This window comes from Pedobacter sp. CG_S7, from assembly GCF_040544395.1.
Taxonomy (GTDB): domain Bacteria; phylum Bacteroidota; class Bacteroidia; order Sphingobacteriales; family Sphingobacteriaceae; genus Pedobacter.
Genome location: NZ_JBEONS010000003.1, coordinates 57,672 through 173,014, shown reverse-complemented (window position 1 = coordinate 173,014; position 115,343 = coordinate 57,672). Strand labels below are relative to the sequence as shown.

The 115,343-nt window shown below is 38.1% G+C and carries 99 protein-coding genes and 1 riboswitch (2 of these 100 cut by a window edge); of the genes, 29 read left to right on the top strand and 70 right to left on the bottom strand.

The window, feature by feature from the left end:
- The 3 genes in view from rsgA to AAKU52_RS03670 are tightly spaced (at most 15 nt apart) and all read left to right on the top strand, a layout consistent with a single transcriptional unit that may run on beyond the window.
- A protein-coding gene (gene rsgA / locus AAKU52_RS03680) for a ribosome small subunit-dependent GTPase A (RefSeq protein WP_354330358.1) crosses the window boundary here: on the top strand, positions 1–73 show its final stretch. The gene continues 848 nt to the left of window position 1, outside the view; only the last 73 of its 921 coding nucleotides appear in the window; the start codon falls outside the window, past its left edge; the stop codon is at positions 71–73.
- Between the two features lie 15 nt (positions 74–88).
- Positions 89–541, top strand: coding sequence for a D-aminoacyl-tRNA deacylase (gene dtd / locus AAKU52_RS03675; RefSeq protein ID WP_354330356.1), 453 nt, complete (start codon positions 89–91; stop codon positions 539–541).
- The gene (locus AAKU52_RS03670) at positions 541–867 is read left to right on the top strand and encodes a nucleotide pyrophosphohydrolase (protein WP_354330354.1); all 327 of its coding nucleotides are present in this window, start codon (positions 541–543) and stop codon (positions 865–867) included. The genes dtd and AAKU52_RS03670 overlap by 1 nt, the downstream gene beginning before the upstream one ends.
- 17 nt (positions 868–884) lie before the next feature.
- Here AAKU52_RS03670 and AAKU52_RS03665 read toward each other — a convergent pair whose 3' ends face one another.
- The 7 genes from AAKU52_RS03665 to rsmA all read right to left on the bottom strand — a co-directional run bounded on the left by AAKU52_RS03665 (position 885) and on the right by rsmA (position 8,594).
- The gene (locus tag AAKU52_RS03665) at positions 885–1,952 is read right to left on the bottom strand and encodes a DUF6807 domain-containing protein (RefSeq protein WP_354330352.1); all 1,068 of its coding nucleotides are present in this window, start codon (positions 1,950–1,952) and stop codon (positions 885–887) included.
- Between the two features lie 139 nt (positions 1,953–2,091).
- The gene (locus AAKU52_RS03660; protein ID WP_354330350.1) at positions 2,092–4,071 is read right to left on the bottom strand and encodes a c-type cytochrome; all 1,980 of its coding nucleotides are present in this window, start codon (positions 4,069–4,071) and stop codon (positions 2,092–2,094) included.
- 81 nt (positions 4,072–4,152) lie between these two features.
- Positions 4,153–5,589, bottom strand: coding sequence for a 3-keto-disaccharide hydrolase (locus AAKU52_RS03655; protein ID WP_354330348.1), 1,437 nt, complete (start codon positions 5,587–5,589; stop codon positions 4,153–4,155).
- 226 nt (positions 5,590–5,815) lie between these two features.
- The gene (locus AAKU52_RS03650) at positions 5,816–6,208 is read right to left on the bottom strand and encodes an HIT family protein (protein ID WP_354330346.1); all 393 of its coding nucleotides are present in this window, start codon (positions 6,206–6,208) and stop codon (positions 5,816–5,818) included.
- Positions 6,209–6,228: 20 nt separating this feature from the next.
- Positions 6,229–6,702: a transcription elongation factor GreA gene (gene greA / locus AAKU52_RS03645; RefSeq protein ID WP_354330344.1), complete on the bottom strand. Its 474-nt coding sequence runs from the start codon at positions 6,700–6,702 to the stop codon at positions 6,229–6,231.
- A 158-nt stretch (positions 6,703–6,860) separates the two neighbouring features.
- Positions 6,861–7,787: a 2-hydroxyacid dehydrogenase gene (locus AAKU52_RS03640; RefSeq protein ID WP_354330341.1), complete on the bottom strand. Its 927-nt coding sequence runs from the start codon at positions 7,785–7,787 to the stop codon at positions 6,861–6,863.
- Between the two features lie 12 nt (positions 7,788–7,799).
- A complete protein-coding gene (gene rsmA, locus AAKU52_RS03635) occupies positions 7,800–8,594 on the bottom strand; it encodes a 16S rRNA (adenine(1518)-N(6)/adenine(1519)-N(6))-dimethyltransferase RsmA (RefSeq protein WP_354330339.1) in 795 nt (264 codons plus the stop codon).
- 100 nt (positions 8,595–8,694) lie between these two features.
- On the opposite strand from rsmA, the gene pdxA reads away from it, so the two are divergent.
- The 12 genes from pdxA (at position 8,695) to AAKU52_RS03575 (ending at position 21,155) form a co-directional block, all read left to right on the top strand.
- Complete coding sequence (gene pdxA / locus AAKU52_RS03630; protein ID WP_354330337.1) at positions 8,695–9,774, top strand: 4-hydroxythreonine-4-phosphate dehydrogenase PdxA; 1,080 nt, start codon at positions 8,695–8,697, stop codon at positions 9,772–9,774.
- Between the two features lie 78 nt (positions 9,775–9,852).
- The gene (locus tag AAKU52_RS03625; protein ID WP_354330335.1) at positions 9,853–10,386 is read left to right on the top strand and encodes a YceD family protein; all 534 of its coding nucleotides are present in this window, start codon (positions 9,853–9,855) and stop codon (positions 10,384–10,386) included.
- 18 nt (positions 10,387–10,404) lie between these two features.
- Positions 10,405–10,596: a 50S ribosomal protein L32 gene (gene rpmF / locus AAKU52_RS03620; protein WP_084288924.1), complete on the top strand. Its 192-nt coding sequence runs from the start codon at positions 10,405–10,407 to the stop codon at positions 10,594–10,596.
- Positions 10,597–10,697: 101 nt separating this feature from the next.
- Positions 10,698–11,636: a phosphate acyltransferase PlsX gene (plsX, locus tag AAKU52_RS03615; RefSeq protein WP_354330332.1), complete on the top strand. Its 939-nt coding sequence runs from the start codon at positions 10,698–10,700 to the stop codon at positions 11,634–11,636.
- Positions 11,637–11,643: 7 nt separating this feature from the next.
- Positions 11,644–12,633, top strand: coding sequence for a beta-ketoacyl-ACP synthase III (locus AAKU52_RS03610; RefSeq protein ID WP_354330329.1), 990 nt, complete (start codon positions 11,644–11,646; stop codon positions 12,631–12,633).
- A 66-nt stretch (positions 12,634–12,699) separates the two neighbouring features.
- Positions 12,700–13,167, top strand: coding sequence for an acetyl-CoA carboxylase biotin carboxyl carrier protein (gene accB / locus AAKU52_RS03605; RefSeq protein ID WP_354330327.1), 468 nt, complete (start codon positions 12,700–12,702; stop codon positions 13,165–13,167).
- Between the two features lie 37 nt (positions 13,168–13,204).
- Complete coding sequence (accC, locus tag AAKU52_RS03600) at positions 13,205–14,545, top strand: acetyl-CoA carboxylase biotin carboxylase subunit (protein WP_354330325.1); 1,341 nt, start codon at positions 13,205–13,207, stop codon at positions 14,543–14,545.
- Between the two features lie 81 nt (positions 14,546–14,626).
- Positions 14,627–15,493 carry a twin-arginine translocase subunit TatC gene (gene tatC, locus AAKU52_RS03595; protein ID WP_354330323.1) on the top strand — a complete coding sequence of 289 codons (867 nt, stop codon included), beginning with the start codon at positions 14,627–14,629 and terminating at the stop codon, positions 15,491–15,493.
- A 60-nt stretch (positions 15,494–15,553) separates the two neighbouring features.
- A complete protein-coding gene (gene rpiB, locus AAKU52_RS03590; RefSeq protein WP_354330321.1) occupies positions 15,554–15,988 on the top strand; it encodes a ribose 5-phosphate isomerase B in 435 nt (144 codons plus the stop codon).
- Positions 15,989–16,022: 34 nt separating this feature from the next.
- Positions 16,023–17,618: a M28 family peptidase gene (locus AAKU52_RS03585; protein ID WP_354330319.1), complete on the top strand. Its 1,596-nt coding sequence runs from the start codon at positions 16,023–16,025 to the stop codon at positions 17,616–17,618.
- Between the two features lie 167 nt (positions 17,619–17,785).
- On the top strand, positions 17,786–19,162 hold the full coding sequence (locus AAKU52_RS03580; protein WP_354330317.1) for a LutB/LldF family L-lactate oxidation iron-sulfur protein: 1,377 nt from the start codon (positions 17,786–17,788) through the stop codon (positions 19,160–19,162).
- 16 nt (positions 19,163–19,178) lie between these two features.
- The gene (locus AAKU52_RS03575) at positions 19,179–21,155 is read left to right on the top strand and encodes an alpha-ketoacid dehydrogenase subunit alpha/beta (protein WP_354330315.1); all 1,977 of its coding nucleotides are present in this window, start codon (positions 19,179–19,181) and stop codon (positions 21,153–21,155) included.
- Here the strand turns inward: AAKU52_RS03575 and AAKU52_RS03570 are convergent.
- From AAKU52_RS03570 to gcvH, 6 genes are all read right to left on the bottom strand, one after another.
- The gene (locus tag AAKU52_RS03570; protein ID WP_502931013.1) at positions 21,152–21,736 is read right to left on the bottom strand and encodes a SprT-like domain-containing protein; all 585 of its coding nucleotides are present in this window, start codon (positions 21,734–21,736) and stop codon (positions 21,152–21,154) included. The two genes, AAKU52_RS03575 and AAKU52_RS03570, sit on opposite strands and share 4 nt — an antisense overlap.
- 48 nt (positions 21,737–21,784) lie before the next feature.
- The gene (gene feoB / locus AAKU52_RS03565; protein WP_354330310.1) at positions 21,785–23,902 is read right to left on the bottom strand and encodes a ferrous iron transport protein B; all 2,118 of its coding nucleotides are present in this window, start codon (positions 23,900–23,902) and stop codon (positions 21,785–21,787) included.
- 7 nt (positions 23,903–23,909) lie between these two features.
- A complete protein-coding gene (locus AAKU52_RS03560) occupies positions 23,910–24,125 on the bottom strand; it encodes a FeoA family protein (protein ID WP_354330308.1) in 216 nt (71 codons plus the stop codon).
- A gap of 63 nt (positions 24,126–24,188) precedes the next feature.
- The gene (locus AAKU52_RS03555) at positions 24,189–26,969 is read right to left on the bottom strand and encodes an outer membrane beta-barrel family protein (protein ID WP_354330306.1); all 2,781 of its coding nucleotides are present in this window, start codon (positions 26,967–26,969) and stop codon (positions 24,189–24,191) included.
- Between the two features lie 103 nt (positions 26,970–27,072).
- Positions 27,073–27,471, bottom strand: coding sequence for a VanZ family protein (locus AAKU52_RS03550; RefSeq protein WP_354330304.1), 399 nt, complete (start codon positions 27,469–27,471; stop codon positions 27,073–27,075).
- 3 nt (positions 27,472–27,474) lie between these two features.
- Positions 27,475–27,855 (bottom strand): glycine cleavage system protein GcvH, encoded by a 381-nt coding sequence (gene gcvH / locus AAKU52_RS03545; RefSeq protein WP_354330302.1) that lies wholly within the window; start codon positions 27,853–27,855, stop codon positions 27,475–27,477.
- A 226-nt stretch (positions 27,856–28,081) separates the two neighbouring features.
- Positions 28,082–28,277, top strand: a riboswitch (cobalamin riboswitch).
- A 230-nt stretch (positions 28,278–28,507) separates the two neighbouring features.
- Here gcvH and AAKU52_RS03540 point away from each other — a divergent pair.
- Positions 28,508–29,605: a PKD-like domain-containing protein gene (locus AAKU52_RS03540; RefSeq protein WP_354330299.1), complete on the top strand. Its 1,098-nt coding sequence runs from the start codon at positions 28,508–28,510 to the stop codon at positions 29,603–29,605.
- 12 nt (positions 29,606–29,617) lie between these two features.
- Here AAKU52_RS03540 and sov read toward each other — a convergent pair whose 3' ends face one another.
- From sov to AAKU52_RS03470, 14 genes are all read right to left on the bottom strand, one after another.
- Positions 29,618–36,769 carry a T9SS outer membrane translocon Sov/SprA gene (sov, locus tag AAKU52_RS03535; protein ID WP_354330297.1) on the bottom strand — a complete coding sequence of 2,384 codons (7,152 nt, stop codon included), beginning with the start codon at positions 36,767–36,769 and terminating at the stop codon, positions 29,618–29,620.
- A gap of 22 nt (positions 36,770–36,791) precedes the next feature.
- A complete protein-coding gene (gene ruvA / locus AAKU52_RS03530) occupies positions 36,792–37,376 on the bottom strand; it encodes a Holliday junction branch migration protein RuvA (protein WP_354330295.1) in 585 nt (194 codons plus the stop codon).
- Between the two features lie 4 nt (positions 37,377–37,380).
- Positions 37,381–39,696, bottom strand: coding sequence for an NADP-dependent malic enzyme (locus AAKU52_RS03525; protein WP_354330293.1), 2,316 nt, complete (start codon positions 39,694–39,696; stop codon positions 37,381–37,383).
- Positions 39,697–39,759: 63 nt separating this feature from the next.
- Positions 39,760–41,040 (bottom strand): lytic transglycosylase domain-containing protein, encoded by a 1,281-nt coding sequence (locus AAKU52_RS03520; RefSeq protein ID WP_354330291.1) that lies wholly within the window; start codon positions 41,038–41,040, stop codon positions 39,760–39,762.
- A gap of 59 nt (positions 41,041–41,099) precedes the next feature.
- Positions 41,100–42,518 (bottom strand): Asp-tRNA(Asn)/Glu-tRNA(Gln) amidotransferase subunit GatA, encoded by a 1,419-nt coding sequence (gene gatA / locus AAKU52_RS03515; RefSeq protein ID WP_354330290.1) that lies wholly within the window; start codon positions 42,516–42,518, stop codon positions 41,100–41,102.
- Positions 42,519–42,552: 34 nt separating this feature from the next.
- Complete coding sequence (locus AAKU52_RS03510; protein ID WP_354330288.1) at positions 42,553–42,765, bottom strand: Sec-independent protein translocase subunit TatA/TatB; 213 nt, start codon at positions 42,763–42,765, stop codon at positions 42,553–42,555.
- Positions 42,766–42,776: 11 nt separating this feature from the next.
- On the bottom strand, positions 42,777–43,076 hold the full coding sequence (locus tag AAKU52_RS03505) for a Sec-independent protein translocase subunit TatA/TatB (RefSeq protein ID WP_354330286.1): 300 nt from the start codon (positions 43,074–43,076) through the stop codon (positions 42,777–42,779).
- 51 nt (positions 43,077–43,127) lie between these two features.
- Positions 43,128–44,384: a murein hydrolase activator EnvC family protein gene (locus tag AAKU52_RS03500; RefSeq protein ID WP_354330284.1), complete on the bottom strand. Its 1,257-nt coding sequence runs from the start codon at positions 44,382–44,384 to the stop codon at positions 43,128–43,130.
- A 21-nt stretch (positions 44,385–44,405) separates the two neighbouring features.
- The gene (gene lolB1, locus AAKU52_RS03495) at positions 44,406–45,194 is read right to left on the bottom strand and encodes a lipoprotein insertase outer membrane protein LolB1 (protein WP_354330282.1); all 789 of its coding nucleotides are present in this window, start codon (positions 45,192–45,194) and stop codon (positions 44,406–44,408) included.
- Between the two features lie 42 nt (positions 45,195–45,236).
- On the bottom strand, positions 45,237–45,668 hold the full coding sequence (gene dut / locus AAKU52_RS03490; RefSeq protein WP_354330280.1) for a dUTP diphosphatase: 432 nt from the start codon (positions 45,666–45,668) through the stop codon (positions 45,237–45,239).
- Between the two features lie 68 nt (positions 45,669–45,736).
- Positions 45,737–47,227 carry an oligosaccharide flippase family protein gene (locus AAKU52_RS03485; RefSeq protein ID WP_354330278.1) on the bottom strand — a complete coding sequence of 497 codons (1,491 nt, stop codon included), beginning with the start codon at positions 47,225–47,227 and terminating at the stop codon, positions 45,737–45,739.
- A gap of 15 nt (positions 47,228–47,242) precedes the next feature.
- Complete coding sequence (locus AAKU52_RS03480; protein WP_354330276.1) at positions 47,243–47,515, bottom strand: acylphosphatase; 273 nt, start codon at positions 47,513–47,515, stop codon at positions 47,243–47,245.
- Between the two features lie 135 nt (positions 47,516–47,650).
- A complete protein-coding gene (locus AAKU52_RS03475; RefSeq protein ID WP_354330273.1) occupies positions 47,651–48,598 on the bottom strand; it encodes an NAD(P)H-dependent flavin oxidoreductase in 948 nt (315 codons plus the stop codon).
- Positions 48,599–48,620: 22 nt separating this feature from the next.
- Positions 48,621–49,808 (bottom strand): amidohydrolase family protein, encoded by a 1,188-nt coding sequence (locus tag AAKU52_RS03470; protein ID WP_354330271.1) that lies wholly within the window; start codon positions 49,806–49,808, stop codon positions 48,621–48,623.
- Positions 49,809–49,943: 135 nt separating this feature from the next.
- Here AAKU52_RS03470 and rluF point away from each other — a divergent pair, with 135 nt between their 5' ends.
- The 5 genes from rluF (at position 49,944) to AAKU52_RS03445 (ending at position 54,108) form a co-directional block, all read left to right on the top strand.
- Complete coding sequence (gene rluF / locus AAKU52_RS03465) at positions 49,944–50,987, top strand: 23S rRNA pseudouridine(2604) synthase RluF (protein ID WP_354330269.1); 1,044 nt, start codon at positions 49,944–49,946, stop codon at positions 50,985–50,987.
- A gap of 46 nt (positions 50,988–51,033) precedes the next feature.
- Positions 51,034–52,086, top strand: coding sequence for a dual-specificity RNA methyltransferase RlmN (gene rlmN / locus AAKU52_RS03460; RefSeq protein ID WP_354330266.1), 1,053 nt, complete (start codon positions 51,034–51,036; stop codon positions 52,084–52,086).
- A gap of 23 nt (positions 52,087–52,109) precedes the next feature.
- Positions 52,110–52,811, top strand: coding sequence for a ComF family protein (locus AAKU52_RS03455; protein WP_354330264.1), 702 nt, complete (start codon positions 52,110–52,112; stop codon positions 52,809–52,811).
- 204 nt (positions 52,812–53,015) lie between these two features.
- A complete protein-coding gene (locus AAKU52_RS03450) occupies positions 53,016–53,186 on the top strand; it encodes a hypothetical protein (protein WP_354330262.1) in 171 nt (56 codons plus the stop codon).
- Positions 53,187–53,337: 151 nt separating this feature from the next.
- Positions 53,338–54,108 (top strand): hypothetical protein, encoded by a 771-nt coding sequence (locus AAKU52_RS03445; protein WP_354330260.1) that lies wholly within the window; start codon positions 53,338–53,340, stop codon positions 54,106–54,108.
- A gap of 258 nt (positions 54,109–54,366) precedes the next feature.
- Here AAKU52_RS03445 and AAKU52_RS03440 read toward each other — a convergent pair whose 3' ends face one another.
- Together AAKU52_RS03440 and glyA are read right to left on the bottom strand one after the other, a co-directional pair.
- Positions 54,367–56,706: a PAS domain S-box protein gene (locus AAKU52_RS03440; protein ID WP_354330258.1), complete on the bottom strand. Its 2,340-nt coding sequence runs from the start codon at positions 56,704–56,706 to the stop codon at positions 54,367–54,369.
- A gap of 45 nt (positions 56,707–56,751) precedes the next feature.
- Positions 56,752–58,023: a serine hydroxymethyltransferase gene (gene glyA, locus AAKU52_RS03435; RefSeq protein WP_354330256.1), complete on the bottom strand. Its 1,272-nt coding sequence runs from the start codon at positions 58,021–58,023 to the stop codon at positions 56,752–56,754.
- Positions 58,024–58,174: 151 nt separating this feature from the next.
- Between glyA and dxs the strand changes: the two genes are divergently transcribed.
- From dxs to AAKU52_RS03420, 3 genes are all read left to right on the top strand, one after another.
- Complete coding sequence (gene dxs, locus AAKU52_RS03430) at positions 58,175–60,103, top strand: 1-deoxy-D-xylulose-5-phosphate synthase (RefSeq protein WP_354330254.1); 1,929 nt, start codon at positions 58,175–58,177, stop codon at positions 60,101–60,103.
- A 182-nt stretch (positions 60,104–60,285) separates the two neighbouring features.
- A complete protein-coding gene (locus tag AAKU52_RS03425) occupies positions 60,286–60,597 on the top strand; it encodes a hypothetical protein (protein WP_354330252.1) in 312 nt (103 codons plus the stop codon).
- Positions 60,598–60,681: 84 nt separating this feature from the next.
- On the top strand, positions 60,682–62,010 hold the full coding sequence (locus AAKU52_RS03420; protein ID WP_354330250.1) for a sigma-54-dependent transcriptional regulator: 1,329 nt from the start codon (positions 60,682–60,684) through the stop codon (positions 62,008–62,010).
- A 15-nt stretch (positions 62,011–62,025) separates the two neighbouring features.
- On the opposite strand, the gene AAKU52_RS03415 is transcribed toward AAKU52_RS03420, so the two are convergent.
- The 5 genes from AAKU52_RS03415 to AAKU52_RS03395 all read right to left on the bottom strand — a co-directional run bounded on the left by AAKU52_RS03415 (position 62,026) and on the right by AAKU52_RS03395 (position 70,741).
- Positions 62,026–64,509, bottom strand: coding sequence for an ATP-binding response regulator (locus AAKU52_RS03415; protein WP_354330248.1), 2,484 nt, complete (start codon positions 64,507–64,509; stop codon positions 62,026–62,028).
- 48 nt (positions 64,510–64,557) lie between these two features.
- Positions 64,558–65,679: an acyltransferase family protein gene (locus AAKU52_RS03410; protein WP_354330246.1), complete on the bottom strand. Its 1,122-nt coding sequence runs from the start codon at positions 65,677–65,679 to the stop codon at positions 64,558–64,560.
- An 11-nt stretch (positions 65,680–65,690) separates the two neighbouring features.
- Positions 65,691–67,664, bottom strand: coding sequence for a sensor histidine kinase (locus AAKU52_RS03405; protein ID WP_354330244.1), 1,974 nt, complete (start codon positions 67,662–67,664; stop codon positions 65,691–65,693).
- 90 nt (positions 67,665–67,754) lie between these two features.
- Positions 67,755–69,593 (bottom strand): glutamine--fructose-6-phosphate transaminase (isomerizing), encoded by a 1,839-nt coding sequence (gene glmS / locus AAKU52_RS03400; protein WP_354330242.1) that lies wholly within the window; start codon positions 69,591–69,593, stop codon positions 67,755–67,757.
- Positions 69,594–70,102: 509 nt separating this feature from the next.
- On the bottom strand, positions 70,103–70,741 hold the full coding sequence (locus tag AAKU52_RS03395; RefSeq protein WP_354330238.1) for a DUF6266 family protein: 639 nt from the start codon (positions 70,739–70,741) through the stop codon (positions 70,103–70,105).
- Positions 70,742–71,183: 442 nt separating this feature from the next.
- On the opposite strand from AAKU52_RS03395, the gene AAKU52_RS03390 reads away from it, so the two are divergent.
- Positions 71,184–71,369 (top strand): hypothetical protein, encoded by a 186-nt coding sequence (locus AAKU52_RS03390; protein WP_354330236.1) that lies wholly within the window; start codon positions 71,184–71,186, stop codon positions 71,367–71,369.
- A gap of 110 nt (positions 71,370–71,479) precedes the next feature.
- On the top strand, positions 71,480–72,052 hold the full coding sequence (locus AAKU52_RS03385) for a Crp/Fnr family transcriptional regulator (RefSeq protein ID WP_354330234.1): 573 nt from the start codon (positions 71,480–71,482) through the stop codon (positions 72,050–72,052).
- Between the two features lie 231 nt (positions 72,053–72,283).
- Here AAKU52_RS03385 and AAKU52_RS03380 read toward each other — a convergent pair whose 3' ends face one another.
- The 3 genes from AAKU52_RS03380 to AAKU52_RS03370 are packed head-to-tail and all read right to left on the bottom strand — an operon-like array spanning position 72,284 to position 73,591.
- A complete protein-coding gene (locus tag AAKU52_RS03380) occupies positions 72,284–72,784 on the bottom strand; it encodes a hypothetical protein (RefSeq protein WP_354330232.1) in 501 nt (166 codons plus the stop codon).
- Complete coding sequence (locus AAKU52_RS03375) at positions 72,777–73,304, bottom strand: C40 family peptidase (protein ID WP_354330230.1); 528 nt, start codon at positions 73,302–73,304, stop codon at positions 72,777–72,779. Before AAKU52_RS03375 ends, AAKU52_RS03380 begins: the two co-directional genes overlap by 8 nt.
- Complete coding sequence (locus tag AAKU52_RS03370) at positions 73,223–73,591, bottom strand: hypothetical protein (RefSeq protein WP_354330228.1); 369 nt, start codon at positions 73,589–73,591, stop codon at positions 73,223–73,225. Before AAKU52_RS03370 ends, AAKU52_RS03375 begins: the two co-directional genes overlap by 82 nt.
- Positions 73,592–73,836: 245 nt before the next feature.
- On the opposite strand from AAKU52_RS03370, the gene AAKU52_RS03365 reads away from it, so the two are divergent.
- Both AAKU52_RS03365 and AAKU52_RS03360 read left to right on the top strand, forming a co-directional pair.
- Positions 73,837–74,178 (top strand): helix-turn-helix domain-containing protein, encoded by a 342-nt coding sequence (locus AAKU52_RS03365; RefSeq protein WP_354330226.1) that lies wholly within the window; start codon positions 73,837–73,839, stop codon positions 74,176–74,178.
- Between the two features lie 236 nt (positions 74,179–74,414).
- On the top strand, positions 74,415–74,744 hold the full coding sequence (locus AAKU52_RS03360; RefSeq protein ID WP_354330223.1) for a helix-turn-helix domain-containing protein: 330 nt from the start codon (positions 74,415–74,417) through the stop codon (positions 74,742–74,744).
- A gap of 1 nt (position 74,745) precedes the next feature.
- On the opposite strand, the gene AAKU52_RS03355 is transcribed toward AAKU52_RS03360, so the two are convergent.
- The 23 genes from AAKU52_RS03355 to AAKU52_RS03245 all read right to left on the bottom strand — a co-directional run bounded on the left by AAKU52_RS03355 (position 74,746) and on the right by AAKU52_RS03245 (position 103,076).
- Positions 74,746–75,585 carry a hypothetical protein gene (locus AAKU52_RS03355; RefSeq protein ID WP_354330221.1) on the bottom strand — a complete coding sequence of 280 codons (840 nt, stop codon included), beginning with the start codon at positions 75,583–75,585 and terminating at the stop codon, positions 74,746–74,748.
- Between the two features lie 182 nt (positions 75,586–75,767).
- A complete protein-coding gene (locus AAKU52_RS03350) occupies positions 75,768–77,675 on the bottom strand; it encodes a polysaccharide biosynthesis protein (RefSeq protein WP_354330219.1) in 1,908 nt (635 codons plus the stop codon).
- A 199-nt stretch (positions 77,676–77,874) separates the two neighbouring features.
- The gene (locus AAKU52_RS03345; protein ID WP_354330217.1) at positions 77,875–79,497 is read right to left on the bottom strand and encodes a hypothetical protein; all 1,623 of its coding nucleotides are present in this window, start codon (positions 79,495–79,497) and stop codon (positions 77,875–77,877) included.
- Positions 79,498–79,521: 24 nt separating this feature from the next.
- On the bottom strand, positions 79,522–80,229 hold the full coding sequence (locus AAKU52_RS03340; RefSeq protein WP_354330215.1) for a hypothetical protein: 708 nt from the start codon (positions 80,227–80,229) through the stop codon (positions 79,522–79,524).
- Between the two features lie 215 nt (positions 80,230–80,444).
- A complete protein-coding gene (locus AAKU52_RS03335) occupies positions 80,445–82,337 on the bottom strand; it encodes a polysaccharide biosynthesis protein (protein WP_354330213.1) in 1,893 nt (630 codons plus the stop codon).
- A 26-nt stretch (positions 82,338–82,363) separates the two neighbouring features.
- Positions 82,364–83,533, bottom strand: a complete 1,170-nt coding sequence (locus AAKU52_RS03330; protein ID WP_354330211.1) for a DegT/DnrJ/EryC1/StrS family aminotransferase — start codon at positions 83,531–83,533, stop codon at positions 82,364–82,366.
- Positions 83,523–84,146, bottom strand: a complete 624-nt coding sequence (locus tag AAKU52_RS03325) for an acetyltransferase (protein WP_354330209.1) — start codon at positions 84,144–84,146, stop codon at positions 83,523–83,525. Before AAKU52_RS03325 ends, AAKU52_RS03330 begins: the two co-directional genes overlap by 11 nt.
- Positions 84,147–84,749: a sugar transferase gene (locus tag AAKU52_RS03320; protein WP_354330207.1), complete on the bottom strand. Its 603-nt coding sequence runs from the start codon at positions 84,747–84,749 to the stop codon at positions 84,147–84,149.
- The gene (locus AAKU52_RS03315) at positions 84,742–85,953 is read right to left on the bottom strand and encodes a glycosyltransferase family 4 protein (protein WP_354330205.1); all 1,212 of its coding nucleotides are present in this window, start codon (positions 85,951–85,953) and stop codon (positions 84,742–84,744) included. Before AAKU52_RS03315 ends, AAKU52_RS03320 begins: the two co-directional genes overlap by 8 nt.
- A gap of 4 nt (positions 85,954–85,957) precedes the next feature.
- Positions 85,958–87,097 (bottom strand): non-hydrolyzing UDP-N-acetylglucosamine 2-epimerase, encoded by a 1,140-nt coding sequence (gene wecB, locus AAKU52_RS03310; protein WP_354330203.1) that lies wholly within the window; start codon positions 87,095–87,097, stop codon positions 85,958–85,960.
- Between the two features lie 25 nt (positions 87,098–87,122).
- Positions 87,123–88,241 (bottom strand): polysaccharide biosynthesis C-terminal domain-containing protein, encoded by a 1,119-nt coding sequence (locus AAKU52_RS03305; RefSeq protein WP_354330201.1) that lies wholly within the window; start codon positions 88,239–88,241, stop codon positions 87,123–87,125.
- 2 nt (positions 88,242–88,243) lie between these two features.
- A complete protein-coding gene (locus AAKU52_RS03300; protein ID WP_354330199.1) occupies positions 88,244–88,678 on the bottom strand; it encodes a cupin domain-containing protein in 435 nt (144 codons plus the stop codon).
- A 1-nt stretch (position 88,679) separates the two neighbouring features.
- Positions 88,680–89,723: a polysaccharide biosynthesis protein gene (locus AAKU52_RS03295; protein ID WP_354330197.1), complete on the bottom strand. Its 1,044-nt coding sequence runs from the start codon at positions 89,721–89,723 to the stop codon at positions 88,680–88,682.
- A gap of 4 nt (positions 89,724–89,727) precedes the next feature.
- Positions 89,728–90,888 (bottom strand): glycosyltransferase, encoded by a 1,161-nt coding sequence (locus tag AAKU52_RS03290; protein ID WP_354330195.1) that lies wholly within the window; start codon positions 90,886–90,888, stop codon positions 89,728–89,730.
- 12 nt (positions 90,889–90,900) lie between these two features.
- Entirely contained in the window at positions 90,901–92,100 is a 1,200-nt protein-coding gene (locus AAKU52_RS03285; protein ID WP_354330193.1) for a glycosyltransferase, read from the bottom strand.
- A 388-nt stretch (positions 92,101–92,488) separates the two neighbouring features.
- The gene (locus AAKU52_RS03280) at positions 92,489–93,778 is read right to left on the bottom strand and encodes a glycosyltransferase family protein (protein WP_354330191.1); all 1,290 of its coding nucleotides are present in this window, start codon (positions 93,776–93,778) and stop codon (positions 92,489–92,491) included.
- Between the two features lie 4 nt (positions 93,779–93,782).
- Entirely contained in the window at positions 93,783–95,006 is a 1,224-nt protein-coding gene (locus tag AAKU52_RS03275) for a hypothetical protein (protein ID WP_354330188.1), read from the bottom strand.
- Between the two features lie 17 nt (positions 95,007–95,023).
- Positions 95,024–96,259 (bottom strand): glycosyltransferase, encoded by a 1,236-nt coding sequence (locus AAKU52_RS03270; RefSeq protein WP_354330186.1) that lies wholly within the window; start codon positions 96,257–96,259, stop codon positions 95,024–95,026.
- Positions 96,253–97,599 carry an MATE family efflux transporter gene (locus AAKU52_RS03265; RefSeq protein ID WP_354330184.1) on the bottom strand — a complete coding sequence of 449 codons (1,347 nt, stop codon included), beginning with the start codon at positions 97,597–97,599 and terminating at the stop codon, positions 96,253–96,255. The genes AAKU52_RS03270 and AAKU52_RS03265 overlap by 7 nt, the downstream gene beginning before the upstream one ends.
- A 20-nt stretch (positions 97,600–97,619) precedes the next feature.
- On the bottom strand, positions 97,620–98,912 hold the full coding sequence (locus AAKU52_RS03260; RefSeq protein WP_354330182.1) for a nucleotide sugar dehydrogenase: 1,293 nt from the start codon (positions 98,910–98,912) through the stop codon (positions 97,620–97,622).
- Between the two features lie 13 nt (positions 98,913–98,925).
- Entirely contained in the window at positions 98,926–99,906 is a 981-nt protein-coding gene (locus AAKU52_RS03255; protein ID WP_354330180.1) for an SDR family oxidoreductase, read from the bottom strand.
- Between the two features lie 7 nt (positions 99,907–99,913).
- Positions 99,914–102,289: a GumC family protein gene (locus AAKU52_RS03250; RefSeq protein WP_354330178.1), complete on the bottom strand. Its 2,376-nt coding sequence runs from the start codon at positions 102,287–102,289 to the stop codon at positions 99,914–99,916.
- 13 nt (positions 102,290–102,302) lie between these two features.
- Positions 102,303–103,076 (bottom strand): polysaccharide biosynthesis/export family protein, encoded by a 774-nt coding sequence (locus AAKU52_RS03245; RefSeq protein ID WP_354330176.1) that lies wholly within the window; start codon positions 103,074–103,076, stop codon positions 102,303–102,305.
- 163 nt (positions 103,077–103,239) lie between these two features.
- Here AAKU52_RS03245 and AAKU52_RS03240 point away from each other — a divergent pair, with 163 nt between their 5' ends.
- Entirely contained in the window at positions 103,240–103,965 is a 726-nt protein-coding gene (locus AAKU52_RS03240; protein WP_354330174.1) for a tyrosine-protein phosphatase, read from the top strand.
- Here the strand turns inward: AAKU52_RS03240 and AAKU52_RS03235 are convergent.
- The 10 genes from AAKU52_RS03235 to AAKU52_RS03190 all read right to left on the bottom strand — a co-directional run.
- Complete coding sequence (locus AAKU52_RS03235; protein WP_354330172.1) at positions 103,950–104,951, bottom strand: MraY family glycosyltransferase; 1,002 nt, start codon at positions 104,949–104,951, stop codon at positions 103,950–103,952. The two genes, AAKU52_RS03240 and AAKU52_RS03235, sit on opposite strands and share 16 nt — an antisense overlap.
- Positions 104,948–106,906, bottom strand: a complete 1,959-nt coding sequence (locus AAKU52_RS03230; RefSeq protein ID WP_354330170.1) for an SDR family NAD(P)-dependent oxidoreductase — start codon at positions 106,904–106,906, stop codon at positions 104,948–104,950. Before AAKU52_RS03230 ends, AAKU52_RS03235 begins: the two co-directional genes overlap by 4 nt.
- Before the next feature lie 211 nt (positions 106,907–107,117).
- Positions 107,118–108,722 carry a hypothetical protein gene (locus tag AAKU52_RS03225; protein ID WP_354330168.1) on the bottom strand — a complete coding sequence of 535 codons (1,605 nt, stop codon included), beginning with the start codon at positions 108,720–108,722 and terminating at the stop codon, positions 107,118–107,120.
- Positions 108,723–109,329: 607 nt separating this feature from the next.
- A complete protein-coding gene (locus AAKU52_RS03220) occupies positions 109,330–110,220 on the bottom strand; it encodes an NAD-dependent epimerase/dehydratase family protein (RefSeq protein WP_354330166.1) in 891 nt (296 codons plus the stop codon).
- Positions 110,217–111,035: a glycosyltransferase gene (locus tag AAKU52_RS03215; protein ID WP_354330164.1), complete on the bottom strand. Its 819-nt coding sequence runs from the start codon at positions 111,033–111,035 to the stop codon at positions 110,217–110,219. The genes AAKU52_RS03220 and AAKU52_RS03215 overlap by 4 nt, the downstream gene beginning before the upstream one ends.
- Positions 111,035–111,775 carry a glycosyltransferase family 2 protein gene (locus AAKU52_RS03210; protein ID WP_354330162.1) on the bottom strand — a complete coding sequence of 247 codons (741 nt, stop codon included), beginning with the start codon at positions 111,773–111,775 and terminating at the stop codon, positions 111,035–111,037. Before AAKU52_RS03210 ends, AAKU52_RS03215 begins: the two co-directional genes overlap by 1 nt.
- A complete protein-coding gene (locus AAKU52_RS03205; RefSeq protein WP_354330160.1) occupies positions 111,772–112,605 on the bottom strand; it encodes a glycosyltransferase in 834 nt (277 codons plus the stop codon). Before AAKU52_RS03205 ends, AAKU52_RS03210 begins: the two co-directional genes overlap by 4 nt.
- 2 nt (positions 112,606–112,607) lie before the next feature.
- Entirely contained in the window at positions 112,608–113,963 is a 1,356-nt protein-coding gene (locus AAKU52_RS03200) for a hypothetical protein (RefSeq protein ID WP_354330158.1), read from the bottom strand.
- A complete protein-coding gene (locus tag AAKU52_RS03195; protein ID WP_354330156.1) occupies positions 113,950–114,786 on the bottom strand; it encodes a glycosyltransferase in 837 nt (278 codons plus the stop codon). Before AAKU52_RS03195 ends, AAKU52_RS03200 begins: the two co-directional genes overlap by 14 nt.
- On the bottom strand, positions 114,779–115,343 hold the end of the coding sequence (locus tag AAKU52_RS03190; RefSeq protein ID WP_354330154.1) for an O-antigen translocase. 692 nt of this gene lie beyond the right edge of the window; only the last 565 of its 1,257 coding nucleotides appear in the window; its start codon lies off the right edge, out of view — the gene reads right to left on this strand; the stop codon is at positions 114,779–114,781. Before AAKU52_RS03190 ends, AAKU52_RS03195 begins: the two co-directional genes overlap by 8 nt.

Below are 115,343 nucleotides of genomic sequence, written 5' to 3'. Positions count from 1 at the left end.
AGAAGGCGCGATAGCACTCAGCAGGTATGAAAGCTATTTGAGCATTTACCACGGAAACGAAACCAGGGCATAAAAAGTATAAGATTACATGAGAGCAGTTATCCAGAGAGTAACACAGGCAAGCTGCCTAGTTGAAGAAAAGATTACCGGTGCAATTGACCAGGGTTTATTAGTCTTAATTGGAATAGAAGATGCCGATTCTTCCGAAGATTTGGACTGGTTAGCACAGAAAATTTCGGGCTTGCGTATATTTAGTGATGAAAAGGGTTTAATGAATAAATCCCTGGCAGACATTAACGGGAATATTTTATTGATTAGTCAGTTTACTCTTTTTGGCACAACGAAAAAAGGCAACAGGCCAGGTTTTACACGCGCAGCCAGAGCAGATAAGGCCATACCAATGTATGAAAGTATGGTAAAAAAACTTTCTCTCCTGATTCAAAAGGAAATCCAAACAGGCATTTTTGGTGCCGACATGAAAATAAGCCTGTTAAATGATGGACCAGTAACAATCATCATTGACACTAAAAACAAGGAATAATGACCATTAAAGAAGCACAGGAAAACGTAGACCAATGGATTACCTCTACAGGTGTCCGCTACTTTAACGAATTGACTAATACCGCAATTTTAATGGAAGAAGTTGGCGAAGTAGCCAGGATCATGTCCAGAAAATACGGCGAACAATCGTTTAAAAAAAGTGATGAAGCTGTAGACCTCGGTGAAGAAATGGCAGATGTATTGTTTGTTTTGATTTGCCTTGCCAACCAAACCGGTATAGATTTAACGACTGCTTTAGCAGATAAAATGACTAAAAACAGCATCCGCGATGCCGATAGACACCAGAATAACGATAAACTAAAATAAAGATCCTAACAAGAAGTCTATTTGGAATGTGAAAACTTATCAAAAGCCGCATTCACCTGATTGTCAGGAAGATTAACACCAGAACTAATTAGCACTTTATACCTGAAAACTACAGACTTACCTGCTTTCAGCTCATAAGCTAAGACTTCCTTACCTTTGCTAAATTCCTTCTGTCCGAGTGGATTTGCAGCATATAATCCATAACCACGAGCATGCCAATAGCTAGGATAACCAACATTTTTAGGATGATCAAGTATCACTAATGAAATCAATTCATCTCCAATTTTTCCATTCAAATTCATCCATTTTGCCCGGGTAGCCCAAACATCATCCCCCTCAATCCCTTTGCTACTTCGGTATTTACCTGTTACCCCTTCATTACTCAATTTGGCTACGTCAGTAGCTATCCCCTTTGCATCTGTAAATTTCTCTGGTTTATCTGAGGGATGTTCCAACTCCCGTGCAACACGAATACCCAATAAACCTTCTTTATTATCTTTAAATGAGACATCTTCTTTTAAACTAGTCAATTTAGTAATCAATTCAATAGCAAGGCCTTCGCTATTTTTTGTAAATATATATTTTGCATCTTGCTTTATAAGGCTTGTGCCATCTGGCTTCTGCCAGTCCATGGTTACCTCTAAAACTGCTTTATCATCATCAGCAGTCATTTTATTCACCGCAATGTGCTTAATCGTACCATATTCATTTTTCTTTTCAGCAGGTATCGCAGTAGAATTATTCCAGAAGTCTAATCCATTAACATCACCATAGTTAAACCACATACCTACATGATGAGGATGATCAACACGCTCTCCTGCCCGCGGAATTAAAGGCCAGCCCCGCGTAACAAGAGTTCCTTTTGAAGTTCGCAATGGATATAATACAGGTTTCATTAATTCATCAGGGTAGATGTAGGAAGTAAAAGGTTTACCATCCACTGTAATATCAACTCTTTTCTCCGCCTTATTTTCTGTAATCGTAAATCGTTTCTCTTTTTTAAAACTACTCAGCGTGAATCCACCTAATAACATTAATGACCCTAACAGCAGGAATACACCTAACCTTAAATACCTTTTAACCATTGCTTTCTATTTAAAATAAAAAATTTATTAATGAAACCATTATCAGCTTATAAAAATCAATAAAAGCTAAAGGCCCGCATGCTATACGGGCCTTTAAAATAGGGAAATAAATTTAGTAATAGCCAATAGAAGCTATTTTTTATTTATTTAAAGAATTAATCCATGCAGCAATTTTTAATCCATCTCCTTTAGATACCTGAGGCATAGGAGGCATTTCAGTAGAATATCCAGGCCAGTTCTCCGGTTTAGGGTTATGAATCAACTGCAGAATTTTTTCATCTGCGTATTTGCGTTTAGCAACATCAATAAAAGAAGGCCCGATTTGTCTTTTTGTAGTACTATGACAAGCCAGACAGGTATTATTTGCCAACAGTCCTTTAACTTCTGCATAAGTTGGTGCTTTGGTTACTGCAGCAGTATTTTTCCCTTTACTAGCTACGGCTTTTTTTGTTGAAGCAGTCGTCTTTCCTTTCGCATTCATCTTTTTTGTTGCCACAGCTTTTGGTGTAACATCCCCGAAAAATTCTTTTGAAGAATCTTTGGTGCTCAACTCATTAGCAGCCAACTTTGTGCCATCAGGAATATTATTTAAAGTATAGTAAGCAATTGGATGAACAAGCGAATAGAAATTCTGTTTTTCACGAACACCATTAACAGTAATAGTATGAATATAGTATTTACGCAGGTTATCTACTACGATCCTTGCCCTTAAGCCATCCGGTGAAACTTTAACTCCTTTAATCTTTAGGCGTTCTTTATTTACCGGTGGCGAACCATAAACAGGTTGATATTTATAGATAAAGCTTTCCACATCGTAAGAAGCGATATCCTGAGCTGACTTTAGATCAACGGGAAGGGTAAATTCAATTTCAAAACCATCAGGCATTGCCCTGACGGCTTTCATTTCAAAAGGCATCTTGTTATTATAAACCAAGCGCTCTAAACCTTCATTCGCATCACCTGCCGATCCCCAGCCTCTGTTAGTTTCCCCAACAAATAAGGAACCATCAGTGGCCCAGGCCAATCTTAAAACTCCTGAACGGAAACCACTACGAAACAGGAATGAAGCGCCTTGTTCTTCACCGTTCACCTTTTCCATAAAAACTCTGGAAATGATACTCATCCCCTGGTCGCCAATAAGAAGCTGACCTTCAAAAGGCCCAAACGTACCTTTTGGTATCTTCACTGGTTCTGAAGTAGAGATTCCTAGTGTTGCATAAGGAAGCCAAACTGCAGGCAATCGAAGTGCGGGAATTTCCTTTTTCATATCAAATAGGGTTTTAAAATTTTCATTAACCCTATTTTCAGGCTTGATATATCTGCCTTGATCATTTTTTATCCTGCGTTCATCAATTTTTGAGTAGAAATCTTCAGCAGTAAATTTTAAAGGTGAGTCAGAGCGCCCTGCCCATCTTAAACTTGCTGGATGCCCCATAAAATCACCTTCATTCACTTTCCATATTGCGCCTGATCCTACCCAATCGCCTTGATTTTCGGTATAGAATAGTTGACCATCAATAACATTCATCCCTGCTGGAGAACGTAATCCAGCTGCCCAAGGTTTCATTTTACCATCTTCTGTAATGTTCATTGCCCAACCGCGCATAGGCACACGACTTTCAGCACGCCACCATTCCTCATTGCCAAAAGCAACATTTGCCGTTACAAAGAATGACCCATTAGGGGCTATTTTAGGACCAAAACTGTATTCATGGTAATGCCCACTTAATGGCCATGCATAAATAGTTTCATAAACATCAGCCTTACCGTCCATATTTTTATCGATCAGTTTCGTCAGCTCACCTCTTTGCGCTACAAAAAAAGCACCATCACGGTAAGCCAAACCCAAAATCTCATGTAGCCCCGTAGCAAACTTGCGGAAATAAGGTCTGCTACTGGTAGGGTTTTCAACAATAAAGACATCACCACGGCGGGTAGAAATCCCTAAATCACCATTTGGCAAAGTTACCAAACCCCCAACTTCCAGCACTATGCCTTCGGGCACTCTCATTTTCATGATTTTGAAGAAATCTTCCTCCTTTGGTGTTTCCTGTGCAAATACGGTAGTAAAACTAAAGCATAAAGCCAGCATTGCCAGCATTTTAAAAGTATATTTCATTAGTAGTATTAGTTTTTTCAAATTTCAAATAGAAAAACATGCGCTATAATGACACATGTTTATGTCCTCATTCAATCTGGATTAAAATAAAATAGAATAGTTTAGCTTATCACGAAGAAGTATTACCAGTTCTTTTCTTCCATTTACCTCCCTGATCACTGGTTTATCTTTTGAATTTTCAAACTTCAAATAAAAGGATTGATCATCAACCAGAAAAAAACCTTTAGAGAGCTCTGTGATATCAACAGCATCAGCTAATAATAAATAAGCATTATCTATGGGTTTATCTAAAGAAATCTCCCTACTTAGTCCTTGCCCGTTTTCCAAAGCTTTAATCGCATCGGTAACCAAAGCGCCATAAATATGGTATTTAAACTCCGGACGATCTTCTGTATCCATGATATAACCTTTTGTACGGAACCCAGTTCCAGTGGTATCTGTTAACCATGCCGATTGTGAGTTAGCTAATTTTGTTATGGAAGGAACCGGTTTTTTAGTAAATGGAGTTAAACTTCCACGGGCTTTTGAAGAACCATTGCCTCTTTCATGCCACATCGGAGTAGCATCAATAAACTCGCCACGCCATGCCTGCAAAAGAAGTCCATTGTCCAGGTCATAGCTATAATGAACCTGTTGCGAACTTCCCACAGAGATAGCATGTACTACTCTTTGGTGCTCCGCAACATCTACAAAACTACGGATCATCGTATTTGATGGCGCATCAATATAAATAGGATCTGGATTATTCCCACCTTTCTGACCTCCATTCAACATTTCTAAAGGAAGTGGCGCAATTTTAATATTCCTAAAAGCCACTGCTCCGTGATCTCCTTGCAAGCGCAAAGAACCCAATGCTTTTTCTTTGCTATTAGCACCTCTTGTAGGCCCAAATAGTTCTACATTGTCATGAATGATTACCCCATTAAGATCTACTGTTAAAATACGGGCATTAGAAACTTTATTCCCTGAAGCGTCAAAACGTGGTGCCTGAAATGCTACTTTAAGGTGTTGCCATAAGCCTGGAGCTTTAGCAGTATTCTGCCGTGGTGCATAGCCGCCATAACCTTTTTGCCCCTCGGGCTTTGAATCGTCCCAGCGTTCATAGATTCCGCCATTATTCGATGATAGAGGTATTTTAACTCCCCAGGAATCTTCTAGTTGAATCTCATAAATACCTTGTAAATAAACACCAGAATTGGAACCTTTAGCCATCAGGTAATCCAGCTCCAATAGCATATCACCGTGTTCAGCAATGGTCGATAAGTCGCTTCCATGATTTTTCTTGGTAGGGATGTTGACCAGAACACCCGATCCTTTAGCCGTATTTAATGAATTAGTGGTGTTTAATTCAGCAGTAACCCCGCTGCTTATAAACCAGGTCTTTCCTGGATCTTTGAATGAGGAAAGGTCATTCAGCCCAATCTCTGGCTGTGCTGTAGGTTGTTGAGCAGAAACTAATGCCGAGCTCAGCAGCAAGACGGAAGCCGTTGTTCCTAACTTTAAAAAATTAAATTTCATATGTGCTTATTGGTTACAAAACTTTAAAAATAGGTATTTTAAAATGCCTATTTGTGTTTAACTTATTTTTAATAACGGGAACATGGTAAATTTGTACTAATAATCTTCAAATGAAGTAATAATGTTACTTGTATCCGATTTTACATCCATTCAGATTTCCTTATAACTAAAAAGAGGTTTCTCTTTGGAGAAACCTCTTTTTAGTTATAAGGAAAAAAACTCCTGGTTACAACTCCGCTTTAATTTTTTCAGCAGCTATTTCCAGTTCTTCTTCTGTAGGATTAAGTTTTTCCTGACTGAAATTCATATCACTCACCTTATTCATCGGAATTAAATGAATGTGCACATGCGGAACTTCCAATCCTATTACGGCCACCCCGACCTTAACACAAGGAAAAGCCTTTTTTAAAGCTTGAGCCACAATCTTTGCAAATAAGGTTAGTCCGAAATAACTCTCCTCATCCATATCGAACAGGTAATCAATTTCCTTTTTCGGAATCACCAATACATGACCCATCGTTAAAGGATTTATATCTAAAAAAGCCATAAAATCTATGGTCTCGGCCACTACATGTGCAGGGATTTCTCCACTAACAATTTTCGAAAAGATACTTGCCATCTGTGCTGTTTAAAAGTTAATTACCTGCTAATTTCTAAAACTTCAAATTCTATTTTTCCCGCAGGAACCTCAATTTCTGTTTTATCTCCTACAGATTTCCCGAGCAAACCCTGGGCAATGGGCGATTTTACCGATATTTTACCCGTTTTCATATCCGCCTCCGACTCTGCCACTAACTGGTAAGTCATGGTTGCACCATTCTTAATATTCTTTATTTTTACTATAGACAAAGCCAATACTTTGGTAGAATCTAATTTAGATTCATCAATTAATCTTGCAGTCGAAAGGGTATTCGATAATTTTGATATTTTTGCTTCATGCAAACCTTGTGCTTCTTTAGCTGCATCATATTCTGCATTCTCAGAAAGATCACCCTTATCCCTTGCTTCCGCAATAGCTTTAGAAATGAGCTGTCTACCGGTTGTTTTTAGATAATGTATCTCTTTCTTAAGTTTATCTAAACCCTCTTCCGTATAATACGTAACTTCTGTCATGGCTCAATTATTTTTTTAATACTTTTATTTCTACTCCGTACCTATTTCCACAGGCTTCTCTAAAATACAAACAAGACCATACCGGCATAAAGCCCATATAGTCTTGCATCCAATTATAACGAAGATAATAGGGAATAATTACAAATGCAAATATTTAATTACATATTACCCAGCTTATCCGCTAATACTTCTGATATTTTACGATATGAATCAAAGGTCCAGCCGCCAACATGTGGCGTTAAAAGCACCTTCTCACAACCAATCAGTTCTTTATACCAATCTTGTTCTGCCAATGCAGGAAACTTTTCTACCTCCAACACATCTAAACCAGCGCCTAAAACCCTGCCATCATCAATGGCCGCTAACAGTGCTGTGGTATTTAAAATTTCGCCACGGGCAGTATTGAGGAGAAAAAACGGCTTCTTAAAATGAAACAGGTATTCCCTATCCACCATTTGCCTCGTTTCAGCGGTAAGGGGAACATGCAGACTGAGCACATCACTGTTCCTCACAATTTCTTCCATACTCACTTCCTGAGCAAAAGCATCAGAAAAACCTGTTTTATATTTATCATAGGCAATTACCTTTACCTCAAAACCAGAAAGTTTCTTAGCAAAACTTTTTCCCATAAAACCATAACCGATAATGCCTACCGTTTTGCCTTTCAACTCAAAACCACGGTTACCTTCCCGGTACCAGATTCTCTTTCTAATTTCGGCATCTGCTCTATTAAAGTTATTCATTAAGGAAAGCAGCATACCCACAGCATGTTCACCAACGGCATCCCGATTCCCTTCAGGAGCATTCAATAGCTTTATATTCTTTAATGAGGCATGCTTCACGTCAATATTGTCCAGTCCGGCTCCTGCTCTTGCTACAAATTTTAATTGATGAGCAGCATCCATAAACTCCTGGTCAATCCTGAATTTTGTACGAACAGCAATACCTTCATAATTGGCAATAACCGATAGGGCTTCCTCACGACTAATTAAAGGCTGGTCATCCACAACATAACCTAATGCTGCTGCTCTTTCTTTAAAAACAGGATGCAGGTCGTCAACTATTAATATTTTTGGGCTCTTCATTTAAAGGTGTTTTTATGATTCAGCAATAGTATTCAAATGTGTTAAATGTTGGGTCAGCGCAATAAAGTCAGCAACACTGAGCTGCTCTGCACGTTTATCAAAAAATGGATGATCATCCATTCTGTCTTTAGAAATGGTGCCCGACAGCGCATTTCTTAATGTTTTCCTTCTTTGGTTAAAGCCACCTTTAACGGTGCGCCAAAAAAGCTTTTCATCACATGGCAATGCTACAGTATTATTTCTGCTCAGCCTGATTACACCAGAATTCACTTTTGGCGGAGGATTAAAAGTTCCTGGTTTTACAGAAAACAAATATTCAATATCATAGTAAGCCTGAATCAATACACTCAGAATCCCATAATCTTTGGTTCCCGATTTAGAAGCACAGCGTTCTGCAACTTCCTTTTGGAACATACCCACCATTTCAACAACCTGACCACGGTGTTCCAAAATTTTAAATAAAATCTGTGAAGAAATATTATAAGGAAAGTTGCCAATGATGGCGAATTTACCTGGAAATATAGTAGTTAAATCAAGCTTTAAAAAATCTCCATTTATAAGTCTATTTCCCAATTGGGGGTATTTACCTTGCAGAAAACGATAAGACTCCACATCAATATCAATCATATAGGTTTCCAAATCCTGACGTTGCAATAATAAATCAGATAGAATACCCATTCCAGGCCCAACTTCCAATACTTGTTTATACTGATCTGTATGTATCAGCCCGTTAACAATTTTTGCTGCAATGTTTTTATCTGTTAAAAAATGTTGTCCTAAATGTTTCTTTGCCCTTACCAAACTCATGCTTTCCTGATCTAAGCACGCAAAATAAGCAAAGTTTTAACAGTATCGGACTAACAATATTGTTAAAATCTTGTAATTTGCGCTAAATTCTAAGTTGAGCATGAGCAATAAAGTAAAAATAGGGATTAGCATTGGTGATGTTAATGGAATTGGTTTAGAAGTTATTCTTAAGACTTTAGCCAACAACAGTATTCTGGACTATTGCACCCCTATTGTATATGGGCACACGAAAGTGGCTTCTTACCATAGGAAAGCATTAGGTCTAACTGATTTTAATTTTAACGTCATTAATAGCGCAAGTTTGGCCAATCCTAAAAAAGCCAACCTGATTAATTGCTGGGAAGAAGATGTAAAAATTGAGCTAGGTATCTCTACAGAAATTGGCGGAAAATACGCCTTATTATCTCTGGAAAAGGCTACAGAAGATTTAATCAGCGGAGAAATAGATGCCCTGGTTACTGCACCTATCAATAAATTTAACATACAATCAGAAACTTTTAAATTTCCGGGCCATACCGAATATCTTCAAGAACGCAGTGGCAGTTCAGATGTTTTGATGTTCCTTATCAGTGAAGACCTAAAGGTTGGCGTGGTAACGGGCCACATTCCATTAAAAGATGTTGCCGGCACGATTACAAAAGACATGATCGTTAAGAAATTAAAACTGATCAATGAAAGCCTTAAAAAAGATTTCTGGATAGAAAAACCTAAAATCGCCATATTGGGATTAAACCCACATGCTGGCGATAACGGCTTATTGGGCAGTGAAGAAGCCGATATTATTATCCCTGCCATTCAGGAGGCTTTTGATAAAGGAATCATCTGTTTCGGCCCCTACCCAGCCGACGGTTTTTTTGGCAATAACACTTATAAACAATTTGATGCAGTATTAGCGATGTACCATGACCAAGGCTTGATACCCTTTAAATCAATTGCTTTTAGTACAGGCGTAAATTATACCGCAGGCTTAAAAGTAGTGCGCACCTCTCCTGATCATGGAACGGGATATGACATTGCCGGAAAAAACGTTGCAGACCCCACTTCATTTATAGAAGCTATTTTTGCAGCCACCCACATCGTAAAAAACAGAAGAGAACAGGAAAGTTTATTGAGCACTCAATTAAGGTCTGGGGGCAAAATAATAGAAACAGCATCTGATGTTAAGGATGACGCAAATTAAGTGGCCAAACATTTTATAAAAATGATTTTATTTATGTCAAATTAATTCATACATTTGCGGGCTAAAATTTGGTTACAATTGAGAGCTTTAAAACAATTTTCGATCCCCTTTACTGGCTTAAAAATTGGCAAACATGAATTCGAGTTTGACCTTGATAACAGCTTTTTTGGTGCTTTTGAGTACTCTTCAATTAAAGAAGGTACTTTAAAGGCGACAGTTGAGCTCGATAAGCAAGAAACAATGTTAATTTTACAAATCCAGATTTTGGGTACCGTAAAATTAGATTGCGATAAATGTTTGGCAGAATTTAATGCTAAGATTGATATTAAAGATCGACAAATTGTTAAGTTTGCCGACGATGATACAGAAAGCGATGATCTGGAGATTATTGTAATAAATAAAAAAGAAAGTAATATCGATCTCGCTGGAATTTTTTACGAATTCATTAGTGTATCGGTACCTTTTATTAAAGTCTGTGAAGAGAATGGTGAAGGCCAGCAATGCGATAAAGAAATGATCGCAAGGTTGGAAAACCTGAGTACAGGCACAGCACATGAAGAAGAAAAGAACGATGAAGACCCAAGGTGGGCAGCATTAAAAAAATTAAAATAATAATTAAACAAATCAGTAATGGCACATCCTAAACGTAAGATTTCTAAAAGTAGAAGAGACAAAAGAAGAACACACTATAAAGCAGAAGCTCCTTCTTTGGCTACTTGCCAAACAACAGGTGCAATACATATTCCTCACCGTGCCTACAATGTTGATGGTAACTTGTACTACAATGGTAAATTAGTTATCGAAAACACCTCTATAGGTTAATATCCTTGAAAAATAGTTTGTGTTTTGCTTGTGTTTAAGTTTAACTTAGGCATTCAAAAAAAATGCACATTAATGCTCTCTACACAAACTGATTTTTTACTATGAAAATAGGTCTCGATATAATGGGCGGAGATTATGCTCCCAAAGCTAACGTTTTGGGAGCAATAGCTGCTCATCAAATACTATCGCCTGGAGAACACCTTGTTCTGATTGGCGATACTCAGCAGATTAAACCTTTACTTTCCGAACAAGGGTTCGACCCTGATCATTTTGAATACTTTCATACGGAGGAAGTAATAGGCATGGGTGACCATCCCACGAAGTCGATCGCTCAAAAGCCAAATTCCAGTATATCAATAGGTTTTGACTTACTTAAACACGGTAAGATTGATTCTTTTGCCAGCGCAGGTAATTCTGGCGCTATGCTTGTTGGAGCTGTATTAAGTGTAAAAACCTGCACCAATATCCTTAGACCTTGCATAACTAGCATTGTACCTAAATTGGATGGAGGCATTGGTGTCATGCTGGATGTAGGTGCCAACGCCGATTGTAAGCCTGATTTTTTACTCCAGTTTGGTATTTTAGGAAGTTTATATTCAGAAACAGTAATGCAGGTCAAAAACCCTAAAGTAGCATTGATGAATTTGGGCGAAGAAGATAAAAAAGGCAATGTATTAAGCATGGCTGCTTTTTCCTTAATGAAAGAATGTAAACAGATCAATTTTGTTGGCAATATTGAAGGAAGGGATCTTTTTAATAAAAAGGCTGATGTCATTGTTTGTGATGGTTTTACAGGAAACATTATGCTAAAGCTTGCAGAATCTTTTTACGTGCTCACTATAAAAAAAGGATTTAAAGATGAGTTCTTCGATCGCTTTAATTACGAAAACTACGGCGGCAGCCCTGTTCTTGGTGTAAATGCCCCAGTAATTATTGGTCATGGAATTTCCAGTCCTCTTGCGGTCAAAAACATGATCATGCAGTCACGAGAAATGATTACTACAGGCCTTGTAGCTAAAATACAGGCCGCTTTTAAATAAAATAAAAATGAGTAAAGTCCGCGCCGCAATTACTGCGGTTCATGGTTACGTTCCTGAATATGTTTTAACTAATCAGGAACTGGAATCAATCGTTGAAACCACAGATGAATGGATAACCTCCAGAACGGGTATCAAGGAACGTAGAATATTAAAAGGTGAAGGACTTGGCACCTCAGATATGGCAGTACATGCTGTAAATGGCTTACTTAAAAAGCGTGGTATTTCTGCCGAAGAAATTGAACTCATTATTTTTTGCACTACCACACCCGATCAGCAGTTTCCCGCCACGGCAAATATTTTAGCCGATAAGATCGGCGCTATCAATGCATGGGGTTATGATTTACAGGCTGCATGTTCAGGTTTTATATTCGGGCTCACCACAGCATCACAATTCATTGAATCTGGCAAGCACAAAAAAGTTTTAGTGGTGGGTGGAGATAAAATGTCTTCCATTATCAATTATGAAGACCGCACTACCTGCATCATTTTTGGCGACGGTTGCGGTGCCGTACTTTTAGAACCCAATGAAGAAGAAAATGGCATCATAGATTCCATCCTTCGCACAGATGGTTCTGGCAGAAACTACCTTAACATAAAGTCTGGAGGCTCTGTCAGTCCAGCATCTCATCAAACTATAGATAACCACGAGCATTTTGTACACCAGGAAGGCCAGGCAGTTTTCAAATTTGCGGTAACAAACATGGCTAATGTGGCCAAAGAAATCATGGACCGCAATCAATTAACGGCAAATGATATCGCCTGGCTGGTGCCACATCAGGCAAATAAAAGAATCATTGACGCAACAGCTTCCCGAATGGGACTGGGCCAAGAAAAGGTCATGATCAATATTGAAAAATATGGAAATACCACTAATGGAACCATCCCACTTTGTATTTGGGAATGGGAAAATCAGCTTAAAAAAGGTGACACACTTATATTAGCAGCTTTTGGAGGTGGATTTACCTGGGGTTCTATTTACTTAAAATGGGCATATTAATTTTACAAAAAAATAATCTTAACTTAGTATTATCTAAAGATATACATCTTTTTAAAATCACATCAAATGGATATTAAACAAATTCAGGAACTTATTAAGTTTGTTTCCCGTTCAGGCGTTAATGAAGTAGCCATAGAGCAAAAAGACTTCAAAATAACAATTAAAACTAACCAGGCGCCTACGGTTATAAACACTATAGCTCCGGCTACCGCTACAGTATTACCAGCAGCAGCTGCTGCACTTCCTGCAGCTATTGAAACCAAACCCGTTGACCCGGTTGATGAAAGTTCAAAATACGTAACTATAAAATCGCCAATGATTGGTACTTTTTATCGCTCTTCAAGTCCTGATAAACCTTCTTTTTTAAATGTTGGTGATGAATTCAGTGTAGGAAAAGTAATTTGTATCATTGAAGCCATGAAACTTTTCAATGAAATTGAAAGCGAAATTTCTGGAAGAATAGTAAAAGTATTGGTTGATAATGCATCACCAGTAGAATATGACCAACCATTATTTTTAGTAGAACCTATGTAATATTTACCTTCAGGTAAATCGTTATCTAATTAATTATATGTTTAAAAAAATACTAATTGCCAACAGGGGCGAAATTGCCTTGCGTATTATACGTACCTGTAAGGAGATGGGCATTAAAACCGTTGCGGTTTATTCAACAGCAGACAGAGAAAGTTTACATGTCCGTTTTGCTGATGAAGCAGTTTGCATTGGCCCGCCTCCAAGTAAAGATTCTTATTTAAGCATTCCAAACATCATTTCTGCAGCAGAACTAACAAATGCAGATGCAATACATCCGGGATATGGCTTCTTATCTGAAAACGCTAAGTTTTCTTCCGTATGCCGCGATTATGGAATCAAGTTCATTGGCGCTACGCCAGAACAGATAAACTCCATGGGCGATAAAGCTTCGGCAAAGGAAACCATGAAAAAAGCAGGCGTACCTACTATTCCTGGTTCAAAAGGTTTATTAAACAACTTTAAAGAAGGCATCAAAATTGCCAACGATATGGGCTATCCGATTATCTTAAAAGCTACTGCCGGTGGTGGTGGCCGCGGAATGCGGGTAGTTTGGAAAGATGAAGACTTCGAAAATGCATGGGATAGCGCCAGACAAGAATCTGGTGCTGCTTTTGGCAACGATGGCCTTTACCTGGAAAAATACATTGAAGATCCTCGTCACATTGAGATCCAGATTATTGGTGATCAATACGGTAAAGCTTGTCACCTCTCTGAACGCGATTGTTCTATACAACGCAGGCATCAGAAATTAGTTGAGGAAGCACCATCACCGTTTATGACACCTGAATTAAGGGAAAGAATGGGTGAGGCAGCTATTAAAGGTGCTGTTGCTGTACAATATGAAGGAGCCGGAACTATAGAATTTTTAGTAGATAAGCACCGGAACTTCTATTTTATGGAAATGAATACCCGTATTCAGGTTGAGCATCCGGTAACGGAGGAGGTGATTAACTATGACCTCATCAAAGAACAAATCAAAGTTGCTTCTGGCGTTCCGATCTCTGGAAAGAATTATTTACCAAACATGCATGCCATAGAATGCAGGATCAATGCGGAAGATCCTTTTAATAACTTCCGTCCTTGTCCGGGTAGAATAACAAACTTCCATTCTCCGGGTGGTCATGGTGTAAGGGTTGATACTCATGTTTATGCAGGTTATCAAATTCCTTCCAACTACGATTCTATGATTGCTAAACTGATCTGTGTGGCTCAAACCAGGGAAGAGGCTATCAGCACCATGGAAAGAGCTCTAAGCGAATTTGTGATTGAGGGCGTAAAAACGACCATACCATTTCATTTAAAATTGATGAAGGATCCTAATTTCAGGGCTGGTAATTTTACCACCAAGTTTATGGAAACCTTTGTTTTTACAGAATAATAAAAAATTTGTAATATTTAAAACGTAAATACCATTCTATTAAAGAACAGAATGGTATTTTTGTTTTAACAAGCAATTTACATGAGTGAAAATAAAACCCAGAATCTAATTGATTCCATAAAAAACAAAACCAAAACACTGGAGTCGGAAATGTCTTTCTTTGACCACATTGATGTCCTAAGAAAACACCTCCTAAGGGCATTGTCCGTCGTTATAGTCTTTACTATTGGTGCTTTTTACTTTACCGACTTTATATTCAATACCATTATCATGGGGCCAAAGAATCCAACATTCTGGACCTACCGCATGATGTGTAAACTGGTAGAAAAATATCCTTCTATAGGGTCAGATTTCTGCATTACTAAAATAGATGCGAAAATTATAAACACAGAAATGGCCGGACAGTTTACGCTGCAACTGAATTCCTGTGTTATGGTTGGAATTATATTAGGCATACCCTATTTATTATTTGAAGTATGGCTATTTATAAAACCTGCACTACATGATAAAGAAAGAAAATCGGCAAGCGGATTTGTATTTTTCGCCTCTTTCTTATTTTTCCTCGGCCTGTTATTTGGGTATTACATTATCTGCCCACTATCCATTAACTTTCTAACTAACTTTACGGTAAGTCCTGAAATTCAGAACACTTTTACCATTGACTCATATCTTTCGTCGGTAATGACGCTGACATTAGGTTCGGGAATCGTTTTCCAACTGCCTGTCATCATCTATATCTTATCCAAACTGGGTATCATGACACCTGCTTTCATGCGTTCTACCAGAAGGTATTCATCTGTTGTTATTCTTATCATTGCAGCCATTGTTACCCCTACTGCAGATCCATACACGATGTTAATTGTAGCTATGCCTATCTTTTTACTTTATGAATTTAGTATCTATATCTCTGCCAGCATAGAACGTAAAAGAAAAAGAGACTTGGCTTAGCATTGAACACGACGCAAGTAGTTTCATCGCCTTTAAAAAATAAATTATATACCATTGAAAATGTCCACAAAAATTAAGATTGCCATTGGCGCAGACCATGCCGGTTTCGAATACAAAGAAATGATAAAAGCTTTTTTAGGAGAAGAAGAGGTCAAAGACTTTGGCACCCATAACCCGGCGGCTGTTGATTATCCTGATTTTGCACACCCTGTAGCCCAGGCAGTAGAAACCGGCGAATGCACTTTTGGAATCCTGATTTGTGGCAGTGCCAATGGTGTAGCTATTACCGCCAATAAACACCAACAAATTCGGGCCGCCATTTGTTGGGAAAATGAAATTGCCGCCCTTGCCAGAAGGCATAATAATGCCAATATACTTTGTATCCCGGCAAGGTTCATTTCTGAAGAACTGGCCAGAGAAATTACCACTATGTTTTTGAATACCGCTTTTGAAGGTGGCAGACATGGAACACGTGTGGATAAAATATCTTGCTAAATTGACTTTTCTTTATACCCAACACCACTAACACATGAAAAAACCATTAATATACGCTAGTCTGGTCCTTTTTATGGGTTTTAGTGCCTGCGCACAAAATAAAACCGCCGTAAAATACAGCCAGACCATTACCAAAGAAAAATCCTATCAACATTTATCTGTTCTTGCTTCAGATGAATATGAAGGAAGGGAAACGGGTAAAAAGGGTGCCTGGATGGCAGCAGAATACATCAAAAAACAATTTAAAAACCTGGGACTAAAAGGGCCGGTTAACGGCAGTTATTTTCAGCCTATAGACATGGCTACCAATACTTTAGTACAAAGCATTGTGACTATTAATGGTACACCTAAAGAATTATTGAAAGATTTTATCATTATCCCTTCCAGCGTTACTGGAGAAGGATTTACTTTTAACAATAAAGAGGTGGTCTTTGCCGGCTATGGCATAACAAAAGAGGGCTATGATGATTTCGCAGGGCAAAACCTTCAAAACAAAGTGGTCATGATTTTGAAAGACAATTCTCCTGCAGACCGCACAGAAATGCGCAAAAGAATGCAGCAACAACAAGCCAAAATTGAATTCCTTATTAAAAACCAGGCTGTAGCCTTATTAATTGTTGACCCCGATCTAGACAACATTTCAGAAGCCATGAAAGCGCGCTATAATAATGGCGAAGGACCACTGGTAATGAAAACAAAAGCTTATTTAGAAAATTTAAAAAACAAGAAATCGCTGCCAACTATTTCCATCTCTACCGAAACGGCAAACGAGATTTTAAAACAAAGCAAAAACAACATTGCTGGCTTGCAAAAACAATTAACCGAAACCAAAAAACCTGCATCTAAAGCCATTGATATAGCCTTTTGTGCCAGTGCTATCAGAAAAGAAGAACCTTTACGTGCAGAAAACGTATTGGGATTTTTAGAAGGTTCAGACCCCATCCTCAAAAAAGAAGTTTTAGTAATCACTGCTCACTATGACCATATTGGCTTAACCACCTCGGGTACCGATAAAGTTAACAACGGTGCAGATGATGATGGCTCAGGTACAACTGGTGTAATCATGCTTGCTGAAGCATTTTCTAAAGCTAAAAAAGCAGGTAAAGGGCCCAAAAGAAGTATCTTATTTATGACCGTAGTTGGTGAGGAAAAAGGTCTATTGGGTTCTGAATGGTATTCAGAAAACCCCGTGTTCCCACTTGAAAACACGATTACCAATTTAAATATCGACATGATTGGTCGTGTAGATGCTGCTCATGAAAAAAATCCTGATTATATCTATATCATCGGTTCAGACATGTTAAGTTCTGACCTGAATAAACTGGGTATAAAAGCAAATACAGATTATATTAAAATGGACCTAGACATGCGCTATAATAACCGCACCGATCCTAACCGCTTTTATTACCGTTCTGATCATTATAATTTCGCTAAACACAATATTCCTGTAATTTTCTATTTCAATGGCGTACATCCAGAATACCACCAACCTGGTGATGAGATAGATAAAATTGATTTTCCGATGATGACCAGAAGAGCAAAGCTCGTTTATTTTACCGCATGGGAATTGGCCAATGCCGCCAAACGACCCGTGGTTGATAAAAAAGAAGACGGATCTCCAATAAATTAAATCATTAATTGAAGTAAAGAGGATGACTACCGATTGGTGTTCATCCTCTTTTTAATCAATTTGCCAGATTTAATTCTTTTTGCTGCAGCCTATTTAATTATATTTGAACCTAATGAACCCTGATTGACCATAACGGATTCATTACCTTTAAAAATAAAATTAGACACATGAAAACTGCTGAGGATTTTTTGTTAAAGGCTGATGAAAAAGCTTTTGATCTTGACCATCGTAAAATTATCAATCACAATATTGGCAAATACAATGTTGCGGTAGAAAGAGGATTGTCAAAATTTGAGAACCTCGAAAACTCCAAAAAAAAGGCTCACGTCATTAAATGGCGGGTTATGGAAAACCTCGACAAATTTTTACCGGAGTTTGAAACCAATTTTCAACGCAACGGAGGCAAGGTTATTTGGGCCAATAGTGCCGAAGAAGCGCAGAAAGAAATCCTGAATATCATCAAAAAAAATGGTGGAAAAACGGTGATTAAGTCGAAATCAATGACTACAGAGGAGATCCACTTAAACGACTTCCTGGAGAAAAACGGCATAGAATCATTGGAAAGTGACTTAGGAGAATACATTGTACAGCTGCTTGGTCAGCCACCCTACCATATTGTTACCCCCGCCATGCACCTGAGTAAGGACGATATTGCCAAGCTTTTCCATGAACATTTCGGTACCCCACTTGATTCCACACCACAACAGCTTACCCAAAAAGCCCGGGAATTATTAAGGGAAAAATATTTAACAGCTGACATAGGCATCAGTGGTGGCAACTTTTTAGTCGCAGATACAGGTAGTGTTGCCCTCACAGAAAATGAAGGCAATGCCAGGTTGTGCACCACTTTTCCGAAAATACATATCGCCATTGTAGGTATAGAAAAAGTTATTCCTTCTATGGCCGACCTTGATTTGTTCTGGCCGCTGCTGGCCAGTCATGGAACGGGACAAAACCTAACCGTTTACAACACCCTACTGAGTGGTCCGCGGAAAGCGACCGAAACTGATGGACCAGAAGAAATGTACGTCATTCTTCTCGATAATGGTCGTACTAATCTTCTTGCCCAAAAAGACCAGCGCCAGGGTTTGTATTGCATCCGCTGTGGTGCTTGCCTCAATGCCTGCCCTGTTTATAAAAACATTGGCGGTCATACTTACAACACCACCTACAGTGGCCCAATAGGATCTATCATTACCCCTCATTTAAAGGGAATGAAAGAATTTAAGCACCTAAGCTATGCCTCCACTTTATGTGGCAAATGCTCAGAAGTGTGTCCGGTAAAAATAGACATCCATAAAATGTTATTACTGAACAGAAGAGATGCCGTGGCAGCACATGATAACTCCAAAGCGGAAGATATAGGCTGGAAATTTTGGAAAACAAGTATGCTGAAACGGTCAAGAATGGACATGGTTGGCGGCAAAATCAAGAACTTCTTTTTAAAACTACTTTTCAAAAAGATTTGGGGAAAATACCGTACAATGCCTGAGGTAGCACCTAAATCATTCTCCGAGCTCCATGAAGAAAGAAACAAAGTATAACCAAACACCAATATAAATGTATTTTGACAGAAAAGGTAAGGACGATACAACATTATTAAATTTGTATAAGCAGTTGCTTTATCCCCGGATGATCGAGGAAAAAATGCTCATCTTACTCCGTCAGGGTCGTATTGGGAAATGGTTTTCAGGCATTGGCCAGGAGGCCATTGCTGTAGGGAGTACCCTATCTATGGAAAGTTCAGAATATATATTACCCATGCACCGCAACTTAGGTGTTTTTACCACCAGGCAGGTTCCCCTGAAAAAGTTAATGGCACAGTGGCAGGGCAAAATTACGGGCTTCACCAAGGGGCGCGACCGCTCCTTTCATTTTGGTACACAGGAACATAAAATTATAGGAATGATCTCGCACCTGGGGCCACAAATGGCCCTGGCAGATGGCATCGCCCTGGCTGATCTTTTAGCGGGTAAAGCTGCCGCAACACTTGTTTTTACTGGCGAAGGTGCAACTAGTGAAGGTGATTTCCACGAAGCCATCAATGTTGCTTCGGTATGGAACTTACCAGTCATTTTTTTGATTGAAAACAACGGATATGGCCTCTCCACACCTATTAATGAACAATACCACTGCAAAAACCTGGTGGACCGTGCCCTGGGTTACGGCATTGAAGGGATACAGCTGGATGGTAATAATATTTTAGAGGTTGTTGATACCCTTACTGCAGTTGCAGAAAAGATGCGCAAGGACCCAAAACCTGTTCTGATTGAATGTTTAACCTTCCGGATGCGTGGTCATGAAGAGGCATCAGGCATTAAATATGTTCCAAAAGAATTGCTCGAAGAATGGGAAAAGAAAGACCCTGTTAAAAACTTTGAAGCTTACCTTTATGGCCAAAATATATTAAACGATGGCCTGGTCAGCGACCTGAAAAGCCAATTCAAAAAGGAAATTGAGATTGACATAGAAAGTGCTTTTAGGGAGCCGGAGCCTGTTGCCAATCCTGAAAATGAACTAGCAGATATGTATTTCCCCTACCAGCAGCAAGTTGTTTCAGCTACAGGCACGGGCAGCACAATCAGGTATTTAGATGCGATCTCCGACGCTTTAAAAACGGCGATGCACAAGTTCCCTAACCTGGTTTTAATGGGGCAGGATATCGCTGATTATGGTGGTGCTTTTAAGATTACAGACGGCTTTACCAATGCGTTTGGAAAAGCCAGGGTTCGCAATACGCCTATTTGCGAATCTGCAATAGTTGGAGCTGCTTTAGGTTTATCAATCAATGGCTATAAAGCGGTGGTAGAAATGCAGTTTGCAGATTTTGTAACCTGTGGCTTTAACCAGGTGGTGAACAACCTGGCAAAAACACATTACCGCTGGGGCGAAAAGGCAGATGTGGTGATCAGAATGCCTACTGGTGCAGGAACTGGCGCTGGTCCTTTTCATTCGCAAAGCAATGAAGCCTGGTTTACTAAAACCCCCGGCTTAAAGGTGGTATACCCGGCATTTCCTTTGGAGGCTAAAGGCTTGTTGCTGGCTGCTATTGAAGACCCAAATCCGGTAATATATTTTGAGCACAAATATTTGTATAGAAACTTAAGCGGTGTAGTACCTGAAGGTTTTTACACGGTTGAAATTGGCAAGGCTAATGTGCTGAAAGAGGGAACAGATTTGTGCCTCATTACCTATGGTTTGGGCGTTCATTGGGCTTTGGCCTATTTAGAGCTACATCCCGCATTGTCGGTTACGCTAATTGACTTGTGCAGTTTACAGCCGTGGGACAAACAAACTGTTGCCGCAGCGGTAAAGAACACCGGCAGGGCTTTGATTTTACATGAAGATACAATGGGTTCTGGTTTTGGCGCTGAAATTGCTGCCTGGATTGCCGAGCATTGCTTTGAACATTTAGATGCCCCGGTAATGCGCTGTGCTAGTCTAGATACCGCTATACCCATGAATAAAGCTTTAGAAGACAGCTTTCTGGCTAAAAGCCGCCTGCAGGAAACGGTAGAAAAGCTGATTGCTTACTAAGTTCCAGTGGCGGCAAGAATTACTTCTGCCAGCGGGTTAAACAAGTAGATATGTCCATTATCCAGGCAAGTACAACGGAACCTTTTACGCAGTCTTTCCCCTTTTTTGAATTTCCGGCCATCTTTAATGGTAAATTCGGCATGTAAAGGAATTTCTTCTAGTCTTGTCCCCTTGCTGGCAAGGTCATATTTTTTAAGCGTTCTTGATAAATGTAAATCACTACAACTTGAGGCCGCAGGATTTAACAAATAAACAGTAATGGCATGCTGTACCTCTTCTGGAAAAACCTGCTGTTCTAAAAAAGGATTCATCATCCTTTTAAAATTATTCTTCCACTCCAAACCATGCGGCTTAACCTTGTTCTTATGGTCATTCCAGGTTAGTAAATGTGCAAACTCATGAACGGTAGTCACCAGAAAGGCAAAGTGGTTTAAATCGTTGTTTACAGAGATCCTGTGCCCTGCTGTTTTAAAGGGATGCCTGTAATCACCCAGTTTGGTGGTTCTGTTTTTAGAGATTTTAAATTCACATTGAAAATAATCAATCCAGCGGGCTATAATAGGCGCTGCAGCAGCGGGCATGTATTGTGCGAGAACCTGATCTTTTTTCACAATAACGAAGATAAGCTTTTACTTTAAAAGTTGGTAAGCAATTAAACTGGCTATATAAGCCATTGCAGTCATATAAGCGGTTTGAAAAAGCGGCCATTTCCATGATTTTGTTTCCCGGTACACCACAGCAACAGTACTCATACATTGCATGGCAAAAGCATAAAACAACATCAGTGAAAAGCCGGTAGCAAAAGTAAAAATGGGCAAGCCTGTGTTGGCATCTTTAGCGGCCATCATTTTACTGCGGATAGTTCCAACATTCTCATCACCACCTTCCACACTATAAATCGTTGCCATAGTACCTACAAAAGCTTCGCGGGCGGCAAAAGAAGTAATTAAGGCAATGCCAATTTTCCAGTCAAAACCCAGGGGCCTGATGGCAGGTTCAATAGCATGGCCAAGTATGCCGACATAAGAATTTTCCAGCCGTTCGGCAGCGTGGTCTCTTTCCAGGGTTTGAATTTTAACAAGGTCTTGCCCGGCCTCAATTTCGGCATATTTCCTGTCAATTTCGGCAAAACGCTGAGGTGGACCATAAGTAGCCATCACCCATAAAACGATAGAAATAGCGATAATTACCTTACCCGCTTCCAGTACAAAAGTTTTAGATTTTTCATACATCGTAAGCAGCACATTGCTCCAGCGGGGCATACGGTAAACCGGCAGCTCCATAATAAAGTATGACTTCCCTTTGGCCTTGATCAGGAATTTCATTACAAAAGCCACCAATACAGCCGCTAAAATACTGATCAAATACATGCCCATCAGGGTTAAACCCTGTAGGTTTATAAAACCAAAAAGATGTGTTTTGGGAATGATAAGGGAAATTAATAAAGTATATACCGGTAAACGTGCAGAACAACTTACCAGCGGAGAAACCATAATGGTAATGATCCTGTCTTTCCAGCTTTCAATGTTACGGGCACTCATGATAGAAGGCACAGCACAAGCTAAACTGCCAATCATAGGCACCACAGACTTACCACTCAGGCCAAATTTACTCATCACTTTATCCATCATAAAGGTTACGCGCGACATGTAACCTGTATCTTCCAGCACAGAGATGAAAGCAAATAAAATAGCGATCTGTGGAATAAAAATAATAACTCCACCTAGACCTGCCAGTATACCATCTAAGAAAAGATTAGTTAAAAGACCCTCAGGCAGGTGCTGGTGACCATAATTTGTTAACTGTGCAAAACCTAATTCAATGAGTTGCATTGGGTAGGTCGACCAAGAAAATATGGAGTTAAAGATAAAGAAGAGAATGAAAATAAAGATAAAAAACCCCCAGAACCGGTGAGTAAGTATGCTATCAAGTTTATCACTAAAGATAAATTTACGGGCAGCCCCGGTATCTTTAATTACACCCGTAAGTATGGTACTTAAATAACGGTAACGGGAAATGGTTTCTGCAGCCTGCTGTTTGGAAGACTCAAAAGCGGCATCCTTTTTTATTTTTTCAAGAGCCAGATGTGTTGGCGGTGGAATATTAGCGATATGCTGGTGCTGGTGCAGCAGCTGCAAAGCATAGTAATCATTATCGGTTTTAAGCAGGGTTTTAACCTGCGCAATAGCTTCAGGAGCTAAAATAGTTACATCGGCACCAGGAAGTTGGGTAGCGATGGTGGCACGGTTAACAATGGCCCTTTTTAATTCGTCGAGGCCAACATTGCCCCGGGCTGAAATAGCGACAACCTGTATGCCAAGTCTTTCAGCAAGCAGGTTAACATTTACTTCCAGGCCCTCCTTAGTTGCCATGTCAATCATGTTGAGGGCAAGAATTACCGGCAAGCCTAAATCGGCAACCTGCGTGTACAACAACAGGTTTCTTCGCAGGTTAGTGGCGTCGGCCACTAAAATAATGAGTTCAGGGTGACTAGGGTTATGCTGATCAGCAAGAACCTGGAACACAATACTCTCATCACTACTTTTCGGGTATAAACTATATGTACCTGGAAGATCTACGATCTCCGCCTGTTGCTGGTTAGGAAGTTTACAATAGCCAACCTTCTTATCTACAGTAATTCCAGGAAAGTTTCCTATTTTCTGGTTTAGTCCGGTTAATAAGTTAAACAGTGTTGATTTTCCTGTATTAGGGTTACCAACTAAGGCAATTTTAATATCAATAGCCAAATCCTTTTTATGAGATGATGATCACTGATGCTTCTTCTTTACGCAAACAAAGCTGATAACCAGCTACACGTATGGCCATAGGGTCACCAAGTGGTGCAAAACGCTCTACTTCAACAACTTCTCCAGGCAGACAACCCATCTCCATTAATTTTACTGACATTTCAAGATCTGTAAATGCTACAATAGTTCCTTGTTCTCCCTTACTTAATTGCGATAGTTTCATTGTACTAAGTTTGAGCGCAATTTAGCCTTTATTTATAACTAATCCAAATAAAGAAATGACTTCCTATAGTCTCATTCTCATCCGCTGTCCGCCACCACGTTGCTTACTATTTTCTCCAGGCATATTTTTTCCTCCCATACGATTTAAGGAGTAAGTAAAGGAAAGCATGAAATAGCGCTTCAACACATTGTAGTTTAGATCTGTAATGGTGTTATTGCTAGAGGTACGAATAATCCCTTGATTTTGGTTCAGGATATCATTTACAGCAAACTTAAAAGTTCCTCTATTTTTAAGGAACTGTTTACTGATATAAGAATTGAACAATACATATTTAGTATCAAATGCAGCCCCTCTGCCGGTATTCTGGAAATAATCAACATCGGCAGCGATACGCACCTCACCCGGAAAAAGGTAACTGATATCGATTGTTGGGTTCATGGTATAATAAGTGGTGTTCTGATTAGGGTTAGCAGAGTAAGTACTTCTGTTCAGGGTACCATTAATACCCGCAGTAAAATCGAACTTATCAAAGGAAGACACTAATTTATAGCCATTGGTTAGACTGTAATCATTAGAAATATTTTCGATGGAATTGGTAAGGTTAACTCCTCGGCCATAAGAACCCCTCAGGTTAATATTCAGGTTTAATTTATTACCCGGAATAATTGGAAGCCCCAGCGAAGAGCCTGCATTTAAATTATATACCCCCTTAACGTTTATAGGTAAGATGGCAATTTTACCATTCCTGGTGGTATCAGCATCATTGGTAATCAGCATGCTGTTATTACCAAAAGCATTTAAGGTTTGATTGGCGTTGATATACAAGAAAAAAGAGCGATAATTAGAAAAGTCAAAATTGTTATATACAATATTCAAATTATTGGTAAATGAAGGTTTAAGGTTCGGATTACCAATGGGGATGCTTTGCGTATTGGAGTTGTCTGGAATAGGTTGAATTTGCGAGATACTTGGTTGCTGTGTGTTACCACGGTAATTGATCCTGATGCGCTTGCTATTGCTAAAGGTATAGCGGAACTGTGCACTTGGTGTAAGGTTATAGATATTCTGTTTAATTACCATACCGGTAGTTATGTTATCATTTTTTCGATCTGTATTTTGAACAGCCAAACCAGCATTCCAAGTGTATTTCTTTTCTGTCTTATTAAAACTGAACCCTAGCGAATTGGTTAAGGTTGTATTTTCATAGGTATTAGTAAAAGTATCATCAATCTGGTCATACCTGGAAGTAATGGGGTTAAAGTTATAGGTAAATCGTTGTGATTCGCTAAAGTTATAACGGTTTTCATAATTTAATTCCAAACTAAAAGTTTTCGATAAAGGTTCGGTATAGACTAACCTGGAGTGGTTACCGAATGAATTGCTTTTGGTATCGTTAAACTGGTTGGTAAATTCCTGTGCAGTTCCCGCAGCATTGGTCGTATAGTTTTGTATATCATTGAAATTTTCTGAATTACTATCGTTCCAATTGGTATTTACGTTTAAAGACAAGGTTCTGCCGAGGCGAAGGAATTTTCTTCTTAACAACACGTTATTCCTTAAAGAAGGAGAAGTAGACTTGGTTGTATAAGCCTGTTTACCTACAGTTTGTGAATTATTGAACACATTAGTGTAATCACTGTTACGGATACCATTCGATTCGGTAAAAGTGAAGTTTGGCTGTATTTTAATGGTCGTAGCCGAATCGATTTTAGTATCTATCATGAAGTTAAAACGGTGATTCAGTCTCTCAGTCGTACTTTTTAAGTGGTTAGCAAAAGTTGTTGTTGTATTACCAAGTAAGTTTTGTCTGAAGCTGTTTTGTTCGTTGAACAAGGAAGTTTTATTAAAAAAGTAACTGGCGTTGATTTCCGTTTTATTCTTAAAGATATTGGCATAATTTAAACCTGCTGCATTAGTAGTGGTAATACCCTGAGGCGAACCATTGCCACCGCCGCCTTGTCTGCCTCTGCCACCACCTTCACCAAAGTTTTGCTTGTTAACATTGTTAAACTGTGCCACAACAGACATTTGTTCATCATTATTAAACTTATTGATATTTACGTTCACATCATAACGGTCGTCGGAGCCATAGCCTATATTAGAATTACCAAAAACACCGTTTTTTCTATCTTTTTTAGTGATGATATTGATAATTTTCTCCCTATTACCATCATCAATTCCTGTAAATTGCGCTTGTTCCGACAATTGATCAATCACCTGGATTTTGTCGATCATATCTGCAGGCAGGTTTTTTGTGGCCAATAGCGGGTCATTTCCAAAAAACTCCTTTCCATCCACTTTAATTCTGGTAATAGTTTCTCCCTGTGCTTTGATAGAGCCGTCTTTGGCCACTTCTACACCGGGTAACCTCTTCAGCACATCTTCTACTACCGCATTTTCGCGCACTTTAAAGGAGCCGGCATTAAATTCTATAGTATCTTTTTTTACAACTACCGGGGGCACTTCTCCAATTATTTCTACTGTATTTAAATCCAGACCAGAATTTTCCATACTTACGGCGCCCAAATCAACACGACTACCGGCTAAGGAAACGGTAAAATCTTTGGTTACACTTTGCAAGCCCAGGTAAGCTACATACAAACGGTAATTACCAGGCGCTAATCCTTTAAATTCAAAACCACCATCGGTAGCAGTATTGGCACTTCCAACTACACTAGAGTCCTTCAGACTTTTTACAGCTACAGTAGCATAATCAATGGGAAGCTTGTCTTTAGCATTTACGATGGTTCCTGTTGCAGATCCATTGTTATTCTGGCCAAAGGCCATAGTAGCGAACATCATTACTCCTAAAAGTAACAAGCCTGGGGTAAAAATTCTCGTCATAACGTAATGATTGCAGTTAATCAAATGTATAGACTAGCCTTGAGGAGAATAGATTAGTGTAGCCTGTTTATTTTAAAGTAACATTCTTAATACAAGCGAATATTTATTTTTTACTATAATCGGCAACATGGAGCAATACATAACTAAATACCCCCATCAATACGCCAATCATATCACACCAAAAATCCCACCACTCCGCAGAGCGGTAACTGAAGAAAAACAGTTGGACCAATTCGATTCCCCCACCAATAGATGCAGTAATTAAAATAATCTTGAAAATTGTTAAGATACTAAAACTGTAATTATGTTGGTACCTGATTTTACCAAAAAAGAGCAATACGGTAAGCACATAAAAAAACCCGAGGTGCACCAGCTTATCAAAACCTTTAAAAAAAACGCCAGTGCTTTCCGAGCCTGGCGTTTTCATAAAACAAAGTATTGAAATGAGTATGGTCCAGGCAATTGCCCAGCCCTGATACTTTAATCCTTTTAAATAACTCATTAATTAAGCGCCAACTAAAGATTTATAGGCAGCTGCATCAAGCAAATCATTTACATTAGCCGCATCAGCTAAAGTAACTTTAACCATCCATCCAGCACCATAAGGATCTGAATTCACTAACTCAGGGTTATCATTTAAAGCAGGGTTAACCTCTAAAACAGTTCCAGTAACGGGCATAAACAAATCAGAAACAGTTTTCACGGCTTCAACAGTTCCAAAAACATCGTCTTTATTAACTACTTCACCCAGGGTATTGATGTCGATATAAACGATATCACCTAATTCGCGCTGAGCAAAATCAGTAATTCCAAGGTAAGCTTCGTCGCCTTCCACTCTAATCCATTCGTGGTCTTTAGTGTATTTTAATTCTGATGGAAAATTCATATGTACTTAATTAGTTAATTGTCAATAATTTAAACCTATTTAACAAAAGTCTTGCACTCAAATTTGCCCAACTTTAAACAGAGTGCTAATTTAACACTATTTGTATTATTTACGACAAATAATATTAATCAAGATGTGATATGTTCAAATAACATGGAAATTAAAGTTTACCTGTTCATGAAACCATCATTATAAAATTTCATTTAAAATAGTTCGCAATTATTTCATACGTTTGCATCGCTTTGGTTTCTGGTTATATTAACCAGGATTAAAAGGGAATATGGTGAAAATCCGTAACTGTCCCGCAGCTGTAAGCTCTATAACGATATCCAAATCATCGCCACTGTTCAAAATAACAAAAGAATGGGAAGGCAGGAACATCGGGAGTAAGTCAGAAGACCTGCCATAAGTTTTAAAATTTCATAGCTTTCGGGGATTGAAGCTTGACATGAATACTTTTTATTTGAGTTCATTTCATTAATCTACTGTTTGCTGTGGGTATAAACTCACAACAAAATGACTAAAATATTTCTGGGCATACTATGCCCCAGTACTTCTTTCCATTTCCTCCTGTATCTTATTCCAGAAAGTTTACTGTAAAAATTAATTGCATTAGTTTATAATAATCTTTGAACAAATAAAAAACAATTACATGAACATTAAAAATTACCTAACAACAGTTCTTTTACTTACCGTATTGCTTGCAGGTTGTAAAAAAGACAAAGAAGTACTTCCAGAAGTTACATTTTCTATCGCTGAAGATGTAGTAGCGACAACAGTAAATACGAAAATCACATTTAAGGCTGCTGCTTCGAATGAAAAAGCGATTCAGCATGAATGGAGACTTAATAATGAGGTTAAAAGCACAAATGAAAGTTATGAATTTACACCCACTAAATCAGGCAAATATATCATAGGGTACACGGCATCAAATGCTGCAGGAACATTTACTCGTCAATATACAGTAAATGCAAGCGCCCCAATTAAACCTATTACCCCTGAAAGTAGTTTATACGTAACAAAACTTATTGAATATTTACCTGCTCCGGGGCAGTTCATTAACAAAGCTCCCGGAAATAGGATCAGTGCGGAAAGCATTCTTGGAAAAAAAGGTATGGTAACTTTAGGCGCATGGGGCGGATATATTGTGCTTGGTTTTGACCATACCGTCATCAATCAGCTAGATAAAGAAGATATTATCATTTACGGAAATGCGGGTCTTACCAATGCAGAACCTGGCATTGTATGGGTTATGCAGGATGAAAACGGGAATGGTATTGCAGATGACACCTGGTATGAAATTGCAGGAAGTGAATTTGGAAAAGACGGCTATATACGCAACTATGAAGTTACCTATACCAAACCAAATCCGGCAACAGCTAAAGTAGCGTGGAAAGACAATAAAGGAAATTCAGGGTTTGTGGAAACCAATGTGTATCATAAACAATCTTATTTCCCAGAGTGGGCAACAGATGTGTATACATTAAAAGGAACTTTACTCCCATCAAGAAATATTAATATGACTAGCCCAACGAATATCACCAGTGCTCCATTTGGATGGGGCTATGCAGATAACACCGCTGGTGGAGATAAAATCGATATTGCAAATGCCATAGATAAGGAAGGAAAGAAAATTAACCTGGAAGGTATCGACTTCATTAAGATACAGACTAGTATCCAAGCGAATATGGGTTGGCTAGGAGAATTTTCTACTGAGGTATTAGGGGTAGCAGATATGAATTTAAGATAGCCATCTTTGGTTTTAGTTTAACGTCATTCTTAAACTAAAACCAAAATTACTAAAAGAAGTATTAAAGGTTTGGGAAGTATAAGGCTGAGTAAGGTTAGAATCATAGAAAACCTTCACGTTAAAACGCTGGTTTAAAATGTAATCTACACTGGGCCTAAAAGTAATATTTTTAGCCCCTGCCGAAACTTCCCCCTCTAACACATCAGCCCTGTAAATAATCGTTTTATTATCCCGTAATGCAATATCCAACTTGATGTCCATGTTATTGTCCATTTTCAACTCCTTAAACATTCCAAATGGAAACCTAAACTTATTCGTACGGTAGCCGAGGCCAAAAATCATATTATTTTCATTTAACTGTGCCAGCTGACTATTAGACAAACTTAAACCTAGCAATCGGGTTTTTCCAATTTCAAAATTTGCTGTTAGGTTGTTCTTTAACCTCGCATCCACTCCTATTAATGGAGAAAATTGCTCTGCAATGGTTACTTGTGAATATTGATAAAAAGGAAGAAAATTCTCATTAACATCCCTGCTGCTCACATGTCCATCGTTTTCAGCATATTTCAACAAAGAATTAAACCCATTAACAGTATATACCGAGCGGTAACTATGACGGAGGTCTATGGATTTAAAACTTTCCTGCAGAAATCCAATGCGGCTTAGACCGCTATAATTAATTCTCCAGTTTGGAAGTGGAATTTTAGGCAAAGCATTTAAGCTCGATGACTTTGAATCCTTCCCCGTATAAGCGGCTAAAAAAGCGGCAATCACCACATCCTGTGCCTCTTTTTGATAACCATCAGCAAAGCCAGCCACTAAGCCATTCGAATTAGGATTACCTGCACCTAAGCGCTGTGATATCACCTGCCTGTTGCTCATGAATTTTTGGTAAACATTAGACAACAAGTCGCTCTTTTTATCGGAGAAAGCTGTGCGCAGTGTGATGAAAGTTATACTATAATCACCGGTAGTAGTAGGACTCAACTGATCAAAAGCACCGCTAAAACTACTGTAACGAAAATTAGAAGCATAATTGAGGGTTTGATTTTTGTTGGCCGTGAGGGTAATCCGCAAGTCACGAATAGGTTCCAGCGTACTGGTCAGACCAAAATCTTCCCTTAGAGTGTTGATGTAAAGTTGAGATTGCAAAGTATCCATGGTGATCCAGCCACCTTTAATAGCCAGCTGACTGATGTCTCTTTGGCTGCCAAAGACAAAACCCAAACCCGGGGCACCGCTCATTTCATCTATTCCAAAAAACTGGGTTTTAGGGAGGTAGCCCGGCAAAAAGATGCCTTTGGTTTGTGTATAAGCCCCATTGATCGTTTTTACACTCGTTAACAAGTTTATTAAAATGTTTTTTGCACCCCTATTTTTAATGCTTTCATTGCGCCGCAGCAATCCAAACTGACTATAAAGGCTACTCAGGTTTAAAGTAGGGTTCATCTGCAGCGTTCTTGAATTTTGAATCCTATTACCCAAATTCAGGTTAGGGTCTTTTAATGAAGCCAAAGGTTCTGTTTGCCAATTAAAATTAGTACCATAACGGGTGGCCACATTTACCCAACTCATTCCAGGTACCTTATTTAAAGGAAGGTTGTAAGTAATATTCAGGTTATGGTTATAATCCGTAGTACGACCCAGCCGCTGCAGGTTTTGCCAAACGGTATCTCTTTTTAAACCATTGATCTTGCCATCAGGTTCATCAATAATCGAATAATTGGTGGCATCAAAATCAAGGGTTAACGAACGTGTCAGGTTCCAGGAAATTCCATATACCCTAGTCACTAAAAAGTTCTTATTAAAAGTGGTATTAATTGGAATGCCATTACCCGGACTATTATCGCGTAAAGTGTTCTCCGAATAATAACGGTCTAACTCTATTCTGAAATTTATTGCCGAGGGCAACAAACTGAAGTTTATATCCCTCAACAGTGCCAGTGTATTTGATTTAATAATTTTCTCAAAGGGACTGATCAGGTTTGGCTGCGACGAATAGTTATAAGCCATAGAACCACGGTAACTGCGCTGAATGGCATTCTCGTTCATAAAATCCCGGTGTGCATATTTGGTATAGGCATAGCTGGCGCTCAGGTTTTCCACATCCCAGAGTTGTGGTTTCTTATCAGGATCCGTTCTTTCTTTCCTTACATTGGTAAAATTAATACTATTGCGGGTAGTATAATCCTGTGCATAATCTAAAATGGCTTTTTTCTCTTCCTTTGTTGCTCCAATTAAAGTATTTTTAAGTTCAATATCCGGCATTAATGGATCATATTGTGGGGTGCTGACCTGGTTGGAGTAACTTAGGAAAACCGGTATTTTCAATCCTGTTCGCTGTGGGAAAAACTTACCCAGCTCCATGCTGGAGGAAACATCAAAGAAGGCATTGTCTGTTCGGTTTCGCTCGCTTACCCTTTTCTCCATAGAGCCAAAGCCAATAGTAGATTTGGTGCCAGAAATATTAACCTCCGCAAAATCTGCCAGACGGGCATTCATGCTGGCTGTGGCGGCCCAACCACCGCGTTCATCAAATTCTGTTAAGCGCAATTCATTAAACCAAACCTGTGCATGTTTATCCAATCCGTCATCATTTCCTGAATTTACCAGCGTGCGCATCCGGTTTTTAACGCCAAGCATATACACCCGAACCTTACTTTTATCTGGCTGTCCTTTTACCGTAATCGTGTTATTGCCATCCCTGTAAATATAGGGGATGTTAGCAGGCCACAGTTGTCCGTTAGACATTGTAGCACTGTTACGTGCAAGTTTTGCTTTCTGAAACAACTCCAGGTCAATATCCATTTTATTCTGGACAGGCCAAATCGCATAAGGGTTATTTGTACCCGTAACAGTAACCACCAGTGGTTGTGCATATTCATAATAATTATCCTGGTTATCAGTACCGATCCTTATAAAAGCCTCTAGGTCTCCATCGTTCAACAACGTATTGCCTTCTGCTTCTACATGGACATACATTTGCAGGCGTTTATAAGACCTAAAATCATTAAGGGCAGTTTTAAATGCTGCACGGCCATAACCATCGCGCAAATTCTTCACGGTAAGGGTCAATGACTGTTCATTTTGCTTCGTTTCACTCCTTACATTGTTGTAATCCCGCTCTCTTTCTATGCCCGGAGGGACTACATAAGGAATAGGAAGCCGTTTACCATTTTCTTCAATATTGATTGTGGCCACAGCAAGGGTTGAATTATCCGGACTAACGGTAGCAAGCGCAGGATCTGCAATTATTTTATCCGCTTCATTTGCTGCATTGTATTGGCGCCACTCCCCTTTTACCAATTGTATTTTTGCGAAACGCAAGACCGTAGTATCTGCGAAATCTGTCATAAATAACCTGATAAACCGGATAGATTTAAAATCCTGTATACTGCCAAGGCGCTGTTCATATTCTGCCAAAGGAATGCGCAGTTGGTACCAATTGACTGAAGAGGTTTGCCCGTTGAGCAATTTCACCTGCGAAGTGACTTTATCCGTTACATATTTTTTACCCACCACCAAATCTGCTGGCCGCATGGAGATTTTATACTGGAAATACGTGTCAGACTGTGTCATGTTATTATCGCGGTTCACATCTTCCCCATCCGGCAAAGATGTTGAGGCCGATTGCTCCACACCAAAATCTTGCATAGACTGCTCGGCGGTTTTAGAATTACCTTCGGTTCCATTATAACGTGCATAGCGTTTTAAAATCCCTGCACGTTGCTGATCCAAAGCAGCGCCCCTGAAATAGGCATAATCATCTGAAGAAGGATCATTATCGATAACCGCCGCCGCTTCAGCATTTAGCTGTCCTTTAATTTGCTGCAGCTGTGCCGCAAACTTTGTTTTTTCAGCTGCATTTAATAAGCCGTCCAAACCCACATCCTGTGCTTTTCTAGCACCAGCATTATTGTCAAACGCCTGCACCACTGGCTGGAGTTTCGGCACCCTACCCCAATTGGTTTCATCGAATTTTGTAGGATCTCCATCAGCCGGCAGCCCATTTTCAAGAGACTTCCGGCCATCTTTTAAAATATCTTCAGACAAATTACCGATGTTAAAATAAAGGTCTCCCCCAGTATTCCCGGGTTTGGAAAGAAATGGATCCATCACCCAAAGTTCAATATACTCAATATTAAGTGCTTCGAAGTCGTTGGCCTCCATCCGCCGGAAAATACCACCCCAACGGGAACGGGGGTTTTTTAAACTCCCATCCAGATTAAAGCCTGTTGTAGCATAATTATAAGGCCCTCTTGTGGTAGGAAAAAAAGCAAGGTCTAAGGTTGGCAAGCTCAGCACTTGTCCTGATGCAATTTCCTTAAAAGGGAAGACTTCCTGCTCCAGCACTTGCCTAACCTCCTGTTTAGACAGTTCTACCCGATTGTTACGCAAATATTCTGGCAAAGTAGAAGACGCACCAAAATAAAAGTTAGGGTCTATATTATAAAAAGCAAGGCCTGCACGGTTAAAACCATAGGCCAGGTTATCCACCAATTGGGATTCAGGAAACAACTGCGGGGTTGCCGACAATTGCCAGGAGATGGCACTTTTCAAATCAATTACCGAGCGCGAAGCTTCAAAGTCATCAAGGTAACTTGTACCTCCAGTGGTGCCGGCCCCATTTAATGCTTTAGGGTGGCCAGGAATGAGTTGCGCAAATTCTCCGGAAAAAGTGATACTAGAAGGTTCTTTTGTTGACAAAAAAGGTAGCTTATCCACCAACTTTGTTAAAAAGCGCGAAGGCGAACTGTAGTTGAAGTCCAGTCCCCACATGGTGTTGGAGATGGGTTCTTCACCAATATTCACCTTTGCTGTTAAAGGTTTCTCCGTTAAATTCATAATGGTTCCACCCAGGTTAAATTTGTTGTTTACCCTATAGTCCATGCGCGTACCAAATAATGTTCTTTGCTGCAAACCAAAAAGCTCGGTATTTTCAGTCACAATCCTGATCGGCTGTGCGGAACTGAGCAAACCGTTATTTAAAATTTTAACCCTGCCGCCCAGGTAATCTACGGTAAAATCGATACCTTCTTGTAGTGGAATAGTTCCTGAAAAAACTTTCACCGATCCCTCAGGCACGTTGATTGCATTTAAAGAAAACTCTGAAGAGATTTCAGATTGGTAGCTTCCTTTAAGGATGTACTTATTTTGGCGCATAAAAAGTTGCTGTGCCACAACCTTAGTCGAATCATAAAGCGCTTTAAAAGTATATTTATCAATTAAGTTCTGTTCAGAAGAATAGAACTGTAAAGCTAGATCTTCACCAAAGGGCTCTAAAACCGGAAAAATCAGTCGGCCGTTTAGCTGGTCAATTGTAATATACCCTGTATTTCCATCGGAAGAAAATGCCGCTAAGCTGGCATTTGAAGTATTACCTGTAGGATTTGCAGCAGAAAAACCAACAGAACTTTGACCGGTTTCAAAATCAAATACCCCATCAGGTTTAACCTCCTGCTGCTGGTTTAAACGGTCTAAACGCATCACCTGCAGCCATGACTTATTTTTCAGGGCCGACTTACTTTCTGCGTCAACCTTTTCTCCTTCCGTAATGAAGGGCTGCTCCACCCCCGTTTCTTCTTCTATCCTGAAGATGTCAAGTTTAAAGTTTTGTGGCGAGATCTGGTAGCCACCCATGGAATAGATATTTTTCATCATCAATTTCCAGGTAGGCAAGTTAGTGCTGATGGTTTCATTTTTCAGCAACTTGGCAAACAACACTTTAGGTGTGGAGGGGTCAAAAGGAATGTCTGTCGACAACTCCCCCACCTGGTATTCCACGCCGTTAAAGGTATAGCGAAAAGCGACCGCCAATACTTCATCTGTGTTAAGTGCATTGTTCAGGGAGAGGTAACCCAGCTGAGAATGAATCTTGTATTCGCGTTCAGAGAGTTTCCGAGCATAGGTAAGCCGGGCATAATTAGCAACCCCACCATTGCCCTGGAAATAAGAAATAATATCATTGGCATTCGTTTGCCGGGCATTCTGCGGCAGATTTAACAATAAATCATTAGACATCTTCGAGAAAGTGGGGTTGTTGAATCCCGAAGGTAATGCTGAAAAACCTGCACCGGTATGTACCTGTGTGGTGTTATAAGGTTCATGTTCTCCTAAATCTAGGAGTGCCAAAACATCCCTAGAATCCTGGGTGGCACCAGATTTATTGGTTATCCATACTTCTACTTTGGTAATGATGATCCCCGTAGATAAGGTGGGAGGATGTGATAAATTCTTACTATAGTGTTCCCTAAAATATTGAGCAAGAAAATAATGCTTGTTGGCTTCATAGTTATCAGCACTCAAACGAAACTCATTTTGCTGCGCCCCATTATTGATCCTGATTTCCTGTGTTTGTGATTTCTGCTGTGAGAAAACAGAGGTCATGCTCAGCCTACCCAATTGAAGCTGGGTTTTAACACCAAACAAAGACTGTGTCCCATTAATCAGCGAAGTGCTCAGGGGAAAACTCACATTGCCCGCTTCCAACTTTTTAATAATTTCATCTTCCCCACCCGTATACTCCAGTTTTATTTGATTCTCAAAATCAAACTGAGCCTCCGTATTGTAGTTCATGTTAACCTTCAACTTAGTTCCTATATTCCCTATAAGGTCCATTTGAATGCGCTGGTTGAAATCAAAATTGCTTTGCATCTTTTGACTTTCGTTAAACAGAGGATTTTCATTTCTATTGATCCTGCCCAGCAAGGTCAGTTCTGCTTCACCACGCGGGTTAATGTCAATGGTATTTCCCCCAAAAAGACGTTCAAAAGATTGACTGTTAACTTTAAGACTCGGAATAATTCCATTTTGCCTGAATGCAGCAGTTTCAGCATTAGAAAATAAACGCCAGTTCTCTCTTTTCAGTTCCGAATTCAGCAAGCGCTGGTATTCCTCCAGCGTAAGGTATTGCGGAGCCAGCATTACCCGATTTCCAATTCTTTCGCGGATGATATAGATTTTATTTACCGCATCATACGTTACATCCCTGTTAAAGTTAGTGGGCAAAGGATCAAAAGGATTGCTGCTGCGCCTCAAACCCAGGTATTTTTTTTCTTTTAAGCTGTAAGAATTTTTAATGGTATCAACTTTATTTTGCAGTTTTTGCTGCGAAAAAACTTGTTGTCCACATAAAATTAAGACCAATAAGAAGATCCAGAGCATTCGCGTTTTCAAAACTGCGGTATTATAAGTTCTTTAGCGCAATTTTTATCATTCCTTCAACAGTTAAATCTATGCCACCATTTTTAACCGCATTGTCAATAGCTTTTTCAGCGGGCTGTCTGGTAAAACCGAGCATCAGTAGTGCAGAAAGAGCTTCTTCTCTTACGGTATTGTTCAAAGGGGCAGCAATGAGCGAGCCAGTACCTTCTTTTTTTAATTTATCCTGCAATTCCAACACTAAACGCTGAGCAGATTTAGCGCCAATGCCTTTAATGCGCTGTATCAGCGGAAGATCCCCATTTACAATTGCAGTTTGAATTTCTGTGGGGGTGATAGAAGAAAGCATCATTCTTCCTGTATTAGGACCAATTCCGGAGACGGAGATCAGGTGTAAGAAAAGCCTGCGCTCCCCTTCTTCGGCAAAGCCATAAAGGGTATGCGCATCTTCCTTAATGTGCAGCCAGGTATATACTTTGCAACGCTCTGCATCTACAAGGCTGCTGTAGGTATTCAGAGATATATTGATATGGTAGCCAATCCCGCCAGTTTCAACAACAATATAAGTCGGGCATTTAAAAGTTAACTTACCATCAATATACTCAAACATGTTTTTATACTTTAGTCTTACGTTTTAAAAATCCACCTTTTTTAGATGCAGCTTCTTTCTCTTTAACCTGTACATCTAGTACAGCAATGGTAACCATATTCACAATTTCGCGTACAGAACTTCCAAGTTGTACAATATGTACTGGTTTTTTCAAGCCCAATAAAATCGGACCTACTGCCTCTGCATCGCCCAATTCCTGCAAAAGTTTGTAAGCAATGTTTCCAGACTCCAAATTCGGGAAGACAAGGGTATTTGCAGGAGCATCTGCTAATCTACTAAAAGGAAAGTTATCTTTTAATAAAGCGTTATTAATAGCAAAGTTTCCTTGCATCTCACCATCGACCATAATTTCAGGGTATTTCTCATGCAGGATCTTCACTGCTTTTCGAACTTTCTCCGGAACCACACCTTCATTAGACCCAAAGTTAGAGTAAGAAAGCAAGGCAATTCTAGGCTTAATGTTGAACTTACTTACAGCACGCTCCAGCAATAAAGTTAAGTCTACCAGTTCTTCGGCTGTAGGATCAACGTTAACCGTTGTATCTCCAAAAAACACCGGTCCTTTAGTGGTCATCATCATGTACATTCCTGCAACACGGTTAACGCCTTCTTCTGTACCAATAACCTGTAATGCTGGCTTAATAGTAGAAACATAGTTTTTAGTCAGACCAGAAATCATAGCATCAGCTTCACCAAACTCAACCATAGAGGCACCAAAGTAATTCCTGTCGCGCATCAGTTTCGTAGCTTCATAAAGCGTAACCCCTTTTCTTTGTCTTTTTTCGAACAAGGATTGGGCATATTTCAGCATTCGCTCCGGCTCCTCAAAAGAATCGATGATTAAAACTCCATCCAATTCTAAACCGTTTTCCTTAATAATTTCCTCGATTACTTTTTTGTTACCCAATAGAATCGGGATAGCAATATTTTCTTCCTTTACAATTTGTGCGGCTTTCAAAATCCTGTAATTATCAGCCTCGGCAAAAACAACTCTTTTAGGATCAGACTTCGCCTTATTGGCAATGGCCCGCATAATGGCATCATCCTTACCTAACCGTAATTTTAACTCCTCTGCATAAGCATCCCAATCGGTAATTAACTTTCGGGCAACACCAGAATCTATAGCTGCCTTGGCAACAGCAATAGAAACATCGGTCATTAACCTAAAATCATTCGGTTTTGGAATGATGTAATCTTTACCAAATTTGAAGTTTTTCTCTTCGTAAGCCATGATTACAGCTTCTGGAACTGTTTTTTTGGCTAAAGAAGCGATAGCCTTTACCGCAGCCATTTTCATTTCCTCATTGATGGACGTAGAACGAACATCCAATGCACCTCTAAAAATATAAGGGAAGCCTAAAACGTTGTTCACCTGGTTTGGATAATCCGAACGACCAGTAGCCATAATTAAATCCTTGCGGGAATTAATTGCGAGTTCATAAGCTATTTCTGGATTTGGATTAGCCATGGCAAAAACAATAGGGTTTTTAGCCATAGATTTCAACATTTCTACGGTAACACAATCTGCTGATGACAAGCCAACGAAGACATCACTATCCTTAATGGCATCCGACAAAGTAGTGATATCTCTGGTGGTAGCAAACTCTGCTTTGAGAGCACCCAGATCCGGACGATCTTTTCTAATGACCCCGGTTCTATCACACATCACAATATTTTCAATTTTAGCCCCTAAAATAACATATAACCTGGAGCAGGAAATAGCAGCTGCACCTGCGCCATTGACCACAATTTTAACCTTTTCAAGTTTTTTCTTTTGTAATTCGCAGGCATTTAACAAAGCTGCTGCAGAGATAATTGCGGTACCATGCTGATCATCATGCATCACTGGGATTTTCATTTCTTCCTTTAAACGGCGTTCAATTTCAAAGCATTCCGGTGCTTTAATATCTTCCAGATTGATGCCACCGAAAGTGGGCTCTAAAGCTTTAACAATTTTAACGAAATCATCTACATTGGTGGTGTCCAGTTCAAGGTCAAAAACATCAATATCAGCAAATATCTTAAATAAAAGACCCTTACCTTCCATCACAGGCTTACCTGCTTCCGGACCAATATTTCCTAATCCCAGCACAGCTGTTCCATTACTGATTACAGCCACCAAGTTCCCTTTAGCGGTATATTTATAAACATCTTCTATATTCTCAGCGATCTTTAAACAAGGTTCAGCAACCCCCGGAGAGTAGGCCAAAGTTAGATCTCTTTGAGAGTTCGTTGGTTTCGTTGGTACAACCTCAATTTTTCCGGGTCTACCATGTGAGTGATAGTCTAATGCGTCTTGTTTTTTGTTCGTCTTAATCATATTAAGTTTACATCGTAAAATGTAAAGTTACGATTCTTAATTGAGCCTGCTCATAAAACGATGCTAGATTTTACCAGAAGCAGAATTGGACCCAGCTTCAGCTTTATAAGAAATATATTCTTTAGCTGGTTTAGTGCCCACAGTTGTTGCCGCAAAGCCAGTTTTAGAAACGATGAGGCGTTGTCCGGGTATCAAATTCGAGTCTTTCAACTTATTCCATACTTTTAGATCCTGCACTTCTACATTATATTTTTCGGCAATAACAGAAAGATTTTGTCCCTGACTCACCCTGTGGTATTTAACAGGCATTTTGGCCTGGGTCAAACGTTTAGACTTCAGTCGACTATCGTCATTGGAAGCCAGCACCACTTTCGCAGGACTGTCATGATCAATATTATTCAGCACGTCGTATACCATAGCATAATTACCAACGCTTACCCGAGGCATAATGATGCGCTTAGGTGATGCTGCAGAGCCATTGACAAGCTTCTTTTTATAGGAAGGATTTAATCCACAGAGTAAAGCCTCCTCCATGCCAAGTGCTTCTGCCAACAAAGGAAGAGACACAAATCGACCAACTTGAATGGTATCTGTAGTCCTACTTAAAACAGATGGCTGGCGGTTAATCTGATGAGCTTTAGAAAAATTCATGACATATATTGCCGCAATAAAGGCAGGCACGTAGTTTCTGGTCTCTAATGGAAGGAAGGGTCTGATTTCCCAGAAATCCCTGGATCCGGCTTTTTTAATTGCACGATCTACATTACCACGGCCACAATTATAAGCCGCAATAGCAAGGAGCCAATCACCTAATTCCGCATAAGCATCCCTGAAATAAGCAGCTGCCGCATAACTCGCTTCAATTGGGTCTTTACGTTCATCGACATATTTGTCCATATTTAAGCCATAACCTTTGGCAGTGCTAAACATGAATTGCCACATACCTGTAGCTCCTACCCTGGAAACGGCGTGCGGGTTCATCGAAGATTCAATTATCGGCAGGTATTTAATTTCTTCTGGAATATTTAGAGACCTCAATGCTTGTTCAAAGATTGGGAAATAATAGTCTGAGAGCCCGAGCATTTTACCCATCTGGTCTTTACGACTGCTGTAAATAGCTATATATTTTTGTACAGATTCATTATAGGTTAAGGGCACACGCTGTTGCAGGGAGTCAAGCCTTTCCTTGTATAAGAAATTATAATTGGCAAAAGAAGGTGTTTCTTCCAGAATGGGTACTATAGTGGTATCGTTAATTAGGAGGGGATCTAATTGCTGGGCCTTAACCTTAAAGCTCAAGAAAGCTATAATACAACAGGTGAGTAGACATACGCTTGTTTTCATAGGCTTTTTTAAGCTAACGCTCGTAAGGTGAATTTACATTTTTATATAAATTATTCTAATTAATTTAAAAAAGTATCTGAAAGAGAGAATAAAACCTCTTCTTTGAAACTTCCAGTCATCATTTGTAAACTTAACGGCAATCCTTCCGTATTATTGCCTAATGGAATAGCAATGGCAGGAATCCCCGAGAGAGAGGCTAAAACAGTATAAATATCGGCCATGTACATCACCAATGGATCCGCCGTGTTTTCCCCAATTTTAAAAGGAGGAGTTGGCGCCACTGGAGAGAGCAAAATATCGTACTCCTGTAAAAGTGCTGTAGTTTTTTCACTGATGAGACGCCTTACCTTTTGGGCTTTCTGGTAGTAAGCATCATAATAACCTGCACTTAGCACAAAAGTTCCAAGCAGGATCCTGCGTTTTACTTCCTCACCAAAACCTTCAGACCTTGATAATTTATATAAAGAATTGAGGTTGGTGGCTTCTGTGTTGCGGTATCCAAAATGAACCCCATCATACCTGGAAAGGTTAGACGAAGCTTCGGCAGTAGTTAAAACATAATAAGTGGGCACCAGGTAAGCCAGTAAATCAAAAGAAACATAATCGACAGTATGCCCTTGTACTTTCAGTTTTTCAATAGCAGCGAGTATCGCTATTTTAATTTCAGGATCCAGGACTTCACTTTCTAGTGTTTCCTTTAAAACAGCGATTTTATACTTTTTACCACTATCCGCAAGCGCACTGTAAACAGGCACAACTTCTTTAGAAACCGTACTGTCATGTTCATCTGCACCCGCTAAAACTTCCAAAAGTAAAGCGGCATCACTAATAGAAGAAGTGATTGTTCCTACCTGGTCAAAAGAAGAAGCATAGGCAATTACCCCATAGCGGGAGATCCTGCCATAAGTTGGCTTCATACCTATACAACCACAGAAGGCTGCAGGTTGACGCACAGAACCACCAGTGTCAGTTCCTAATGCGGCAAGACAAAAATCAGCCTGCACAGCAACTGCAGAACCCCCGGAGGAGCCCCCTGATACACGTTCTTCATCCAGTGCATTTTTTACGGGACCAAAATAAGAGGTTTCATTAGATCCACCCATAGCAAATTCATCGCAGTTGAGTCTGCCAATAATCACGGCATCTTCACTTAATAACCTTTGCACTACCGTAGCAGAATAAGGAGACACAAAACCATCCAGCATTTTTGAGGAAGCGCTGACCCGATGGTTTGTATAACAAATATTATCTTTTATGCCAATAACCATTCCCGCAAGTTTCCCTGCCGTGCCCAGATCCAGCTTTTTTTGAACTTCCACAGCTTGTGCACGAGCGGAGGCAAAAAACACCTCGTTAAAGGCATTCAGCTGTTGTTTCGCAGAAATCTGATTAAAATAATATTCAAGTAAATCAGGTAAACTGGTTTTTTTTTGATCAATAAGTGTTCTTATCTCTTTTAAAGAGTTAAATTTCTTCAAAACTACAGGAAGTTACGCGTAAGTAAAAGTTAAATTAAAGTGGTTTGTTAACTTTGTTACCATCACGATCATATACATCAGCATCAGCACTTGCACCATCTTTACCATCTTTAAATTCTCTAACACCTTTACCAAGGCCACGCATTAATTCGGGGATTTTTTTACCACCAAAAAGCAGTAAAACGATGACAAGGATAATTGCAATTTCCGGAGCACCAAGTGCCATTAATAAGGTTGAGTTTAACATAATTTTTTATATTAAATATTTTTATTTTGTTTTGTTTCTTCTTTTTGATCAGCGGAACCATTGGTATCCACTGTTGATTCCACAGCAGGTTCTGTTTTAGGCTCATTGTCTACATCCATGGAATTAATGTTTCTATGGATTTCTCTCTTCACTCCTTCCGAAGCGTCTTTAAAATCCCTGATACCTTTCCCTAGGCCACGTGCCAGTTCGGGTAGTTTTTTACCCCCAAATAATAGAAGCACTACTGCTAAAATTAGCATTATCTCACCTCCACCCATATTCAAGAATTCTAATACTGTTCCTATATACATTTTTTAACGTATTAATTTGTAAACAAATATAAGCAATAATCTTTTAAATTATTACTTCGCAATCCAGGCCACGGGATTTTGCGCTGTGGTACCCCGCCAAATCTGGAATTGCAATTCTGGTATTTCACCGGTATTTGCCACTACCCCTATTGCTTGCTTAGTAGACACATCATCACCTGCTGAAACACTTACCGAACTGAGGTTTTGATATACGGTAAAATATTCACCATGCTTAATCAGCACTAAATAGGTACCTAAGCTAGGCATAACCCTAGAAACCTTCCCACTAAATACAGCCCTTACTGTTGCACCCGCAGCAGTTTGTATGGTCACCCCAGTATTGTCATAACTCGCCTGACCTTCTTTATGCCTGCCAAAACCCTCTGTGATAGAGCCCTGAGCTACCGGCCATGGCAATAACCCGCGGTTACCCACAAAAGCGGCAGAAAGCTTGGCAGCTTCCGGTGTAGCCGTCAAATAACCAGCAGTTGTTTTGGCTTTAGGTGCTTCTGGGGCAACTTTATTTTCTGCCTTGGCCTTAGCCGCAGCAGCTCTGGCTGCATCCTCCTCTATTTTTTTCGCTTTGGCAATCTCTCGCAGTATTTCAGAACGAATCTGACGCTCTAATGCCTGCAGTTGTTTTTTCCGCTTGGAAATATCGCGGCTATATTGTTTTTCCTGCTTGCTAAATTTATTTAAAACAACAGAACGTTGTGATTTATTCTTACCTAATTTCTCCCGTTCCTGCTCTTGCTCCTTCAAGAGGTTACTTTTCTCTTTTAAGCTTTTGTCAAGGATAACTATTTTATAATTCAGGTTCTTTTCCGTACCCTGAATATAACCGGCTTGTTTCTTGCGGTACTGTCCAAACTGCTGCAGGTATTTGATGCGCTTATAAGCCTGATTAAAATCCTTTGCGGCAAAAACAAACATCATTTTATCATAAGAATTCTTATTGCGCTGTGCAAAGCGGATCATTCCGGCATATTCTTTTTTCAGTTGCGACAGCTGGCCCCTGAGGGAGCGCACCGTATTACTGTTTTCGTGTATCTGGTTATCAATGTTTTTGATTTCCGAGTTAATTACAGTTATCTTACTTTGCATCAAATTAATTTGAGCATTCAGGGCCCTGATTTCCCCAAGGGTTAACTTCTTACCACTTGCAGCCTTATTCAGGTTCCGCTGTAACAACTCAATTTCTCGCTGTATGGCTTCTTTTTTTCTTTTTAACTGCGCACTGCTTTGTGCAACCGCCTGGGCTGCACATACCATAAATAACAGAAAGAAAATTAATTTTGATAACTTCATTAATTCAAAAGTATAAAAAATTTAGTTTATTACTTCAAACCTTTTAGGAACTGTAAAAGGAAAATCCATTGCTATATTACTTTCTATTTTAGAAAAATCAAAAGTGATAGCAACCTTATTTTTCCCCGACAAAGAATTTAACTGCATACTGGAAGGAAACAAATCGGCGTTCACTTTTTGATAATTCCCGTAAACCACCTTCAGGGTTTGTGCAGCAAGGATATAGTTTAAATTAGTTTCCTCGGCTTTCAATAAGGTATTGAATAAGATCTGGTAACCCAGGTTATTTCTTGATCCTTTTAATAGCCAAACCCCATTTTGCAACTCTAGGTCGACCTTTTCCAGCAGAAATTCCTGAGGAGCATTCCCCGCAAGCAACTCTTGTAACAACTTAAAATTGACTTCCTTGTTGGCAAAAGTATGGATATAATTAAAAGGTTTCTGAAGGGAAATACCGTGCAGCCTGTTCAGCACCAGCAAGCTATCGGGTGTCACCAATACCCTTGCCACTTCAATACCGGCTAAAGCTGTAATGCTCATCCAAATCTTTTTATCCTTCAACATCCTGATGTTGACTGTCACATTATTTTCGTTACCATTCATATTCAGCTGTGCTTTACCTTTCATAGAAAGTGTTGTAAAACTGATATTTTTGTTTTTCAATGACATCAAATTCTCCGCCTTAATGTTGTTTACCGTATCTGTTTTTACAACCGGCGGTGCCAGAACCAATTTCCTGGTTTTGCAGGCCGAAAATAGCAGCACGATAACACCAAGGAGTAAAAAAAACTTGAAGTGATATGGTTTCATTGGTATATTATTTAACGGTAGTGAAGCTATCATAAGCTTTTATTATTTCCCTGTATGCCCGTAGCCACCTTCGCCACGAGCCGTATCATTCAATTCCTCTACACACTCCCAGGTAACCGTCTCATGCTTTGAAATCACCATTTGAGCGATTCGATCACCATTGTTAACCACAAAATCTGTATCAGAAAGATTCACCAGCAGCACTTTTATTTCACCACGGTAATCCGCGTCAATAGTTCCTGGTGCATTAACGATACTGATACCATGTTTATAAGCCAAACCACTGCGAGGGCGAATCTGTGCCTCAAAGCCAATTGGCAAGGCTATATATAAGCCTGTTGGAATCAAAATACGGTGCAAAGGTTTAATCACTATTTCATTTTCTACAAAAGCACGCAAATCCATACCTGCTGCATGAGCCGTTTCATACTGCGGTAAAGGAAAACCAGACTTATTAATAATGTTAATGTTCATTGTATCTATGTATTTAAATTATCTAACGGTTATATTGCTCTAAAAAGCTTAATCATTGTTATTTATTTTTAAGGCTTTGATTTGATCATCGCTTTTACCTCCTCCTTCTCCAGGTAAACGATCAGTCCTAAAAAAGCCAGCAGCAGCACATTTCCAATATAAATATTTCTGTCAAAGACCCAAAAGGAGAGTACAACCATTACCATCGAAAGACAGAGGTACAGCATGATCCTTTTCAAATTATAAGGGATCGGGTAAAACTTCTGCCCTAAAACATAAGAGATAACCATCATCACAAAATAGGCAAACATAGATACCCAGGCCGAACCCATATAACTGTATTTAGGAATCAGCACAAAGTTTAATACCACAGTAATAAATGCCCCAACAAGGGAAATGTATAAACCAAAGCGAGTTTGATCAGAAAGCCGGTACCAAATGGATAAATTCATATAGATCCCTAAACACAAGTACCCAAACAATAAAAAAGGTACAGCAGGCAGTCCTACCCAATATTCTTCCCTCCTGATAAAATATTTTAAGACCTCAATATTCGCCACAAGGGCAACAAACAACAGCGCTAAAGCAATTACAAAATAATGCAGGATGACGGCGTAAGTTTTCCGGGCATTCACATTTTTAGAAAAACTAAAAAAGAAAGGCTCAGCACCCAAACGAAATGCGGTAATAAAGATGCTCATAAACATCGCTATTTTACATACGGCACCATAAATACCCACGTTAATATCTGCCACACTTTCAGGAAGGAGTTTGCTCAACACCAATTTATCCAGGTTTTCATTCACGATAAAGGAAAGATTAGCCACCAAAATCGGCCAGCTATAAGAAAACATTTTCATGAAAAGCACCTTTTCAAACTTGAGCTGCAACTTCAAAAACTCCGGCACCAATAAGATCAGCGTGACCACACTAGCAATCAAATTCGACAAAAACACGTAGCCTATCCACTGAAACCGATACCAGGAAGCAAACCATTGCGACAAAGGCCAATCGTGTTTAATAATAAAAGGGATCAGCAATAGAAAGAACAAGTTCAAGCCCACAAAAGTCCCGATATTCATAAACTTAATAAAGCTGTACTTTAATGGTTTTTCATCTGCCCTCAACTTAGCAAAAGGGATCACACAAATCGCATCTACAAATAAAATCCCAACAAAAAACCTGATATAATCCTGGTAATCACTTATATTATTATCCGAGCTACTATTAGTCCAAATGGCAATGTAATCTGCAAAAACAAAGCCTGTCACCAAAAACAAAGTGGCAATAAAAGCGATACAGAGGAAGGAATTATTGTAGACCTCCTGTTTTTTATCCTCGTATTTGGTCAGGTAACGGAAATAAGTACTTTCCATCCCAAAAGCCAGAACGGCATTAATTAAAGAAGCATAACTATAAAGCGTGGTGAATATACCGTAAGTACCCGGCGCATAAACACTGGTATAAATTGGCGTAAGGATAAAGTTAAACAACCTGGATAAGACCGTACTGACCCCATAAATTGCGGTTTGACCTAGAAATTTTTTAATTGCCGACACTAGAACTCCTCCTCTTTATTTTTTTATAACTTCAAAATTCTGATAGTTTTTAATTGGAGCAGGGCTCACCACAACATTTTCAACTATGGCACGGTCGGGTCCATCATGGCACCATTCCAGAAACACTTCCAGCAACACCTCATCACCTTCGGCTTCAATATACAGGCTTCCATCACTTTCATTGCGTATCATCCCGCGGACACCCATTTGATCGGCAACCATTTTGGTGACTGCCCGAAAGGAAACGCCCTGAACTTTTCCGGTAACTTTAATAACTATATGTTTCATATTTATTTTTTGATCATGCTATCATCCTACCTTTAGGTTTCCTCTCTTTTCCAGCGTTTAAAGCAAATGAAACAATTCAGAATCATTTTCATTAGCATCAAAGAAGGGAAAAGATTCCAAACCAATAGGGGTCAATTAAAATTTCAATTGCTTTAATCGTTCTTTTTCTGTTAAAAATTCCTGCCAAATTTCCTGAAGAATTACTGCAGCAGGGGCAACTTTAGTTAAGCCTGCCGAAACCTGACCTATTTCCAACTCCCCCTCTTCCATATCCCCTTCAAACATACCGGCTTTAGCCCTGGCCCTGCCAAGCAAAACACTCAATTGTGCTGCATCCGCACCTGCAGCCTCGGCTATTGCTACTTCTTCAGCAAAAGCATTCTTCAAAAGCCGCACTGGAACCAATTTCTTTAGTCTTAACTGCGTATCACCCTCCTGGGCTTGCAGAATTTTAGCTTTAAAATCAGGGTGCGCCGATGACTCTAGGGCTACAGCAAAAGCAGAACCTATTTGCACCCCTGAAACCCCTAAAGCAAAAGCGGCCAGCATTGCAGCACCACTACTAATACCACCAGCAGCAATTACCGGTATATTCACTGCCTTTTTAACTAAAGGAATCAGGCACAGCGTAGTCGTTTCCTCCCTACCGTTATGTCCGCCAGCTTCGAAACCTTCCGCCACAATGGCATCAACACCACAAGCCTCCGCTTTTAGGGCAAATTTCGTATTAGCCACAACATGGACAACAGTGACGCCCTGTTGTTTCAAAAAGCTGGTCCAGGTGGCTGGGTTTCCTGCCGAAGTAAAAACAATGCTTACTCCTTCAGCAATAATAACATCCATTATCTCGGCCACATTGGGGTATAACAATGGCACATTTACTGCAAAAGAACAGCTTGTAGCCGCCTTACATTTCCGGATATGCTCCCTAAGAACCTCCGGATACATAGAACCCGCACCAATAATCCCTAGTCCACCGGCATTGGATACTGCCGATGCTAATCTCCATCCACTGCACCAAACCATACCTGCCTGAATAATAGGGTATTTGATGTGAAATAAATCGGTGATGCTGTTTGCCATAATACGTTATCCTATTTTGTTGCTAGCGTATTCTTTTTATCGTTGTCAATGCTGAAATCTGGCCGCCAACCATTCCAGTAATTAAATTAATTCCAGGTTTTTTTCCCACCTCAAAACTACCAAATTGAGCGTCAATTCCTAAAAATTCAGCACCATTTAATGTCCCCCAACGCAACAAATCCTCAAATTCAAGGACCGTAGATTTTTCCGCTGCCCACTCCTGTAGGGTTTTCATTTCCGCTAAAATATTCAGCTGTTTATTGCTTGCCAGACTATCTGTACCTAAAGTAATTTTCAATCCTGCCTGCTGCAACATTTTCACTTGCGGCAGCCGGTTCTCAATATACAAGTTTGCATTGGGGCATAGACACCAGAATAAATTTTCATGAAGCGATTGTGCAAATGTAACATCCGCTTCGTTGGTATAGGTATTGTGCACCAATAAAGTTTTCCCTGCAGGCAATTCCGGCAATACACTTTGAAGGGAACTTTTCCCCGATGCGTCAAAGAAACTGATATCTAAACCTAAAAACTCATATAACTTGACAAAAGCTCCCTTCTTTTCTTCAAAAAGGAGATTTTCATCCACAGTTTCCTGGTTATGCATGCTGATCAGGTTTTCCGTTGTAGCACTATAACGGCGGATTTCTGCAAATAATTCCTTCGACACCGAATAAGGGGCATGTGGATTAACCGTAGCTGTTAATGGCGAAAAAGCTGCCCTCAAGCTTTTTGATTTTTCCATGATGGCTACAGCCTTTTGCGGATCGAAGCCAAGGGTTTCTACAAAAGTGTGGTAATAAAGCTCACTAGACAGCTTCACCCCTCTAGAGATCAATAAGTTAGAAATATCACCAACCGCCACTATTCCATTTTTGTACATTTCTACATCTGCAGCATACATTGCCTCTAGCACCCTGTTTTCTTCGGTGCCCCGATGCTTGATCACTTGCCTAACAAAATCCTGCAGCCCCGTATGTTCCGGTATTTTCTCAAAAAGGTGAGAAAGTTCCAGGTGACAATGCGTATTGATCAAGCCAGGTATCAGCACACCATCCTCAAAAAAGATGGGTATAATCCCCTGCACTTTTGCTTCCTCGGCCGACAATACAGAAATAACCGTACCATCCGCTTCCAGTACAAGCACGCCCTTTTTTAATGGAGCAGTAGAAACAGGGTATACAATTGATGCAGAAAGGTATTGAAGCATAGGGGCAAAAGTACCTTTTTTATGGACAAGTTGCGGCCTATACTGGCTTCCGGAAAATTCCTTAATAAATATTTTGACAGTTTAGGGTTTAAATTGCTTTTCTTTGCAAAAAGAAATACAATTTAAACTTTTCCCATGTCTGATACCAATACAAGATTAAACAAATATATTAGCGAAAGCGGTTTGTGCTCCAGAAGAGCGGCAGACAGATATATCGAGCAGGGCAATGTATTCATTAATGGTAGAAAGGCCAAGGTTGGCGATAAAATTATTTTTGGAGATGTTGTTGTCGTAAATGGCCAAACCATTGAACCAAAAGAAGCAGAAAACTCCATCCTATTGGCTTTCAATAAGCCTACAGGAATCACCAGCACCACAGAAGCCGATGTAAAAAGCAATATCGTTGACTATGTAAACTATAGTGAGCGTGTTTTCCCCATTGGCCGTTTAGATAAAGATTCTCAGGGATTAATCTTCCTGACCAATAACGGAGACCTTGTAAATAAAATCTTAAGAGCAGGGAATAGCCACGAAAAAGAATACATTGTAACCGTAAATAAGCCAATCACTGAAGGCTTTATTGAAGGCATGGCAAAGGGCGTACCCGTTTTGGGTGTGATGACCAAGAAATGCAAAGTTGTTAAAGAAACCCCTTTGATCTTTAAGATCACCTTGATTCAAGGGTTGAACAGACAAATCAGGCGGATGTGCGAGTATTTCGGTTATGAAATCACGAAGCTGGAACGTACCAGAATCATGAACATCAACTTAAAAGGCTTGCCACTGGGCGAATGGAGAGCATTAACACCCGAAGAAATGGATGGCATCAACAAGCTTGTTGCTAAATCCAGTTCAGAAAAAAGTGTTGAACCCCGCAGAGTCGTAAAGAAAGCGAAGTTTGTTAAAGAAGAGCCCGAAGCACTCATCACTAAAGAAGGGAGAGACAGAAGGGCATTCTCTAAACCAGGCAAATTAGGCGCTAAAGGTGCAGGAGCAAAAACCAGAGGCGCAGCCGCAGGAAAAGGCAGATCTGCAAAACCAGCAGGCGGCGAAAGACCCGGTGCAGGCGGCAGGAGCTCCAGTGCCACAACCAATGATTGGCACAAAACCAATGGACCGGCTAAAAGACCAGTCAGACCATCCAGAGGAAAACCAGGGGCCCCCGGTAAAAGCAAGTAAAGGTTAATCGCAATACTTCATTAATATTAGGTAGCTTTGCAGCCAAATGGCTACTATTAAAAAAACAGACATCCGTGCGCTGGATTTAGCACAATTACAGCAACACTTCAATTCCATTAATGAACCTACTTACCGGGCTAAGCAGGTTTATCAATGGCTTTGGGAAAAATCTGCCCGTACTTTTGCCGAGATGAGTAACCTCAGTAAAGACCTTAGAAATAAGCTTGATGAGCATTTTGCCATCAATGTGGTTGAAGTAAACAATTCCCAATTCAGTAACGACCACACCATCAAAAACACCTTCAGGTTATATGATGGTAATATCGTGGAGGGCGTATTAATTCCAATGGAAGAGCGGATGACAGCCTGTGTCAGTTCACAGGTTGGCTGCAGTTTAACCTGTAAGTTTTGCGCAACGGGCTACATGGACCGCAAGCGGAACCTGAATGCGGATGAAATCTACGACCAGGTTGTTTTAATTGACCAGCAGGCTAAGAAAAATTACAATGTACCCTTAACTAATATCGTCTATATGGGCATGGGCGAGCCTTTGCTCAACTATGCCAATGTAATGAAATCCATTGAGCGCATTACTGCCCCTGATGGGTTAAATATGGCCTCGAAGCGCATTACCGTATCAACGGCGGGAATAGCTAAAATGATCAAGAAATTGGGCGATGACGGCGTTAAGTTCAACCTCGCTTTGTCACTTCATGCAGCAGACGATACCAAGCGTAATGAAATTATGCCCATTACGGAACACAACACCTTAAAAGCATTAGCAGAGGCCTTAAAATATTACTACTCCAAAACAAAAAATCCGGTAACTTATGAATACATCGTGTTCAACAATTTCAATGATGAAATTGAAGACGCCAAAGACCTCGCTAAGTTCTGCAAGCATGTCCCATGTAAAGTTAACCTGATCGAATACAATCCAATTCAGTTTGCAGACTTCATCAATGCAGCAGGCGATAAAATAGATGCCTTTTCCAATTACCTGAAAAGCCAGGGCATCAATACCAATATCAGAAGAAGCAGAGGAAAAGACATCGATGCCGCTTGTGGTCAACTGGCTGTAAAAGAAACCACCGCCTAAAAGATTATCGTTATATTGGAGCTATGCTCCTCAACTTTCAAAGCCTCCTCCAAGACTTCACATCGCTGCTTTACCCGCAGCTCTGCCCTGCTTGCGGAACGTCGTTAAAAAAAACTGAAAAAGAAATCTGTCTGCAATGCGAATTTCAATTGCCCTATACTGATTTCCACCGCTATAAAGACAATCCCTTAGCTAAACAATTCTGGGGCAGGGTACCCTTACATTCGGCCATGGCATTGCTTTATTTCACAAAAGAAAGCAGAACACAAAACCTGATGCATCAGTTAAAATATAAGAATCAACCTGAAATAGGCTTCTACCTAGGCCAAATGATTGGAGAACGCTTATTAACGGGCCATACCCCATTAACCATCGACTACATCATTCCTGTACCCCTCCATCAAAAGCGGCAAAGGGCAAGGGGTTATAACCAAAGCGAATACATTGCCAACGGCATTGGAGCCGTTCTGAAAGCACCCGTATTAACAAAAGTGCTGATCAAACACAAGGAAACAAAAAGTCAGACTAAAAATGAAAGATTTAAGCGGTTTGAAAACCTGGAGCAAGTATTTAAGGTTTTACAACCCACTTTAATTACAGCTAAACATATTTTGCTGGTCGATGACATCATCACTACCGGTGCAACGCTAGAAGCCTGCGCCACTACCCTTAATCAGCACAAACCCGCAAAGATAAGCCTCGCTGCTGCAGCATTCACAAAATAACGCGCATCCTGGAGACAACGTTACGAGTAATCGATTTTTGATAATTCATGTTTTATTTATCAAACTAAAATGTATATTAGCTGTTGTAATTATACAATACTATCAGGAGCAAAGAGTCAATATGTCAAATAACATATTTTTTTATAACCCATAAAAAGGTAAATAAAAATCTCTAATTTTGCGCTCCCTTAAAAAAGGGATAAAATGAGTAAAGACAGCATTATAAATAATTTATTTAGAGTTGCCTCTAACATGTTTACTCAATTCAACACTGAGGAACCACTGATTAGTGAGAAAACAAAGGTGATTTTGAAAACCACGGAAGGCCGAAAGGAACTTTATAAAAAAATCATTAGCAACCCTATTCCTTTTTAGAAAATGCTACTACCGCGGTGAATTCACGAAACAATTTCATCAATCAAACGAATTAGATAAACTGCTATGGAACGTGTTTTTCAGTGGATTATCCATAGGAATCACCTTCTTATCCATTTATTTTTTCAAAAGTGTCTCTAAATTTGAGCTCTTGAATTCGTTGAGCTATGATACAATTCAAGAAATTGCAACTCCTATTTCAAAAAACGAAGTTCCAGAAAAGGATTTGATCTACAAAACTTATAAGGATTTACTGATTATAATTGCTTTGATTTATTCTTTCTCATGTTTTTTTGGCCTAATACTGCATTGGTTGGTTAGGTCTCTCAAATTAGATGTTTATTCCCCTCTTTTAAGATTTAAGAATTACTGGCATTATTATATTCATGGTGGAAAAATCCTTTATAGCAACTCTACCAATAAAACACCTGCATTCACAGTCGCTGACATACTCTGTGAAATAGCTGGCGAAACTAAACTATATAAAGGGATCATTTCCCAATACACCATAAACAAAGATGATAATAACTTAGAAAATATTTTTTTGACCGATGCTCGAACACTGAAGCAAGAAAAAGACGAGAATGGTAAAACAATTAAAGTAACCATGAAGGAAATACCAGGTGCAGCTTTCTGTATTCCCTATAAAATGGTTGCAAATATGAATCTTGTATACGTGTATCAAGATGACAAAAAGAGGTATTTACAAAATGTTTTAGTACCTGTACTCAATATTATTTTTTTTCTTAGTTTAACGTTTATAATAGCCTCTGTATTAACTTCTATTATATGGATTTTATACTTTATGGCTATTGTCAATTTATGGATTGCAATCTCTGCTGTAGTGCTTGCGCTGTTTTTCGCAAGTATCGTTCCATCAAAAGCTAATCCTGAAAATACTAATTCTGATAATCCTGACTAGGATACAAAATTGATATCGTCATTATAACATTCAATAACCACCTCATATTCAATACTATAATACAAACAAATTATTTATTGTTAAAATAATGTTAAATAATAGTTGTGGTTTCAAATAATTTGCGTTTCTTTGTGGTGAGAGCGTTAATTTAAGGGTCGACATATTTTAGGATATGTTGGCCCTTTCTTCTTTTCAGGAAGTTTTGCTATTCTATTTCCGCTCCCAAATTCAACGTTTTAATGGAAGATAGGCGCTCGCTTACACCGTTAGGAACTCTAGTATTAAACGTTTAAAATCAGGAGGATTCAGGGGCTTCAGTAAGTGGCCATTCATGCCACTTTCCTTAAATTTGACCGCTTCATCATCCAGGGAAGAAGCCGTTAAAGCAATAATAGGTAAGGTTTTAAAATAGTCACCTTCCAGTTTACGGATAATGCTGGTTGCTTCAAAGCCATCCATGTCAGGCATTTTCACATCCATAAAAACGAGGTCGAATAAACCATTTTTCACTTTCGCTATAGCCTCCGTACCGGAGTAGGCCACTTCAGTCAACAAGCCCCATTTGTTCAATATGCGTTTCGCAATCAAAACATTGATCTCGTTATCGTCAACCACAAGGATCCTTTTATGATGGAAGACCTCCGGAATCTCTTCAGCAGCAGCATTAGCATCGATACTGACAGGAATTTTATCAAAAGCAATATGGAAGGAAAAAGCTGAACCTTTCCCTTCGCTACTTTCCACTACAATTTCCGAACCGTATAATTGCAGCAGTTTTTTGGTAATGGCCAGTCCCAATCCAGTACCGCCATATTTTCTGGAGATATCAGACTTGGCCTGCGTAAAGGATTCAAAAATATATTGTTGCTTATCAGCAGGAATCCCGATGCCACTATCTTTTATTTCAAAAAACAGCACCACGTTTTGTTCCCTTTCCACATCGAGGGTCACAAAAAGCTCAATAAGCCCATTTTGGGTAAATTTAATCGCATTGCCCAATAAATTCATTAAGATTTGGTACAAGCGCGTTTTGTCGCCGAGCAGTCGTTCCGGAATCCCCTCACCAAAGCTCAGTTTCAAAGTATTTTGTTTTTTGGACACATTCACCTGCAGGGAGTTCAAAATGTCGTTCACCAGCATGCGCAGGCTAAAAGGAATAGCTTCCAGCTGCAGGTTACCCGTTTCCATTTTAGTAAAATCCAGAATATCATTCACAATATTCAACAGGTTATCCCCAGAGAATTTTAAAATATGGAGGTCATCCATTTGCGAAGGCTTCGGATCATTCTCCAGCAAGAGGTGGGTCATCCCCAAAATAGCATTCAGCGGCGTCCTTATTTCATGGCTCATCACCGAGAGAAACATTTCCTTAGCCTCACTCAATTGTAAAGCCTGTTCTTTCGCTTCCAGCATCTCCTGTTCGGCTAATTTCTTATCGGTAATATCGATAATAATTTCAACCTCGGCACTCACTTTCCCTGCTTCATCAAAAACAATGGTGTTGTAAACAGACACCCAAATTGGTTTTTTATCTTTTCTATAAGCCAAAATATCCAGCGTAAAACTCTGGTTTTGTCTGTTCAGTTCACGGGCATGTTCAATTAAAGAAACATCTGTTTTCGGACCCGAGATCAGGTCACCCAATCGTCTGCCTTTCAAATCCTCCAGCGTAAATCCAGTAATTTTTTCAAAAGCAGCATTCACCCATGTCACATGGTTATTGGCATCATTGATCACGATGGCATTGTTCACCTTACTGGCCACAAAAGAAAGTTTCAGGAGTTCGGTTTCAACTCTTTTACTTTCTGTAATATCGCGGCCATAAGTATACCAACGTTCATTCTTGATCACCATGCTCCAGCTAATCAGGCGGATGATGCCACTTTTACCGATCACTCTAAAATCAAGCTGAAAGTTTTTCTTTTGGTGCTTTAACCCATCTTGAAGAAAATTAACGACCATTTCCAGGTCGTCTTTATGACAAACCTCCCAGATCTTCATTCCTAAAGCTTCAGATACGCTATAGCCCAATAATTGAAATACCGCATCATTGATAAAGAGCACCTTTCCACTATAATCCAGAATGCAATGAATTTCAGAAGAAATGGCAGACAGGGAGCGTAATTCTTCAAACTGCTCCATCTGCAGGTGCAACTCCCTTTCATTTTTTTTTAAGGCTAAATGGGTAATCACTTCCTCAGCTAAGGTTAGAATAGCTTCTTTTTGCTCCGCATTTAAATATTGAGGCTGGTCGCCCGAAACACAAATAGCACCCACCTTATTTCCCTGTTTATCAAGCAATGGCGCCCCGGCATAAAAACGTATAAACGGCTTGCCTAAAACATTAAGATGCTGTTTAAAAAGATCATCCTGTAAAGTATCAGCAATTTGAAAAAAACCATCCTGATTGAAGACCGCTTCCGAAAAAGAATAATCACGCAAATCTTCACTGCTGTTTCCACCAATTCCAAAAGAGGCTTTCAGCCTCATTTGTCCTTCTTCTTTCAAAACCAGGATGGCTCTGGGTACCATACAAATCAAGGCTGCCAGTTTGCATAAATTATCAAACTTATCAACCAGTTCCTTTTTATCTGACATGTAACAATTTAAACAAGAATTATATTTAAGTGCTGCAAGGTAACATTATTTATACAAAGGAAATTGTTTTGCCAAAACTAATACTTGAGATTTAACATTTAACAGGTTAATCTCCTCGTCAGGGTTAGTTAATACCGCATCTATTAAGGCAACAATTTGTTCCATTTCGCCTTCTTTAAAACCTCTGCTTGTAATAGCAGCAGTACCCACACGAATACCAGAGGTTACAAAAGGAGATTTATCATCAAAGGGAACCATATTTTTATTAACGGTGATATCGGCTTTACCTAAAGCATTTTCAGCAGCTTTACCTGTAATATTTTTATTGCGCAGGTCTATCAGCATCATGTGGTTGTCGGTACCGCCAGAAATAATGCCATAACCCTTAGCCATAAAGGCAGCAGCCATAGCACTGGCATTCACTTTAACCTGTTTAATATAAGTTAAATAATCATCACTCAGGGCTTCACCAAAAGCAATTGCTTTAGCAGCAATAATATGTTCTAAAGGGCCACCCTGCGTACCTGGAAAAACGGCCATATCCAAAACAGACGACATCATTCTTAGCTCACCTTTAGGCGTTTTTTGTCCAAATGGATTCTCAAAATCTTTACCCATCATGATCATTCCACCACGCGGTCCACGTAAAGTTTTATGCGTAGTAGTGGTTACAATATGGCAATAAGGAAGCGGGTCGTTTAACAAACCACGGGCAATCATTCCTGCGGGATGAGAAATATCCGCCAATACCAAAGCACCAATCTGGTCAGCAACACGGCGGATAAAGGCATAATCCCATTCTCTGGAATAAGCCGAAGCGCCACAGATAATCAGTTTCGGACGTTCCGCTAAAGCGATTTCTTCCAATTTAGCATAATCAATTAAGCCGTCTTCTTTTTTAACCCCATAAAAAAAAGGTTGGTAGAGTTTACCAGAAAAATTAACCGGAGAGCCATGCGTTAAGTGACCGCCATGTGCCAAATCAAAACCTAAAATCTTATCACCGGCCTGCAAAACACCAAGCAGCACCGCTGCATTAGCCTGCGCACCAGAATGAGGCTGTACATTTACCCAAGCAGCACCAAAAAGCTTCTTTGCACGTTCAATTGCTATATTTTCGACCTCATCAACCACTTCACAACCGCCATAATAACGCTTGCCCGGTAGTCCTTCAGCATATTTATTTGTTAACACAGAGCCTGCAGCTTCCATTACTTGTTTACTCACAAAGTTTTCAGAGGCAATCAGTTCAAGGCCATTTTCCTGGCGATCCAATTCTCTGCCAATTAAATCAAAAATTAAGGTATCACGTTTCATTTTATATAGTATGTATTAAATTCATGCGCGGTAAAAATAAGGTAAAAAATTGTTTACGACAATCTAATTCCATGAATGTTACAGCAAAAGTCAAAATATGCCAATAATATTAAACAAAATCCCTTACTTTGTAAATTCGAAATAAACCCATATGGAAGATATTAAGCGTCCATTATTACCCAGCATCAATTACCCTATTGATTTAAAGGCATATAAGGAAGAAGATTTAGAGCAAATTTGTCAGGAACTTCGCCAGTATATTATTGATGTAGTAAGTGTCAATGGCGGTCATTTTGGAGCAAGCCTTGGTGTAGTAGAGCTCACTGTTGCCTTACACTACGCCCTCAACACCCCTTACGATAAATTAGTATGGGATGTGGGTCATCAAGCCTACGGACATAAAATACTGACCGGCAGAAAAGCTGTTTTCCACACCAACCGCCTTTTACATGGCATCAGTGGATTCCCGAAAATCACCGAAAGTGAATACGATACCTTTGGCGTAGGCCATTCTTCCACTTCCATTTCTGCAGCATTAGGCATGGCCGTTGCTTCCCAATACAAAGGAGAAACCGACCGCCAGCATGTAGCGGTAATCGGTGATGGAGCCATGACAGCGGGTTTAGCCTTTGAAGGATTAAACCACGCCGGAATAGAAAACTCTAACCTTTTGGTTATATTGAACGACAATTGTATGTCTATAGACCCTAATGTTGGGGCTTTAAAAGAATATTTAACCAACATTACGACCTCAAAATCTTATAACCGTTTCCGGGATGATGTTTCCAATGCGCTGATTAAACTGTCGGAGCTAGGGCCTAATGCCCATAGTTTTATAAAGAAAATTGAGAAAAGCATTAAAGGCACTTTGCTCAAACAGAGCAATTTATTCGAGGCACTCAATTTCAGGTATTTTGGTCCGGTAGATGGTCATGACGTTAAAAAGCTGGCCTCCATTATCAAGGATCTTTCTGCCATCCCCGGCCCTAAACTTTTACACTGCGTTACGGTAAAAGGTAAAGGCTTTTCCCTTGCAGAGAAAGACCAGACCAAATGGCATGCACCAGGTCTGTTTGATAAAATCACCGGCGAAATCAAAAAAACAACCAGCGATAAACCGCAGCCACCAAAATACCAGGATGTTTTCGGTCATACGCTGGTAGAGCTTGCAGAAGCGAATAAAAACATTGTAGGCATTACTCCAGCTATGCCTTCAGGCTCTTCGATGAACATCATGATGAAAGCCATGCCAAAACGTGCTTTCGATGTGGGCATTGCAGAGCAACATGCGGTTACCTTTTCCGCCGGACTAGCCTCACAGGGTTTAGTTCCATTTTGCAATATTTATTCCAGCTTTATGCAAAGGGCATTTGACCAGGTGATACATGATGTGGCCATACAAAACCTGAATGTGGTATTCTGTTTAGACAGGGGCGGTATTGCCGGAGCCGATGGCGCTACCCATCATGGCGCTTACGACCTGGCTTTTATGCGCTGTATTCCAAACATGACGGTTTCAGCACCAATGAATGAAGAAGAACTGCGCAACCTGATGTATACGGCACAATTAGAAAACAGGGGACCGTTCTCTATCCGTTACCCGAGGGGCAATGGGGTAATGCCAGATTGGCGACGCCCTTTAAAAGCACTGGAAATAGGTAAAGGCCGAAAAATATGTGACGGAGAAGATGTCGCCCTAATTACTATTGGCCATGTCGGTAATTTTGCCGTGGCAGCATGTAAAGAGCTTAACAGCGAAGGCATACATCCGGCACATTATGATCTTCGTTTTGTAAAACCGATAGATGAGGCCATGTTGCATGAAGTATTCAAGCGTTATAAAAATGTGATTACCGTTGAAGATGGCTGCCTGCCGGGAGGAATGGGCTCTGCAGTTCTGGAATTTATGGGCGACAACAATTATAGCTCAAATGTACTGCGCTTAGGCATCCCTGATGAGGTGGTGGAGCATGGTGAACAAGCAGAACTTTGGGCAATTTGTGGTTACGACACCGCAGCAATTAGTGCAGCTGTTAAAACTGTGGCTGTGCGCAGAACCACTTCCACCATCGCATCATAAGGTAAAAATTAAAAAAACACGCTGCAATTCGCCACAAGCTGTGGAGTTTCTCTACAGCCTTAAAACACCAAATCTTTAAAATAGCGCTTTAAACACCTTTAAAGCACTATGCCAAAGGTGGCACCATAATGTATTACTACTTATTAGAATTAACATAAATAATTAATTAAATAAATAGTTTTATGAAAAAGATCATTTTATCAGCAGCATTTTTAGCTTTCGCAGGAATAGCCACCGTACAGGCAAACGAAATCAAAACTCCGGTAACGATTACTGCTCAACAAGACAGTACAACTAAAACTCCAGTTAAATTAGAAGAACTGCCAGATGCAGTTAAAGCAACATTACAATCTGATCCATACAAAGAATGGGTACCAACTACAGCATTTTTAGTCGTAGCTGCAGACAAAACCGAATGGTTCCAGGTAGACGTTAAAAAAGGTGAAGAAACTGCTTCCTTAAACGTTGGAAAAGACGGCGTTGTAAAACAATAAGCTCTCCACACAATAAATTAATAAAATACAAAAGCCGGATATCGTTCCGGCTTTTGTATTTTTGTGGTATACGTAAAAATACCTATGGCAAAAATACTGATCATTGAAGATGATTTAACATTCTCTCAGTTATTAGAAGGTTTTCTTCAAAAGCATAAACATATTCCAACTGCGGTTCATGATGTTAAAAAGAGCATCAAGTTATTAGCGCAGGAGGAGTTTGATTTATTACTGGTAGATTACCGCTTACCAGATGGCACTGGATTAGATGTGTTAACACATGTACGGGAAAAAGGTTCTATGGTACCCCTCATCATCATGACGAGTTTCAACGATGTCCGTACCGCAGTAAGATCAATCCGCATGGGCGCTTTTGATTACATCACCAAACCTGTTAACCCGGAGGAATTGCTGATGCTGATGCAAAATGCACTCCACCATACAGAAAATGCCGCTCCACAACAAACAGAGGAGCATGCCGACACGATCAAAGGAAAAAGTGCTACTGCAGATAAATTATATGAGCACATCAACCTGGTAGCCCCCACAGACATGTCCGTGGTTATTCAAGGCGAGAGTGGCACCGGAAAAGAGTACGCTGCCCGGGCATTACACCTCCAAAGCAAAAGAAAAGACAAGCCCTTTATAGCGATAGATTGCGGCGCTTTATCAAAAGAGTTGGCTGCGAGCGAACTCTTCGGTCATGCCAAAGGAGCCTTCACCGGTGCCCTCACCGATAAAAAAGGCCAGTTTGAAGTCGCCAATGGTGGCACTCTTTTTTTAGATGAAATTGGCAACCTCAGTTACGAGGTGCAGGTAAAACTCCTGCGTGCCTTACAGGAAAGAGTCATACAGCCTTTGGGCAGCACAAAAAACATCCCTGTAGATGTAAGAATTATTGCCGCCACAAATGACGACCTGCTGCAGAGTGTCAGTAATGGCATTTTCAGGGAAGATCTTTACCACCGCATCAATGAATTCAAAATACAACTTCCCGCGCTGCGCGAACGGGGCAAAGACATCGAGTTGTTTATCACCCATTTTGTTGAAAGCTCCAATGCGCAACTCGACAGAAATGTGCAGCACATTTCCCCAGCAGCAAAAAACCTCCTTGTTAAATACGATTGGCCTGGAAACCTGCGCGAACTCCGCAATGTGATCAAAAGGATGGTATTATTGAGCCCTGGTGATACGGCTGAAATCACTTCACTGCCAGATGAAATGATTCTGGCCGTTAGTCAAAACCAAAGGCCACAAACATCAGACCTAAAAGCAATTAATGAAATCAACGAGAAAGCCTTAATTATGGAAACATTGATCAAAGTAAAATACAATAAATCCAGGGCGGCCAAGTTACTGAACATCGACCGTAAAACATTGTATAGCAAAATGGAGCGATACGAGATTGATTAGTATAACTGAAGACCGTTACAACATTGCTGTTGAAACAACGCCAATCAACCCTTTCAACTTCCCACAAAGCTGAAGAATTTTTTCCTTTTGTTCCGTGTCTAAAGTCATTTCCGAGGTTATCGTTTCATTTACCTTGATCTCCATCAGCCTGAATTGCATCCCTAAATCTTTGCTTCCCATTTGAGCCAGGCGACCGGCCAATCGGTGCAGCAATAAAGAAAGCAGGTCCAGATTTTCTGCGTGCAAGCTTTGTAATATTTCTTTCCGGTCATTTTGGCAATCCATAGAAAACCTATTCAAGATCTTGTTCAACTGCTCCTGATCACCGAAAGTCATTTTCTCTAAATAGGAAGGATCAAATTCAACAGCATCCGCTTCCCGGTTAAAGATCCCCAGCAAATCACTTTCCCGAAAAGGCTTCATCATTAAGCCATCAAAACCACCGGCAAGCAAAGACTCCCTTTCCTCGGGCAGCACCTGAGCGGTCATCGCGAAAATCTTTACCGAATCACCCACCTTCAAGCGCATGGCCTTACACAACTCCAGTCCTGACATTTTCGGCATTCGAATATCCATCAGCAGGAACTGAACAGCAGGATCCCATGGTGCCTCCAGCATGGCCCCAGGCGTTTGGAAACAAGTAAAATTAAATTGGTTTTTTTTAAAAATCAAACTGCAAAGATCCAGTATCAGCTGGTCATCATCAACCACCCACACCGCATTACCATTAGTCAGCAGAGTATTCTTTTTCCTGGATTCCACCAGTACCGGAGCCTCAGCAATTTTAAAAGTTAGGAAAAAAGTAAAACTACTGCCCTGGCCTTTCTTACTTTTTACATAGATTCGTCCCCCTTGGTTTTCCACCAGGGATTTCACAATACTTAAGCCCAGACCGGCACCTGTTTGGTTTAGAATATGCTGTTCAGGGTTATCCGCCTGTTCAAATTCATTAAAAATCCGCTGACTTTCCTCCTCCGACAAGCCGATGCCTGTATCCTTCACTCTAAAAGTAAAATGCACCTGGTCACCCTGTCGTTTAAAGAAAGCATCCAATTCCACTTCACCTTCCATGGTAAACTTAATGGCATTGCTCAACAAGTTAAACAAGATTTGTTTGAGTCTAAAAGGATCACCCATCAGGTAATGGATGCCTTCCAGGTCAAACTTAGTCACCAGCCGCAAGGCTTTTTTCTCTGCCTGAGGTGCCACAATTTTCACCACTTCATTTAACAAATCACGGCTATTAAAAACCTGGTTCACGAAGGTAAACTTACCAGAAATCAATCGGTTATAATCCAATATTTCGTTCACAATCTGCAGCAAATGCTCCGAAGAATGGTAAATGGCATCAATATCTTTAGGGTCCGGACTAGGTTGATTCCTAATAATTTCTGCATAGCCAATGATGGACTGCAGTGGCGTCCTTATTTCATGACTCATGTTAGAGAGAAAGCGTTGTTTAGCCTTACCATGATATTCCGCTTCCTCGGTAGCAGCCTCCAGTTCCTTTCTATATTTATTACTGCGGGTAATGTCCGTTAAAATCAAAAACAAGAGCAGTACCATCAGCAGAAAAAACACCACCATAATGATGGTCATTTGCTTAATGCCGGTGCTCACTACTTTTTTCGCCTGGAAAGTCGTTTGCTCCATTTCCCCAACAGCCTCCAGCTCCACCTTTCTCAGGATATCCAGCATTTGAACAATCAGCAAATTATTTGCCTCTGCCAATACGGCCTCCCTGGCTATAAAAACACGGCTTTTCCTTTGCTGTGCCTTCTCCAGTGCCCTTAAAGTCTTTTCAACCCCCTTCACCATTTTACCTTCGGTAGATAAAGCGATGGTATCTCTTTTAACTTTCTCCTCATTAATGATCCTGATGGCAGCATCCTTATCCTCATCAGTTTTCTTTTTCCCAAAAATCTTATTAAAAAAACTCCTGGGCTCCTTATCAGAAGGAAGAACAGTAGTGGTGGTGGTCCGCTTTTCTGAAGTCACCACGGTACTGTCGGCCTCCAATGTACTTTTGCTCACCATTTCATTGAACTTTTGCAGCTGCGAAGCAAAAGATTGATCGTTCACCAGCTTCTCTCTAATTTTAAGGTAGTCAACAAACTGTTTATCACGAGCAGTGAGCAATTGATGGATAGATTTAATCCTTCGCTGTTGGATGCCATCGCCTACATAAAGCAGGCTCAGCGTGTCGAGCACCTTGCGCAATTGCTTAGATTCCTTAAAGAAAGTATTGTATTTTCCGGAATCGTTAAAAGCAAGTTTTTTTTGGGACTGGTCCAGACCGGATATTTTTCTGGAAAGTTCGTTTACAATCCTTAACCTTTCGTTGGGCGAAGAAAGCTCTTCAACAGTCTCCAGCATTTCTTTAAAGGCAACTTTACTTGTAGCCCAGGCCAAAAACAAGGCAGAACAAGCCAGAAAAAGCGCTAATATCACTTTCCCTTTAGTCGCCCTAATTACCCCCGACTTAGACACCCTTTTCATCCCTTCATTTTATCCACTCCATTAATCCCGTAAAATACGAAAAATAACCTACACCTCCACCCCTACTGGCACTTTAGCCATTTGTTTAAAAACCAGCTTATGCAATTGCTTTCCCAGTGGGTATTCCAAATATTTATAACTCATCACCCCAAAAAACGACAGCCCCAGCATTAACAACATAGGAATAACAAAGTTCCAGGAACCAAAATAAGGAGATAACCTATTGATTACAACCACGCCTACATACTGGTGAATCAAATAAATAGAATAAGAGGCAATGCCAACTTTGACCAGCACTTTATTCGCCAGAAAGGCCAGTAGTTGAGGTTTATACAAAAACAGGAGAAACAAGAGCAGCACCAAAAGCGTAAACAAGATAGGATATAACGTTTTTAAAAACACGATTTGCAGCACAACAATAGCCAAGAGCAGCAACAGCAATGGTTGATTGTACTTTTGAAAATATAATTTATTGATTACGATTCCCATCAGGAACCACAAGTGATGGTGAAAAACCAGAAAATCAGTACTTAAGGTTCTGATTTCCAGAAAGACCTTCGTTCCAATTAAAGGAGAAAAGAAATCATAGCCCATTGCAGCGTTTATAATGGCATATAAAACTGCAGAAAGTATGGCAAAGACAGCATAATTTCTTAAAAAGGATTTTGGGGAAAAGAAATAGAACAGGCCCGCTAACAAATAAAATTGCAATTCACAGGCCAGCGACCAGTAGGCACCATCTATATAGGCCAGTTTGACACCAAAAAAAGTATTTGGCAAAGCAGGAGGAATAAAAGTATTAGAAATCAGGAGGTTGGCAAAGCTTTTTGAAACAGGAAACAAGTTATTGCTATCCACAAGGCGGAGGAGAGAAAAAGTGAGCAGCGAACAGATCAACATTGCAGGAATCAGGCGCAGGAAACGCTTTTTCATAAACTCCACAAAAGAGCTGCATTTGGTTAAGGTCAGCGTAATCACAAAGCCAGAAATCACAAAAAACAATTGGACCCCTAAATAGCCTTCATTAAATAACTGAGGAGGTTTAAAAGCATATTGATAATAACTGGCGCCAAAGGCACTATAATAATGAAAGAGCATGACCATAAAAATGGCCAATACCCGCATACCGTCTAATATTTCTATTCTCTCCGTACGCTTTTTTTGCGCCATAATATTACACATTAACAGGCTGTGGACTGTTCTTTTAACACTACAATAAATGTTGACCCCTTATTCACTTCACTCTCCACGGTAATTTGTCCGCCCATTACTTCCACCTGGGTTTTGGTCATGTACAAACCAAAACCTTTCGCATTTTCATGGCTATGGAAAATCTTCCCTATTTCAAACACCTGGTCTTGGTATTTAACCAGGTCAATCCCTAAACCATTATCAGCTACCGTGAGCACCACAAAACCATTTTTTCTGGTGGTCGCCACATTAATTTCGAGCTCTCGATCTGGCGAACGGTATTTCAAGGCATTACTTAATAAATTATAAAAAATACTGGCAATATATTTCGGGGGGAAACAAACCAGCGGGGCCTCGTTAAAATCAACGTTAAGCTGTGCATTTGCCAAAAGCATTTCCATTTCCAGGCCTTCCATGGTTTTCCTCAAACAAGCTTCCAGGTCGACCATTTCCGATTTTATTTCCATGTTTTGTTTCACCTTTATGGTTTCCACAAGGTCATCAAAAGTTGTCTTTAGCCCTTCAATAACGGGTTTTAATTTCGACACCAGTTCCATTTGCTCCTGATGGTCGTTGGTATCGGTCACAAAATCTACGAGCAAAGACATGTTGTTGAGCGGGCCGCGCAAATTATGGGTAACAATATTACAGAAATCATTGAGCTGGGCATTTCTAAAAGTAAGTTGTTCGAGGAGGCTATTTTGTTCCACCTCCGATTTTTTACGGGCAGAAATATCCATGCCATAACCAATCATAAACGACAAGTCTCCAGCATCACCATAGACAGGAAAAAAATTCCTGATATTCGTCCTCAGCTTCCCCTTTTCATCAGTCACCTGGTCTTCCCAGCTAGCCACGCTATGCGTCATTTTAGCCTTCATAAATTTGGCCTTACGCAACAGGGGTACGGTATTATCGCGGTTGCGGTAAACAGCATACTCAAAATCATCCTTACCAATAATATATTCCCTAAAATGAGCATCCTTAATGGCGAAAGGATTCGCGAAAAGGTATTTTTGATCCACATCAAGAACCGCAATGTCTGTAGGAATATGATTTAAGATATTTTCGTAGAAACTTTTTTGTTTGGCCAGTTCCAATGTATTTTGCTCCCTTGCGGTAATGTCGCACAAAAAGGCAATAAATAAGTTTTCACCGTCAATAAATACCGGCGAAATACCCATGGCCACCAGCAATTCCGTATGGTCTTTTCTTTTGGCAACAAATTCGTAATTATCTTTCGTAAAGGGGCTATCCACGTTCACATCCAGGCCAAGTCTTTTATTCCAAAAAGATTGATGGTTTCGGGGGGGGATGAGCAGGTCATGAAAATACAGACCAATGGCTTGTTCGGCTTTATAGCCAAACATCACTTCCGCCCTGGGGTTCCATTGCATCACCAGGCCATCCTGGGCAATAACGAGCACAGCATCAATTGCATTTTTAAAAACCGGCGAAATCTGGTCAAGCGTCCTTTTAGATTGATAGGCCACATGCCTCATTTTAATCAACTGGAGGCGCAGCTTCAGCAAACTAATGGTTTGGAGGGCCAGCATTTCCAGGGCAGTCAATTTGGCTGGAGTTAAAAAACCCGGTTTTATATCCGCAACACTGAGGTGCCCCAGCACAATCCCGTCTTCCGCATAGAGGGGGAAAATAGTTTTATAAAGCAATCGGCCATCCCATAAAGTATCCTCTATTTGAATGGCCGATAACTCTTGTTTATCTGAAAACTGGTAAGCTTTAGCTGCGGGGGTTTCTTTGAGGTCCAATCCCACAGCCGCTTTATACCAGGTACGGTTGATGTCAAGAAAACCAATCGTTGCCATCGGGCATTCACTAACCAGTGCAGCCAGGGAAACGATATGGTCAAAATCCTTTTCAGGGGCAGTATCCAAAATTTCCAGCTGATAAAGCGCCGTAAGGCGCATGGTTTCCCAATCTGATAATGGAAATTCAATCATTGTTTTTTTATAAAAAAAGGTTAATTATTGTAAATTTAATTAAAATACTATAATTATAAGCAACTTTCTTACAAAAAATCAATAAAACCTTTACTCCACGGTCACCGATTTTGCTAGATTTCTAGGCTGATCCACGTTGCAACCCCTAAGAACGGCAATATGGTAAGCTAATAACTGCAAAGGAATAGTGGCCAAAAGCGGTAAAAAAGCTTCACTAGCATCTGGAATTTCGATACAGTAATCAGCCATTTTCTTCACCTCTGTATCCCCTTCGGTCACAATAGCAATCACCTGACCTTTACGGGCTTTCACCTCCTGAATATTACTAATCACCTTTTCATAAGAAGAATTCTTGGTCGCAATAACGACCACAGGCATTTCCTCATCAATTAAAGCAATAGGGCCATGTTTCATTTCTGCTGCCGGGTAACCCTCGGCATGGATATAAGAAATTTCTTTTAACTTTAACGCACCTTCCAGCGCCACAGGAAAACCACTTCCTCTCCCTAAAAATAAGGCATTGGTAGAATCCTTAAATTTAGCGGCAATTTCCCTGATCAGGGTATCCGATTGTAAGGCCTTTTCAATTTTTTCTGGGATACAATCCATTTCTGTTAACAATGTTACCAGCTGACTTTTGGTCATTGTTCCTTTTTGCTGGGCCATGTAAAAGGCCATCTGCGTTAAAACCGTTACCTGTGCGGTAAAAGCTTTGGTAGAAGCCACACCAATTTCTGGTCCAGCATGGGTATAAACACCAGCATGGGTAATTCTTGGAATAGAAGCACCCACTACATTACAAACGCCAAAAATGGTGGCGCCTTTTTCTTTGGCCATTTCAATAGCCGCCATGGTATCCGCAGTTTCACCCGATTGAGAGATCGCGATCACCACATCTTTTTCGGTAATAATCGGGTTGCGGTACCTAAATTCAGAAGCATATTCCACTTCCACCGGAATGCGGGCATACTCTTCTATCAAATACTCGCCCACTAAACCGGCATGCCATGAAGTTCCACAGGCCACAATAATAATGCGGTCAATATTTTTCAATTTATCAGCATACTCTTTAATACCACCCAGTTGCACCAAACCCTGGTCAGGATAAATTCTTCCGCGCATACAATCACGTATCGAGCGGGGCTGCTCATAAATTTCCTTCAGCATAAAGTGGTCATAACCCCCTTTTTCCAGCATTTCCAGTTTCAATTCCAGTTCCTGCACATAAGGCGTTTGCACCACATTATCCAGGCGTTTAATCAGCAGCTCATCCCTTTTCAAGAATGCAATTTCATTATCGTTCATGTAGATTACATTTTTGGTATACTCTACAATCGGCGTTGCATCCGAGGCAATGAAATATTCGCCATCACCAACACCAATCACCATTGGGCTTCCTTTACGGGCGGCAATCAACTGATCAGGCTGTTCCTCATCCATGATTACGATGGCATAAGCCCCGCTCACTTCGTTCAATGCCAGGCGTACAGCCTCAAAAAGATCCACATTATCGGCTTTATAAACCTCTTCAATCAGGTGGATCAAAACTTCTGTATCGGTATCACTTTTAAATTCATGACCACGACTAATTAACTCTTCCTTCAACACGGCATAATTTTCAATAATCCCATTATGGATGATTGTTAACCTGCCATTATTAGAAGTATGGGGATGGGAATTCCGATCAGAAGGCGCACCATGGGTAGCCCAGCGCGTATGCCCGATACCAATGGTACCAGAAAGATTTTTACCGGCCGAAAAATTCTCCAGTTCCTGTACTTTACCCGCTTTTTTCAATATATTAAGATGACCATCCTGGATCAGCGCAATACCTGCACTATCATAACCACGATATTCCAATCTTTTTAACCCTTTTAAAACCAAGGGCCAGGCCTCCCGGTGACCTATATAACCTACTATTCCACACATATATATTGATTTGTTAATTCCCTGTCTTTAAAGGCCTTTCCTTCATAGAAAAACCCGGGTAAATCTAAAACAAATAATTCAAAAATTAAAGCATCGCCAAAAGGAATGGATTTAAAAACCCCTTAAAACAGCATTTAAAGTAAATGTTATCAACTAGTCGCTAATAAAATTACTTTAATTATCTAATTTGTGAATTTTATAATAGATTTGTGCTTTGAAACGCTCTCATGACCACACTAGAAAAAGACTGGCTAAAAAAGCCAAAAGTCTATAAGCAATGCCCCAAATGTCAACAATATGATTTAGATACGAGGATTCCACGAGGGCTATTTGTAAAGCATTTTTTATTCTGGAAACCCTATAAGCGCTATCGTTGCAGCAATTGTGCGGCTAAGGTTTATGTTTTGAAGGAAAATAAAAGGAGCTTGTTAGTTACAGAAACAACAGAGCTATAAGCGTAAAAAAACCCGCTGTTCCCGGGAAAAGAAGGGACAGCGGGGGCACTAAAATTAAACAACAATCAACTGTCCGGCATACTCGCTGTTACTCACCACTTTCCCATCCAGGGAAACGAAGCTGAGGTAGCAATGGATGGTATCACCCACAAAGTTGGCCGGCATCTGCAGAGAGAAGCCGAGTTCAGAACGTGCAGCGGCACCTTCCAGGAATACGAACCTGTTTTTTTCAGGGTTATACACTAGCAGCGTCACTAAATCTGTGGGCAAGCTGTACTGACCTGAAGAGATACCCCAGGAGTAGTCTGCTTTGGCACCCACTAAACCCTGCACCTCAATTTGAGCTGGCATGGGACTTTTTCCCACACTGTACCTCACCTTAGCATGATCGATGAGAAAATCTGGCGACACACCAGTTACCGCATTGCGGAGGTGGTATTGCACCGCTTTGTTCATTGGCGACTGGTGCAGTTGGCGCTCCTGGTAGCCAATGCGGATCAGGTTGGAGATCCCGCTCAAATAACGGGTTATTAAACCAAACTTTTTACGCTGGTCCAGCTGTTTCACTGTAGGCGGTGTAGTTGATTTCCGCGGGATGGCGGTAATTACATTTTGTCCAGCTACAATACGACCTACTAAAGGACCAGTTTTGTTTCTAAAGCCACCGAAGGCCCCTTTGTCTTGAATACCCATTTTAATTTAATTTAAAGATTTAAAAATTTTGTGAATTTGTTAATTATAAGTCCTTCGCCGCCGGCAGCTCTAAAACTTATAATTCAAAAGTACGACAGTTAAAAAAAAAGCTTTACGCGAAAGGCGCAATTGGCGTTATGACACATTAAGAGTCATTAATAGTCACAAAAAGAAACAATAAGCCGTTTTTTAAAAAAAATATTTCAAATCATAAAAGATTATAAAACCGCTTTACACTATCATAAAGCCTATTTTACATCTTTACATTAAAAAAAAATTAATTTTATCAAATTAACTCTTTAAAAGAAATTTTGATTTAGAATAAATAACACTATATTTAAATTAATTATTCACCAATTAAACAAGCTGAAGAACAAGTTCCGTGTGGGCAGTTACCCACATGCGATGCGCCACTTGTACGGAAAGCATTAAATCACAAAAAATGATTCAAAGAATGTTCATTCACGCAAGAGACATCGCTACCCTAACGGGATTCAGTTTAAGAAAAGCCCAACGCATCGTTCAGGAGCTTCGTTATGTATTAGGGAAAGAAAAGCACCAAAGAATTACCATTAAAGATTTTGCCAAGCACATGGGCATTGAGCCAGCGGAGATTATACTCTATTAAAGGCAGCAAGAATGAAAGTAGGAAAACCGGCAAAATTTGCCGGTTTTTTTATGCGATAGAAATTTATTTCTATAGAATAAATTGCTCATCTTCATAAGTTAAAATTATTTATGGAAGAACAAGCATTTTTGGATCAGTTGCATCGGTCCAGTCCCATTTCAATGGCCTATCGCCATAAAATCTCCTCCCTGTTACAGCAGTCAGCAGTACTGGAAAGAACAAACCTTTTAGTCCCTGGCCAAAGGGCACAGAAAATGTATTATCTCATTAATGGCTATGCCAAGGCCTGCACCTATCATGCCGATGGCAGAGAAAACATTTTTCGTTTATACCAGGCAGGGCAAATTATTACAGACACGCAAAGTTTCTTTAACGAAAAGCCCTCCACTAGGGGCATCAGTACGTTAGGGCCATGCAACTTTCTGGTGCTTACTAAAAGCGCTTATCAGGAGTTAAGCCCATATCCAGAAACGGCAAAGCTAACAGCCCGCTTTTTAATAAAAGAGCAATGCCTGGCAAGCTACCGGGCTGACTTTCTCCTCCTCAGCCAGGCAGATAAAGTAGCCTATTTTTTCAAATATTACGATGCGCATTATTTTTACAACAAAGAAAGCGCATCTTTTTTGCAAATGACAGCCTCCAATTATTGCAGGCAAAAAGCACTATACAACAGCAAGAAGTAATTTCAACTTAAACTATAATAAAATAATTTATAAATAAAAATGCTTTAGAGCAATTTTTAAAAAAAATAAAGCAGGTAGTTTCGAATTAGTTAATCCACTTAGATGGCCCACGCTAATGAAGGATTAAATCACTTAAGAAGAAAGGAGCAGCTAAAAAATTAAACCTAAAAACAAAAAACCAGGAAAGGGGAAAAAAAATCCCTGATCCTGGTTTTAATGTTAGGAAAGCAATCAAGCCCTTCGGATAGACCATGCCAGGGCAACCACAATAAGAAACAAAGCCAGGGCAAAGACCCATTTAAAAGAAGGCGTTGAGGCTACCTCCTTCTGTTTGCTCTCCGATTGCAGCACCACCTTTTCCTGGCGCTTCAGTTGATGAGATGCGAGTTCCGATTGCGCCACATTCAGCACTTGCGAAAGCGCTTTTGTTTGCAGCGCATAACCGCGGAGCAAAACTTTTTCGGCCTCCCCGGCAAAACCATTTTTTGGCGAGAAACTAAATTGCCCTTTAGGCCAAATCTCGAGTGTGAACGCCATTTCGGCGCTATCCATTTCCAGCAACGCACTTTCACTTTTCATTTCATTTACCCATTGGGTTTCGTTTTTTAATACAGTACTATTTTCCATTTTTGTTTGGTTTGATAAATCATTTTTGTTTACATTATTAAAGAGGCTGCAGCCCTGCACCACCAGGAGCAAGGGCAGCCAGCAGGCGTAGGCACGGCTAGTCATGAGCAGGCCTCCATTCGGCAAATCGATGAATGGTTTTCCGTGAGCGCCATTTCCGATAAACCCCATCCCCTTCACGGCTGCCGGCCATAGTGGTATTGCCCTCCAGGGTAATGATCCAGTCGCCCTTCACTTCAGCCACAAAACCAGCATGGGCAATGCGTTTCAGTTCGGGGAAATAAATCCCAAAGACCAGACCGGGTTCAGGGGTAATTTTCAATCGGGCGGCAGGGAACAAATCCGGCGACCAGGCCGTTTTGGGTTGAGTAAAACCCGCCTGCAGGAACACCCAGGAAACGAAAGCAGCACACCATGGCGCACCCGGTTTTAGCCCCACAGCAGCGAGGTAAGCTTTGACCCTTGAGCCATCATTTCGGCCAGTGGCCTCCCTTACGCCGAGTTCGCCGGCAGCAATCGCGATTACCCCAACAGGGGCCGGCCTTAGCAAATTGCTGCTAAGCACAGGGTGCTTACCAACAACAGCAAAGCAAATGATAACCAGTAAAAACTTAACTGCTGCCATAACTCCAAAGTTTTAAATTGTAAAACCATCACACTCAACTGGGGTAAGCCCAGGAATACCCAAAACCTGTTCAAGAGCCACCAGCATAAAGCAGCCACCATTAAAAAGGCAATTAAGGCCAGCAAAATGAGCAGCCAAATGGCCGGATCGACCCCACCAGCCGTAGGGTCAAAATGACGAATAAAGCCCGGCATAAAGAGCCACAGCAATAACAAGGAACCAAAAACCAGGTAACCGGCATTGGAATAATTTTTTTCCGCTAAATCTAAGCGCATCGTTGTTTCCATCTTTATTTATTTATTAGGTTAATAGTTAGAAAGCGATACACAAATCGTTTTCTCTTTAACAAATATAATTTACACGCAACAAAGCCGTTACGTAATATACGTTTTAGACGGAAATCAGCATTTTTTTCTTTGAATAGACTAATATTTCACTTATATTTAGCAAAATATCTAACTAATAAATTCAATTATAACCAAATACAACAAATTTCACGTAAAAAGTCTAAAAGTTTAAAGCAGGAGAACAAATGAAAAACGTAGGAAAGAACATCAGAAGATTGCGCCAAAAGAAAGGCTGGACATTAGTACAAATTGCAGAGATGGTGAAAATATCCGTACCTGCATTTTCAAAAATCGAAACCGGGCCAACTGACATCAACATGTCGAGGTTAAAACAACTGGCAAACATTTTTGGCGTACACGTTATGGAAATCCTTTATGAAGAAGGAAAGAACCCACAAAACGCACTGGTAGAAATAGCAAATGGCTTACGGAGAGAACTTGAGGTTCAGGATGCCACAGTAAACATGCTACAGAAGAAACTCATAGAGCTATACGGCGAAGTGAGACCATTAACTATTGTTAATTAAAAAACAGCTACCCAATACCTCCTGTTAAATTGCATAAGGGCAAACAAAGTACAGTTTGCCCGGTCATTTAACAGGATTTTTATTACCCCAACATTCCGCCAGGGCTTCCAGCCCATCGCTTCAAAGTTGTGAAACCATGATGTAAATTACTCAACACTTTCACACTTTAAGTACAAATTAAATATTTATAAAAATATTTACCTTAAAATACAATGTAATTGCTTATTTTTAATAATATGAATTACATAGGAAAAAATATTAGGAGATTACGTCAAAACAAAGGCTGGAGCCAAAGTCAGGTGGCCGCCCAACTGAAAATTTCCGTACCGGCATTTTCAAAGATAGAGACGGGCATAACAGATATCAACATATCGAGGCTGATACAAATTGCAGCCTTGTTTAATGTACCTACAACGGGGATCCTTGCAGAAGATACCGGCAGTCCAGATATCGCAAAAACAAATGAGTTAAATGACATAAAGGCGAAACTGCATGACAGGGACGAAGAGGTGAACGAGCTGCAAAAGCGGCTCATCAACATGTATGAAGAAATCAGGAAACGCTAATTCAGCGTTTCCTGATTTTATTACCATCAATACCCGGTATCGGTTGCCAATTGTGCCACAAGCTATCAGCGGCTTGCGGTACAGGCACCTGTTCGCTCACCTGCTGGCCGGGCATCAATCCGATGAGTTTCACTGGATGAAGCTGTTTGTTATTCAGACTAATAGGTTCAAACAAACCATTTCCAAAAAATTCCATGGAGCAAGCGGCGATAAACAGACAATCGGGAGGGAGGTTTTCTACAAAGACCCACTCCGTTGCCGGCACGGCATCCCTATCCACTGGAATATTCAATTCCGCAGTACCACAATACTGGTAGCGGTTTTCCTTGAAATTAATAGCGGCAAGCAATACCCGAAAGGTACAGCCCGTAGCCAGGCCAGGAAAAACAATAGCCTTTTTGACCTCAAAAGGAGCTATACTAATTTTAAATCCAGCCAAAGAATTCTGCTCCATGCGGAGGTTAGCCTTGCACCTATCAGCGAAGGGCGAGTGCACATTGAACTCAAAACCTTCCAACAACCCCAGCTGCCCATCTTCGAGGTCCCGAAAACCCGCCGGAAGTGTAATGTTCGAGCGAACCACAGCAGCCACGGCGGTAGTGAGCCGGTTCACCATTGCCTTATCCTGCAGGCCCTTGATTAAGGGAGACAAAACCAGCCTTAAAATCTTCGCGCGGTTACTGCCCAAACTAAAATCATTCTGACTCGCTTTGGTAGATTCGGTCTGTTTGACCGTTCTTGCAGCGGGCTTCGACTGGACGATCGTTTTTCCGTTAACTATCCTATAGGTTAAACCCCCTATATTCCCTTTAAATTTTCCTTCATTATCACTGATTGCCATATCATTAAGAGATTACTATTTTAATTAAAATTAATTATATAAATTATGAAAAGCAAATTAAAAATCATGATCAGAAATAGTGAGTCAACAGTGAGTCAAGGGTGAGTCAACAGTGAGTCAAGGTATTGCCGAAGAAACCCTTGACTCACCCCTGACCGAATGTGGAAACAAGGCTGACTCATTTAATCGGCAAGCGGTAAATTCATCACGTTAACCACCCGGTCGAGCGCTTCATATTTCGAATTTTTACTTTTAAACTCGGGTACTATTAATTTCATCTGCCTAACCACCTGTTGATCGTGGTTGCAAACCGCCATTGCCACCAGTTCATGAACCTGTTTTTGCACTTCCCTGAACACATATTCGCGAACCTTGCCGATCATAATTTTCTCATGGTGGGTAGGCAGCGTATTCTCCTGGTCGTTTAGCAGCTCTTCATATAACTTCTCGCCGGGCCTTAAGCCAGAATATTCGATTTTAATATCCTGGTTGGGAATTAAATCAGCGAGGCGGATCATTTTTTTGGCGAGGTCGACGATTTTCACGGATTTACCCATGTCAAAAATAAATATCTCCCCACCATTACCCATGTAAGCGGCTTCGAGCACGAGGCGACAAGCTTCGGGGATGGTCATAAAAAACCTGGTAATTTCAGGATGCGTTACGGTAACGGGGCCTCCCCTTTCAATCTGTTGTTTAAAACGCGGGATCACAGAGCCGTTAGAGCCGAGCACATTGCCGAAGCGTGTGGTCATAAACCTGGTGAGCGGCCATACCATGGAATTATTGAGTGATTGCACATAAATTTCCGCGATCCTTTTAGAAGCCCCCATAATATTGGTGGGGTTAACCGCTTTGTCGGTCGAAATCATGACAAACTTTTGTACGCCATGTTTAACCGACAGGTCAGCGATGGTTTTAGTGCCCAATACATTAGTTTTGACCGCTTCTGCGGGGTTGTCTTCCATCATGGGCACATGTTTATATGCAGCAGCATGATACACGTATTGGGGCTTAAAGGTTTTGAAAAGGTATTCCATTCTTTGCAGGTCTTTAACATCCCCAACAAAGGCGTGGCATACTTTTTTTTGGTGCATCTCTTCCACTTCCAGGAATAAGTTATGCAGCGCCGTCTCGCTCTGATCGCACATAATGATCAGGCCAGTTTCAAATTTGAGGAGCTGTCTAACAATTTCGCTGCCTATAGAACCTGCGGCACCAGTAATAAGGATTCTCTTACCTTCCAATTCGTTTTGAATTCCGTCGGTATTGATGCTGATGGCTTCGCGGTTCAGGAGGTCTTCGATCTTCATGTTTTGAATTTGGGCAGGGCTCACCTTTCCCCTTGCCCAGGCGCCCTGAGGAGGCACATTTAAAATCCTGACGTGATTGGCCAGGCAAATGTCGACCACTTTAATTTTCCGTTCAGCAGGGATGGTATAGCTGGCAAAAATCAATTCATCGAGTGCATGCTTCTGGATCAGGTGGGCAATATCTGCGGCATTGAAGATCATGACCCCTTCGAAAGACTTCCCTACCTTGCGCAGGTCATCATCCACAAAGGCAATAATGTTTTTATTGATTTTCTGGTCATGGTCTAAAGTTCTTTTGGTGGCCAAGCCAGCCTCTCCCGCACCATAGATAATGACCCTTACTTTATCGAGGCTGGCATTTTTGATGTACATAAAAAAATACTTGACAAAAATACGGTAGCTGATCAGGAACAGAAAGGTAAACAAGGAATAGATGATGATGACCACATTAGCTGTAATTGGCCGGGGGTAAAAAACGAGCAACGTGGCATTTGCAAAAAAGAGCAGTGTGGAGCTGGCGATGACAGAAGTTAAAATGCGAAAAGAATCCTGGGCAGAGGTAAAACGGACAATACCAGCATAGGTTTTCAGGTTCACAAAAACCAGGGTATTGATCAGCGCCAGCAGCAGGATTGCCTTTAATAAGTTAAGGATAGGAATATCGCTGATCACAAAATTCACTTTCAATATATTGCCCAAAAAGAGTGCAAAAATGCTTAAGCCTAAATCTATGGTAAAAATAACCCAGCGGGGCATAATAGCTATTTTCGCGAACATTGTACTTCGTTTAATTTTATTTCAAATTTAATACATCTGCATTAAATCATTAAATAATTAGGTACACAAGTCAATACACAAGAAAATACACAAGTATTATACAACATGAGGCCAGGAAAGTGCCGGAACTACAAACAGCGCATAAAAAAGCCTGCCTCCTGTAATAGGAGGCAGGCTAGTAATTTATTTAATTTATGATTTAGTCGATAGTTTTACAAAGCTCAATCAATAAAGCCCTGTTTGTTTCACGAGCAGTACCCAAATCAAAATCTTCACCCACAGTGATCGACATATCCTGAGCAGTAATCGTGCGTTTATTGATCACCTTAGTTTCATTTTTCCATGAACCTCTGAAGTCGTAAGTAACACCGACTTTTAATAAAGTAGTTTTGATTAGTCCTTTTTCAGCAGTACCCAATAAACGGAACTCCGTATTAGCCGCACCAGTAGGTTTGTAGAACAAATCGAAGTTAGGCACAATAATAGAACCTTTACCCGGACAAACCACATTCAATACCAACGTAATATTCTGCACTTGAACAGCAGGAGCAGTCAAATTAATGGTGAGGGCAGCACCCGCACAAGGATTAGTTATTGCACCCTGCGCTAAAACATTACCTGTATAATCTTTCACTCTATATCTTACTGCAATAGCAGGAAGATTAGCAAAGCGATTAACAAGTCCATTTTCAACCAATACGGTGGTAGAACCAATTACCTTTAAACCATCAGCAGTTAATACTTCAACAATCACTGGTTGTTTTGCATCATTTAACCATGGGGCAATATAAGTAACAGGAGCCTTTATACAAGCAGTGGTAGCAAACACATCACCAACCACAAATATAGTTAAGTGATTTATTGGGAAAGTGATGGCCAATTTACTTTTTGAATCAATGGCAGCCGTGCCCATCACTTCAAATTTGAACTGACCGGTAGACACATCATAACTGTAAACCGGTAATTGATCACCAACTTTAACCACAGCACCAGTAGCCGAAGGCCTGAAGGTAGGATCTAATTGTACACTTATATTGATAGGTGTATTAAAGTTTCTAACCTCTTTACTATCCACAAACATTTTAACACTTGTAAAACCTGCAGGAATAAAGAAAGCAGAACCCGTAGTACCGGTAGCACCCACCACACTAGGGGCACTTAAACTTGCCCCAGGAAATAAATCGATGGTAGCAGGATCTTTAGCCTCATAATTCACCACATTCACTATAAGCTTAGAACCAGCGATTACTGCACCCGTAGCATCTTTCATTTGAGTACCAGCAGGAACCGTAACGGTAGCTGTTTCGCCAACATTACCTGTAGGAGTAGCCACAACTGTAGGCGCCACAGTGGTACCACTAACAATTGTAGTGGTACTTGCTGCCACAGCAGTAACTGCTGTAGGGATAGCCACTTTTAACATGGTTACCTCAATAATTTGGCTGAACTGTTTAACCACAATGGTAACGGGGATATTTTTATCATCGTAACCGGGACCACTAATGAGCACATTGAAGCTCAAAGATTTCGCTGCAGTAGGAATTGCCTTAGGCGTAACGCCTAAAGTAATGACACCACCATTAGCATAAACTTTTTTGGTACCAGAGAAATCGTAGATACTCGCTGCATCCGCACCAGCAATAGCAACTGTTAAGTTATTCGGTAAAACACTACCGCTAGCATCCTTAAGAATAAGGGTTGCTTTGTATTCGATGACATCAGCATCAAACAATACATTCAGCTCATAAGCCGGGTTTCTGCAACTGTTAAAAAGAAAGGCTGCAAAAAACAAGAAGCTATATAATTTAAAATATGTTTTCATAAGTATAAATATTTTAGTAAAGTATTAGTTAAGGGCAAAATTTAAATTAATTTGAACAACTGGCATAAAAGTATAGTTGGACATATTTTTTCTAAACTGCGCTTCGTTACTTTGGTTTCTAACCAGAAATTTAGTACCCGTAAGGCTTACATCAGGCTCGCCCATATAGTAAGCGCCAATAGCAAAACCAATATTGAACTTTTTGGTAGGATAAGGATTTTCAAAACCAATACCCAGGTAAGGCGCTACTTTGTTCCATTTCACAGAACCCATTAGCTGACCAAGATCGGCACTAGGAATTTCGATATCGCCATAGTTATAAACACCACGGTAAGTAACCACTGCATCACCTTGCGCTTTCCAGAAGTAAGCCGCACCAGCAGTAACGATCACTTTACGTGAAAAAGAAGTTTCGTTGATAAATGGATGCCAATCTAGCATTAAATGTGCGTTGGCGAAATCAGCATTCAAATCAAGATCAGTAGGTTCGCTGCGTACGTTATATACAGCGTTCCACTTTATAGGCAAAATACTTGCACCCACACGAATGTTGTATTTAGCTATAGGAGCATATTTTAACTCCAGACCTAAACCCTGAGTGGCCGCATGAGCAGAGATAAAAAATTTATTGCGCAACTGCTTGTCGAGTGCAGTGTTGGTAGTTTGAGCATTGACCTGTGCGCCGAGCAACAAGAGAAAGCTTAGGACTAAAAAAGTAAATCTTCTTTTCATAGTTAATTATTATATTATATATTTATCAATAGGTATATTATATTTTCTTCATTCAGATCTATTAAAAACGCCTAAAAGGGATATTTACGATTTCCACGCCGCTAAGGTAATAATAAACACGTAATTACACATATTTTATTTGTGAACTTTACAATAATAATTTGGCTTTTAATTTAACCATACGGAGTCAGGGTTTCGCTAAAATTACCAGGTAGTTAATACAGTGGTTTTGAGGCGATGAGGTCAAATTCTTCGAATTTTGAGTTTTTGCTGATAAATTCAGGCACCATGGCCTTCATTTGGATCACCACCTTGCGGTTGTCGTTGATACCGGCATGCTCCAAAAGACAGGAGATCTGCTGGTTTACGGCATCCAACACATACACCCTCACTTTTCCGATCATAATTTTCTCATGATGGGTAGGCATTACATTTTCATTATCGTTTAACAACTCCTCATACAGCTTTTCGCCAGGTCTTAAGCCGGTGAACTGTATAGCGATGTCCTCATCAGGAATTAAGCCTGCCAGGCGGATCATTTTCTTGGCTAGTTCCACAATTTTAACCGATTTACCCATGTCGAAGACGAAAATTTCGCCCCCTTTGCCCATGCAACCTGCTTCGAGCACCAAACGGCAAGCCTCTGGGATGGTCATAAAGTACCTTGTAATTTCAGGATGTGTTACGGTAAGAGGCCCACCCTTTTCAATTTGCTGCTTAAAGCGGGGTATAACAGAACCATTAGAGCCCAAAACATTTCCAAAACGGGTGGTAATAAACTTAGTTGCACCGTTATGGGCATTGTTTAAAGACTGCACATAGATTTCCGCAATTCTCTTTGAAGCACCCATAATATTTGTAGGGTTTACGGCCTTATCTGTAGAGATCATCACAAATTTGACTACCCCATGTTTCACAGCCATGTCGGCAATCGTTTTGGTACCCAAAACATTGGTTTTTATAGCCTCTGCAGGGTTATCTTCCATCATTGGCACATGTTTATAAGCTGCGGCATGGTATACATAGTGTGGCTTAAACATTTCAAACAGAAAAGCCATTCTTTGCTCATCCTTCACATCGCCTATAAAAGCATGGAATTTAGAATTTTGATGGGTTTCTTCCATTTCCAGGAATAAATTATGGAGGGCCGTTTCACTTTGGTCGCACATGATGATCATGCCGGTTTCAAATTTCATCAGCTGGCGTACAATTTCACTGCCAATAGAACCTGCCGCACCGGTAATTAAAATGATTTTATCTTTTAATTCCTTTTGGATCCCATTGGTATTAATTTCTATTGGTTTACGGTTTAACAAATCCTCTATGTTGAGGGGAGGAATCTGGGCAACGCTCACCCTGCCTTTGGACCAAACATCAGGAGGAGGGATATTTAAGATATTGACTTTATGTTCCAGACAGATGTCTACAATTTGATTTTTTCTATCTGAGGGGATGGTATAACTGGCAAAAATGATCTCATCGAGTTCATGCTTAACAATCAATGCTTCTAGCTTGGCCGCATTCATGATTTTTACGCCCTGTATGGTTTTACCCACTTTTCTCAGGTCATCATCTACAAAAGCGATGATGTGCTTATTGATTTTATTATCGTGGTCAAAAGTACGTTTAGTGGCTAAGCCTGCTTCCCCTGCCCCATAAATGATGATCCTAATTTTATTCAGACCTGTATTTTTGACGTACATGAAAAAATACTTCACAAAAATCCGGTAAATAATTAAAAAGAGGAATGAAATTAAGGAGTAAATAATGATGGTGACGTTAGAGATAAACATAGGACCATCAAAAGCTAAGACAAAAGTATTAGCGAAAAAGAGGAAGAAAGAACTAGATAAAATAGAGAATAAAATGCGGAAAGTATCTTGTGCAGAGGTAAAGCGAACAATACCTGAATAAGTTTTCAGCGCATAAAAAACAAGGGTGTTGATGATTACAACGGCAATGATTGACTTATATAAAGCCAGGACGTTAATTTCTGTGAGGTTAAGGTTAAATTTCAACAATTTTGCCAGGAGGAGGGCAAAAACAGTTAAGGAGATGTCGATGGTAAAGATTACCCAACGGGGAACAATTTCAAGTTTTGAGAACATTGGAATATAAATAAGTGGGAAAAAGATTAAACTAATTCGGCCAGATCATTGATCGATTTAGTGGTATTGGCAAAAGTATTTTTAATGATCGTACATACCCTCTTTATTTCTTCTTTCTTTAAATTAGAACCAGAAGGCAGGCATAAACCATTGTTGAATAAGTTTTCGGAAGTGCCGTCGCCATAGAAAGGACTTTTATCAAATACCGGCTGTAAATGCATTGGCTTCCATAATGGCCGGCATTCAATGTTTTCTACCAATAAAGCACAGATCACATCCTCTTTGGTTACGCCATTAGCGAATACTGGATCAATTAAAATGGTACTCAACCAGCGGTTAGAAAAATAGCCTTTAGGCTCTGCCAGCAAAGTGATCCCTTCAATAGGAGCAAATTCTTTTTTATAAGTTTCAAAATTTTGGCGGCGCAATTCCACATGTGCATCTAAAACTTCCATTTGACCACGACCAATACCTGCAGCAATATTACTCATTCTATAATTGTAACCAATTTGGCTATGCTGGTAATGTGGTGCTTCATCACGTGCCTGAGTGGCTAAAAACCTGGCTTGGGTAATGTATTCGTTGTTGTTACTCAACAATGCTCCACCACCAGAAGTAGTAATTATTTTATTACCATTGAAAGAAAGGACGCCCATGTTACCATAGCTCCCCATGGCTTTTCCATTTATTTTTGAACCCAATGCTTCTGCAGCATCTTCAATAACAGGAATACCGTAGATGTTAGCCACGGCCATGATTTTATCCATTTGTGCGGGCATGCCATATAAATGGACGGGGATAATGGCTTTGGGCTTTTTACCTTTGGCAATGCGATCCTGTATTGCTGAGTTCAGCAGTTTTGGGCACATGTTCCAGGTTTCTTTTTCGCTGTCTACAAAAACCGGGGTAGCACCTAAATAAGTAATGGGGTTAGCACTGGCCGAGAAGGTCATGGTTTGACAAATTACTTCGTCGCCACGTTTTACACCCAGCATAATCAAGGCTAAATGGATGGCAGCGGTACCAGAACTTAAGGCTGCTGCATGTTTTGTTTTGGTGTAGGTTGCCAGATCGAGTTCAAAGTTGTCTACATGTGGACCTAATGGAGCGATCCAGTTAGTCTCAAAGGCTTCGTTTACGAATTTCTGTTCAGTGCCACCCATGTGGGGCGAAGAGAGCCAAATTTTATTTTTCATTATTTATAATTTTGGAATTATATTTTATAACCGAAGCTGGGTTGCCAACCACAACAGCATAATCAGGCACATCCCTGATGACCACTGCGCCAGCACCCACTGTTGACCATTTACCAATGTTGACCCCTTGGATGACACAAGCCCCTACACCAATATGCGTGCCCTCTGCTACCTTCACATTTCCAGCCAAGGCAACCTGAGGAGAAATGTGGACAAAATCACCAATTTGGCAATCATGATCTACAGAAGCATTGCTATTGATAATGACATGATTGCCTATTTTACAATCAACATTGATGGTTGCATTTGGCATAATTACCGTTCCTTTTCCCAGGATAACTGAAGGAGATATGGAACTACCTGGATGTACCGCCACCTTAAGTGTTGGTTCAAGTTGTTCGGCAATTTGTTTCCTGATTTTATTATTGCCGATAGCAATAATGTAGGAATTTACATGCTGCTGCTTAAAAGCAGCTATATTACCAGAAATTTCTAGACCCTGGAAGTTTTTTAACTCTTGATTGTCATCCCAAACACCCAAAATAACTTCACTATTTATTTTAAGGATTTCTATAATAACTTTAGCATGACCGCTCGCTCCTATTATATGCATTTAGTTCCCTGTAAATTTCTCCATTGTAACTGATGTATCTGAAGAAATTCCTTCCTTTACAATAACCTTCTTAATAGTTAACAATATGATTTTCAAATCTAACCAAAAATTAAGGTTGTTTACATAAAAAACGTCAAGTTTAAATTTTTGTTGCCAGGAAATTGCATTTCGACCATTTATTTGAGCCCAACCAGTGATGCCAGGGCGGACATCGTGACGCTCAAATTGTTCTTTAGAATATAATGGCAAGTACTCCGGCAATAATGGCCTCGGGCCGATTAAACTCATGTTGCCTATGATTACATTGAGGAGTTGTGGAATTTCATCCAAAGAGGATTTACGTACAAAAGCACCTATGGAAGTTAAACGTTCTGCATCTGGAAGTAGTTCTCCATTGACGCCTTTACGATCATTCATGGTTTTAAACTTAATGATTCTGAAAAGCTTACCATTTTTACCTGGGCGCGTTTGGAAAAAGAAGGGTTTACCTTGATTGGCAAAAAATAATCCCACCATTAATATTAAAAATAAAGGGCTTAAAAATAAAAAACCAAATAAGGAGACAATAAAATCAAGATAACGTTTAAAATAAGCTTTATACATTTGAAATTTTATTCATTATGATTTGATAGGTGTGTTTGACACAATAATTGTCTAACAAAAATTGATAAGAATTTATTCCCATATTTATCCTGTTGGCTGGACTGATTATAAGTTGCTGAAGTTTTTGATTGAAATCATCAAGGTTTCCACTTTCCACCCATAAGCCTAACTCATTTTCTTCTAAAATTTTCCCAACATCAGTATTTTTGTCGGTCGCAGCTAAAATTGGCATTCTGGCTTCCATATAGGAAAGTATACGAGAAGGAAAATTAGGAATAGTGAACCGCTTATCCAAAAATATTAATCCAATATCACAAGCCAGCAAAAGCTCATTATATTCTTTTTTAGGCAAGCTTTTTAAGAGAAACGCGTTTTTTATTTCAAAAGCTTTTAATGCTTTCTCTATAAGATGGTATTCTGTTCCACCACCAACTATTACAAAAAAAACATTCGAGTTTCCCTTATTCGATAAGAGGACATCTACCAAAAAATCTATTCCTTGAGGCTTACCTAAATTACCACCATAAATAAAAACGGTATGATCAACAGGAATATTAAATTTTGTTCTAATATTTATCTTTTCCTCAATCTTTAGCGGTTTTAAAAAAGGTTCAATGCTATTTGGATTGACTTCAATTTTATTAGCATCTAAACTTGGATTGTTTTTTATTAAAAAAGAAACATTAGCTGGAGACATACATCCAATAAAATCGGAAATGTCATAAAGTACTTTCTCCTTCTTATTGAAAAATCTATGTAAAAAACCTCCGTATTTCAACATTCCCAAATCCACTGCATTTTGAGGAAAAATGTCCTTTAATAAAAGATATGACAATGCGCCATCTCTCTTTTTTATAAACTTAATTACCTTTGAAAAAGTTATTGGCGGTGTAGTATATAAAATCAAATCAAACTTTATCTTATCGAATTCGCTTTTAATTTCCCTTAAGAATTTGCCTTCAATTGTTAAGGTTGCAATCCCTTTTTCAATAATATTTGTTTTTTGAATATTGAGTGTCTTAACTTTTAATATCTGTATGTGTTCATTATCTATTAACCCAACTTCTTCATTATAACGGCGTTCAGAAGGTGTAACAACATAAACTTTATGGCCTTCATTCTTAAACTTGCGCATAAGATCTGTGTATATGCCATTTGCATTAATATCTGAGAAACGGGTAATAGTTAAAAAAAGAATGTTCATAAATTTATTGTTCTGACCAAACTACTCGCTTAATATAATCAACATAGCTAATGATAATCCTTACCATTTTATCAGAAACATTAGGCATTGAATAATCTGCAACTTTTCTAAAATTTCTTTCAACACCACGCTTTTGGTATTGAAGTTGTATTAAACCCTGCATAATTCGTTCTGGATTCATCCCCACCATCATTACAGAAGCTTCTTCCATTGCCTCTGGCCTTTCGTGTGCATCTCTAATGTTTAATGCCGGAAAATTAAGGGTAGAAGACTCTTCGGAAATGGTACCACTATCAGAAAGCACTGCATAAGACTTCATTTGCAAAGCATTATAGTCGTTGAATCCCATAGGTTTTAAAAATTGAATTTCTGGACGCATTTCTATTTTCTTCGCATCTATCATGTTTCTGGTACGCGGATGCGTACTTACAATAATTGGATAACCATACTTTTCTGCAATTAAATTAAGGCTTGCCATTAAACCGTTAAAGTTTTTTTCGCTGCTGATGTTTTCTTCCCGATGTGAAGAAACAACAAAATATTTCCCTTCCTCTAAATTCAACCTGTTTATAACATCAGAACTTTCGATTTGAGGCTTATAGTGATTTAAGACTTCAAACATTGGAGAACCAGTTTTAATAATTCTATCGGCAGGTAATCCTTCACGTAAAAGATACTCTCTAGCAATGTCACTATAAGTTAAATTGATATCTGAAATATGATCTACTATCTTTCTATTGGTCTCTTCTGGCACACGCTGATCAAAACACCTGTTTCCAGCTTCCATGTGGAAGATTGGAATATGCCTTTTTTTAGCCGGAATTGCACATAGGCAACTGTTAGTATCACCAAGGACTAAAAATGCATCTGGTTTTAAATTTTCTAACAACGGATCTATTTTAATTAAAATTTGTCCAATCGTTTCTGTGGCACTTGTTCCAGCAGCATTTAGAAAATGATCGGGTTTTCTGATCTGTAAATCATCAAAGAAAATCTGATTTAATTCATAATCATAATTTTGCCCAGTATGAACAATAATATGCTCTATTGCTTCAGAAGCATCCAAAGCAGCCATTACTCTGGCCAATCTTATAATTTCAGGTCGTGTACCTACGACAGTCATTACTTTTAATTTCTCTTTCATTGTTGTCATGTCTTATAGATAGTATCTATACGTTTTCAAAAAAAGTATCAGGGTCATTTGTATCAAAAAACTCATTGATCCAGAAAATAGTATAAAGTTCCTCGTCTCCTGTATTTTTAATATTATGCGTATACCAAATAGGCATATCTACATAAGCTGGTTCTTCACCATTTAAATGAAAATCCAAAACTTCTTCTGTTCCTATTTTTCTCAATTGAATAAGTGCTTTTCCTTTAATAACGGCAAAGCGCTCAATCTTACGGGTATGATAATGATTCCCACGAATAATACCAGGGACTGTGGTTGAGAAGGATACTTGACCGCCAACATTTAACCTAATAACTTCTACAAATGCACCTCTCGGGTCAATGTGTTGCGTAAACTTAACGGGAAAGTGATTTTTGATATCCATATAACACCGAAAGGTGTTAAATAGATTAACTTCAAATATATTTCCTAAAGCTGGAATAATACCCGACTTTAAATATTGTTCTTTATAAGTTTCCAGCAGACTTAATATTTTAGAAACATTATATTGGTCAGTATGTGAAATCGTAATAAGATCATTACCTACTTGGCTTCTGATTTCTTTGATCATTGATTTAACTAAATCGCCAACATAAATTAATTTCACCTCTCCGTCAACCTCAATATGAGGTTGCTCATTGTGTGCCAGCTGGTGACAAAAGGTAGCAATGAAGGAATTATAATAAGGATGACCAAAAGGACCAAAAACATTTGGAATAATTAATCCTGTAAACTGATTTTCAGTACTTTTTGCCCAGCTGATAAATTGTTCCCGTCCTTCTTTTTTACTCCTGCCATAAACATTATCTCTTTCTTCTTGTGAGGATGATGAAAAGAGTACATGAACTTTACTTTCTGTAATTGCCAAAGCAGTAATTAATTTTTGAACTAAACCAAGGTTAGTATCATAAATAACATTTGGGTCATTGTGACGATTCATTGCAGCCAAATGAACAACTACATCACAAGAAGTAACAAATTCATTTAACTTTTCTGGATCTTCAAAGAAATCACGATGAAATTCTATTCTTTCAAACTCTTCAGGAAAAAGACCTAAAGTGTTATATAAATGTTGACCAACAAAACCTTGTTGACCAGTAATCCCTATTTTAACCATATTTATATTATATTCCAGTCAAACCACATATTTTGGTCAAACCGGTAATTATCATTGTTAGATTGTTCAACTGTAGCATCAGAAAAGACAATCATCTTTGAGTTTGGCAGAACTGCTTTAAAACCATTAGCATAACCGCTAGGCACATGTAAAACGCCACTTAGTGCAGTAATGCGATAATGTATTACCTCAAGATCTTTAGATGGCTGAGTCCAATCATCTGGTTTTACCAAAACGATATCAAAACTACCTTCTAAAACATAAAACCATTTTTGTTCAATTTGATGACCTTGCCACGCACGAATCACATTTATATCTGGGTGATGGATATGATAGAAACGCTTTACCTGTTGTAATGAAAAATCATTCACAAATGACAATTGACCACGTTTATCACAATGATTTCCTCCAATAATAAATTCAGGCTGCTTCAACATACTATCCAGGATATTGCACAGCTTCGATTTCTCCGAACACTTCTCTTTGAATGTAAGGTTGATTAGATAAAAGTGCCTTCATTCCTTCAACATCAAGTTGCTCCGTATTGTGCGAATGGTAATCTTCAATTACAGATAAATCAGTTTCTCCTTCTGAGAAATATTGATTATAATTTAAATTCCTGTTATCGGCAGGGATACGGTAAAATTCACCCATATCTTCAGCTTTTTGCATCTCTTCACGTGTACATAAAGTTTCATAAAGCTTTTCTCCATGGCGGGTACCAATTACCTTTATTTCATTATCAGCTTTACATAATTCCTTCAAAGCCTGTGCTAAATCTCCAATCGTACCTGCTGGTGCTTTATTTACAAAAAGATCACCTTGATTTCCATTTTCGAAAGCAAATAACACTAATTCTACAGCTTCTTCCAATGACATTAGGAAGCGTGTCATATTAGGATCTGTAATGGTTAATGCATTTCCATCTTTTATTTGTTTTAAGAATAAAGGTATTACTGATCCTCTTGATGCCATTACATTACCATAGCGGGTTAAGCAAACTGTAGTTTCGCCTACAATATTTCTTGAAGCTGCGATAGCTACCTTTTCCATCAATGCTTTAGATATTCCCATTGCATTGATTGGATAAGCTGCTTTATCTGTACTTAAGCAAATTACCTTTGAAACTTTATTAAATACAGCTGCATCAATTACATTTTGTGTACCAAAAACATTAGTTTTTGTAGCTTCTATGGGGAAAAATTCGCAAGAAGGAACTTGTTTTAGTGCAGCAGCATGAAAGACGTAATGAACACCTCGCATTGCACGTTCTACACTATTGTAATCACGAACATCACCAATGTAAAATTTAAGCTTTTCACTTTTTAATTGGTTTCGCATGTCATCTTGTTTCTTTTCATCACGAGAGAAGATCCGGATTTCTTTAAAATGATCGGTGTGTAGGAAACGGTTTAATACTGCATTTCCGAAGGAACCTGTGCCTCCGGTGATTAACAAAACTCTGTCTTTTAGCTTTTGCATTATTCTATTTTAATATATTATAAAAATTGTTTATTTGGTTTTCTTGAGCATATTCTATTGCTATTTCTAATGCATTAATTCTCACATTTGTTAAATTTTGAACATTAGGCAAAATATTTAATGTTTTAACGATTTCATTAATACTTCTAGGCTCAAATAAAAATCCATTTTGATTATTATTTATTACTCCTGGAATACCTCCAACATTAGTTGCTAATATCAAACAACCATTAGCCATCCCTTCTAATATTACTTGTGGTAAGCCTTCAAAATAACTAGGTAATACAACTACGTCATGGTCTCTATAAATATATTTCAATTCATTTCCAAATGGAACGTTTCCCTTTAGATGAATTCTATCGGTTAGTTTTAATTTATGAATTAATTTTTTAATTTCATTTTCATATTCACCTGTTCCAACGATGGTCAAGCTCCAATCATAATTTTTAATATAACTTAAAGCATTTATAAGCTCATTTAAGCCCTTGTTCACAACAAGTCTACCAACAAACAAGAATTTAACTGGTGATTGCCAATCTATATCTGAAATTTCTTTTGCATCTATAATGTCAGCTTTAGAGTATTTAGAACTGGAAAATAAAATGCACTTATTCGTTAGCTTATTGTAATGAGAAAATAACTCTTTACCTAAAGCAATAACTCCTAAATTATTTTTTCGACAAAGATTATCCACCCGAGATTCAATGTAATTCGTAGTTAAAAATGCCAATAATTTCTTAACACCCCTAAATCTAGTAGGAATAGTTTTTCTAGCATTTGCTCTAACTAATAATGTACAAGGAATCTTCTTTTTTATCGCACGTTTTATGAATACAAGGGTTAATGGGCCTCCTGTAGCTAAAACCAAATGATCTATTGTATTTAAATAATTATCTATAATTTCTAAATTCTCATTTAAATATTTTCGATAATTTTTTAATAAGGAAAAGATGCTTTCAGAGGATCCAATTTTTGTTATCTCAATACAAGGATCTAATTGATAATAAACCAACTTTTCATTATAATCTAACCCTTTAGCTATCATACTAATCTCCAAATTATCTTTTAATAACTTCGGCAATAACAGCATATAAGTATCCGCACAATAATTGACATTCTTAGGACTTGTCATTATTGGTGCCTCCAAATAAAAACCTAACTTCATGATTATATATTTTTAAAGATTTTCAATTTTATTTATAAAGTCTTTTATTATTGGTGTGTAATTTCTATAATCAAATTCAGTTCCTGTATTTTTAGCTTCAATTCTCATTTTATTTTTTTCCCTTTCAGTTAATCTAAATGCCCTTTTTATTGTATTAACAAACGATTCAACGGTACATTCTTCAACAACAAATCCATTTTTAGAATCCTTAAGATAAAAACCCATATCACTGGTTAAGTTAGCAATAACAGGAAGTCCAACCGCAAAGCTTTCAACAAATTTCGTAGCAAATCCTGCATTTGCATATCTCTTATTAGGCCTTAATAAAATTGAATAATCTCCTTTGACAAGATACTTAGGAAGATCGTCTTGATTTACTCTTCCATGATAGATTAAATTGTCCTGAAAATTATCAAAATTTGCTTTATGATTTTTCATTAGCCGATAAATATCTGATTTAGAAGGTCCAAATAAGTGGAGTTTAACATTATATCCATTTTTCGTTAAATAATCGAGGCCAAGAATTGCAATACTTATTAAATCTTTCCGCCCCGGTATACCAGCGTAAACAATATTTAAGCTTTTCTTATCAAATGACTCATAGGAAGTAGGATTCCATTTAGATTCCTGAATATCAACAATTTGTGGTATTCTAATAGCGCGCATCTTTCTATCAATGTAGTGCTTTTCCAATAGACTACTAATAGCAATAAGCCCATCACATTTTGGTATAAGGTATGTTAATCCAAGTTTAACATCCACTGCTATTGGGCCAAAACGTCCTCCAATTAAATGAGAAGGATCATACCACTCTACTAAATCAACAATTAGTTTAATTTTTCTTTCTTTAGAAAATTTTAAAAGTGGGTAGAGAAATCTAGCACTACTTCCATAATATATTATTAAATCACAATTAGGATGTTTAGCTTTAAGAATTTCCTTAACAATAATTCCAGAATATAATAGCTCGCAAAATCTTTTTATAAATCTTTGGTTTTTCACTGCCATATTATGATAACGAAAGCCATCATAAATTCCTCCTTTAAAGTCATCATTGTCCCTCTCCCAATTTTTACCAATAAAAGAAATATTATATCCACAAGATCTTAGCATTCTACCAATACCTAATACTCGTACACTCGCTGCATCCCCTAATGGAAAACGAAATTCCCCTATAATTGTAATGTTCTCAATCCTTTTTTTAATTAACATCTATCATGTTTTATAATACAAAGTTTTTTGTCAACGTTTTTTGATTTTGACCTTATTTAAATATCTGACCTTTTCTTAAAACACTTTTCTATCATTATATATAGAGTGTATTTATTTTTCATGAAGTAATCCTAACCATTTTTATGGTTCTTTTTTCGAAAATGCCTTTAAACATCAAAAATTAATACAATTATATATACTTAAGAACAAGAAGCACAATAACATTTCACATACCAATATTTTATAGTAATGGAATTCTTCAGATATTATCCCTATCACAATTTTCATCATTTCTTTCAATATATCAGGAAACCTTAATATTATGGATCTTAAAGTTTTTTATTTACGAGTCATTTGCCCCAGAAACATGTATTAATCATATTAAATCTTATTTATCGTTTTTTAATTTATTTAAAATGTTAATTAAATTAATGTGATTTGTAGATCTTAAATGATATTTTTTTGCATAATCAAAACCATTTTTGGCGTATTTATGTAGCATTGTTTTATTTGTTACCAACTCTTCTAAAACCTCACATAAATATTTAGAATCCGGAGTACAAACTATTTTACCTGCACTAGCTAATTCGATATGTAACATTGAGGCTAAACCTTTAGGACCATATCCCATTATAGGTTTTCCAGCAGCCATGTATTGAGGTATTTTCGTAGACAAAGAAAGTCTAGTATATTGAGCGAAATTCATATCAAATGATTCAACATGAACTAAGAGAGACGCTTTTTTTAGAGTTTTAAAAACTTCCGAATTATCGATAGACCCTTCAAAAGTTGTTAGTCTATTATCTTTAAAATGCTTAGCATATAAAACATTATCATGTGTTGGGCAATATATTTTGAAATATATAGGTGCATTTATTTTCTCTATTGCCATTGATATATCTAATAATGACTTCCACCTATTTAAATGCAACCCCCCTATATACATAATTGTAAAATTATAAGAATCACCGTTTAAGTGAGGTGAATCAAACTTCTTATCTTCAACACAATTAACAAATGGACTAAAAGGTAAATTATACCTGATTTTATATTCGTCGGCCATTAAATCCGATATGCATAAACCACCATTTGAACATTTTAACATAATGTTAATCCTCTTAATTAATTTATTTCTAGCTAAACCGAACAGCTCCATTTGAGTGTAAAGGGTAGAAGGCCAATCATCCATAAAGTGCGGGACAATAGGTTTATTAATTATTTTACTAATTTTAATCGTTATATTTAACATCCTCGCATTACCTAAAGCACAATAAACTAAATCCGGTTTAAATTCATTTATCCATTCGAATAATTGCGCAGGTAAATGTATAGGACTTAAATCTGCAATTGCACGGACATTTAAATGAAATTGTGCTTTATAAGTAGAATGTTTCCTTTCTAAAGTAACAGCTGCAGGACTATTAGTTTTCTCAACATTAATTTTCTTGAATAAGGAGGAAAAGAAAGAACGACAATAGTAATCAAGATAAGCAATCTTAGGGCTCAATTGATAATAATTACTACAAATAGTGTTTTCCCGTTCCATTGGCGACATATATATTTGAGCAATTGAATTTCTATCCCATCCATCAAATAAATTTGATAGAGTGATCCCAGTACCATTATTTCTATTAAAAGGCTCAACACTTATAATTAACACCTTTGGGAATTTATTCATTTTATTAATATAAAATTTGCAATTCATTATTGACTTGGCTATCAGTAGCATTTAATACTTTTTTATTCCAGCACATGGAAATGCAATACCATATTAAAAAAAACCTAAGATTAAAAGTGAGTATACCTGCAGGATAAGACTCTACCAAGTGAACAAGAATAAAACATGCAAAAGCCTTATTGTACGTATTATTGGATTTAAATAAACCTTTATATATTGAAATTAAATAAATCACAAATATTAGAAATAAATAAAAATAACCACCCTTCAAAATCAAATTTAAATATCCAGCCTCTATTATTGTCCTATATTTAGATTCATAATTATTAATTTCTAAACTTGTTTTTTTTAAAAGATATCCGCCACTTATTCCCCTTCCAAATAATAAGCTGACCGGATCCATATCACTTTCAAAATCTGAAATGACAGCACCTCTAGTATCTGCATCAATTTTCACAATTAGGTTTTCAAATAATACATCTTTATATTTCTGAATTCCCACAAATAAAATAAATACAAAGAAAACAGTTATTAAAATATACAAAATCTTATTTGAAGCACTTTGTTTAGTTAAAAAAATATTTAAAATCAAAGCTAAGAGAAATGCCCAACCATAGGTCCATATTAAGCTTCTTCGAGCACAATAAACAACTATTAGAAAACCAATGATAAATACAATAACAGATAATACTCTTTCGTGACCTTTAGCTTTCTTAATGCTAAAAAGCAAAAAAAAGTTTGGGAAAGCAAAATATTTACTTAAGTCTTCAACGAAGCCAAGTGAAGTAGTAATATTACTATTCGGCTGTATAAAATAGAGGAATAAAAAAGACAAAAATATAACATTCATATAATGAATAAATGAAAGAATTATTTTAAAATCATAAATTTTAAAAGATTTTATAAAAAACGGGAAGAGATAGGGTAATAATAGATATGGTGAAACAAAAACTCCTCTAAAAAAATTATAATTATTCTCCAAACCCCTTAAAATAATAATAATGGTCCAGATTAATAATGCTTTATAAAATATGTTAGTTTCAATCGTTCTCTGAAATTTATTAGAATGGTAAATTTCGAAAAAAAAATATACAGTAAATAAAAATACTAATACGTATGAAAAAACAGATGTATTCGGAAAAACAATAGGCAGAACGTTAAATATTGATACACCAATTAAAGATATAATTAAAGGTTTGATAGTAGTTCTATTTCCAAATAAACTCATTTTCATTTATCTAATACTTAACTATTTAATAACAGATTTAAAACATCCACATGCTTATCAACAGTAAGTTTTGAAAAGTATTGTTTAGGCCTATCAAAATTAAGTCTATTATAATAGCAATATAAAATTCCTTTAGCCAAATCTTCAGATGACTGATATTCAGCTAAATAACCATTATATTTATGTTTTATGATTTCAGACACGCCTCCTACATCAAAACCTACAACTGGGGTTCCACACATTATATTCTCTAAAAAAGTTTGTCCAAAGCTCTCGGCTAAAGATGGAGAAATAAATAAATCAGTAGCGTTGTTTAATATGACCATCGAAATTTCATCATTTATAGAACCAAGAAACTGAACCGGAAACGGAATTAATTGTTCTGTAATTTCATCATAATCACTTCCGAAAATTATAATATTAAAATTATAATTTTTATTCTCTTTATAAATCAGATTTAGTGCTTCTTGTAAATATTGCCACCCTTTATATTTATTATTTTTGCCCGCAACACAACCAAAACTTATTATAAATGCATCCTGTTTAAAATTCAAAATACTTTTAGCTGTAAATTTATCAACTTTTTTAAATATAGTTTCATCGACAATATTAGGTATGTGAAAAATATTTTTATTAACTAATAAACCAGAAGATTTAGCACTTTCCAATAACCATTTACTGGGGGAAATAAAATACAAGTTATTATATTTTTCATATAAAGATTTCTTTATTAAGAATTCGTTACTTGCGAAAGAGTTCTTTGTTTTGTTAATAAACATAGGACAATATTCACAATTAGTTCTGTATCCCTGACAATCAAAACTATGATGACAACCACCAGTAATAGGCCACATATCATGCATATAAAATATTACAGGCTTTCCTAGCTTAAAAATACTTTCGAGATTTTCAAAATTTAAGAACCCTCCCACTATCCAATGGAGATAAATGACATCTGCATCTTTTAATAGTTTTTTTTTGTGGACTTTATTACCAATAAATTTGGGATAACTAAAAAGATAAGTACCTGGATTTTTATGTTTAGACAAATTCTTTTGAAACAAAGAATAGATATAAATTTTAATTTGTTTTATAAGTCCAGAATATCTAAAAAAATTACTCGTAGCTGCTCTTGGTGTATTATAAACAATCATTTTGGAATCAATGCCATGATTAACCATTGCCTGATGTAATCTCAAAGGGGCATTACCATGATATGATATTAATGTCTGTAAATGAACGACCTTTAGCATGTTTTTTTGTCTTTAAAGATTTTTCTAAATTGCAAAGGAGCAATTACGTATGCATTAAAGTTGGATATAATTGACGCAAAAATTATTGAAACAATACCCATCTCAAAATAGTTAATAAAAATATAGGATAACAAAAGAAATATTATCGGGGAAGCAAAAGAAATTTTAAATTGTAAATCTAATTCGCTTATACCATTTAAAATAGTACAATAAATTCCTCCAAAAAAAGAAATTACGGTAAATAAAAACATTGTAATAGATATTTGAAATGGAATATCTAATTTATTCTTACCCAACCAAATACCATAAGCATAATCAGATAGTAATAACATAACAAAACCTAACAAAGTTAAAATAACAGCTATTTTCTTATATCTTTTTTCCGCTTTAATAATCCATTTATAATCTTTTCTTGCAAATGCATCTGTTACAGCAGACCAAAAAGGCGTCATAAAAATCCCCATTAACAATGTGAGAATACTAAAATATTTAAACACTATATTGTACACTGTAACTTCCTCAGGGCCGAAAAAACGAATTATAATAAAATTTGCAGTTTGAAACTGAATAATACCAGCGATTTGAATAATAAAAAATTTAAATCCTATTCCCATTAAATTTCTTGTAAGAGAGAAATCAACATCTTTCACGGATGGTCTGATACTCCTAAATTTCCCTTTAAATAGTTCGAAATTATAATACAACAAAATAAGCACTGGCGCTATACATAGGCCATATGCTAGATTCAATAAAGATCCAACGCTGAATTTAACTAGGAATAGTATAACTATTAATGACGCCAGTTGTTCGATAAGACCTCTAAGTGCAGCTTTAGCAGGCAATTGATGGGATAACAAAATTACATTAACAGTTGATAAAGTAAACTTAACACAAAAATAGCCCACCACAATCAAAAAAACTTTTGATAATTCATATGAAAGGTTTGAATTTGTATTCAAAATAATAGCCCAATTAATAAAATGATTGATTATAAAAAAACAAATAAATAAACTTAATGATATAATACCTAGTATAGCATATGTAGTACTTACATATTTCTTTGATAAAACTTCATTCCCATTTGCAACAGATTCTGTTAATTTATTTCTTAAACCATTATTTATTCCAATATCAAAAAAACTCATCCAAGCTACAAGTGAACTTATAGTTAACCATATACCATAAGACTCAGAATTAACATATCCAATAGTTATTGGTACTAATATGAAAGAAATCGGAATACTTAAAGCCCTGATTGCAAATAGTGAAAATATACTTTTTTTTGTATTTACACTCCTTTCATCACCATTAAAAATGCGTTGTTTTATTTTAGATATCATTCAACTTAGATAATTATTTATTATAATTTTCCATCAACTTTCGACTTAATAACACCTTTAATATCGTATATAACAGAATTGCTATTTTTCATATTTTTGAAAGGTAAATCCAAGAATTCATTATGTGCTACACCTAAAATAATCGCATCAAATTTTTCATTTGGAAGTTCATTCTTAGTCTCTAATCCATATTCTTTCATAACTTCATCGGGTCTCGCCCAAGGATCGAATATTGTTACATTAACGCCATATTGCTTAAGATTACTAATAACATCAACGATCTTTGTATTTCGTACATCTGGACAATTTTCTTTAAAAGTTATCCCTAACATAAGTAATTGAGCTCCCTTTATCGAAATATCTTTTTTAATCATAAGTTTTATAACTTGAGAAGATACATATTCGCCCATACTATCGTTTAACCGCCGCCCTGCTAATATGATTTCTGGATGATACCCAAATTCTTGTGCACTTTGAGCAAGATAATATGGATCAACACCAATACAATGTCCGCCAACTAATCCTGGCTTAAAAGGAAGAAAATTCCATTTAGTTCCAGCAGCTTCAAGCACAGCATTTGTATCAATATCCATACAGTTGAATATTTTAGCTAATTCATTCACAAAGGCGATGTTGATGTCCCGTTGAGAATTCTCAATAACTTTGGCGGCTTCCGCAACTTTAATGGATGGCGCTAAATGGGTGCCAGCTGTAATTACCGATTTATATAAATTATTTACTTTTTGGCCGATCTCAGGGGTTGAACCTGCCGTTACTTTTAATATTTTTTCAACTGTATGTTCTTTATCTCCAGGATTAATTCTTTCTGGAGAGTAACCTGCAAAAAAATCAATATTAAATTTTAAACTACTAACTCTTTCCAAAACTGGAACACATTCGTCCTCTGTAACTCCCGGATATACAGTAGATTCGTAAATAACGATATCTCCTTTTTTAAGCACCTTTCCTACAGTTTCACTAGCTTTATAAAGTGGAGTTAAATCAGGTCTATTATTTTTATCTACCGGTGTTGGTACAGTAACGATATAGATTGTACAGGATTTAAGATCTTTCAAATTAGAAGAACAATATAAACCATTAGCAACAGAATTCTCTTTAACTAAAACAGCATTCAAAATGTCTTGTGAAACTTCTAAAGTAGAATCATTACCCAAATTCAATTCGTTAATACGAGCTTGATTAATATCAAAGCCAATCACAGGATATTTAGTGGCAAACAAACGGGCTAATGGTAATCCTACGTAACCGAGACCTATAACTGCAATTTTAACATTTGGACTTATTGATTCCATAAATATATTTTTATTATTTTAAATTGCTCCAGTACCAAGAAACAGCTTCTCTTAAGCCTTCCCTAATTTTATGAGTTGGTTTATATCCTAATAAGATTTTTGCTTTATTTATACTAGCAAGAGAATGGGGAATATCTCCTGCACGATTTGGACCATGTATTATTTCTACATTACCGATATTAGCATCATATTCAGCTAAAAATTCTTTCAGATAATTTAGTAACTCATTTAGATTTGTCCTATCACCAACAGCCGTATTATAAACGGTATTTAAAGCCTTTTGATTAGAAGTAGTCATAGCCAATTCATTCATTTGAATGACATTATCTATATAAGTAAAATCACGAGAATAATCACCGGTTCCATTAATTACAGGACTTTCATGCTTCATTAACTGAATAACAAACTTAGGTATTACTGCTGCATAAGCGCCTGTTGGATCTTGCTTACGCCCAAAAACATTAAAATAACGTAAGCCAATCGTTTCCAAACCATAAGTTTTACTAAAAATATCAGCATATAACTCATTAACATATTTTGTAATTGCATAAGGTGACAATGGTTTTCCAATAACATCTTCTACTTTAGGCAAAGACTCGGAATCACCGTATGTTGAAGAACTGGCAGCATAAACAAATCGTTTAACTTTAGCATCACGTGAAGCAACCAACATGTTTAAAAAACCCGAAACATTAACATCATTAGTTGTGATCGGATCATTAATAGATCGAGGTACAGAACCCAATGCAGCTTGATGTAATACATAATCAACGCCTTCAACTGCTTGATGACAGTTCTTTAGATTACGGATGTCACCTTCTAAAAGCTGAAAATTATGATTATTATTAAAAGGTGCTATATTATGACGGTGCCCAGTAGCAAAATTATCCAAAACACGAACATTAAATCCTTTATTTAGAAAATGTTCACACAAATTGGAACCAATAAAACCAGCACCTCCAGTAATTAAAATTGTCTTAATATTATTATTCATTTTTTTATTAAAATCTTTTAAAAAAATCTTTACCAATAGATTTAAGTGTTACTTGATGCTGTTTAATATCATCTGAATAATACCCATAGCCATACCCATACCCATAAGAACCTCCCAATTGAACACCGTTTAGAATCACATTTAATTTCGGAAATTTATTTTCCAACCTTAATTTTTCCAATTGCCTAAGTTGCCCTTTAAAGGTAACACCATGCCGCACAAGGTAAATGGTCACATCCGTTAAACGGGCTAAAATTTGTGCATCGGTTACCAAGCCGATTGGAGGACTGTCAATTAAGATTTCATCAAAATTTAACTTTAAGTAATTGATCAAAACCTCCATTTCATCTTGAATCAACAATTCAGAAGGGTTAGGAGGGATAGGTCCTGAGCCAATTACAAATAAATTTTCATGAATACCAGAAGGCTGGATGATTTCGGCAAAATCAGCCTTGCCAATTAAATAATTACTCAATCCAATCTTATTTGCCAAGTCAAGGTACTTGCTTACCTTAGGTTTCCGTAAATCCAGTTCTAACAAAACAGTCTTACGACCGCTAATGGCCAATGCTACAGCTATATTTGTGGCCACGAAAGTTTTTCCTTCACCAGACATACTGGAAGTAAACAAAGTTACATTTCCCTGTCCATTCGTTTGCTTGCCATGAATGAATTGCATATTGGTTCTGATTGACCTAAATTGTTCTGCTATAGCCTTTCTGCTGGTCGTGCTTACGACGATCATTTCACTTCCTTCTTCGAATACCACTTCACCCAATACTGAAACAGGAGTTTCCTTCGTCACATCAGAGAGTTTAATAACTTTATTATTGATTAAATCTCTGATATAAATATAACCTAACGGCAAAAGTAAACCTAGCAGTAAAGCAGCAAGATAAGTTAATTGTCTTTTGGGTTTAATGGGCGCATTCGAAGAATAAGCTTCATCTACTACTCGGCTGTCTGCCAAGGTAGAGGCATAGGATAAAGCAGCTTCTTCTTTCTTTTGTAAAAGATAAAGATAAAGTGTTTCTTTAATACTTTGCTGGCGTTTAATACTAACAAACTGTCGTTCTTGGGTTGGAATTTTCTTAATAGATACCTGGTATTTGGCATTATTATTTTCTAACTCCCTTTTTGTAGTTAACAAGGTAGAAGCAATATTTTTAACATTGGAAATAACGCTGGCACGTGTGGTTTCTATTTGTTTAATCAGGGGTGCAACCAATGGATTGTCTTCCTGAGTGGTCGCCAATAATTTATCCCTTTGCAATAAAAACTCACTTAATTGGGTAATTTGACCCAACAAAACGGGGTCATCAATGCCAAAGGTACTGGGTAATTTTTCTTTAGTAGAATTGGCATTCACATATCTTTGAATATCCTGAATGGCACCTAATTTAATGTTCACCTCATTCAATTGGGCATCATTTACCCTTACGTTCTCGAGGTATAAGGCAGCTTCCCCACTGATGTCGGTTAAGCCATTGCTACTTTTAAAGGATTCCACATCCTTCTCCACATCAGTCAGTTCTCTATTAATCAAACCGAGGCGCTCATCAACAAACCGAATGGTACTTTCTGTAGTCTTGTTTTTATCAGCAAGTGCCGCCTCATTATAAACTTGAATTAAGGTGTTTAAGACATCCTTTCCTTGCTGTGGTATTGTTGTTTGGAAAGTTAAATTTAAAACTGTTGATTGCTTTCCAGCAACCGCTACAGTTAAGCGCGATAAAAAGCTATCGGTAACCAGGGAAGGGTCATTTAGAATTACCCTTACAGCAGGCACGTTAAAATTGGAAAAATCAGGTGATTTTAAAATTTTATAAACACCGAAGGAATTGCGCTGCAATTGATTATAGCTGCCCTTTATCGCTTTCCCTGTTACATTGTTTTTAAGTACGTATTGAGTCGCATTAGGAAATGTAATTTCGAATTCATGGTTAAAGAAATCCGGATTGATTTTAACCGCAATAAATTCGATGGTTTTTTTTTCATAAAGATCGGTACTAATCACCATGCCCTCTGCTATGTAATTGACATCTAAATGAAGGCGGTCTACCACTTTCCGCATTAAAGCTTTGGACTTCAGGATTTCCACTTCATTTTCGACCACTTTTGAGCTGCCAAAGAGATCCAGCTGACTTAAAATATCTGCAGAAGTGGCACTCTTTTTATCATCTTTTATCAATAAGGAAGTGTTAATTTGATAAACTGGCCTGGTATAACGCAGGTAAACAAAGGCGATGCTTAGGGTTATAATAATGCACACTAAAAATACCGGCCAATGGTATAAATATTTGTTTAAAACTTCACCAATATTAATATTTTCATCTTCGGTATTTCCTTGATCGAATTTACCTAAGTGTTCTTCTGAATTCATATTTTTTTTCAAACTATAAACGGGTAATGATTAAAGCAATAACAGATAAAGCAGAAAGGATAATGCTTACATTCCGGTAACTGGAATCGACACTGGCATATTTGGCATTACTTGGCTGCACATAGAGCACATCATTATTTTGTAGGTAGTAATAAGGAGAATTGAACACTTCTTTTTTATGCAGGTCTAAACGAATGTATTGTCTTTTACCCTCGTTCTCTCTCACCAATAAGACATTATTGCGAACTGCGGTAATGGTTAAATCGCCCGCCATGCTTAAGGCTTCAGTAACAGATACCCGCTCATTTTGCACAGGGTAAACTCCCGGTTTGGCAACATCACCTAAAACAGAAACTTTAAAATTAATAAGTCGCAAACTGACTACGGGTTCTTTGAGGTAGGTGATGAGTTTAGATTCGATAAGTTCCCTTGCTGCTAGAGTGGTTAAGCCTGCTACCTTAATGGAGCCAATTAAAGGCAATTGTATAGCCCCATTTTGATCGACCATAAAGCCATTGGCAGTAAGGGTGGGACTACCCGCAGCGCCGCCTCCTGGAATGGAAGTGGTATTCCCCATATTAAATATAGCCGAGGCTTCTGCATTTAAGCTAGCCACAGTAATGGCTAATATATCATCCTTTTGGATGTTTAAAGGCTTATAGTTGTCGATGTTTTCCTGCACCAAGCTACTATCCCTTAAGTCTTGAAAGTAAGGAACTGATTTATAGCGGACTCCGCAAGAGGATAAAAACAGAAGTGTTATTAAGAGAGAGGCGATTCGATTCATAGGATTATTTGACAAAGATATAATAATTAGTAACATATAACCTAAAACTTTCTAGTATAGCTTTAAACGCAATAATACCACCAAATATTTTGAGTAAGCCTGTCTATTTATATTTATTAACTGAATCTTACTTATATTTGAGCTAGATATATAAAAATTGAACATGTTTTTTTTTAACCGTAAAACCAGTTTGCATACAGATTTTTCAGCCATTGGTGTTGACATGCACTCGCATTTAATACCGGGGGTTGATGATGGCGCACAGGATGTGGAAGAGAGCATCGAATTGATTAACGGCTTAAGGGAGCTGGGCTATACGCACTTATTTACCACCCCGCATACCTTGGAAGACTTTCACCCTAATACCAAAGAAAGCCTGCAAAATGGCCATGCGTTATTAGAAGGGCATATTCCTGCCGGCATCAATTTAAACCTTTCTTCTGAATATTATCTGGATGAAGCTTTCCTGGTGCAATTGGATGCCAATGCTTTAATGCCCTTACCCGGAAACCGCTTGTTATTTGAATTTAGCCAGATCGTGAGACCGAATAACCTGGAAGAGGTGATTTTTGACCTTACCGTTCGTGGGTATCAACCGGTTTTGGCCCACCCAGAACGTTACTTGTTTTTTCACAAGCAGTTTGATTATTTTAAAAGAATAAAAGACATGGGGGTTGAGCTGCAGGTGAATGCGCTTTCCTTAACGGAGCATTACGGCAAAGGGGTAAATGCGGTTGCAGAGAAATTGATTGAAAAGGACATGATCGATTTTATTGGCACGGATATTCACCATGCCAAACACCTGGAAGTTTTGAAGCGTGTGCCCGGTAAAAAACATTTCGCCCGTTTGCTGGACAGTGGCTTATTGAAAAATCAAAGCCTGATTTGATCGTAATTGCGGGAAATGTTAGGCTGCTCTTCTACCACCGCAGCTTCTTTATTGTTTTGCAACAGGGGTTTAGCCCATACATAAACAAGAACCAAAGGTAAGGTGCTGCACAAAAATAATAGGGTAAAGTGCGTAGGGTATAATATAACTGCCAAAATAATCAGCAACTGTAAGGCGGCATAAATACCTGAAATCAATAAATGTGACCACTTTTGTTCATTGGCTAGTATTTGATAAAAATGCAAACGGTGTGGCTCAAAAATGTTCTGTCTTAAAAACAAGCGATGGATAATGGTCAATACCGCATCTACTCCATAAACCGACAGAAATAAAATATAAGCAAAATGACCGGAACTGATGATCAGCTGCATTAACAGCATGATTATCCAGAGGGCGATGGTTACACTGCCTACATCGCCTGCAAAACACTTGGCCTTAGTTCTGAAATTAAATAAGAGGAAAACTGCGCTCGCCAGCATAGGCAACCAGATCAGGTCTGCTGCTATAAAGGGAAACTGCTTTAGATTGACATACTGTAAGCCTGCTAAAACAACTAAACTATAGCTTCCTGTAATGCCATTGATGCCATCCATAAAGTTATAAGCATTGATAATGCCAATGACAAGGATGTACAAAATTGGAATCAGCCAGATGGGCTGGCTGAAATATAAACCAAAATAATAAAACAATAAGCTGACTGCCGCAAAATGAAATCGGACCCGCATATTCCTGCTTAACGTAAAACTATCGTCTGCAAAACTGATGCTGCCAATGATAAACAAAGCTAAAATAGGCTGCCAATAACTGGGTTCGAGAATTACTGCCGCTAGTGCAGCCAGGAGATAAATGATGCCTCCTCCCCTGATGGTGGTCTCACTATGTGAACTCCGCTCATTGGGCTTGTCGATGATATTGTAGTAGTCTGCAATGCGGAAATACAACAGCATGGAGGCATAAAAAAACGGCAATAAAATTAAATAAATCATATGTTGTAATCTCTTGCTGGTGCTTTTATTGCATCATATTTCTCAAACTTCGAGTTCTTGCTCAAAAATTCAGGTACAATGGTTTTCATTTGCACCACCACTTTTTGGTTATCATTGATGGCGGCTTCTGCTAGTAAATTATGAATCTGTTTTTCAATTTCGTTAAATACATAGACCCGCACCTTTCCAATCATTATTTTTTCGTGATGGGTGGCTATCGTATTTTCATTGTCATTCAACAATTCTTCATACAACTTCTCTCCTGGCCTTAAGCCTGAATAAACAATTTTTATATCTTTATCGGGAATAAGTCCTGCCAAATGGATCATTCTTTTGGCCAAATCTACGATTTTTACGGATTTACCCATATCAAAGATAAAAATCTCTCCGCCCTTGCCCATACAGCCGGCTTCTAAAACCAACCTGCAGGCTTCTGGGATGGTCATAAAATAACGCGTAATGTCTGGATGGGTAACCGTTACCGGGCCGCCCTGCGCTATCTGATGTTTAAACCGCGGGATAACCGAGCCATTTGACCCTAATACATTGCCAAAGCGTGTGGTAATGAATTTAGTGATCGGCTTAACATCGCCACTGTTTAAAAAACTTAGGCCATTGTGAAAAACCATATCCCTTTTGTTGAGGGAATTGTTAAGTGATTGTACATAGATTTCTGCAATCCTTTTGGATGCCCCCATGATATTAGTGGGGTTAACGGCTTTATCCGTAGAGATCATCACAAACTTTTTAACGCCATATTTTACGCTGAGGTCGGCAATGGTTTTAGTACCGGATACATTCGTTTTAACGGCTTCTGCTGGGTTATCTTCCATCATCGGCACATGTTTATACGCCGCTGCATGGTAAACGTAGTCGGGATTAAATGTTTGAAACATGTGTTCCATCCGCTGCTTGTCTTTTACATCGCCAATAACAGCCTGGAAGTTTTGCTGCCCGTAACGTTCTTCCAATTCCAGCGTTAAATCGTGCAGTCCTGTTTCATTCTGATCGCACATAATGGTCAGCCCAATTTCAAACTTCATCAGCTGCCGCACAATTTCACTCCCAATTGATCCTGCTGCACCGGTAATTAATATGGTTTTCCCTTTTAACTCTTCCTTAATGCTGGCAATATTGATCTGGATCTGTTGCCTGTCTAGCAGGTCTGCAATGTTAATGTTTTGTATCTGCGCGGTTTTAACCACCCCATTGGTCCATACGTCTGCTGCCGGAATATTCAATACCTTGATATGGTTCTCCAGACAAAGGTCTACAATTTCATTCTTGCGTGCTATGGGTATGGTATAACTGGCAAAGACGAGCTCGTCAAACTTATGGCTTGCAATGAGTCTCTCTAACTTTGCCGCATCCATAATCTTGGTGCCTTCTATGGTTTTACCCCATTTACGCGGGTCATCGTCTACAAAGGCACAAATGCTTTTGTTTAGCTTTGAATCATTATTAAAAGCTCTTTTAGTCGCTAAACCGGCATCGCCAGCGCCATATATAATTATGCTCACTTTATGTAGGCTCATGTTTTTAGCATACATAAAGAAATACTTAACGATGATTCTATAGGTGATTAAAAATAAAAAACTGATAAGGGAGTAAATAATAATAGAAACCATGCTGATAATGGAAGTACCGCCAAAGGAGATCAAAAAGGTATTCAGCACAAAAAGAAGGAAAGAACTGGCTAAAACAGACGACAAGATCCGGAAGGAATCTTGACTGGAGGTATACCTCACGATGCCTGCATAGGTTTTAAAGCTTGCAAAAACAATGGTATTGATAACCACCACTGCAATGGTCGATTGATACAAAGCCAGCAAAATAATAGCCTCGATATGGAGGTTGTGACTTAAAAGTATTGCTAGTAATAAAGCAAAAACTGTCAATCCTATATCAATCAAAAAGATAAGCCAACGGGGTACAATTTCTATCTTTGAAAACATTTTACTTTCATTTTTCTAAATCGGCTATCCTACATCAACAATTGAACCAATTTAGTTAAAAGCTGCTCATTACCCCACAAACGAATCTTTCTAAGTCCTCGTCTGCTAAATTTGACCCGGATGGTAGACACAAACTTTGCTAAAATATTGCTCAAACCAAATCTGCCTGTCGCTTTGCCACATAAAATTTAATTACATAATTTGCTAGACGTTAAAAATCATTGTAGCTATTCCTGAACGAAGACCGCAAACCGATATTAAAAATTTGTTGTTTATCTGTATACTGGGAGTTACTCTCTTTTCTATGGGTATAGCCTATTTCTATACGAAGGTTGTTCTTTGGATTTAAGATGTAGGCAACCGTTGCTTGCGCATAAAAAAGGTTGGTTTTTAAGCCATGACCAATATATACGCCTTCTTCAGTTGGACGGAGATCATAGGGCTTATAAATATCCTTTCCATAACTTACGCTGTCTACGTCTAAACCATAGGTGGCTTTTGTTAACTGCAATCGCGCATCAAAATTCTTATACCTATAATTAATAATACTTAAATATTCTTTAAAATTAGCACCATAAGGATGTGCTAAGGGTTGCCCAAAATGGCCATAATTGGTAAAATGAGTCCTGGAAGAATAGGAATAAGGTCTCACTACATTCATTTCCAGTTGCGCATTTAATTTGTTGACCTTAAAGACATCAAATCCTTTAATACCCAATTGCCCCCCTTGCTTATTTGCCCAGTGACCTCTGCCAGAGAATATATCTTTAATTCTGAATTCATTGATCATTAATTGTCCATAAGCCACATAGCGGTCTGCTATTTTATAACTTCCATTAAAGCCATATAATGCTTTATCTGGAGATCCGTTTGCAAACTCTGCAGATTTTAAAAACATTAGCGGGACAAAGTAACCGAACTCAGACTCTCGGGCCCACATCACATTCTGAAATAGACCTAAACTCAGTCGCTTGTTCACATTATAACTGAGGTAATGAAAAATACCATACTTTTTAGGATAGGGGGATTGAGTTTCATCATAAGGGGTATCCTGAAAATCAATAAACTGCGCAAACATCGCCATGTAACGCACCTTGCCTAAGGTTCCGGTTGCTTTTATAAAGGGATAGTTATAGGTGTTATCTGATAAAAAGAGGGAACGGTATCCATCGCCAATAAAATTCTTATCATAGCCCAATTGTAGATTTAAATATTTAGAAGCGGTATAGGATAATGTTGCTCCAGATTGACTAAAATCTATAACACCATCTGGTTTAACATAGCCCTGACCGGGTGTGACCCTGTTCTTTGTTATAAAATCGGTTATGTAGGCGGGAAACTTCGCCTGATTTTCAAAAAAATGACTGGTAAAAGCAAATTTCTTTCCAATCCGACCACCTAATTCAATACCCCTTGTATTGAGCGATAAATTATTTCCATCCTGCTTGCCTATTTGAAGATCGGGTAAAAAATCCAGATAGAAGGAATACTCATCAGTTTTAACTTCTACTAAATGCTCCAGGAATAATTTTCTATAGAACCAGTTTTTACTTTGCCATGCTTTCCTTTCGGGATAAAGGGAGCGCAGCAAGCTGTCCTGACTTACACTATCTGTGCTCAGTTCATTAGTAATGTATCGTTGTAAAGCCGTATGATTTTTTCCAGCTGTATCAAAGTATATTTTTCTTCCCAACTTTAACTGGAGGTCCTGACTTAAAGGGAGCAATTCGGACTGCGCATTTGCAGAAATAAAGGCTGTAGCGAATAATAAACTTAAAGATAGTGTTATTAATAGGCGGCTTGAACTTTTATACATGTATATGGTTAATTTTTTACTATTTTATCTAGAATTGTATTCCCAAATCGACCTTTATGGGCTGCGTCTCTTTCTTTATTTTAATTATAAAAAGCAAAACCTGGTGAATTGATTTTGCCTGGTGAATTGATTTTGGTAAATAAAACTTTTTTATAACGTTCAATATAAATAGACATTGCCCCATTTACTGCAATAATAATAAAAATCAGCATCCCAATCAATCCCGTGTTGCGAATAGAGCATAGATAGTGCCAAACCACATGACTTAAACCAACAAATAGTAAGCGGTGGTGGGCAGGGTTACGCTCGGACAACTCCAGAAATGGAGCATAAAAAGATCAGCAGAAAGGTGGCTAATGCATTTTTGAATTTCATAATAACAACAGAAATATATATTATTCAAAATTTCAGACTTTAGACTTTGTTCTATATAATGGAGATAAAACTATCGTAAAATGATTGTCTTTTTATACTTTAACTGATAATGGCTAACAAAAATACTTATATTACTTATCAAAAAAACTTGTATATCTTTTAATTAAAGAAAATATATAACAAAAACCATACAAATGTCGACAATTATGATCAGCTTAAAACAGTATATTAATCATTTAATCTTTAACCCTTTCAGAACCGGAGTAGGGCGCCATCCCAATAACCGAATAGCTTTATTATCGTCAAAAGTTAGATCTGACAACATTTTATTAATTTTATTGGAATTAATTGGAGCGTTCTTTCCTAAAAAATCTCCAACTTTACTAAGGAAGTTTACCACCCAAAGCGGAAGACTTGAGGGTTCTGATTTATTAAGTTGCGTGGCGATTAGTGCTGCCAACTCTGAAAATGATGGATGGTAACCATCAGTTAAATGATAAACGCCCCCTATTGAAGCAGCTTTTGGAATAATTGCAGCAACATCTTTCGCAAGCACTATACTTTTTTTAGCATTCCCACCAGCAATATTAAAATAGTATCCCTTCCTAATACCATTAATCATAATGCGAAGGTTTCCTGGAGGATTCAAACCAGCTACTAAAGGTAATCGTAATATAGTACATATTACATTATTCTTTTCACACCACGTCTGTACCAATCGCTCCGCTTCTATCTTGCTTTTACCATAAGGATCATTTGCTTCCAATTTAGAATCTTCTTTAATCAGCCTACCATTTTCTTTGCCATAAACAGCTACCGTACTGATAAATACAAATGATTGAGGTAAAGTAGGTGCCTTTAAAAGTGCTTGAAGAAGGTTATTCGTTCCTTTAACATTGACATCAAAAAACTCTTGTTTTTCTGCTGTTGTTTTCGGCACACAATGCGCTTTACCTGCGCAATGGATCACGATATCAACTGATGGCAATTCAGTAATATTATCATTCAAATCAAACTTTAAATCAGCATTTGATCGTCCTAGTGTGATGATTTGATCAAAACACAGTACTTTAAGGATTTCACCACCCAAAAAACCTGAAGCACCTGTTAATAATATTTTCATGCTCTATTCTGAAAAAACCAACCCCATTTATTAAAATAAATAAAAGCTCCATGTAAAGAATAACACATAAGTTTCCAATTTTTATGAGAACCTTTTGCAAAGTGATGATAGACTACTGCTTTCGGATAATAAGCAGTTTTGGAAACCTCTAAAAATCTCCTTGTTAAATCTGCATCTTCAATATACATAAAAATCCGATCATCGAAAAAACCAACCTTTTTTAGCGTTTCTGTTCTTAAAAACATAAAACAACCCGATAAATAAGGAATATCAAACATTGTTTCATTATAATTTTTATTCCTATATTCATAAGCATCCATCCTTTTTTTAAACCAATTTTTCATAAAGTTTGGCATAAATCTTCTGGCAAAAAGATCAAAAGGTGTGGGATTGGTTTTACAAAGATATTGTATTGATCCATCAGGAAATAATATTTTTGGCATAACATGTCCAACTTCTGGTTGTTCCTCCATGAAATCAAATAACTTCTCTAAATTCCCTTGTTTAAAAAATATATCAGGATTGAGAACCAAATGATAAGTCGCCTGCTCTTTAATGGCCATTGTTATAGCAATATTATGTGCTGCACCAAATCCAGGGTTTGCAGGATTATGCATATAATGAACCCTTGGATCTACACTAATATCTTTCAATAACTCAGTTGGAGAATTATCGATTAAAAACAGCTTTACGTTTAAACTTGTATTCAAAAAGCTTTGAATAGCCTCATTTAACAATAGACGGTCGTTCTTGTATAATACAATACATGAAGTAATATCAACATTCTGTTTTATAAATTTTTTAATTTCAGTCATTAGCCCTCAAATCTCGTTAAAGTTTTTTTAACACTTCTATTAACAACTTCAATTAATAAATCAATTCTAAACTTTACTTTAGTCATTAAACTTTCATTACTAGTAAAATCCTCACTCAATACAGTTGTATTACTATTATGTCTTCTATATATAATTAATCTATTATTAATAAATATAGGTTTAAAATACAATTCTGCCATTATCCCTATCCACATATCATGCATAGGAATTTTCTTAGGAAAAGGCAAAATAACCGCTAAAATTTCCCTTCTAAAAGCCATACAACATCCTAAATAAGAATTTTTCATAAAGTTCTTAAATAAACCAGAACGTGAATTCCTCCATTCAAAATAAGAATCTTTTACAACCTTTAAATTGGAATCGCCAATTATAGCATTACTTACTACCAAGTCATGATCCTGCAATGCATCCATCATGGTGGATACTTTTCCTTCTAACCAGACGTCATCTTGGTCTGAAAGAAATATTATTGAACCAGTAGCATTATTAATAGCATTTTCAAAATTAAATATAGGGTTCTTGAAGACCTGTTTTTCCAAAACAATTATTCTCTTGTCATTGAAGGATCTTATAATTTCGAGTGTATGATCAGTTGAAGAGTCGTCAGAAATGATTATTTCATCTCCTATTTTTAATTGGCAAAGTATAGATTCTAATTGTTGATAAATATATTTTTCTCCATTAAATGTAGCAATGCAAACTGAAATTTTTTCGTTCATATAAATTTTGAATAAAAAATTTTAAAAAAGTTAAAATTCATGAAATGGAAACTTAGCTTTAGTGACCTTAAACCTAAAGTAATGCAATATTGAAACCATAATAATTTGGATTTAGCAGCCATTTTTGCATCTGTACAATAAATAACAAATCTGTTTAGTGCTTTGTTCAGATCAGTTTTATCTGTGCTGGCTAATTCATGCAAACAGACTAAATCAATAAGAAAATAACTTTTATAATACTTCTTAAATCTATTAATAAATTCAAAATCACTAAAATACAAACGAATATTTTCATCATAACCACCAGTCTGTTTAAATGCATGAATATTAAGTAATAAACCACTATTCAAAAAGTTGACATCCTTAAGACTGTTTACACCCATTTTGAATTTATTCTTATGGAAACCTTTATGCATATAGTAATTACAAGGTGAATAAATTTTATCATTGAATTTCAAACATGGTGCAAACAACTTAATTTCTTGATTTTTAATTGCGGCATTTAAGTATATTTCCAAAGCATTTTTGGGCAAAAAGGTATCTTGGTCTAATAGTAAAATAAAAGATTTATTATTTTGAAAGGCATATTCAACAGCAGAATTATAAGCTTTACTTACACCCGGATTGCTGGGATCGTGTATATATTTTATGTTTAAATACTGAAAAAAATTTTTACTGTTTTGATTAAGATTATCTAGTGAATTATCATAAATTAAGACGTCTGTTAATAAGCAATTTTGATTTAAGGAGATAAGTGATGAACTTTCTTCAAGTCGCAAATTATATAAAACCACAACCACCAAAAGCTTATTTATTTCATGATTTGCCATAATTAAATATAATTTTTGGGATTATTAAGGCGTAGTAATCTCATTGTAATCAGAGTGAAAACAAAAATCATTGGAAAAAAACAAATAATTGAAAAACATTTAAGAACCATTGTAGGCATATCCTGAAAAGCATATATAATATTTATGGAAAAAAGAGTATATATTACACCAAAAAAAATATGTTTTGGCATAAGATAAAATAATTTATTCCTTAAAAACGACAAAAACAACCCCAAAAGAAAACAGTAAGCCATTTGCGTGCCATAATAATTAAAGTAAAGCATAGCAAAATAATTATATCTAGGATTTGGCCCAGAAGGAACATCTCCATAATGATATGAACTGACTGCAAACCCATTATCAATAGGTAAATCTACCCATGGCACAATCCTAAACATGCCAAGTGGATCTTTGAAAAGCTGCAAAACCGGACCTCCTTTATCATGCAATTGTGTAATTACATCATTTGGTAAAGTGAGGTAATAAATATCACCAAATGAGACAATTCTTTTTCCCAACACCAATAAAGAACTGGAAAAATCAGAATTGCTGCCTATAGTGGTTAGTTGAATCGCTATTACTAAAAAGATCAAGGCAATAGAAGCAAATAGCAGTATTTTTTGCAGCTTAAGTATTTTATTAATTTGATTGGTTATAGCGCTTCCTCTCAACTTTAGCATGAAAATGTTTAAAATAAAAAGATAGTAAATAAGAAATAAAAGATTTGTTTTATTTCCTGATACGATCATAGCAAAAACCACAAACAAAAGGTAAAAAAAGTTATAGACACTTCCATAGTAGGTGTTTCTTGAATAAAACATCCTATAAAACAAAAGAAATATTCCAACACAGCTTGAAACATCAAGGAGGCGACCAAACAAACCAAATCCTGAACCTCCTGAATAAGTTGTGAGTCTACTCTCCATAAAAATTGGAAGGCCAACAACAAGATAAGTTATAACTTGGGAAAGTATGTGTAATATGCTTGCCCAATAAAACATTATAGTCATAAAATTTTCATCAAACACACTAACTGACTGAGGGTTAGTGGCTGTTTCTATCTTCAAGTAATCTTTAAAGCCTATTATAGGTTTAAAAACAAAAAAGCCACTAATGAAAGCGAACTCAGTAAGTATAAAGGAATAAAAATAATGAGGCTTGATTTCATGAAGATAATAAAGAAAAAAAACAATTGCATTTGCTAACCCTGAGGCAACAAATATTAAAAACATAGGGTCAAACAAAGACAATATATAACGCCTATAAATCAAAAGATAAAGTAAAACAAATGCTAATGAGAATAGAATTAAGCTATAAAGATTATCTTCAGCTAGAAGAAAAAAATCAAAATAATTCATGAATTACAACTTTAGCTCTCACTTTGAGATAAATAAGGGATAATTTAATGATTTGTATTGATGCTAAAATCCGGTAATGAAAACTGGGAAACTGACTGAAATTTTTAATAAACGAAATAATTATAGAACTAAAAATTTTATAATTTAGTGCATTTGAAGCATTTGAATTATGAATCCTATAAAGTGAAACTGTTTTATCCCAAAATAAGATCTTGCCTTTACAGGCCGCTCTTTGAAAAAAATACCAGTCTTCTGCAGCTAGATTTTCAGGATAAAAACCAACAAGGTCATAAATTTTTTTATTTAAAAACAATGTCGCCCCGGAAACACCTAGTCCAGTAATAGTTTGTTTAATTAAACCATCAATACTATGATAATTCTTTTTATCCACACGATGATGTTCCATGGAACTTTCACCTATCCTTTCACCATTGGCATTAATTACTGCGGCATCACTCAGCAAGACTAATTTATCAGGATTATTTTCTAATATAGTTACCCTATCTTTAATGGTATTATTAATTAATAAATCATCACTTGGTAACCAAACAATATATTTACCTCTGGCTTTTAGTATTAGCTCATTTGCGGTAGCACAAACGCCTTTATTTGATCTGAAAAAATATTCTGTTCGAATTAAACCCCCATTTTTTTTAATCCATTCTTTAACAATCTGTTCTGAATTATCGGTTGAACCATCATTGATAATAATTAATTCCAGATTCGTATATTCTTCCTGCAATACGCTATCTAATGATTCTTTAATATAATTTTCATGATTATAAAGTGCTGTTAAGATTGAAACTAATGGTGTATTATTCATTTTTATAAAAAATTAGTTCTCGAAAATTAAAGACCATATAAACAAAATAGATAAAATAATTAATTGCAAATGCGATAGTCAGCCCCGATAATCCAAATAAATCAACACAAATATAACCTAATATAAGATAGATTAAACTAAATACAATTTCGGTAATGATGAAAAGCTTTGTCATTGCTTTTGCAAGCATAAGATAAGCTATGATCCAGGCTGCGATTTTAAAAAAATCGCCCACTAGCTGGAAAAAAAATAACTTTTCCATTTCCATAAAATCTGGGGTATACAATATTTTTATAATTAAAAACCTTAAGAAAAAAATCATTATACATCCAAATAACACTGTTGGTAATATAATTTTATATCCATAAAATATTTCCTTACGCAAATCCTTATTGGTTTTTAATGAGGAAAGCCTTGGCAGATAATACGTACTTAAGGCTGTTGTGATTAAAAGCAAGTATCCATCTGAAACACGCATTACACCTTGCCAGTATCCAGCCGAATCCACACCAATTTTAGTTATTACCATATCTCTAAGCACCATTTGAACAACAGGC

What these genes read in the sequence shown, in the direction of transcription:
- dtd (WP_354330356.1), top strand. Translation starts at nt 89, where the DNA reads ATGAGAGCAGTTATCCAGAGAGTAACACAGGCAAGCTGCCTAGTTGAA.
- AAKU52_RS03670 (WP_354330354.1), top strand. Translation starts at nt 541, where the DNA reads ATGACCATTAAAGAAGCACAGGAAAACGTAGACCAATGGATTACCTCT.
- AAKU52_RS03665 (WP_354330352.1), bottom strand. Translation starts at nt 1,952, where the DNA reads ATGGTTAAAAGGTATTTAAGGTTAGGTGTATTCCTGCTGTTAGGGTCA.
- AAKU52_RS03660 (WP_354330350.1), bottom strand. Translation starts at nt 4,071, where the DNA reads ATGAAATATACTTTTAAAATGCTGGCAATGCTGGCTTTATGCTTTAGT.
- AAKU52_RS03655 (WP_354330348.1), bottom strand. Translation starts at nt 5,589, where the DNA reads ATGAAATTTAATTTTTTAAAGTTAGGAACAACGGCTTCCGTCTTGCTG.
- AAKU52_RS03650 (WP_354330346.1), bottom strand. Translation starts at nt 6,208, where the DNA reads ATGGCAAGTATCTTTTCGAAAATTGTTAGTGGAGAAATCCCTGCACAT.
- greA (WP_354330344.1), bottom strand. Translation starts at nt 6,702, where the DNA reads ATGACAGAAGTTACGTATTATACGGAAGAGGGTTTAGATAAACTTAAG.
- AAKU52_RS03640 (WP_354330341.1), bottom strand. Translation starts at nt 7,787, where the DNA reads ATGAAGAGCCCAAAAATATTAATAGTTGACGACCTGCATCCTGTTTTT.
- rsmA (WP_354330339.1), bottom strand. Translation starts at nt 8,594, where the DNA reads ATGAGTTTGGTAAGGGCAAAGAAACATTTAGGACAACATTTTTTAACA.
- pdxA (WP_354330337.1), top strand. Translation starts at nt 8,695, where the DNA reads ATGAGCAATAAAGTAAAAATAGGGATTAGCATTGGTGATGTTAATGGA.
- rpmF (WP_084288924.1), top strand. Translation starts at nt 10,405, where the DNA reads ATGGCACATCCTAAACGTAAGATTTCTAAAAGTAGAAGAGACAAAAGA.
- plsX (WP_354330332.1), top strand. Translation starts at nt 10,698, where the DNA reads ATGAAAATAGGTCTCGATATAATGGGCGGAGATTATGCTCCCAAAGCT.
- AAKU52_RS03610 (WP_354330329.1), top strand. Translation starts at nt 11,644, where the DNA reads ATGAGTAAAGTCCGCGCCGCAATTACTGCGGTTCATGGTTACGTTCCT.
- accB (WP_354330327.1), top strand. Translation starts at nt 12,700, where the DNA reads ATGGATATTAAACAAATTCAGGAACTTATTAAGTTTGTTTCCCGTTCA.
- accC (WP_354330325.1), top strand. Translation starts at nt 13,205, where the DNA reads ATGTTTAAAAAAATACTAATTGCCAACAGGGGCGAAATTGCCTTGCGT.
- tatC (WP_354330323.1), top strand. Translation starts at nt 14,627, where the DNA reads ATGAGTGAAAATAAAACCCAGAATCTAATTGATTCCATAAAAAACAAA.
- rpiB (WP_354330321.1), top strand. Translation starts at nt 15,554, where the DNA reads ATGTCCACAAAAATTAAGATTGCCATTGGCGCAGACCATGCCGGTTTC.
- AAKU52_RS03585 (WP_354330319.1), top strand. Translation starts at nt 16,023, where the DNA reads ATGAAAAAACCATTAATATACGCTAGTCTGGTCCTTTTTATGGGTTTT.
- AAKU52_RS03580 (WP_354330317.1), top strand. Translation starts at nt 17,786, where the DNA reads ATGAAAACTGCTGAGGATTTTTTGTTAAAGGCTGATGAAAAAGCTTTT.
- AAKU52_RS03575 (WP_354330315.1), top strand. Translation starts at nt 19,179, where the DNA reads ATGTATTTTGACAGAAAAGGTAAGGACGATACAACATTATTAAATTTG.
- AAKU52_RS03570 (WP_502931013.1), bottom strand. Translation starts at nt 21,736, where the DNA reads ATGCCCGCTGCTGCAGCGCCTATTATAGCCCGCTGGATTGATTATTTT.
- AAKU52_RS03560 (WP_354330308.1), bottom strand. Translation starts at nt 24,125, where the DNA reads ATGAAACTATCGCAATTAAGTAAGGGAGAACAAGGAACTATTGTAGCA.
- AAKU52_RS03555 (WP_354330306.1), bottom strand. Translation starts at nt 26,969, where the DNA reads ATGACGAGAATTTTTACCCCAGGCTTGTTACTTTTAGGAGTAATGATG.
- AAKU52_RS03550 (WP_354330304.1), bottom strand. Translation starts at nt 27,471, where the DNA reads ATGAGTTATTTAAAAGGATTAAAGTATCAGGGCTGGGCAATTGCCTGG.
- gcvH (WP_354330302.1), bottom strand. Translation starts at nt 27,855, where the DNA reads ATGAATTTTCCATCAGAATTAAAATACACTAAAGACCACGAATGGATT.
- AAKU52_RS03540 (WP_354330299.1), top strand. Translation starts at nt 28,508, where the DNA reads ATGAACATTAAAAATTACCTAACAACAGTTCTTTTACTTACCGTATTG.
- sov (WP_354330297.1), bottom strand. Translation starts at nt 36,769, where the DNA reads ATGCTCTGGATCTTCTTATTGGTCTTAATTTTATGTGGACAACAAGTT.
- ruvA (WP_354330295.1), bottom strand. Translation starts at nt 37,376, where the DNA reads ATGTTTGAGTATATTGATGGTAAGTTAACTTTTAAATGCCCGACTTAT.
- AAKU52_RS03525 (WP_354330293.1), bottom strand. Translation starts at nt 39,696, where the DNA reads ATGATTAAGACGAACAAAAAACAAGACGCATTAGACTATCACTCACAT.
- AAKU52_RS03520 (WP_354330291.1), bottom strand. Translation starts at nt 41,040, where the DNA reads ATGAAAACAAGCGTATGTCTACTCACCTGTTGTATTATAGCTTTCTTG.
- AAKU52_RS03510 (WP_354330288.1), bottom strand. Translation starts at nt 42,765, where the DNA reads ATGTTAAACTCAACCTTATTAATGGCACTTGGTGCTCCGGAAATTGCA.
- AAKU52_RS03505 (WP_354330286.1), bottom strand. Translation starts at nt 43,076, where the DNA reads ATGTATATAGGAACAGTATTAGAATTCTTGAATATGGGTGGAGGTGAG.
- AAKU52_RS03500 (WP_354330284.1), bottom strand. Translation starts at nt 44,384, where the DNA reads ATGAAGTTATCAAAATTAATTTTCTTTCTGTTATTTATGGTATGTGCA.
- lolB1 (WP_354330282.1), bottom strand. Translation starts at nt 45,194, where the DNA reads ATGAAACCATATCACTTCAAGTTTTTTTTACTCCTTGGTGTTATCGTG.
- dut (WP_354330280.1), bottom strand. Translation starts at nt 45,668, where the DNA reads ATGAACATTAACATTATTAATAAGTCTGGTTTTCCTTTACCGCAGTAT.
- AAKU52_RS03480 (WP_354330276.1), bottom strand. Translation starts at nt 47,515, where the DNA reads ATGAAACATATAGTTATTAAAGTTACCGGAAAAGTTCAGGGCGTTTCC.
- AAKU52_RS03475 (WP_354330273.1), bottom strand. Translation starts at nt 48,598, where the DNA reads ATGGCAAACAGCATCACCGATTTATTTCACATCAAATACCCTATTATT.
- AAKU52_RS03470 (WP_354330271.1), bottom strand. Translation starts at nt 49,808, where the DNA reads ATGCTTCAATACCTTTCTGCATCAATTGTATACCCTGTTTCTACTGCT.
- rluF (WP_354330269.1), top strand. Translation starts at nt 49,944, where the DNA reads ATGTCTGATACCAATACAAGATTAAACAAATATATTAGCGAAAGCGGT.
- rlmN (WP_354330266.1), top strand. Translation starts at nt 51,034, where the DNA reads ATGGCTACTATTAAAAAAACAGACATCCGTGCGCTGGATTTAGCACAA.
- AAKU52_RS03455 (WP_354330264.1), top strand. Translation starts at nt 52,110, where the DNA reads ATGCTCCTCAACTTTCAAAGCCTCCTCCAAGACTTCACATCGCTGCTT.
- AAKU52_RS03450 (WP_354330262.1), top strand. Translation starts at nt 53,016, where the DNA reads ATGAGTAAAGACAGCATTATAAATAATTTATTTAGAGTTGCCTCTAAC.
- AAKU52_RS03440 (WP_354330258.1), bottom strand. Translation starts at nt 56,706, where the DNA reads ATGTCAGATAAAAAGGAACTGGTTGATAAGTTTGATAATTTATGCAAA.
- glyA (WP_354330256.1), bottom strand. Translation starts at nt 58,023, where the DNA reads ATGAAACGTGATACCTTAATTTTTGATTTAATTGGCAGAGAATTGGAT.
- dxs (WP_354330254.1), top strand. Translation starts at nt 58,175, where the DNA reads ATGGAAGATATTAAGCGTCCATTATTACCCAGCATCAATTACCCTATT.
- AAKU52_RS03425 (WP_354330252.1), top strand. Translation starts at nt 60,286, where the DNA reads ATGAAAAAGATCATTTTATCAGCAGCATTTTTAGCTTTCGCAGGAATA.
- AAKU52_RS03420 (WP_354330250.1), top strand. Translation starts at nt 60,682, where the DNA reads ATGGCAAAAATACTGATCATTGAAGATGATTTAACATTCTCTCAGTTA.
- AAKU52_RS03415 (WP_354330248.1), bottom strand. Translation starts at nt 64,509, where the DNA reads ATGAAAAGGGTGTCTAAGTCGGGGGTAATTAGGGCGACTAAAGGGAAA.
- AAKU52_RS03410 (WP_354330246.1), bottom strand. Translation starts at nt 65,679, where the DNA reads ATGGCGCAAAAAAAGCGTACGGAGAGAATAGAAATATTAGACGGTATG.
- AAKU52_RS03405 (WP_354330244.1), bottom strand. Translation starts at nt 67,664, where the DNA reads ATGATTGAATTTCCATTATCAGATTGGGAAACCATGCGCCTTACGGCG.
- glmS (WP_354330242.1), bottom strand. Translation starts at nt 69,593, where the DNA reads ATGTGTGGAATAGTAGGTTATATAGGTCACCGGGAGGCCTGGCCCTTG.
- AAKU52_RS03395 (WP_354330238.1), bottom strand. Translation starts at nt 70,741, where the DNA reads ATGGGTATTCAAGACAAAGGGGCCTTCGGTGGCTTTAGAAACAAAACT.
- AAKU52_RS03390 (WP_354330236.1), top strand. Translation starts at nt 71,184, where the DNA reads ATGATTCAAAGAATGTTCATTCACGCAAGAGACATCGCTACCCTAACG.
- AAKU52_RS03385 (WP_354330234.1), top strand. Translation starts at nt 71,480, where the DNA reads ATGGAAGAACAAGCATTTTTGGATCAGTTGCATCGGTCCAGTCCCATT.
- AAKU52_RS03380 (WP_354330232.1), bottom strand. Translation starts at nt 72,784, where the DNA reads ATGACTAGCCGTGCCTACGCCTGCTGGCTGCCCTTGCTCCTGGTGGTG.
- AAKU52_RS03375 (WP_354330230.1), bottom strand. Translation starts at nt 73,304, where the DNA reads ATGGCAGCAGTTAAGTTTTTACTGGTTATCATTTGCTTTGCTGTTGTT.
- AAKU52_RS03370 (WP_354330228.1), bottom strand. Translation starts at nt 73,591, where the DNA reads ATGGAAACAACGATGCGCTTAGATTTAGCGGAAAAAAATTATTCCAAT.
- AAKU52_RS03365 (WP_354330226.1), top strand. Translation starts at nt 73,837, where the DNA reads ATGAAAAACGTAGGAAAGAACATCAGAAGATTGCGCCAAAAGAAAGGC.
- AAKU52_RS03360 (WP_354330223.1), top strand. Translation starts at nt 74,415, where the DNA reads ATGAATTACATAGGAAAAAATATTAGGAGATTACGTCAAAACAAAGGC.
- AAKU52_RS03355 (WP_354330221.1), bottom strand. Translation starts at nt 75,585, where the DNA reads ATGGCAATCAGTGATAATGAAGGAAAATTTAAAGGGAATATAGGGGGT.
- AAKU52_RS03350 (WP_354330219.1), bottom strand. Translation starts at nt 77,675, where the DNA reads ATGTTCGCGAAAATAGCTATTATGCCCCGCTGGGTTATTTTTACCATA.
- AAKU52_RS03345 (WP_354330217.1), bottom strand. Translation starts at nt 79,497, where the DNA reads ATGAAAACATATTTTAAATTATATAGCTTCTTGTTTTTTGCAGCCTTT.
- AAKU52_RS03340 (WP_354330215.1), bottom strand. Translation starts at nt 80,229, where the DNA reads ATGAAAAGAAGATTTACTTTTTTAGTCCTAAGCTTTCTCTTGTTGCTC.
- AAKU52_RS03335 (WP_354330213.1), bottom strand. Translation starts at nt 82,337, where the DNA reads ATGTTCTCAAAACTTGAAATTGTTCCCCGTTGGGTAATCTTTACCATC.
- AAKU52_RS03330 (WP_354330211.1), bottom strand. Translation starts at nt 83,533, where the DNA reads ATGAAAAATAAAATTTGGCTCTCTTCGCCCCACATGGGTGGCACTGAA.
- AAKU52_RS03325 (WP_354330209.1), bottom strand. Translation starts at nt 84,146, where the DNA reads ATGCATATAATAGGAGCGAGCGGTCATGCTAAAGTTATTATAGAAATC.
- AAKU52_RS03320 (WP_354330207.1), bottom strand. Translation starts at nt 84,749, where the DNA reads ATGTATAAAGCTTATTTTAAACGTTATCTTGATTTTATTGTCTCCTTA.
- AAKU52_RS03315 (WP_354330205.1), bottom strand. Translation starts at nt 85,953, where the DNA reads ATGAACATTCTTTTTTTAACTATTACCCGTTTCTCAGATATTAATGCA.
- wecB (WP_354330203.1), bottom strand. Translation starts at nt 87,097, where the DNA reads ATGAAAGAGAAATTAAAAGTAATGACTGTCGTAGGTACACGACCTGAA.
- AAKU52_RS03305 (WP_354330201.1), bottom strand. Translation starts at nt 88,241, where the DNA reads ATGGTTAAAATAGGGATTACTGGTCAACAAGGTTTTGTTGGTCAACAT.
- AAKU52_RS03300 (WP_354330199.1), bottom strand. Translation starts at nt 88,678, where the DNA reads ATGTTGAAGCAGCCTGAATTTATTATTGGAGGAAATCATTGTGATAAA.
- AAKU52_RS03295 (WP_354330197.1), bottom strand. Translation starts at nt 89,723, where the DNA reads ATGCAAAAGCTAAAAGACAGAGTTTTGTTAATCACCGGAGGCACAGGT.
- AAKU52_RS03290 (WP_354330195.1), bottom strand. Translation starts at nt 90,888, where the DNA reads ATGAAGTTAGGTTTTTATTTGGAGGCACCAATAATGACAAGTCCTAAG.
- AAKU52_RS03285 (WP_354330193.1), bottom strand. Translation starts at nt 92,100, where the DNA reads ATGTTAATTAAAAAAAGGATTGAGAACATTACAATTATAGGGGAATTT.
- AAKU52_RS03280 (WP_354330191.1), bottom strand. Translation starts at nt 93,778, where the DNA reads ATGAATAAATTCCCAAAGGTGTTAATTATAAGTGTTGAGCCTTTTAAT.
- AAKU52_RS03275 (WP_354330188.1), bottom strand. Translation starts at nt 95,006, where the DNA reads ATGAGTTTATTTGGAAATAGAACTACTATCAAACCTTTAATTATATCT.
- AAKU52_RS03270 (WP_354330186.1), bottom strand. Translation starts at nt 96,259, where the DNA reads ATGCTAAAGGTCGTTCATTTACAGACATTAATATCATATCATGGTAAT.
- AAKU52_RS03265 (WP_354330184.1), bottom strand. Translation starts at nt 97,599, where the DNA reads ATGATATCTAAAATAAAACAACGCATTTTTAATGGTGATGAAAGGAGT.
- AAKU52_RS03260 (WP_354330182.1), bottom strand. Translation starts at nt 98,912, where the DNA reads ATGGAATCAATAAGTCCAAATGTTAAAATTGCAGTTATAGGTCTCGGT.
- AAKU52_RS03255 (WP_354330180.1), bottom strand. Translation starts at nt 99,906, where the DNA reads ATGAATAATAATATTAAGACAATTTTAATTACTGGAGGTGCTGGTTTT.
- AAKU52_RS03250 (WP_354330178.1), bottom strand. Translation starts at nt 102,289, where the DNA reads ATGAATTCAGAAGAACACTTAGGTAAATTCGATCAAGGAAATACCGAA.
- AAKU52_RS03245 (WP_354330176.1), bottom strand. Translation starts at nt 103,076, where the DNA reads ATGAATCGAATCGCCTCTCTCTTAATAACACTTCTGTTTTTATCCTCT.
- AAKU52_RS03240 (WP_354330174.1), top strand. Translation starts at nt 103,240, where the DNA reads ATGTTTTTTTTTAACCGTAAAACCAGTTTGCATACAGATTTTTCAGCC.
- AAKU52_RS03235 (WP_354330172.1), bottom strand. Translation starts at nt 104,951, where the DNA reads ATGATTTATTTAATTTTATTGCCGTTTTTTTATGCCTCCATGCTGTTG.
- AAKU52_RS03230 (WP_354330170.1), bottom strand. Translation starts at nt 106,906, where the DNA reads ATGTTTTCAAAGATAGAAATTGTACCCCGTTGGCTTATCTTTTTGATT.
- AAKU52_RS03225 (WP_354330168.1), bottom strand. Translation starts at nt 108,722, where the DNA reads ATGTATAAAAGTTCAAGCCGCCTATTAATAACACTATCTTTAAGTTTA.
- AAKU52_RS03220 (WP_354330166.1), bottom strand. Translation starts at nt 110,220, where the DNA reads ATGAAAATATTATTAACAGGTGCTTCAGGTTTTTTGGGTGGTGAAATC.
- AAKU52_RS03215 (WP_354330164.1), bottom strand. Translation starts at nt 111,035, where the DNA reads ATGACTGAAATTAAAAAATTTATAAAACAGAATGTTGATATTACTTCA.
- AAKU52_RS03210 (WP_354330162.1), bottom strand. Translation starts at nt 111,775, where the DNA reads ATGAACGAAAAAATTTCAGTTTGCATTGCTACATTTAATGGAGAAAAA.
- AAKU52_RS03205 (WP_354330160.1), bottom strand. Translation starts at nt 112,605, where the DNA reads ATGGCAAATCATGAAATAAATAAGCTTTTGGTGGTTGTGGTTTTATAT.
- AAKU52_RS03200 (WP_354330158.1), bottom strand. Translation starts at nt 113,963, where the DNA reads ATGAATTATTTTGATTTTTTTCTTCTAGCTGAAGATAATCTTTATAGC.
- AAKU52_RS03195 (WP_354330156.1), bottom strand. Translation starts at nt 114,786, where the DNA reads ATGAATAATACACCATTAGTTTCAATCTTAACAGCACTTTATAATCAT.